This window comes from Daquilactobacillus linshuiensis, assembly GCF_052828685.1.
This window is the reverse complement of sequence record NZ_CM128255.1, coordinates 1268775-1384117: the sequence shown is the minus strand read 5'-3', so window position 1 is coordinate 1384117 and position 115343 is coordinate 1268775. Positions and strand designations below refer to the sequence as shown.

101 protein-coding genes, 3 rRNA genes, 1 pseudogene and 1 CRISPR repeat array (2 of these 106 cut by a window edge) are annotated in these 115343 nt (G+C 30.7%); of the genes and pseudogenes, 75 read left to right on the top strand and 30 right to left on the bottom strand.

What is annotated here, in order from left to right; translation table 11 throughout:
* On the bottom strand, positions 1–57 hold the beginning of the coding sequence (locus ACUV9F_RS07420; RefSeq protein ID WP_446183635.1) for a prenyltransferase. Its footprint begins 852 nt before the window's first position; the window shows 57 of its 909 coding nt (coding positions 1–57); its start codon is at positions 55–57; the stop codon falls past the left edge of the window.
* A 71-nt stretch (positions 58–128) separates the two neighbouring features.
* Between ACUV9F_RS07420 and ACUV9F_RS07415 the strand changes: the two genes are divergently transcribed.
* Positions 129–1103, top strand: coding sequence for a polyprenyl synthetase family protein (locus ACUV9F_RS07415; RefSeq protein WP_446183634.1), 975 nt, complete (start codon positions 129–131; stop codon positions 1101–1103).
* Between the two features lie 170 nt (positions 1104–1273).
* Here ACUV9F_RS07415 and cydC read toward each other — a convergent pair whose 3' ends face one another.
* The 5 genes from cydC to thiD form a co-directional block, all read right to left on the bottom strand.
* Positions 1274–2992, bottom strand: coding sequence for a thiol reductant ABC exporter subunit CydC (gene cydC / locus ACUV9F_RS07410; protein WP_446183633.1), 1719 nt, complete (start codon positions 2990–2992; stop codon positions 1274–1276).
* Positions 2989–4722: a thiol reductant ABC exporter subunit CydD gene (cydD, locus tag ACUV9F_RS07405; protein ID WP_446183632.1), complete on the bottom strand. Its 1734-nt coding sequence runs from the start codon at positions 4720–4722 to the stop codon at positions 2989–2991. Before cydD ends, cydC begins: the two co-directional genes overlap by 4 nt.
* A gap of 21 nt (positions 4723–4743) precedes the next feature.
* The gene (cydB, locus tag ACUV9F_RS07400; RefSeq protein ID WP_446183631.1) at positions 4744–5751 is read right to left on the bottom strand and encodes a cytochrome d ubiquinol oxidase subunit II; all 1008 of its coding nucleotides are present in this window, start codon (positions 5749–5751) and stop codon (positions 4744–4746) included.
* Positions 5751–7187, bottom strand: a complete 1437-nt coding sequence (locus tag ACUV9F_RS07395) for a cytochrome ubiquinol oxidase subunit I (RefSeq protein ID WP_446183630.1) — start codon at positions 7185–7187, stop codon at positions 5751–5753. The genes cydB and ACUV9F_RS07395 overlap by 1 nt, the downstream gene beginning before the upstream one ends.
* A gap of 158 nt (positions 7188–7345) precedes the next feature.
* Positions 7346–8149 carry a bifunctional hydroxymethylpyrimidine kinase/phosphomethylpyrimidine kinase gene (gene thiD / locus ACUV9F_RS07390; RefSeq protein ID WP_446184368.1) on the bottom strand — a complete coding sequence of 268 codons (804 nt, stop codon included), beginning with the start codon at positions 8147–8149 and terminating at the stop codon, positions 7346–7348.
* 139 nt (positions 8150–8288) lie between these two features.
* Here thiD and proC point away from each other — a divergent pair, with 139 nt between their 5' ends.
* Positions 8289–9059 (top strand): pyrroline-5-carboxylate reductase, encoded by a 771-nt coding sequence (gene proC / locus ACUV9F_RS07385; RefSeq protein ID WP_446183629.1) that lies wholly within the window; start codon positions 8289–8291, stop codon positions 9057–9059.
* Between the two features lie 33 nt (positions 9060–9092).
* Here the strand turns inward: proC and ACUV9F_RS07380 are convergent, their stop codons facing one another.
* Both ACUV9F_RS07380 and ACUV9F_RS07375 read right to left on the bottom strand, forming a co-directional pair.
* Complete coding sequence (locus tag ACUV9F_RS07380; RefSeq protein WP_446183628.1) at positions 9093–10859, bottom strand: ABC transporter ATP-binding protein; 1767 nt, start codon at positions 10857–10859, stop codon at positions 9093–9095.
* A gap of 93 nt (positions 10860–10952) precedes the next feature.
* On the bottom strand, positions 10953–12158 hold the full coding sequence (locus ACUV9F_RS07375; RefSeq protein WP_446183627.1) for an MFS transporter: 1206 nt from the start codon (positions 12156–12158) through the stop codon (positions 10953–10955).
* 143 nt (positions 12159–12301) lie between these two features.
* On the opposite strand from ACUV9F_RS07375, the gene ACUV9F_RS07370 reads away from it, so the two are divergent.
* Positions 12302–12895, top strand: a complete 594-nt coding sequence (locus ACUV9F_RS07370; protein ID WP_446184367.1) for an ECF transporter S component — start codon at positions 12302–12304, stop codon at positions 12893–12895.
* Positions 12896–12910: 15 nt separating this feature from the next.
* On the opposite strand, the gene ACUV9F_RS07365 is transcribed toward ACUV9F_RS07370, so the two are convergent.
* Positions 12911–13579, bottom strand: coding sequence for a type 1 glutamine amidotransferase (locus tag ACUV9F_RS07365; RefSeq protein WP_446183626.1), 669 nt, complete (start codon positions 13577–13579; stop codon positions 12911–12913).
* 63 nt (positions 13580–13642) lie between these two features.
* On the opposite strand from ACUV9F_RS07365, the gene ACUV9F_RS07360 reads away from it, so the two are divergent.
* The 10 genes from ACUV9F_RS07360 (at position 13643) to yicI (ending at position 24254) form a co-directional block, all read left to right on the top strand.
* Positions 13643–14953 (top strand): C1 family peptidase, encoded by a 1311-nt coding sequence (locus ACUV9F_RS07360; protein WP_446183625.1) that lies wholly within the window; start codon positions 13643–13645, stop codon positions 14951–14953.
* A gap of 177 nt (positions 14954–15130) precedes the next feature.
* Positions 15131–15853, top strand: coding sequence for a 16S rRNA (guanine(527)-N(7))-methyltransferase RsmG (rsmG, locus tag ACUV9F_RS07355; RefSeq protein WP_446183624.1), 723 nt, complete (start codon positions 15131–15133; stop codon positions 15851–15853).
* A 9-nt stretch (positions 15854–15862) separates the two neighbouring features.
* The gene (gene noc / locus ACUV9F_RS07350; RefSeq protein ID WP_446183623.1) at positions 15863–16696 is read left to right on the top strand and encodes a nucleoid occlusion protein; all 834 of its coding nucleotides are present in this window, start codon (positions 15863–15865) and stop codon (positions 16694–16696) included.
* Positions 16697–16710: 14 nt separating this feature from the next.
* A complete protein-coding gene (locus tag ACUV9F_RS07345) occupies positions 16711–17475 on the top strand; it encodes a ParA family protein (protein WP_446183622.1) in 765 nt (254 codons plus the stop codon).
* A complete protein-coding gene (locus ACUV9F_RS07340; RefSeq protein WP_446183621.1) occupies positions 17465–18343 on the top strand; it encodes a ParB/RepB/Spo0J family partition protein in 879 nt (292 codons plus the stop codon). The genes ACUV9F_RS07345 and ACUV9F_RS07340 overlap by 11 nt, the downstream gene beginning before the upstream one ends.
* Before the next feature lie 11 nt (positions 18344–18354).
* A complete protein-coding gene (locus ACUV9F_RS07335) occupies positions 18355–18573 on the top strand; it encodes a DUF951 domain-containing protein (RefSeq protein ID WP_446183620.1) in 219 nt (72 codons plus the stop codon).
* Positions 18574–18591: 18 nt separating this feature from the next.
* Positions 18592–19692 (top strand): redox-regulated ATPase YchF, encoded by a 1101-nt coding sequence (gene ychF, locus ACUV9F_RS07330; RefSeq protein WP_446183619.1) that lies wholly within the window; start codon positions 18592–18594, stop codon positions 19690–19692.
* 12 nt (positions 19693–19704) lie between these two features.
* Complete coding sequence (locus ACUV9F_RS07325; protein WP_446183618.1) at positions 19705–20439, top strand: DUF1129 domain-containing protein; 735 nt, start codon at positions 19705–19707, stop codon at positions 20437–20439.
* 130 nt (positions 20440–20569) lie between these two features.
* Positions 20570–21997, top strand: a complete 1428-nt coding sequence (locus tag ACUV9F_RS07320; protein ID WP_446183617.1) for a glycoside-pentoside-hexuronide (GPH):cation symporter — start codon at positions 20570–20572, stop codon at positions 21995–21997.
* A 13-nt stretch (positions 21998–22010) separates the two neighbouring features.
* Complete coding sequence (gene yicI / locus ACUV9F_RS07315) at positions 22011–24254, top strand: alpha-xylosidase (RefSeq protein ID WP_446183616.1); 2244 nt, start codon at positions 22011–22013, stop codon at positions 24252–24254.
* A gap of 38 nt (positions 24255–24292) precedes the next feature.
* Here yicI and ACUV9F_RS07310 read toward each other — a convergent pair whose 3' ends face one another.
* Positions 24293–25453 carry an ROK family transcriptional regulator gene (locus ACUV9F_RS07310; protein ID WP_446183615.1) on the bottom strand — a complete coding sequence of 387 codons (1161 nt, stop codon included), beginning with the start codon at positions 25451–25453 and terminating at the stop codon, positions 24293–24295.
* Between the two features lie 153 nt (positions 25454–25606).
* Between ACUV9F_RS07310 and xylA the strand changes: the two are divergent.
* The 23 genes and pseudogenes from xylA to ACUV9F_RS07195 form a co-directional block, all read left to right on the top strand.
* A pseudogene (xylA, locus tag ACUV9F_RS07305) lies at positions 25607–26953 on the top strand (xylose isomerase); the annotation flags it as partial.
* Between the two features lie 65 nt (positions 26954–27018).
* Positions 27019–28527 (top strand): xylulokinase, encoded by a 1509-nt coding sequence (gene xylB, locus ACUV9F_RS07300; protein WP_446183614.1) that lies wholly within the window; start codon positions 27019–27021, stop codon positions 28525–28527.
* A 108-nt stretch (positions 28528–28635) separates the two neighbouring features.
* Positions 28636–30120, top strand: a complete 1485-nt coding sequence (gene guaB, locus ACUV9F_RS07295; RefSeq protein WP_446183613.1) for an IMP dehydrogenase — start codon at positions 28636–28638, stop codon at positions 30118–30120.
* A gap of 93 nt (positions 30121–30213) precedes the next feature.
* Positions 30214–30918 (top strand): helix-turn-helix domain-containing protein, encoded by a 705-nt coding sequence (locus ACUV9F_RS07290; protein ID WP_446183612.1) that lies wholly within the window; start codon positions 30214–30216, stop codon positions 30916–30918.
* Between the two features lie 278 nt (positions 30919–31196).
* A complete protein-coding gene (locus ACUV9F_RS07285) occupies positions 31197–31883 on the top strand; it encodes a response regulator transcription factor (RefSeq protein ID WP_446183611.1) in 687 nt (228 codons plus the stop codon).
* A gap of 6 nt (positions 31884–31889) precedes the next feature.
* Entirely contained in the window at positions 31890–32990 is a 1101-nt protein-coding gene (locus tag ACUV9F_RS07280; RefSeq protein ID WP_446183610.1) for a sensor histidine kinase, read from the top strand.
* A gap of 13 nt (positions 32991–33003) precedes the next feature.
* Entirely contained in the window at positions 33004–34521 is a 1518-nt protein-coding gene (locus tag ACUV9F_RS07275; RefSeq protein WP_446183609.1) for a UDP-N-acetylmuramoyl-L-alanyl-D-glutamate--2,6-diaminopimelate ligase, read from the top strand.
* A 90-nt stretch (positions 34522–34611) separates the two neighbouring features.
* Complete coding sequence (locus ACUV9F_RS07270; protein ID WP_446183608.1) at positions 34612–35160, top strand: hypothetical protein; 549 nt, start codon at positions 34612–34614, stop codon at positions 35158–35160.
* Between the two features lie 58 nt (positions 35161–35218).
* Positions 35219–36079: a metal ABC transporter solute-binding protein, Zn/Mn family gene (locus ACUV9F_RS07265; RefSeq protein WP_446183607.1), complete on the top strand. Its 861-nt coding sequence runs from the start codon at positions 35219–35221 to the stop codon at positions 36077–36079.
* An 8-nt stretch (positions 36080–36087) separates the two neighbouring features.
* The gene (locus ACUV9F_RS07260) at positions 36088–36753 is read left to right on the top strand and encodes an ATP-binding cassette domain-containing protein (protein WP_446183606.1); all 666 of its coding nucleotides are present in this window, start codon (positions 36088–36090) and stop codon (positions 36751–36753) included.
* A 2-nt stretch (positions 36754–36755) separates the two neighbouring features.
* Complete coding sequence (locus tag ACUV9F_RS07255; RefSeq protein WP_446183605.1) at positions 36756–37550, top strand: metal ABC transporter permease; 795 nt, start codon at positions 36756–36758, stop codon at positions 37548–37550.
* 44 nt (positions 37551–37594) lie between these two features.
* A complete protein-coding gene (locus ACUV9F_RS07250) occupies positions 37595–38779 on the top strand; it encodes an LCP family protein (protein ID WP_446183604.1) in 1185 nt (394 codons plus the stop codon).
* Between the two features lie 54 nt (positions 38780–38833).
* Complete coding sequence (locus tag ACUV9F_RS07245) at positions 38834–40375, top strand: ABC-F family ATP-binding cassette domain-containing protein (protein ID WP_446183603.1); 1542 nt, start codon at positions 38834–38836, stop codon at positions 40373–40375.
* An 82-nt stretch (positions 40376–40457) separates the two neighbouring features.
* Complete coding sequence (locus ACUV9F_RS07240; protein WP_446183602.1) at positions 40458–41219, top strand: threonine/serine exporter family protein; 762 nt, start codon at positions 40458–40460, stop codon at positions 41217–41219.
* A 9-nt stretch (positions 41220–41228) separates the two neighbouring features.
* Positions 41229–41675: a threonine/serine exporter family protein gene (locus ACUV9F_RS07235; protein WP_446183601.1), complete on the top strand. Its 447-nt coding sequence runs from the start codon at positions 41229–41231 to the stop codon at positions 41673–41675.
* Between the two features lie 284 nt (positions 41676–41959).
* Positions 41960–43534 (top strand): 16S ribosomal RNA (locus ACUV9F_RS07230).
* 165 nt (positions 43535–43699) lie between these two features.
* Positions 43700–46616, top strand: a 23S ribosomal RNA gene (locus ACUV9F_RS07225).
* A gap of 59 nt (positions 46617–46675) precedes the next feature.
* A 5S ribosomal RNA gene (gene rrf, locus ACUV9F_RS07220) occupies positions 46676–46792 on the top strand.
* Together the 16S, 23S and 5S rRNA genes form the textbook arrangement of a ribosomal RNA operon.
* Positions 46793–47061: 269 nt before the next feature.
* On the top strand, positions 47062–48249 hold the full coding sequence (locus tag ACUV9F_RS07215) for an MFS transporter (protein WP_446183600.1): 1188 nt from the start codon (positions 47062–47064) through the stop codon (positions 48247–48249).
* A complete protein-coding gene (locus ACUV9F_RS07210; RefSeq protein WP_446183599.1) occupies positions 48249–49163 on the top strand; it encodes an alpha/beta hydrolase in 915 nt (304 codons plus the stop codon). Before ACUV9F_RS07215 ends, ACUV9F_RS07210 begins: the two co-directional genes overlap by 1 nt.
* An 8-nt stretch (positions 49164–49171) precedes the next feature.
* Positions 49172–49627, top strand: a complete 456-nt coding sequence (locus ACUV9F_RS07205) for a hypothetical protein (protein WP_446183598.1) — start codon at positions 49172–49174, stop codon at positions 49625–49627.
* The gene (locus ACUV9F_RS07200; RefSeq protein WP_446183597.1) at positions 49627–50469 is read left to right on the top strand and encodes a sulfite exporter TauE/SafE family protein; all 843 of its coding nucleotides are present in this window, start codon (positions 49627–49629) and stop codon (positions 50467–50469) included. The genes ACUV9F_RS07205 and ACUV9F_RS07200 overlap by 1 nt, the downstream gene beginning before the upstream one ends.
* Entirely contained in the window at positions 50466–50837 is a 372-nt protein-coding gene (locus ACUV9F_RS07195; protein ID WP_446183596.1) for a DUF1634 domain-containing protein, read from the top strand. Before ACUV9F_RS07200 ends, ACUV9F_RS07195 begins: the two co-directional genes overlap by 4 nt.
* A 28-nt stretch (positions 50838–50865) precedes the next feature.
* On the opposite strand, the gene ACUV9F_RS07190 is transcribed toward ACUV9F_RS07195, so the two are convergent.
* From ACUV9F_RS07190 to ACUV9F_RS07180, 3 genes are all read right to left on the bottom strand, one after another.
* Positions 50866–51315: a MarR family winged helix-turn-helix transcriptional regulator gene (locus ACUV9F_RS07190; protein ID WP_446183595.1), complete on the bottom strand. Its 450-nt coding sequence runs from the start codon at positions 51313–51315 to the stop codon at positions 50866–50868.
* Between the two features lie 72 nt (positions 51316–51387).
* Positions 51388–52644, bottom strand: coding sequence for a GTPase HflX (hflX, locus tag ACUV9F_RS07185; RefSeq protein WP_446183594.1), 1257 nt, complete (start codon positions 52642–52644; stop codon positions 51388–51390).
* 142 nt (positions 52645–52786) lie between these two features.
* Entirely contained in the window at positions 52787–54454 is a 1668-nt protein-coding gene (locus ACUV9F_RS07180; protein WP_446183593.1) for an APC family permease, read from the bottom strand.
* Between the two features lie 179 nt (positions 54455–54633).
* On the opposite strand from ACUV9F_RS07180, the gene ACUV9F_RS07175 reads away from it, so the two are divergent.
* The 6 genes from ACUV9F_RS07175 (at position 54634) to ACUV9F_RS07150 (ending at position 60216) form a co-directional block, all read left to right on the top strand.
* Positions 54634–55386 carry an ABC transporter ATP-binding protein gene (locus ACUV9F_RS07175; protein ID WP_446183592.1) on the top strand — a complete coding sequence of 251 codons (753 nt, stop codon included), beginning with the start codon at positions 54634–54636 and terminating at the stop codon, positions 55384–55386.
* 14 nt (positions 55387–55400) lie between these two features.
* Positions 55401–57191, top strand: a complete 1791-nt coding sequence (locus ACUV9F_RS07170) for an FtsX-like permease family protein (RefSeq protein ID WP_446183591.1) — start codon at positions 55401–55403, stop codon at positions 57189–57191.
* A gap of 141 nt (positions 57192–57332) precedes the next feature.
* A complete protein-coding gene (locus tag ACUV9F_RS07165; RefSeq protein ID WP_446183590.1) occupies positions 57333–58070 on the top strand; it encodes an amino acid ABC transporter ATP-binding protein in 738 nt (245 codons plus the stop codon).
* 16 nt (positions 58071–58086) lie between these two features.
* Entirely contained in the window at positions 58087–58908 is an 822-nt protein-coding gene (locus ACUV9F_RS07160) for a transporter substrate-binding domain-containing protein (protein WP_446183589.1), read from the top strand.
* Positions 58908–59546, top strand: coding sequence for an amino acid ABC transporter permease (locus tag ACUV9F_RS07155; protein ID WP_446183588.1), 639 nt, complete (start codon positions 58908–58910; stop codon positions 59544–59546). Before ACUV9F_RS07160 ends, ACUV9F_RS07155 begins: the two co-directional genes overlap by 1 nt.
* 13 nt (positions 59547–59559) lie before the next feature.
* Complete coding sequence (locus ACUV9F_RS07150) at positions 59560–60216, top strand: amino acid ABC transporter permease (RefSeq protein ID WP_446183587.1); 657 nt, start codon at positions 59560–59562, stop codon at positions 60214–60216.
* Positions 60217–60227: 11 nt separating this feature from the next.
* On the opposite strand, the gene ACUV9F_RS07145 is transcribed toward ACUV9F_RS07150, so the two are convergent.
* From ACUV9F_RS07145 to nrdH, 5 genes are all read right to left on the bottom strand, one after another.
* Positions 60228–61583: a cytosine permease gene (locus ACUV9F_RS07145; protein WP_446183586.1), complete on the bottom strand. Its 1356-nt coding sequence runs from the start codon at positions 61581–61583 to the stop codon at positions 60228–60230.
* 255 nt (positions 61584–61838) lie between these two features.
* Positions 61839–62801, bottom strand: coding sequence for a class 1b ribonucleoside-diphosphate reductase subunit beta (gene nrdF, locus ACUV9F_RS07140; protein WP_446183585.1), 963 nt, complete (start codon positions 62799–62801; stop codon positions 61839–61841).
* 21 nt (positions 62802–62822) lie between these two features.
* On the bottom strand, positions 62823–64988 hold the full coding sequence (gene nrdE, locus ACUV9F_RS07135) for a class 1b ribonucleoside-diphosphate reductase subunit alpha (protein WP_446183584.1): 2166 nt from the start codon (positions 64986–64988) through the stop codon (positions 62823–62825).
* Positions 64975–65349, bottom strand: coding sequence for a class Ib ribonucleoside-diphosphate reductase assembly flavoprotein NrdI (gene nrdI / locus ACUV9F_RS07130; RefSeq protein ID WP_446183583.1), 375 nt, complete (start codon positions 65347–65349; stop codon positions 64975–64977). The genes nrdE and nrdI overlap by 14 nt, the downstream gene beginning before the upstream one ends.
* 2 nt (positions 65350–65351) lie before the next feature.
* Positions 65352–65582, bottom strand: a complete 231-nt coding sequence (gene nrdH / locus ACUV9F_RS07125) for a glutaredoxin-like protein NrdH (protein ID WP_446183582.1) — start codon at positions 65580–65582, stop codon at positions 65352–65354.
* A gap of 273 nt (positions 65583–65855) precedes the next feature.
* Between nrdH and ACUV9F_RS07120 the strand changes: the two genes are divergently transcribed.
* Entirely contained in the window at positions 65856–66476 is a 621-nt protein-coding gene (locus ACUV9F_RS07120) for an LVIS_2131 family protein (RefSeq protein WP_446183581.1), read from the top strand.
* Between the two features lie 23 nt (positions 66477–66499).
* Here the strand turns inward: ACUV9F_RS07120 and ACUV9F_RS07115 are convergent, their stop codons facing one another.
* Positions 66500–66709 (bottom strand): DUF2187 domain-containing protein, encoded by a 210-nt coding sequence (locus ACUV9F_RS07115; RefSeq protein ID WP_446183580.1) that lies wholly within the window; start codon positions 66707–66709, stop codon positions 66500–66502.
* 146 nt (positions 66710–66855) lie between these two features.
* Between ACUV9F_RS07115 and ACUV9F_RS07110 the strand changes: the two genes are divergently transcribed.
* The 4 genes from ACUV9F_RS07110 (at position 66856) to ACUV9F_RS07095 (ending at position 70952) form a co-directional block, all read left to right on the top strand.
* On the top strand, positions 66856–67719 hold the full coding sequence (locus ACUV9F_RS07110; RefSeq protein ID WP_446183579.1) for a zinc-ribbon domain-containing protein: 864 nt from the start codon (positions 66856–66858) through the stop codon (positions 67717–67719).
* A 65-nt stretch (positions 67720–67784) separates the two neighbouring features.
* Positions 67785–68348, top strand: a complete 564-nt coding sequence (locus ACUV9F_RS07105; protein ID WP_446183578.1) for a guanylate kinase — start codon at positions 67785–67787, stop codon at positions 68346–68348.
* Positions 68349–68503: 155 nt separating this feature from the next.
* Complete coding sequence (locus ACUV9F_RS07100) at positions 68504–69478, top strand: CHAP domain-containing protein (RefSeq protein WP_446183577.1); 975 nt, start codon at positions 68504–68506, stop codon at positions 69476–69478.
* A gap of 181 nt (positions 69479–69659) precedes the next feature.
* On the top strand, positions 69660–70952 hold the full coding sequence (locus ACUV9F_RS07095; protein WP_446184366.1) for a nucleobase:cation symporter-2 family protein: 1293 nt from the start codon (positions 69660–69662) through the stop codon (positions 70950–70952).
* Positions 70953–70968: 16 nt separating this feature from the next.
* On the opposite strand, the gene ACUV9F_RS07090 is transcribed toward ACUV9F_RS07095, so the two are convergent.
* The gene (locus ACUV9F_RS07090) at positions 70969–71844 is read right to left on the bottom strand and encodes an aldo/keto reductase (protein ID WP_446183576.1); all 876 of its coding nucleotides are present in this window, start codon (positions 71842–71844) and stop codon (positions 70969–70971) included.
* 113 nt (positions 71845–71957) lie between these two features.
* Between ACUV9F_RS07090 and ACUV9F_RS07085 the strand changes: the two genes are divergently transcribed.
* On the top strand, positions 71958–73865 hold the full coding sequence (locus tag ACUV9F_RS07085) for a fructose-1,6-bisphosphatase (protein WP_446184365.1): 1908 nt from the start codon (positions 71958–71960) through the stop codon (positions 73863–73865).
* A 25-nt stretch (positions 73866–73890) separates the two neighbouring features.
* Here ACUV9F_RS07085 and ACUV9F_RS07080 read toward each other — a convergent pair whose 3' ends face one another.
* From ACUV9F_RS07080 to ACUV9F_RS07065, 4 genes are all read right to left on the bottom strand, one after another.
* Positions 73891–76809 carry an LTA synthase family protein gene (locus ACUV9F_RS07080; RefSeq protein WP_446183575.1) on the bottom strand — a complete coding sequence of 973 codons (2919 nt, stop codon included), beginning with the start codon at positions 76807–76809 and terminating at the stop codon, positions 73891–73893.
* A gap of 87 nt (positions 76810–76896) precedes the next feature.
* Entirely contained in the window at positions 76897–78300 is a 1404-nt protein-coding gene (locus tag ACUV9F_RS07075; protein ID WP_446183574.1) for a C69 family dipeptidase, read from the bottom strand.
* Between the two features lie 293 nt (positions 78301–78593).
* Entirely contained in the window at positions 78594–78860 is a 267-nt protein-coding gene (locus tag ACUV9F_RS07070; RefSeq protein ID WP_446183573.1) for a hypothetical protein, read from the bottom strand.
* Positions 78861–78990: 130 nt separating this feature from the next.
* Positions 78991–79998, bottom strand: coding sequence for a lipid II:glycine glycyltransferase FemX (locus ACUV9F_RS07065; protein ID WP_446183572.1), 1008 nt, complete (start codon positions 79996–79998; stop codon positions 78991–78993).
* Positions 79999–80178: 180 nt separating this feature from the next.
* Here ACUV9F_RS07065 and cas9 point away from each other — a divergent pair, with 180 nt between their 5' ends.
* From cas9 to ACUV9F_RS07035, 6 genes are all read left to right on the top strand, one after another.
* Positions 80179–83586, top strand: coding sequence for a type II CRISPR RNA-guided endonuclease Cas9 (gene cas9, locus ACUV9F_RS07060; protein WP_446183571.1), 3408 nt, complete (start codon positions 80179–80181; stop codon positions 83584–83586).
* Positions 83587–83756: 170 nt separating this feature from the next.
* On the top strand, positions 83757–84659 hold the full coding sequence (cas1, locus tag ACUV9F_RS07055) for a type II CRISPR-associated endonuclease Cas1 (protein ID WP_446183570.1): 903 nt from the start codon (positions 83757–83759) through the stop codon (positions 84657–84659).
* A gap of 17 nt (positions 84660–84676) precedes the next feature.
* Entirely contained in the window at positions 84677–84985 is a 309-nt protein-coding gene (cas2, locus tag ACUV9F_RS07050; RefSeq protein WP_446183569.1) for a CRISPR-associated endonuclease Cas2, read from the top strand.
* Positions 84982–86010 (top strand): CRISPR-associated protein Csn2-St, encoded by a 1029-nt coding sequence (gene csn2-St / locus ACUV9F_RS07045; protein WP_446183568.1) that lies wholly within the window; start codon positions 84982–84984, stop codon positions 86008–86010. Before cas2 ends, csn2-St begins: the two co-directional genes overlap by 4 nt.
* Before the next feature lie 20 nt (positions 86011–86030).
* Positions 86031–88706: direct repeats of the CRISPR family, unit length 36 nt; unit sequence GTTTTTGTACTCTTAAAGATTTAGCAATAGTAAAAC.
* Positions 88707–88782: 76 nt separating this feature from the next.
* The gene (locus ACUV9F_RS07040; protein ID WP_446183567.1) at positions 88783–88989 is read left to right on the top strand and encodes a helix-turn-helix domain-containing protein; all 207 of its coding nucleotides are present in this window, start codon (positions 88783–88785) and stop codon (positions 88987–88989) included.
* Between the two features lie 57 nt (positions 88990–89046).
* Positions 89047–89784, top strand: coding sequence for a glycerophosphodiester phosphodiesterase family protein (locus tag ACUV9F_RS07035; RefSeq protein ID WP_446183566.1), 738 nt, complete (start codon positions 89047–89049; stop codon positions 89782–89784).
* A gap of 38 nt (positions 89785–89822) precedes the next feature.
* Here ACUV9F_RS07035 and ACUV9F_RS07030 read toward each other — a convergent pair whose 3' ends face one another.
* A complete protein-coding gene (locus ACUV9F_RS07030; RefSeq protein WP_446183565.1) occupies positions 89823–91775 on the bottom strand; it encodes an ABC transporter ATP-binding protein/permease in 1953 nt (650 codons plus the stop codon).
* Positions 91776–91912: 137 nt separating this feature from the next.
* On the opposite strand from ACUV9F_RS07030, the gene ACUV9F_RS07025 reads away from it, so the two are divergent.
* Positions 91913–92692, top strand: coding sequence for a glycosyltransferase family 2 protein (locus ACUV9F_RS07025; protein ID WP_446183564.1), 780 nt, complete (start codon positions 91913–91915; stop codon positions 92690–92692).
* On the top strand, positions 92692–93069 hold the full coding sequence (locus ACUV9F_RS07020) for an HTH domain-containing protein (protein WP_446183563.1): 378 nt from the start codon (positions 92692–92694) through the stop codon (positions 93067–93069). Before ACUV9F_RS07025 ends, ACUV9F_RS07020 begins: the two co-directional genes overlap by 1 nt.
* Positions 93070–93096: 27 nt before the next feature.
* Here ACUV9F_RS07020 and ACUV9F_RS07015 read toward each other — a convergent pair whose 3' ends face one another.
* The gene (locus tag ACUV9F_RS07015; protein WP_446183562.1) at positions 93097–93330 is read right to left on the bottom strand and encodes a hypothetical protein; all 234 of its coding nucleotides are present in this window, start codon (positions 93328–93330) and stop codon (positions 93097–93099) included.
* Between the two features lie 101 nt (positions 93331–93431).
* Here ACUV9F_RS07015 and ACUV9F_RS07010 point away from each other — a divergent pair, with 101 nt between their 5' ends.
* Positions 93432–93809 (top strand): DUF1694 domain-containing protein, encoded by a 378-nt coding sequence (locus tag ACUV9F_RS07010; protein ID WP_446183561.1) that lies wholly within the window; start codon positions 93432–93434, stop codon positions 93807–93809.
* Positions 93810–93823: 14 nt separating this feature from the next.
* Positions 93824–94786 carry a ribose-phosphate diphosphokinase gene (locus ACUV9F_RS07005; RefSeq protein ID WP_446183560.1) on the top strand — a complete coding sequence of 321 codons (963 nt, stop codon included), beginning with the start codon at positions 93824–93826 and terminating at the stop codon, positions 94784–94786.
* Positions 94787–94816: 30 nt separating this feature from the next.
* Here the strand turns inward: ACUV9F_RS07005 and ACUV9F_RS07000 are convergent, their stop codons facing one another.
* Positions 94817–97120 carry an HAD-IC family P-type ATPase gene (locus ACUV9F_RS07000; RefSeq protein WP_446183559.1) on the bottom strand — a complete coding sequence of 768 codons (2304 nt, stop codon included), beginning with the start codon at positions 97118–97120 and terminating at the stop codon, positions 94817–94819.
* A gap of 103 nt (positions 97121–97223) precedes the next feature.
* Here ACUV9F_RS07000 and ACUV9F_RS06995 point away from each other — a divergent pair, with 103 nt between their 5' ends.
* Together ACUV9F_RS06995 and ACUV9F_RS06990 are read left to right on the top strand one after the other, a co-directional pair.
* Positions 97224–97847 carry an HAD hydrolase-like protein gene (locus ACUV9F_RS06995; protein ID WP_446183558.1) on the top strand — a complete coding sequence of 208 codons (624 nt, stop codon included), beginning with the start codon at positions 97224–97226 and terminating at the stop codon, positions 97845–97847.
* A 42-nt stretch (positions 97848–97889) separates the two neighbouring features.
* Positions 97890–98255 carry an iron-sulfur cluster biosynthesis family protein gene (locus tag ACUV9F_RS06990; protein ID WP_446183557.1) on the top strand — a complete coding sequence of 122 codons (366 nt, stop codon included), beginning with the start codon at positions 97890–97892 and terminating at the stop codon, positions 98253–98255.
* Here the strand turns inward: ACUV9F_RS06990 and ACUV9F_RS06985 are convergent.
* Positions 98252–99601: a hemolysin family protein gene (locus ACUV9F_RS06985; RefSeq protein ID WP_446184364.1), complete on the bottom strand. Its 1350-nt coding sequence runs from the start codon at positions 99599–99601 to the stop codon at positions 98252–98254. The two genes, ACUV9F_RS06990 and ACUV9F_RS06985, sit on opposite strands and share 4 nt — an antisense overlap.
* A gap of 202 nt (positions 99602–99803) precedes the next feature.
* On the opposite strand from ACUV9F_RS06985, the gene ACUV9F_RS06980 reads away from it, so the two are divergent.
* Positions 99804–100511 (top strand): MerR family transcriptional regulator, encoded by a 708-nt coding sequence (locus ACUV9F_RS06980; protein WP_446183556.1) that lies wholly within the window; start codon positions 99804–99806, stop codon positions 100509–100511.
* Between the two features lie 159 nt (positions 100512–100670).
* Here ACUV9F_RS06980 and ACUV9F_RS06975 read toward each other — a convergent pair whose 3' ends face one another.
* Positions 100671–101465 carry a tyrosine-protein phosphatase gene (locus ACUV9F_RS06975; protein WP_446183555.1) on the bottom strand — a complete coding sequence of 265 codons (795 nt, stop codon included), beginning with the start codon at positions 101463–101465 and terminating at the stop codon, positions 100671–100673.
* Between the two features lie 136 nt (positions 101466–101601).
* Here ACUV9F_RS06975 and ACUV9F_RS06970 point away from each other — a divergent pair, with 136 nt between their 5' ends.
* From ACUV9F_RS06970 to ACUV9F_RS06930, 9 genes are all read left to right on the top strand, one after another.
* Positions 101602–102066: a universal stress protein gene (locus tag ACUV9F_RS06970; protein ID WP_446183554.1), complete on the top strand. Its 465-nt coding sequence runs from the start codon at positions 101602–101604 to the stop codon at positions 102064–102066.
* A 49-nt stretch (positions 102067–102115) separates the two neighbouring features.
* Positions 102116–102664: a DNA-3-methyladenine glycosylase I gene (locus tag ACUV9F_RS06965; protein WP_446183553.1), complete on the top strand. Its 549-nt coding sequence runs from the start codon at positions 102116–102118 to the stop codon at positions 102662–102664.
* A gap of 10 nt (positions 102665–102674) precedes the next feature.
* On the top strand, positions 102675–103574 hold the full coding sequence (locus ACUV9F_RS06960; RefSeq protein WP_446183552.1) for a DMT family transporter: 900 nt from the start codon (positions 102675–102677) through the stop codon (positions 103572–103574).
* 20 nt (positions 103575–103594) lie between these two features.
* Positions 103595–104092: a hypothetical protein gene (locus ACUV9F_RS06955; RefSeq protein WP_446183551.1), complete on the top strand. Its 498-nt coding sequence runs from the start codon at positions 103595–103597 to the stop codon at positions 104090–104092.
* Between the two features lie 122 nt (positions 104093–104214).
* Positions 104215–104745 carry a GNAT family N-acetyltransferase gene (locus ACUV9F_RS06950; RefSeq protein WP_446183550.1) on the top strand — a complete coding sequence of 177 codons (531 nt, stop codon included), beginning with the start codon at positions 104215–104217 and terminating at the stop codon, positions 104743–104745.
* Between the two features lie 125 nt (positions 104746–104870).
* Entirely contained in the window at positions 104871–106007 is a 1137-nt protein-coding gene (locus ACUV9F_RS06945; protein ID WP_446183549.1) for a metallophosphoesterase family protein, read from the top strand.
* A 37-nt stretch (positions 106008–106044) separates the two neighbouring features.
* Entirely contained in the window at positions 106045–106515 is a 471-nt protein-coding gene (locus ACUV9F_RS06940; protein ID WP_446183548.1) for a universal stress protein, read from the top strand.
* 72 nt (positions 106516–106587) lie between these two features.
* Entirely contained in the window at positions 106588–108525 is a 1938-nt protein-coding gene (locus ACUV9F_RS06935) for a M13 family metallopeptidase (protein WP_446183547.1), read from the top strand.
* 1 nt (position 108526) lies between these two features.
* Positions 108527–109279: an alpha/beta fold hydrolase gene (locus ACUV9F_RS06930; RefSeq protein ID WP_446183546.1), complete on the top strand. Its 753-nt coding sequence runs from the start codon at positions 108527–108529 to the stop codon at positions 109277–109279.
* A 28-nt stretch (positions 109280–109307) separates the two neighbouring features.
* Here the strand turns inward: ACUV9F_RS06930 and ACUV9F_RS06925 are convergent, their stop codons facing one another.
* On the bottom strand, positions 109308–109835 hold the full coding sequence (locus ACUV9F_RS06925) for a DUF308 domain-containing protein (protein ID WP_446183545.1): 528 nt from the start codon (positions 109833–109835) through the stop codon (positions 109308–109310).
* Between the two features lie 118 nt (positions 109836–109953).
* Between ACUV9F_RS06925 and ACUV9F_RS06920 the strand changes: the two genes are divergently transcribed.
* From ACUV9F_RS06920 to ACUV9F_RS06900, 5 genes are all read left to right on the top strand, one after another.
* Positions 109954–111453, top strand: a complete 1500-nt coding sequence (locus ACUV9F_RS06920; RefSeq protein WP_446183544.1) for a hypothetical protein — start codon at positions 109954–109956, stop codon at positions 111451–111453.
* Between the two features lie 49 nt (positions 111454–111502).
* Positions 111503–112120, top strand: a complete 618-nt coding sequence (locus ACUV9F_RS06915) for a YdcF family protein (RefSeq protein WP_446183543.1) — start codon at positions 111503–111505, stop codon at positions 112118–112120.
* A gap of 2 nt (positions 112121–112122) precedes the next feature.
* Positions 112123–113166, top strand: a complete 1044-nt coding sequence (locus ACUV9F_RS06910; protein WP_446183542.1) for an AI-2E family transporter — start codon at positions 112123–112125, stop codon at positions 113164–113166.
* Positions 113167–113242: 76 nt separating this feature from the next.
* Complete coding sequence (locus tag ACUV9F_RS06905; protein ID WP_446183541.1) at positions 113243–113932, top strand: 2,3-diphosphoglycerate-dependent phosphoglycerate mutase; 690 nt, start codon at positions 113243–113245, stop codon at positions 113930–113932.
* Between the two features lie 223 nt (positions 113933–114155).
* Positions 114156–115343, top strand: the start of a protein-coding gene (locus tag ACUV9F_RS06900) for a YhgE/Pip family protein (RefSeq protein ID WP_446183540.1). Its footprint extends 1188 nt past the window's final position; only the first 1188 of its 2376 coding nucleotides appear in the window; it begins with the start codon at positions 114156–114158; the stop codon falls past the right edge of the window.

Genomic DNA, 115343 nt, shown 5'->3' with positions numbered 1-115343 from the left:
AATTGATGCAGATAGTGAAGTAATTTCTACTAATTCGAGAAAAACAGCAATATTCATTTAAATCATTTCCTTTGTTAATTTTTTATAATACTATTAGTATAATAACAAACATTTGAGGTTAATAAACATTGATAAATAAAATTTGGAAGCCCTATCCAAAAATTCAAAAACAATTAAAAAGTACACAAATTTTTATTTTGTCGCAAGTAAAAATAAGAAATAATGAAATATCTGAAATGATAGAAGAATTAATTAAATCTGGTGGAAAAATGACTCGACCTGCATTTTTTTATTTGTTCAGTGAATTTGGGGATAATAAAATATCAGATGATGATTTGAAAGTAGCAGCTGGAATTTTAGAAATATTACATTTAGCAACTTTAATTCATGATGATGTTATTGATAATTCACCACTTAGAAGAAAAGCTGCAACAATTCACTCTAAATATGGGATGAGAAATGCCATTTATGCTGGAGATTTTTTATTTACTGTTTATTTTGAATTATTGACTAAAATTGCTCCAACTAAAAAAGAAATATTATTAAATTCTCAAAGTATGAAAAAAATACTACTTGGTGAATTAGATCAAATGCTGATTAATGATAATCCTAATGCTACGTTAAAAATGTATTTGAGAGAAATTAGTGGTAAGACAGCAGAATTATTTCAATTAAGTACTGAATTTGGTGCAATAATGGGTGGAGCAAATTCGAAAATAATTAAAAAAGCAAAATACATTGGACATGATATAGGTATGGCTTTTCAAATAATTGATGATTTATTAGATTATTCGGTCCCTAACAAAACTGGTAAACCTAACTATGAAGACCTAGATAATAAGATTTATTCACTTCCAATAATTTTAGCATTGAGAAATGATAAGGGTGAACTTACTAGTTTACTTAGTAAAGATGAACTAACTGATACCGATAAAAAGCGGGCAATTGAACTAATTAAGAAAAATAATGGTCTAAAACAGGCAAAAAAAATTGCCGAGCATTATACTAACTCAGCAATTAAGAGGATTAATACTCTAGAAGAAAGTGAAGAAAAAGATATTTTATTAAAAATCACAAAACAAATGCTAAAAAGAAGTAAATAAAAACGAGTTGTGGTAGAAGTATTAGATACTAAAATTAAAAATGATGTTTCTATTCAACGAATTTTATTAGTTGACCAATTTTACTTAAAAAGAATATCCCATAATCACGAACTCGTGATTATGGGATATTTTTCCTTAATGTTCAATTGCTAAACGGCTTATGTCATTGTTTATAAGCCTTGATCCATTTTATATAAATCTTGAAAGTGTTTATTAGTTTTAAATAGATATTTGGGACTTCCTTGCATTTCTATGTGTGAATTAGCTAAAAAAACTACAGTATTAGCGTAATTAATGTTATGTAGATGATGAGTTACCCATATAACAGTTTTGTCCTTTAAAACATCAAATAATGTTTCTAAGAGATTATTTTCAGTTATTGGATCTAGTCCAACTGTAGGTTCATCTAAAATGACTATTGGAGTATCTTGAAGAATAATCCTTGCTAACGCTAAACGTTGTTTTTCTCCACCGGAAAATCTCTGACCTGATTCTTCTACTAGTGTATTTAATTTGTCGGGAAGTTTTTCAATAGTATTAAGCATTCCGACTTTTTTTAAAGCATCAACGACTTGAGTATCACTTGCTTGTTGGTTTCCTAATCGTATATTATTCATAACCGATGTATTAAATAAAAATGGATTTTGATTAAGAACTGAAAAAATTTCACTTCTCTGAGTTTGAAGACTTAATACATCAATATCATTAATAGTAATCGATCCTTTGATTGGTCTTAAATCCCCCATTAATAGTTGTAAGATAGTGGTCTTACCAGAACCACTAGGTCCAATTATTGCTAAGTTACTACCTGCAGGAATTTCTTGTGAGAATGAAGATATTAACTCACTAGATTCATTTGAATATTTAAAAGAAATATCATTTATTTTTATTGATAAATTATTTAGATCAATTTTATTTTGTATATTTTTTTCTTTATTAACTAATTTAATAGAGTTAAGTCTAGTTATTGAGTTTTTGTACTCTGGCCACTCGTCAAAACCTTGACTAACTGGAATTAAAGAGTCTGAAAGCGGTAAAAGACCTAAAGCAAAAGCTGACACCCAGTTTGCTGCTTCTTGATTATTTGTAAATGTAAGATTTGTAAATATTAATAAAGAAACAACCATTAAACCAAAAATTATTTGCAAAAATAAATCTCGATTTTCAGAAAAATTAGAAGTTTTATTTTTGGATTGATTTAACTCCTTAATACTATTTGATGTTAGGTATTTAAAGTCTTCTTTTCTACCTGAAATTATCCAATCATTAGCGCCAAGAACATTATCTGTAAGTTCAGTATATAATTTTGACTTTATTTGTTTTTGCTTAAATTTCCTTACTTCTTGAACAGAAACTGAAATTAAAGGAACTAAGACGGTTTCAATTAGTAAAAGAAGTAATATTAAAAAGCCAAACCATAAATTGAACCAACCTAATCCGATACTTATTAATATAACAACTATATAACCGATTATTGTTGGAAAAATAGTTCTCAAAAATAGATTTTGAATATGATCAATATCATCGGCTAGTATTCCTAATATTTCACCGGTTTTATGTGTTTCATTAAAATAACTGGCATCATTTTCTAAAGTTGAATAGAGCTTTGTACGTAAATCAGAAGTGATTTTTAAAACCCAGTTATGGCTTCTTAGACGTTCTAAATATCTAAATACAGGTCTACCAATACCAAATGCGCGAGTTAATAAAACAGGGACATAGATTAATAAAATATTGTAGGGATGTGTGGCTGATTTATCAATGGTATATCCTGAAGTGAACATTAAAGCACCACCACAAAAAACGGTCATTGTACCAAGAAAGAAAATTACTAGAAGTAAAGATTTGTATTTGGTGAAATAAGGTTTTACCCACGTATCATTTTTCATATAGTATCACCTCTCATACTGCTTACTAAATCTACAAAGTATCCTTTTGAATTTTGCAGACTACTTGGAGTTCCCTGCTGAACTATTGAACCATCTTTTATAACAAGTACATAGTCCATTTCGTTAATCCAGTGTAAGCGATGTGTCGCTAAAATAACTAGATGATTATCAAATGCTTTTTCAAAATTTTTCTTTAAATTATATTCAGTTTCAATATCTAAATGGGCTGTAGGTTCATCAAGAAGGATAATTTTTCTTGATTTATCTAAAACTGCCCTAGCAATCATAATTCTTTGAGCTTGACCACCAGATATACCACGACCACCTTCACCAACTACTGTATTTAATCCTTTACTTAAAGAATTAATAAAATCTGTTAGTCCAGCGGTCTCAACAGCCTCATTAATTTCTTGATCCGTTGCTGATGGTTTATAAAATATTATATTATCTCTTATAGTTCCAGAAAACATATAAGGATTTTGCGGTATATAAGAAAACATTCTTTGCCAATTTTTCTGTGCAAAATTTGGTATTTTTTGTTGATTTATCTCTATTTTTTGAGGAGTATCTGGGTTTAAAAAACCTCCTAAAAGATTAATTAATGTTGTTTTACCAGAACCAGAAGCGCCAATAATTCCTATTTTTTGGTATCCTTTAAACTCAAAACTAGCATTTTTTATATCAGAATCTGAATTTGCTTTTGAATATGTAAAATTTAAGTTCTGTACTTTTAATGTACTATTTATTTCCCAGGAAATACTGGAGAGTAGGTCACTACTTTGACTGTCTTTTATAGATAGAATACTTAAAAGGTTACTCATTGCATTTTTACCATCAAGGGTTGCGTGATAGTCGTTAGAAAAGTCCCTTAGAGGTAAGAAGTATTCAGGAGCTAAAATTAAAGCTACAAGAGCTGGATATAATGAAATATTTCCATTTATTAATCCAAGGCCTAAAAAAATGGCTAAAATGGCAATTGATAGTGTTGTAATCCAATCCAATGCAAACGTTGATAATATAGCAACTTTCAAAGTGCTCATTGTACTCTTTCGATATTCTTCACTAACTTTATAAATATTATTGGTATATTTTTTACTAAGTCCGAGCATTTTTAAAGTAGGAAGACCACGTAAAGAGTCTAGATAATGATTTGATAAGATCTTGTATTGATCGTATTGCTTATTAGCTTTATCTTGCGCAGCATAACCGAGAATAATCATGAATAGTATTATTAATGGAACTAGTATTGTTAATGTGATACCAGATTTTATATCTTGAAAATAAATATATATTAATAAGATTGGTGGAATTACAGACATATTAATCATTTTTTCTGAGATTAAATTAATATAGTTTTCTGCCTGATCCATGCCGTCCAATGCATTTGTAACCAAGTTACCTGTACCAGTTGTACCAATCATTTTAGGTCCAGTTGTATATATTTTTTCAAGTAAGGATGATCTTAGATTATTGGCTGATTTTTGTGCAATTTTTTTCGTATATTTATGTTTAATCAAATTGATTAAGTGTCTAATTAAAAACGAAGTAAAGAATAAGAAAGTAGGTAAAAATATCGTTTTTAATTGTTTTTGTTCCCAGGAATTTACAAGAGCTTGAGATAAAAAAGTTGCTTGTAATAAAATAGCAAATGCTTGCAAAACGGTAAGTCCTGCAAGCATTGTAAATAGCTGCCTAATTCCTGGTAAACGTAGTAATCGTTTATCAATCATTTATGTTCACAGCCTTTATTATTATTTTTTATTTTTTGAGCTAACACGATGACTAAATACAACATATGCCCAAATGAAGTAGGCAAGCATTATAGGTAAAAGAACGCAAGCCACAATTGTCATTATAGTCAAAGTGTAAGGTGAAGCAGCAGCATCTTTAATTAAGATACTATGTGCGGGGTTTGTAGCAATCATAACACGAGGGAATAGTCCGTTGAATAACAAAACTACGACAAATGCTAATGATAAGCCACTGCCTACAAGAGATAGGCCTTCTTTGTCTTTTAATACACCAAAGTAACCTATTAAAGACATGATTACTATTAACAATGTAATTATTAATGAAGAAGTAAAACGTCTAGTAAAGAAATCTGTTTGTAAGTAAACTAATACAGCAAAGACAACTTCACCAATAAATAAAATTGGATATAAAATTTTATTCAAGTCTAGTGCTCTTTGACGCAATGCACCAGTAGTTTTCATTCTTATAAAATTAAGTCCGTGGATTAAAGACATTAGTGTTCCGGCTACACCACCAACGATAGATAATAGATTTACAATTTGTCCAAAAGTTGGAAAGGCATTTCCAGAAGCATCCATTGTTATCCCTTGTACAAGACTTAAAAACATCATACATAATAAAAATGGTGCAGCTGTACTTCCGATGAATAACATCCAAAGCCAGAAATTCTTGCCTGCTTTAGTTTCAGCATGTGCAGTGAATTCAAAAGAAACACCACGAATAATTAAAGAAGTTAAAACTAAAAGTAATAAAATGTAATATCCAGAAAATAATGAAGCATACCACATTGGAAGTGAAGCAAACATTGCACCTCCAGCAGTTACCAACCAAGTTTCATTACCGTCCCAGTGAGGGCCGATAGAAGACATTAAAGCTAAACGTTCATCTTGATTCTTGGCGATTAGTCTAGTTGCCATTCCAACCCCATAGTCAAATCCTTCTAGGAAGAAGAAACCAACAAATAATACACAAATTAAAACGAACCATAATAATTGTAATGAAGTCATTATTCAAACGCCTCCTTATTTAGAGGATCGACATTTAATACTTCTGAATTACCGTCAAAACTTGGTCCATGATTTAAAGTCTTCTTTGAATACCAAATCATAACACCACCAAGTAAAGTAAATAATGCGAAGTATAAAATATTACTAAATAGAAGTTGACCAACAGTTGATGTTGGTGAAACAGCATCAGCAATTGTGTACAATCCATAAACAATCCAAGGATATCTTCCTAGTTCGGTTACTAACCATCCGGCAGTATTGCCTAAGAAAGGAACCCAAATGAATACTCCAAGGATATATAACCACCATCTTTTTGTTTCAACATTGTCGGTTTTTTTACGATTAAAGAATAAACCAAGTGCAGAAATTAAAACAAATAATCCGCCGATTCCAGCCATCAATCTGAAACTATAAAATAGTGTCTTTGGTGGAACATAGTAATCTTTTATTTTCTTACTAAATTTATTATCAAATTTTTCATGCATTTCCTTATTAATTGTATTCATACCTTTTACAGAACCTGATGGTTTGTGATATGTAAGTATACTTAATACATAAGGAACTTCGATTTGATTAGATGCTTTATGATGCTTTGCATCAATAGATTCAACAATTGCCCAAGGGGCAGGATCTTTTGTATCTTTGTAGATACCTTCAGTTGCAGCAAACTTCATTGGTTGATCTTTAATAACTTGTTGCATTTGAAGATCACCAGTTATTAAAGTTGTAAGAGAAGCTATAAATGCTACCCATAAACCAACGCGCATTGATCTTTTGTAGAAAGGAATTTCTTGTTTCTTTAAAAGACCCCATGCACTCATACCCACAATTACAAAAGCTGCAGTAGCAAAAGCTGCAATAATTAAATGTGGGAATACATTCCATAGTTGTGGATTTTTTACAACAGCACCAAAATCAAGTAACTTAACACGATGTGTCACAGTGTTAATTTCATAACCTGTTGGATGTTGCATAAAACTGTTCGCAGCTAAAATCCAAATGGCTGATAACATCGTACCAATACTTGTTAGCCAAATAAATGATAAATGAGTACCTGGTTTAACACGATCCCAAGTGAACATCCATAAACCAATAAAAACTGATTCCATGAAAAAAGCTAATAAAGCTTCAATTGCTAAAGGAGCTCCAAAAATATCTCCCATAAATCTAGAATAATTTGACCAATTCATACCGAATTGGAATTCTTGAATAAGACCAGTAACAATACCTACAGCAAAACTAAGTAGAAATATTTTTCCCCAAAATTGTGCCATCTTTTTATAAACATCGTCTTTTTTTCTCACATATAAAGTTTCCATTATTGCAACAATGAATCCCATACCAATAGAAAATGGTACAAAGAAAAAGTGGAAAATTGTTGTCATAGCAAACTGAAAGCGTGCTAAATTGACGATGCTAAGCCCAAGACCTAACATTTCTATATCCTCCTTATATAAGTGCTTTCATAAGTAATATTAAGTGTGCACGTATATATTATCAAGAGGTTAACATTAATTTTTTTATAAAGATAAAAGATTGACCACAAAAGCGGTGAAAACGTGTACAAAAAAAGACGATTTTAAAATATCGTCTTTTAAATTTTAACAAAATGATTAATTGGACCAAATTTATGTCCGATATCCATTTCATTTTTTATAGCAGCATGGGTAAATAATTTTGCTGTTTTTACACTATCAGAAAGACTGTTTCCTTTAGAAATTTCTGAAACTATACAAGCGGCTAATGTATCGCCTGTTCCATTTACACGATTTGTCTTTATATATTCTTCAGATAGCCAAAGGGTTTCACCATTTTCTAGTAATAATAAGTCCTTAACTTCAGACTGATTATCGTCATTGTGCTTTCCTTTTAGTAGAACATTTTTTACACCCATCTTCTGTAATTTCTTAGCGGCAACAATCATATCGTCGTCATTTAATATTTGCATATCGGCTAATTTTTGAGCTTCATAAAAGTTTGGTGTGATTATGTCAGCTAGTGGAAGAAGTTCATTTATCAAAGTTTTGTAGGCTGATTCTTCAAGTAACATATCACCATGTTTTGTAATAATGACAGGGTCAAGAACAAAGAAACCAAAGTCATATTTTTTTATATTATCGACAACTGTTTTTATTGTTGGTGTATCTGCTAGCATACCAGTTTTAAAGGCTGAAATATTAAAATCTTCAGCCAGAGCTTTGAATTGGGCTTCAATAAAATCAACAGGCATAATGTGACTTGCTGATATTTGATAGGAATTACCTGCTACAGCAGCAGTCAATATGGACATTCCATAAGTATTACGAGCCATAAAAGTTTTTAAATCAGCCTGAGCACCTGCACTTCCATCACTATCTGATCCTGCAATTGTTAAGACTTGTGGATATGAAATCATGATAGTTACCTCTCTTTGTATTTTTTTATTATATATTAATTAAATAATAACATTTGTTGTTAGCATAGTTCTTATTAATTCATAAATAAACTAAAATGGTTTATGATTTTAATAATGACAAAAAGTTTTCAAGGAGAAAATTATGAAAATTGGGTTTATAGGTGCTGGAAGCATTGGTAGCGCGATGATAAAAGGGTTGATCCATTCAGGAATTAATCCAGATGATATATTAGTTAAAGGTGGGCGCTCTAATAGAACAAAAGAGCTCCAAAAAGAACTGAATTTCAAAATCGTTAGCAACATAATCGATTTAAGAGATACCGATATAATTGTTATAGCCGTTGGTTCTCTTGCATTAAAAGATGTTTTTAATGAGTTGAAAGAATTTGTTAAAAACCAAGTTATAGTGTCCGTTTCAGGTGGATCAACGATTGAATTTATGCAAAGTTACCTTCCTAATCATGCAACGGCTTTTGCGATTCCTAACACTCCAGTAAGTATTGGCGAAGGAGTAACTGGAATATCTTACGCCAAAGAATTTAATGAAGGCCAAAAAGAATTAGTAAAAGATGTTTTTGAAAGAATGGGTAAACTGATTGAAGTTCCCGAAGAACAGTTAGGAATATTTGGAACTGTTGCAGGATGTAGCCCAGCATTTATTGATATTTTAATAGAAGCATTAAGCGATGCGGGCGTCTTAAATGGACTACCAAGAAAACTATCTTATGAAGCAGTTATTCAAATGCTAATTGGTTCTTCTAAACTTGCACAGCAAAGCAAAGGACATGTTGCACAGTTGAAAGATCAAGTTACGAGTCCTGGAGGAAGTACAATTAGAGGAGTAGCAGCATTAGAAGAAAATGGATTTAGAAATGCACTTATTAAGGCAATAAACGCTGCAAATAATGGGTAAAAAAGCTGACTAAATAACTAATAGTCAGCTTTTTTATTTGAATTGGGCGTTATATAGTTGTGCATATTGACCGTTCTTTTCTAAAAGTTCGTTGTGAGTTCCTGTTTCAACAACTTTACCATTATCCATTACCACAATTTTATCAGCGCTATGAACGGTAGATAGTCTGTGTGCGATTACAAGGGATGTTTTATTTTTTAATAAATTATCTAAAGCATGTTGAATATTTTTTTCTGACTCATTATCAAGTGCTGCAGTTGCTTCATCAAGTATAATAACTGGAGCATTTTTTAAGACTGCTCTAGCAATTGAAATACGTTGCTTTTGTCCACCGGATAATCTCATTCCTCGTTCTCCAACTTGTGTTTTAATGCCATCTGGAAGATCGGATATAAACTTATCAATATCAGCAATTTTTGCAGCTTGCCAAACTTCTTCATCACTAGCATCTTGATTTCCGTAGCGAATATTTTCTTCTAAAGTACCATCGGTAATCAAAATGTCTTGAGCAACAATGGAAATATTTTTTCTTAAAGAGTTAATTTTAATTTTGCTTATTGGAGTATCGTCATATAAAATTTTCCCACTATTTATATCAAATAATCTATCAAGTAATTGGGTTATTGTAGTCTTTCCAGCACCAGAATGTCCTACTAATGCAGTTACTTTTCCAAATGGGATATTAAAAGTAATATCTTTCAAAACAGATGGATTCTTACCGGAAGATTCTTTATTTGGATATTTGAAATAAACTTTGTTTAAAAATATTCCATTTGAAAGTTTTGGAAAATCAACAGCTTCCGGACTATCAACAATTTCAGGTTCAGTTTTTAGAATTTCAGTAATTCTACCATATGAAACTAAAGATTGTTGGAGTTGGTTTAATAGAGCTGTCATTGCACGAATTGGTGTTTGTAACATTGAAACATAGCTAATATAAGCTACTAATTGTCCAATTGTAAGTTGTCTATGTATTACAAAATAGGTTCCTAACAATAATACAATTGCAGTTCCAAGATAATTTATAAAATCAACAAGTGGAGAAAATATAGCCTGATTTTGAATTGCATTTATATTATTTTCCCTATTGTCATGAGCAAACTTGTTAAATCTTTCTTCTTCAAAGTCTTCGCTGGAATAGCTTTTTATTAGTTGAATTTGAGTAAGAGTATTTTGCATTTGATTAGACATCTTAGCTTGTGATGCTCTAACTTTCATAAATGCAGAACGAATACGATTTCTAAATACTCTATAAATCAAAAACATGAATGGTAAAGTGAGTGATACTGCAAGAGCAATTATCCAGTTTTCTATGAATAAAAAACTTAAAACGCCTATAAATGTGAATATGTTACCTATCATAGCTAGCATATTTGGTGAGATTAAACTCTGTAAGTTATTAATATCACCATTTAAGCGTTCCATTAGGTCACCAGTCTTACTGGACTTAAAAAAGTTAGTATCCATTCGTAATATATCTTTATAGAGATTTTCTCGTAATTTGGTTATAGAATTTTGACTCATAACTCCAATATAATAGGTCGAAAGATAATTAAATATGCCTAAAATAGCAGCTGTAATAAGTAATGTAATTATTGATAGTAGTAGTAATCGGTAATCTGATTTTGGAATAACTTTATCAATAATAAACTGCGTGAATTGGGGCATTACAAACTTTAAGAAAGTGATTATAATCAGTAACAAAATATTACTAATCAATAACCAACGTCTCTTTAAAACGGTTCTAAAGACAAAGGTAAACATGTCTAGCATGGAGTTTTCTTGACTGTTTTTATCCATAAGATAACCTCCTATAATAAATTTTTTATCACATCATTCTACTTCTTAATTAATTATAATGATAATAAAAAAGCTTAGATATTAATCTAGGCTTTATTTGATATAATTTTCTTCACATTTTTTTTGAAATTGGGTAACTGTTAGTAATGCAGCAATTACAATTCCTATAATTACTACTCCATAAAATGTACCTATTATTAGGTTGCTAGAAAAAATAGAAACAGTGGCTTTAAAAAACCAAGTAGACGCAGCAAACCCTAAACTTGTAATAGCAGAGAAGCTACCAATAATAATCGGATATTTCTTTTTTGAAGATAAATTTGAAAGAATAAAAGGAATTGTAGAAAGTGTAATTGATGTACCAGATCCCATAATAAATGCTCCTATTACAGAAGCAATGAAACTATGGAAGCAAATAAAAATAATTGCCCCTAAAACAAAAGCAAGTTGTCCAATTGCTAGAAGATAGCGTTTAAAAATATGAGTAAGTGTATTTATTGACAGACCTACGACAATAGAAGCTGCCCTTAAAAATAGTAGTGTAGTACCCGCAGTACTTGGTCCACCAATATTAAATTCGTGTAGGTAGACAGCAATTTTTGTATTTAAAACAGCTCCTAAAACTAGACTGAAGAAACCAAGAAGTAATAAAGAAATGATTAGGATCCAGCCTGTTTTACTAATTTCTTGATCTGGAATGTCTCTAGATTCAATATTTGATTGGTCGTTTGGTTTAATATTTGGAATAAACAGTATCGCAAATATTAAAGTGACTAAAGCAGCCCCATAAACATAGTAGTTATGTACCCAACTAATCTCTGCCAGGAGTCCTCCGGTAAACATAAATAGCATTGAAAATCCATCTTCTAAAGCGATGTTTATACCAAACATTTTGGATAGCTTTTTTCCTGAAAAAGTTTTAGCGGTTAAGCTGGGAATAACTGTTGTTATTGCACCTGTACCAAATCCTACTATTAAGGCAAATGTAAGAAGTTGGTTTACATCATGATGAATTATTATTGGAAATAACCCACCTATTATTAATAAAATTGAACCAATAATTGCGGCCATTTTATAAGTGATTTTTTGAAGAAGATAACCAAAAATAATTGCAGAAAGCATTGATGAGATATCACCTATTGATGCAATAGATTCAACTTTTGTTGGATCAGTATTTGGAAAAGCTTGTTGAATTTTGCTAATAGATGGAGATAAGACAGATCCTAATCTACTAGCCATAGTTAAAGCAATAATTCCAATAAATATAAATACGATACGATTTTTATTTTGTTTGGTCATAAAATAGTGTCTCCTTTACACACTTTATTAATATTACTGAATTTATAATTTATTTCAAATAATACCCCTTGTTTGGAATTGTATTTTTTTTTGTTAAAATGTGGTTAGTGAGAATATCTAGTCAGATATATTTTGAGGAGATAATTATGAAAAGATCAAAAGCATATAGAGTTGCAATTTTGGGGATTTTAAGTGCAATTATTATCTTGCAATCATTAGTTCCAATGATTGGATATTTGCCACTTGGATTTGTAAATCTAACAATTGTTCATATTACCGTAATTGTCGCTGCTGTAATTCTAGGTCCTACAGACGGGGCAATTATAGGACTGATTTGGGGGATATTTTCTTTATTTAGAGCTTTGACATCTCCAACAAGCCCTATAGAAGCTATTGTATTTACTAATCCAATTGTTTCAATTATTCCAAGAATTTTAGTTGGATGGTTCTCAGGATTAGTATATAAAGGATTAAAACCAAGATTTAATAAAGTATTGTCAATGGGATTTGCCGCTGCAATAGGATCAATTACAAATACTGTGTTGGTACTTACCTTGATGAGACTAATGTATACAGGAGTCTTGATGAGTACTTACAAAGTGACATCAGGTGCTTTAAATGGAGTATTAATGGGAATAGTTGGCGCAAATGGTATTCCCGAAATGATTGGAGCAATTATATTAGTTCCATTAATTTCAATGACAATAATAAAGACAAATAAGTTTTTAGATGACTAAAAAAGTTACTAACAATTAGTTAGTAACTTTTTTATTTTCTAATATCTTGTTGGCTATAGCATTTGCAATATTCATATTGCGTAACAATGGTCCATGAGAGTAACTACCAATTGTAGATTTGTATCTCATACCCTCAAAACCTTCATCAGGATTATTTCCATATCCTTCAATCATTTTTCCAAATGGTTTTAATACTTCTTTATCATCAAAATAAGTTCTTCCACTATGATTTTCAAACGCAGTAACAGTTCCCCACTCTGTTTCGTATTTTGTATCACCAATCATTCTACTGTCTGCTTTGAATATTGTATGAAGCGGTAAGATTCCTAATCCTTGAATCTTTTTACCAGCACTAGTTAAGTAATATTCCCCTAATAGTTGATACCCTCCGCAGATTCCGAGCATTGGACGATCTGATTCTATGTATTTAGATATGGTTTCTTTATGGTGTTGCAAGTCTTGAGCAACAACGGATTGTTCAAAATCTTGTCCACCGCCAAAAAACAAAAAATCATAATCAAAAGCATCAAAATCGTCATCAAGACTGATGTTGTCTACTGTTGTTGTATAACCTTTTTCCTTAAAAATATAAGATAGTATTTTAATGTCTCCGCTATCTCCGTACGTGTTCATTAAGTCTTCGTATAAATATGCAATTTTTATATTTTTATTTTCTGTTGTCATGGCTATCCTCAAATGTAAATTTGTTATATTCTTATTATTATAGTAGAAAATGGAGCAAAAGATATGAATAAAGAAATTAATAAACAAAGTTTATCAGAATTTAAAGAAAATTTGAAACAACATGCAAAAAGTGAGGTTTTAAAAAATGCAGTTGCTAATGTTGGAATTAATAAAGTGGCACAAAATTTCAATAATGCACATATGAATGATACTTTTTCCATAGATTTAAAAACTGGAAAAGTAAGCAATCAAAAAAAGTCGGGGCGCTGTTGGTTGTTTTCAACTTTAACCAATTTAAGAACAGATTTTGCGAAAAATTATAAAGTGAAGGATTTTGAATTATCTCAAAATTACTTATCTTTTTATGACAGACTAGAAAAAGCTAATTATTTTTTTAAGAATGTAGTAGAGACTGCTAATTTACCAATAGATGATAGAAAAGTTTCTGTTATCTTTCAATATTCTAATGATGATGGAGGACAGTGGCAATATTCTGCTAATCTTGTAAAAAAATATGGAGTAGTTCCTAATTATGTAATGCCAGAAACATATAATTCCGAAAACACTGAAGAGTTCAGTTCAATAATAAATAATTACTTAAGAAAAAAGGGACTTGAATTAAGAGAGTTAATCAAAAAAGGAAAATCAATTGATACGTTTATTGATAAAAGTATGAATGATGTTTACAGAATGTGTACTTATGCATTTGGTGAACCTGTTAATAAATTTGATTTAATGATTCGTGATGATAATGAAAAATTAATAGAAGAAAAGAATATATCACCACAAGAGTTTTATGAAAAATATTTTAATCTAGATTTAGATGAATACATTTCAATTATGAATTCACCACAAGAGAGTAAAGAATTTAATAAAGTATATACTATTGACACTCAGGGTAATATTGTAGGAATGACTGATGAAAAATTCTTAAATAAGCCAATCGAAAGGTTAAAAGAATTGGCAATAAAACAAATGAAAAATGGAGAAACTGTCTGGTTTGGAAATGATGTAGGCGCACAGTCATTAAGAGAAGAGGGAATGTTGTCGGGAGAGTTATTTGATTATGATTCCTTATTTGATATTGATTCTAAAATGACAAAAGGACAACGTTTAGATACACATGAAGGGCAAGTTTCACATGCAATGGTATTAACTGGAGTAGATCTTGAAAAAAACAAGCCTACAAAGTGGAAAGTTGAAAATTCATGGGGAGAAGAAGTCGGCAAAAAAGGTTACTTTGTAATGGACGATAAATGGTTTGATGAATATGTTTATGAGGTAGTAATAAATAAAAAATACCTAACTGAAGAAGAAGTTCAACAATATAATCAAGAACCAATTGTACTTCCAAGTTGGGATGCGATGGCATAAATAAATATTATAAAATAAAAATATTTTATATTTTACTCTGAAGGTTTAAATGGACTTTCAGAGTATTTTTGTAATTAAATTAGTAAGAAGTAAAGTTGAATTTATGCAACTTTTCATATACTATTATTACTGATGTGAAACAAAAATTTGTTTCATAAAACACAGGTAGGGTGAATAATGTTTCCGGATGAATTTAAAGAAAAACTTTTAGAAAATAATATTGAATTAACACAAACTCAGATGGATCAGTTTGCCATTTATTTTGACTTTTTGATAGCCGAAAATAAAAAAATGAATCTAACTGCTATAACTGACGAAAAGCAAGTTTATTTGAAGCATTTTTATGATTCTATTACCTTAGGATTTGAATATGAGGATCTTTTAGATAAAAGTATTAAGATATGTGATGTTGGGTCTGGAGCGGGTTTTCCTATTATTCCACTTAAAATTGTAAATCCCAACCTGGATATCACGATAATTGATTCCCTTGGAAAAAGAATTAATTTTTTAAATGAATTAGCAACAAAGTTAGGAATTACAAATTATAATTTTGTTCATATGCGTGCAGAAGATGCTGGAAAAAACATTGAGTATCGAGAAAAATTTGATTTAGTTGTTGCCAGAGCAGTTGCAAGGTTAAATGTATTATCAGAGCTTTGTTTACCGCTAACAAGAATAAACGGTACTTTTTTAGCAATGAAATCAGAAAGTGCACCTCAAGAACTTATTGATGCTAAAAAAGCTATTGCAACTCTAGGTGGAAAAATTATAGACACTAAAGAATTCATTCTTTCTAACGACACTGGAAAAAGAGTGATTATTGAAATTGAGAAGAAAAAAATCACTCCTAATCAATATCCTAGAAAAGCTGGAACTCCAAATAAAAAACCAATTAAATAGGAGATAAAAATGGCATCATTTTTTAATAAAATAACTGGAAAAAAAGATGAAGATAATATTCCTAATAAAAATGAAATAGTTTCAATAAAAGTTGATAGCATTATTCCTAATAGATATCAACCAAGAACCGAGTTTGATGAAAGTGCTATAGAAGAGCTATCAAAAACTATAAATGAACATGGACTGCTTCAACCCATTGTTGTTCGTGAATATGATCAAGATAAATATGAAATAATTGCCGGAGAAAGGCGTTATAGAGCTGTTAAAAAGTTAGGTTGGGAAAATATTCATGCAATAGTTAACAACCTAACTGATAGTGAAACAGCTTCAATGGGAGTTATTGAAAATCTTCAAAGAGAAAATTTAAACCCCATTGAAGAGGCTGAAGCTTATCTTGAATTAATGAGAGTGAACGATTTAACTCAAAGTGAGCTTTCAGAGCAATTAGGAAAAAGCCAGTCGTATGTAGCCAATAAATTAAGACTTTTAAAGTTGGATAATAAAATTACTGTTGCGATTGCTAACGAAAAAATATCTCAGCGTCATGGAAGAGCTCTGTTAGCTTTAGATGACAAAAATAAGCAAATTGAAGTATTCGAAAAAATTCTTCAAGATGGTTTGAATGTTAAGCAAACTGAAAATCTAATAACTAAAATTATATCTGGAAAAGGTGTCGTTAAACAAAACGAAAGAAAAGCAGTTTCAATTAATAAAAATATAAAAATTGCTGCAAATACAATTAAAAAGTCAGTGTCTATGATTAAAGATACCGGTATAAATGTAAAAACTGAAGAACATGACAATAAAGAAGAATATGAAATAATTATTAAGATTAAAAAATAATAAGGAGTAGCAAAATGGCCAAAGTAATATCTGTTGCCAATCAAAAAGGTGGTGTTGGTAAAACAACTACAACTATTAATCTTGGTGCAAGTTTGACTGAGTTAGATCAACGTGTATTAATTGTTGATATTGATCCACAAGGTAATGCGACAAGTGGATTAGGAATAAAAAAAGCTGATGTAGAAAAAGATGTTTATGATGTACTAGTAAACGAATATCCATTGAAAGAAACGATAATCCACACTCAAAGAAAAAACCTTGATATTGTACCTGCTACTATTCAATTAGCTGGAGCTGAGATGGAACTAACTTCTATGATAGCAAGAGAAACGCGGCTAAAATCTGGTCTGGAAGAAGTTCAAAAAGATTATGACTTCATATTGTTAGATTGTCCTCCATCACTGGGCCAATTATCAATTAATGCTTTTACAGCAAGCAATTCAATAGTTATACCAGTACAAACTGAGTACTATGCGCTTGAAGGATTAAGCCAATTATTAAATACAGTTAGATTGGTTCAAAAACATTTTAATAAAGATTTAGCTATAGAAGGTGTTTTACTAACGATGTTAGATAGTAGAACTAACTTAGGTGCTCAAGTTGTAGAAGAAGTGCAAAGCTATTTTGGAGATCGTGTTTATGAAACAATAATTCCACGTAATACAAAATTAGCACAAGCACCAAGTTACGGTTTGCCAATTATAGATTTTGAAAAAACATCACCAGGTGCAAAGCTTTATATGGATTTAGCAAAGGAAGTGTTATCTGATGCCAAATAGTAAAAATACAAAGGGATTAGGAAAAGGAATTGATGCAATTTTTTCTGATTTCGAAGGACAGAATGTGGATGCAACAGAAGAAAATGTTCTAGATCTTAGAATTGATAAAATTCGTCCTAATCCATATCAACCAAGAAAAAATTTTAATGAAGAGTCTTTAGAAGATCTTTCTAATTCAATTAAAGAAAATGGTGTTTTTCAACCAATCATTGTCAGACAAAGTGTTAATGGATATGAAATAATTGCTGGAGAAAGACGCTTTAGAGCAAGTAAATTAGCAAAAAAAGAAACAATACCAGCTATTGTTAGAGATTTAGATGAACGTCAGATGCTTGAAATTGCAGTTCTTGAAAATCTTCAAAGAGAAGACCTATCTCCAATTGAAGAAGCTGAAGCATATGATACGTTAATAAAAAAATTAAAGATAACTCAAGAAGAAGTATCTAAAAGATTAGGAAAAAGTAGACCTTATATTGCAAACTACTTAAGACTACTTAACTTGCCAACAATGACTAAGAAATATTTGAAAAATGGCAAGCTATCAATGGGACAGGCTAGAACATTACTTGGTTTAAAAGATAAAGAAAAAATAGATTATTTAGCTAAAATGGTTGTTCAAAAAGGAATTACAGTTAGAGAACTTGAAAGAATGGTTACAGAAGCTAATAATTCTAAACCCAGACCATTAAAGAGAGTTCCACAAAAATCTCCATTTATTAAAGCTAGTGTTGAAGAATTAATTACAAAATTTGATACACCTATTGATATTTCTGAAAATAAAGATGGACATGGAAAAATTCAAATAGATTTTAAATCTACTGATGATTTAAATAGAATTTTAGATATTTTGGGAATTAATATCGACTAGGAGGAAGTATTATGTACGACTTAGGCGATATAGTAACAATGAAAAAGCCACATGCTTGTGGTGAGAACAGATGGGAAATTATTAGAATGGGTGCTGATTTTAAAATTAAATGTTTAAACTGTGGCCATATTGTAATGATGTCTAGAAAAGATTTCGAAAAAAAAATAAAGGGTATCAAAACAAAAGTGAAAGATGCTGACGATACTCAAGAAAATTACGTTAAGTTTTAATTATTAAGGAGATTTAAAATGTCACTAACTGCTGGAATTGTTGGATTACCTAATGTTGGTAAATCCACATTGTTTAATGCCATAACAAAAGCTGGAGCTGAAATGGCAAATTATCCGTTTGCTACAATTGAGCCTAATGTAGGAATGGTTGAAGTACCAGATAAACGTCTAAAAAGGATTGATGAAATCATACCCGCTCAAAAAATAATTCATACAACATTTGAATTCACTGATATTGCTGGAATTGTTAAAGGAGCAAGTAAAGGTGAAGGACTCGGTAATAAATTTTTAGAAAACATTAGACAAGTAGATGCAATTGTTCATGTAGTTAGAGCCTTTGATGATGACAATATTACAAGTGTGACTGGCGTTGTTGATCCTATTTCAGATATTGAAACTATTAATCTTGAACTAGGGCTTGCCGATCTTGAAAGTGTTGATAAAAGATACTCAAAAGTCGAAAAAGTAGCAAGAACAAAAGACAAAGATGCTTTAGCTGAGTTTGAAGTATTGAAGAAGATAAAACCGGTTTTGGAAGCTGGAGGTGCTGTTAGATCAATTGAATTTAATGAAGAGGAAGAAAAGATTGTAAAAGGCTTATTTTTATTAACATCAAAGCCAATTATATACGTTGCTAATATTTCTGAAGATGATATGTCAAATCCAAAAAATTCTAAATATTATCAACAAATAGTTGATTATGCACAAAAAGAAAATGCTGAGGTAATTGGTGTTTCCGCTAGAGCTGAAGAAGAAATTGCAGAATTAGATGATGAAGATCGTGCAGAATTTTTGGCAGATGCTGGTGTCAGTGAATCTGGGTTAGATAAACTAATTAAATCAAGTTATAAATTATTAGGATTAAGAACATTTTTTACAGCCGGCGGAAAAGAAACACGTGCTTGGACATTTAAAGAAGGTATGAAAGCTCCTCAAGTAGCAGGAGTAATTCATTCTGATTTTGAACGAGGATTTATTAGAGCTGAGACAATGTCATTTGAAGATTTAGATAAATATGGTAGTGAACAAGCGGTAAAAGAAGCTGGAAGGTTAAGGTCTGAAGGTAAAGAATATGAAGTTCAAGATGGTGACATTATTGAATTTAGATTTAATGTCTAGGAGGAAGAGTAGTTGAGTGAAAGCACTAGAGAAAAAAATGAAAAAATAATAAAGAAACAAGAAACCAAACAAAAAGATGTTGAAGTTAAAAATAACATTGAAGAAATGACTCAAGAAGAGTTAAACAATAAGCTAAGTAAGAAAAATACAGAATATTTATATAAATTAAAAAAAGAATTAATAGATTCTGGAAAAACTGAAGAAGAAACAGATCTACTTTTAAATGGATTAATAAAAGATATTTATCTAAATCAAATAAAGGGTATTCCAGCAAATAAATTGTTCGGTACACCTACACAAAAAGCTAATGATTTATTACATGTAAAAAAAGCACCAATAAAACAACCGTTTTGGAAAATTGCCGTTGATACTTCATTATTATTTTTAGCACTATTTGCAGCAATGTATGGAATAATGGGGATGTTTAGTAAAAACAGTAAGGGTCAAAATCAAACTGGAATTATTACACTGATATTAATTTCAGTGATGTGGGGAATAATTCTTTCTTGGTTCAATATACAAATGAAAAAAGAAAAATCCAAACGACCTAACTTACTAAAAACAATTCTTTATATGGCAGGTGGATTAATAATAATGTTTGCTGTATTAATGTTAACAACTAACTTGCCAGTGGCAATTAATCCTGTTTTAAACCCAACAATTTATTTGATAATAGCAATTGTGTCGTTTACAATTAGATATTTCTTTAGAAAAACTAATAAAATAACAACATCAACATTTTTTTAAATGATAATTAAAACTGTTAGCCTCTTGGCTAACATTTTTTTTACGAAAAAACCTTGCTTTTAAAAAAGAAAGCGATTACAATATCATTGTAAGTTGGTTGTTTGAAAAAACTAACACAAAGGAGAAAACGATGGACAGAGAAAATTTATCAGTAAAAAATAGTCATCAGGTTCCGTGGAAAGAACGTATTGCATACTCTATGAGTGATTTTGGTTGCAATACCGTATTTCAAGTTTTAGGAACATATTTTTTGGTTTTTTGTACAGATACGCTAGGTATTGCTGTAGCAGCAACTACAGGATTATTTTTAATTACAGCAATTATTGATTCTATTGATGGAGTTTTTTGGGGACAATTTATTGATAGAACTCATACCAAATGGGGTAAATCGAGACCATACTGGTTATGGTTTACAATACCATTTGTCATATTTTGTATAATGTCATTTTCTGCTCCTAAATTTATTATGGGTAGTGAATTAACGAAGGTAATTTGGATATATATCGGATATATCGGTGCTAAAATTTTATATTCAGCAATTAACATACCAGTTACTTCAATATTGCCATCACTAACATCTAATCCTCAAGAAAGAGTTGCATTATCTACAATTAGACAATTCTTTGGTAATTTTGGTTCTGCTATTTTCTTGCCACTTACATTACCAGCGGTTGCATTTTTTGGTAGTGTTTGGGGAGAAAGTAATAAGGGAACAAAATCAGCAGCAGGATGGTCAACTTGGGCAATTATATTAGGTGTTATCACAATAATAGCTATGTTTACTGCCTTTTTTGGAACTCATGAAAGAGTTGTAACAAAAGATTCACAACGTTCAGTGCCAATGAAAGAAAGTATAAAAGCTGTTAAGGGCAATTATCCTTGGTTCATTATTATTTTTATTAATTTTGTATACTGGGGAGGATTTGCAATTCGTTCAAGTGCCTTGCCATATTATTTTAAATACAACTTGGGGCAAGAAGGACTTGGTTCATTAACACTTTTAGGAACAACACTACAATTGGTAACTACGGCAATGGTACCTTTTTTCGTTAAGAAGATTGGAAAAAGAAATACTATGATGATAGGAATGATTGGAACTGTAGTATCTCAATTACTTTTATTTATGTCTGAAAAGTTAAATGGAAATGTTCCAATAATATTAATAGCTATATCAATGTTCTATTTAAGCCAAGGATTGATCGGAGCTTTAATTGCTGTTATGTTATCTGACGCAGTAGATTTCGGTGAATGGAAAAATGGAATAAGAGCAGAAGGATTTGTAACATCATTTTCATCGTTTTCTGCAAAGTTAGGAATGGGAATTGGTTCAATGATTCTTTCAACAGTTTTAACAATGGGACATTATATTGAATCCACAGGAAATAATATCCATCAATCAAGTACAGCTTTAAACGCAATTTCGCTAGGATTTATATGGATTCCATTTGTTTTATATGTTATATCTGCAATAGCTCTATGGTTTAATGATGTTGATAAGTTTGAAGATAAAATGACGAGTGATTTGGAAGAAAAACATACAAGAGAATTGGGAAATTAATAGGAGTAAGATTATGAAATTTAATGATGGTTATTGGTTGGACAAAGAACAATATATTATTGAAACACCTAAAGAGGTCTATGAATCAGTTAAGGAAAAAGATGAAAATAATAATGATTCTATAAAAGCATACGCAACTTATAAAGAATGGAATGAGCGCGGAGATACATTAAATGTAGGAAATACTACAATGAAAATCACATCACCGATGGATGATGTAATAGGTGTCAGGTTAACGCATTTTGATATTGATGATAATAATCCTAAGTATGATTTAGTTTATGCAAATAAGGTTAATTCTATAGTCAATATTGATAACGGCGAGGTTGATGGACAAGGTGCAGGCACAAAGCCTGGTAATGCTAATCTAACATCTGGAAATTTGAGTGTTGATATTCCCTTACACGATACTTTTAGAATGTCTTTCAAGTTTAAAAACAAAAAAGGAGAAATAAATGAAATAACTGCCTCAGAGTTAAATGCTCAGGGCTCAATAGATGATCTTTCTACAGGTTCTATGTACCCAGGGAGTGTCTCAGGTGCACAAATGAGTTTTCAAGATGCAATATCTTCAGGAATGAAATTGAATAGACCCAAACACTTTATGCGTGAAATGTTGAATATAGATATAGATACTAAAATTTACGGAACTGGTGAAAGATTCACACCTTTTGTTAAAAATGGACAATCAGTAGATATTATTAATAAAGATGGTGGTACGGGTTCTGAGCAATCATATAAAAATATTCCATTTTATTTAGCATGTAAGCCGGGAAGCGGGAATAATGAAGGAATTTATTACGGGGTATTTGTTAATCATAGTCAACCTGTTAGTTTTGAGTTTGCTTCGGAGAATGTACAGCGTGTGCAGTTTTCAACTGAAGGAGAACACCTTGAGTACTATGTAATTGCTGGAAATTCTGCAAAAGATGTTCTAGGAAAATTTAATAAATTAACGGGAGGAGGGACACTTCCTCCAGCATGGACATTTGGTTTATGGTTATCTACATCATTTACAACTGATTACTCAGAAAAAACTGTTATGAAATTTATCAACGGAATGGAAGAAAGAGATTTACCACTGGATGTATTTCACTTCGACTGTTTTTGGATGAAAGGGTTTGAATGGTCGAACTTTCAATGGGATAAAGAGGCCTTTCCAGATCCCGAGGGGTTACTTACAAGGCTACATAAAAAAAATCTAAAAATTTGTGTATGGATTAATCCTTATATTGCTCAAAAATCACCGTTATTCAAAGAAGGTGTAAAAAATAACTATTTTATAAAACATGAAGATGGAACCCCATGGCAGTGGGATTTGTGGCAAGCAGGAAATGCATATGTTGATTTTACTAATCCAGATGCTGTTAACTGGTATAAAGAAAAATTAAGAGCACTCTTAAAAATGGGAGTTGACTGCTTTAAAACTGATTTTGGAGAAAGAATTCCCATGCATGACGTTAAATTCTTTGATGGTTCAAACCCTCAAGGTAGCCATAATTTCTATACTAAACTTTATAATGAAGCTGTTTATGATGTATTGAAGGAAGAAAAAGGTGAAAAAGAAGCGGTAGTATTTGCGAGAAGCGCAACAGTTGGTAGCCAAAGAATGCCTATACATTGGGGAGGAGATAATGTATCAAATTACACTTCTATGGCTGATACCTTAAGAGGTGGTTTATCTTTTCTTGTAAGCGGATTTAATTTTTGGAGTCACGATATTGGTGGATTTGAAGAAAATACACCTGCTGACTTGTATAAACGTTGGACACAGTTTGGTTTACTATCTTCTCATTCTAGATATCATGGCAATATTCAGTATCGTGTTCCTTGGCTATTTGATGAAGAAGCGGTAAATGTGACACGTAAATTTACAAAACTTAAAGTTCATATGATGCCTTATTTATATTCTCAAGCTAAAAAGGCTGTAGAATTAGGAATTCCATTAATGCGTCCAATGTTTTTGGAATTCCCCAATGATCCTAATACATATAATATTGATTTACAGTATATGCTAGGAGAGAACTTACTAGTTGCTCCTGTATTTAATAAAGAAGGAAAGGTTAGATTTTATTTACCAAAGGGAGAATGGACAAGACTTGTTATGGATGAAGGAATGGAAAAGTCTATTCAATCAAATGGCGAGTGGTTTGAAGAAAAACATAGTTTTATGAGTCTTCCTTTATTTGTTAGAGAGGGACGCAATATAGAGATGGATGATTCCTTAAAACAAGCTTCTGATTTTAAAGAATCCTAAAAAATAAAAAGATTCTCATTTTTGAGAATCTTTTTATTTTACATTTTTAGATACAGGGTATATTCATCGAGACTTAAAAGTAAATGAGTAAGCAGAGATGCGCCACCATATAAAGGAGCATCTTCAGTCATTGGAGAAAGTATTAGCCTAAAATCTTCATTTTTTTGACTGAGTTCAAAATAGTTTTTATTTATTTTTTCAATTAGTTCTGGAGCTTCACCTACGATCCTGGATTGAAGAGAAATAATTTCTGGACTAAGCATTTGTTTAATATTAAAAATAATAAAAGCAATTGCCTTAGAAAAAGAATTTAAAATAGATATAGCATCTGAATCTTGTTTTTTATAAAGTGCAAGTAAATCAAGTCGATCCATATGCTTTATCTTTTTGATTTTTTTAAGCTCGTTAATTATAGCGTCTTCACTGAATACCTTTTCAATAGGAATAATTTTGTTTGAATTATTCTTTGAAGGAAAAAGAATTGAACGACCTAACTCTCCTGCTTCTCCGTGAGAACCTTTGTACAGTTTATTATTAATTATTATTCCCGCACCAATACCATTGTGGACGTTCAATGCAATTAAATTTTTTATATTGCTTGAAGTAGTAAAATCCCTCGTTGCAATAGCTGCAAGATTAGCTTCGTTTTCTAGTAGAACAGGAACGTTGAAAATACTTAATTCTTTTACTAAATCTACATTTTTCATATCTATAAAGGGAGAATCAACGACAGTATTGTTAAAAACAATACCGTTTATTGCTACTGATATTCCTAATAAGCCATTTAATGAAGGAATTTGTGTCTTTTTAATATGTTGTTTCATTAGTTCAATAATACTGTATATGTTTAAATCAATAACTGAAACAGATGTGAATGTGATTTTTTCTCCAGTAATCCAATTTGTCATTGCACGAAGGTGATGATGACCTAGTTCGAAATTGACTGTATAACCATAATTTTGATTAAATTTTATAAGGGTCGGTTTTCGACCACCACTTTCAGAACTAGTTCCTTGCCCAATTTCTGTAATGTATCCCTTTTTGTTTAATTCATTGAATAGAGAAGAAATTGTTGACTTGTTTAGTTTTAGATGATTAGCAATATCGATTCTAGAAGTACTTGGATTATTAAATAAATATTGAAGAACGTATTTTAAATTTAAATCTCGCATGGAGTCTTGGTTTATTGAACTTGGCATGGCCTGCTCCTAAATAAGAATATATTTGAATAGTTAAAGTGTACTATAAAAATAAGATTAGTGGTATTTATAAAAAGAACTTGCAATTAAATTTGAAAGGGTTTACATTATATTTATAAAGTTAGTTGTTTTAAAAAACTAACTAATATAAATATGGAGATAGTGGAGATGTTATTTAAACAAAATAAAGTAGAATTTGTTGGAAATAATGGATTAAAAGCTGGAGATGGTTTTCATTATTATAATCCTGATGAAATAATTAACGGAAAAAAAATGAGCGAGTGGCTTAAATTTTCTGTTGCTTACTGGCATACAATGGATCAAAGATTAGTAGATCCTTTCGGAGATGGGACAGCTCAAAGACCATGGGATGATATTTCTGACCCTATGGAACAAGCATTAGCAAAAGTAGATTATCTGTTTGAATTTTTGGAAAAAATGAATGTTGAATATTTTGCATTTCATGATCGTGACTTAGCACCAGAAGGTAAAACTTTGCGTGAAACTAATGAAAATTTAGATAAAGTTGTTGATAAGATTGTTCAAAAAATGGAACAAACAGGTAAAAAGGTTCTTTGGAACACTTCTAGCTTGTTTACTAATCCTAGATTTGTTGCTGGTGGAGCAACAGCGCCATTTGCAGATATACTAGCTTATTCAGCAGCACAAATAAAACATTCGTTAGAAATAGCAAAACGAGTAAACTCAAGAAATTATGTGTTCTGGGGCGGAAGAGAAGGCTATGAATCACTATTAAATACCGATATGAAACGTGAACAAGAACACATTGCAAAATTCTTTAGAATGGCTAAAGATTATGCTAATGAAATTGGTTATACTGGACAATTTTTACTTGAACCTAAACCAAAAGAACCAACCTCACATCAATATGATACTGATGCAGCAACAACAATAGCTTTTCTTAAAGAATATGGTTTAGAAGATATATTTAAACTTAACCTTGAAGGAAATCATGCCTATCTTGCAGGTCATACTTATGAGCATGAAGTTAGAGTTGCTAGAGATGCTGGTTTGTTAGGATCTTTAGATGCCAACATGGGAGACAAGTTGATTGGATGGGATATTGATGAATTCCCTAATGATATTTATGAAGCAACGTTAGTAATGTATGAGATGCTTAAAGACGGTGGACTAAAGACAGGTGGTTTAAACTTTGATGCTAAACCTCGCCGTCAATCATTTACAATGGACGATTTATTCTTAGCACATACAGCGGGTATGGATACTTATGCAGCAGGATTAAAAGTTGCCAGTCGTTTACTTGAAGATAAAGTATTTGATAATGTAATTACAGATAGATATAGTTCATTTGATTCTGGAATTGGTGCTGACTTTGAATCTGGAGAAGTTACATTTAAAGAGTTGGAAGAATATATAATTGATATACCACAAGAAAAATTAATCGAATCGACTAAATCTGGTCATTTAGAGCAACTTAAAGCAACATTGAATAATTATATTTTTTCAACTTTAGGAAAATAGTTTGAAAGAGCAAATAGACATAATCTGTTTGCTTTTTTAATAATATTGTGAGGTATTCAAATATGAAAGTAGTTTTAGGAGTGGATTTAGGAACTAGTTCGGTAAAAGTTTCAGCTTTAAATAAATCAGGAAAAATAGTTGCGCAGGAAAGTTATGATTATCCAGTGTTTCAAGAACGTCCCGGATATTCTGAACAAAATCCAGAAGATTGGGTCTTGGGAACAACGGTTGCAATTGTTAGATTGTTATTAAATGACGGGATAAAGTCTGATGAAATAGAGGGGATTTCGTATTCGGGACAAATGCATGGATTGGTTTTATTAGATAAAGAAAACAAAGTTATTCGTCCAGCAATTTTATGGAATGATACAAGAACTACTACACAGGTTAAAGAAATTGAAGAAAAAATGGGCAATAGGTTTATTGATATTACAGGAAACAGAGCTCTTGAAGGATTTACATTACCTAAAATTTTGTGGGTTAAAGAAAATGAGCCAGAATTGTTTGCAAAAACAAAAACTATTTTATTACCTAAAGACTATGTGAGATTTAAAATGACTGGAAAATTAGGAATGGATTACTCAGATGCAGCAGGAACTGTTGTATTAGATGTTAAGAATAAACAATGGTCAGATGAGATAATATCTGTCTTTCAGCTACCTAGAGAAGTTTTTCCTAAATTAATTGAATCAGTTGAAGAAGTTGGAACAATTACAAAAAATTTTGCTGAATTTTCTGGATTATCCACTAAAACAAAGGTTTTTGGAGGTGCTGCTGATAATGCTGCTGGTGCAGTTGGTGCAGGAATCTTAAAATCTAATACAATCATGAGTTCTATTGGAACTTCAGGTGTGTTATTGAAGTATGAAAAGAATCAGTCGGTTGACTATCATGGTAAAGTTCACTTTTTCAATCATGCAATACCTAATAGTTATTATGCTATGGGAGTAACACTTTCAGCTGGTGATGCAAATTCTTGGTTTAAAAAGGCCTTTGGTGAAGATTATTCATTTGCTGAATGGGTTGAGCTCGCTAAAAAATCGACTGTCGGTTCAAATGGATTAATATTTACTCCATATATTTCTGGAGAAAGAACTCCTTATGCTGATGCAGATATACGCGGTAGTTTTGTTGGCATTGATCGAATGCATAAAAAAGGAGATTTTATCAGGGCAGTACTAGAAGGAATTGTCTTTAGCTTCAAAGATATCTTAAAGATATTTGAGGAAAAGAGTAATAGTATAGATACAGTTATTGCTATTGGTGGTGGTGCAAAAAGTGAATTATGGCTCCAAATTCAAGCTGATATTTTTAATAAAAAGGTTGTTACATTAAAAAATGAACAAGGACCTGGATTAGGTGCTGCTATGATTGCTGCCAATGGTGTTGGTTGGTTTGATACTTTGCAAGGTGCTGTTGATACGTTCGTTAGTTACAATAAAGTTTATATTCCAAATGAATCAAATGTAAGAAAATATGCTGAAGTATATGAAATATATAACAAAATATATGAGCAGACAAAAGATGTTAGTCATGAATTAATGGACTTTAGAAGATCTATGAATAAATAGAATATAATTTGAATATCATAAAAGACGAGAATTTATCCAATTATGAAACGTTGACCTCAATTTATTTTCTACGTATACTAGATAATAAACTTTTAGGAGGGTACGACTTTGTCAAATTGGGATAATAAGTTTAAAAAGAAGGGGTACACATTTGATGATGTACTTTTAATACCAGCGGAGAGTCATGTTTTACCTAATGATGCTGATTTATCAACTAAGTTAGGGAAGAATCTAAATTTAAAAACACCTATATTAAGTGCCGGAATGGATACAGTTACTGAATCTAAGATGGCAATAGCAATGGCTCGACAAGGTGGAATGGGCGTAATACATAAGAATATGTCTATTGAACAGCAGGCTGAAGAAGTGAGAAAAGTTAAACGTTCAGAAAGTGGAGTTATAACAGATCCTTTCTTTTTAACTGCTGATCGCTTAGTTTCTGAAGCAGATAAATTAATGGGACAATATAGAATTTCAGGTGTTCCAATAGTTGATTCACCAGAGTCAAAAAAACTAGTTGGTGTAATAACTAATCGTGATTTGCGTTTCATAAATGATTATAATATTCCAATTTCAAAAGTAATGACTTCTGAAAAACTTATAACGGCTCCAGCAAAAACCAGTTTGCAAGAAGCTGAAAAAATACTTCAAAAAAATCGTATTGAAAAGCTTCCTTTGGTTGATGAAAAAGGCGAATTAACAGGACTAATTACAATTAAAGATATTGAAAATGTTTTGCAATATCCTAATTCTGCAAAAGATAAAGACGGTAGATTATTAGTAGGTGCTGCAGTTGGTGTAACTAGTGATACTTTTGACAGAGCTGATGCATTAATTAAAGCTGGTGTTGATGCTATTATTGTAGATACAGCTCATGGTCATTCAGCAGGAGTTCTTAGAAAAATTTCTGAAATTAGAAATTCATACAAAGATATTACTTTGATTGCTGGAAACGTTGCTACAGCTGAAGGTACTAAAGCTTTATTTGATGCAGGAGTGGATGTAGTAAAAGTAGGAATAGGTCCTGGATCAATTTGTACAACAAGAGTGGTTGCTGGAGTTGGTGTTCCACAAATCACTGCTATCTATGATGCTGCTAATGTAGCTAAAGAATATGGTAAACAAATCATTGCTGATGGTGGTATTAAATATTCAGGAGATATAGTAAAAGCCCTTGCTGCTGGAGGAAATGCGGTAATGTTAGGTAGCATGTTAGCTGGTACTGATGAAACTCCAGGGGAGTTTGAAATTTTTCATGGTCGTCGTTTTAAAACGTACCGCGGTATGGGTAGTTTGGCTGCAATGTCTCATGGATCAGCTGATCGTTATTTCCAAGGTGGAGTAAATGAAGCTAAAAAGTTAGTCCCTGAAGGAATTGAAGGAAGAGTTGCTTATAAAGGAACTCTAGCTGATGTTATTTTTCAACAAGTAGGTGGTATTCGTTCTGGTATGGGATATGTTGGTGCAGCCAATTTAGAAGAATTAAGAGAAAACGCTCAATTTGTTGAAATAACTGGAGCTGGCTTAGTTGAATCACACCCACATGATGTACAAATTACAAAAGAGGCTCCTAACTATAGTGCAGAAAAATAAGGCCGAAAGGCCTTTTTTTGTGTAAACAATTAGTTTCTTGTTAAAAGATATAAGTCATTGTAGATTTGTATTATCAATTTAGGAGAAGATATTATGGATCTAGGAAATACGTTAAAAAAATATCGTGAAAATAATAATTATTCACAAGAAGAATTGGCAAAGAAATTGTTTGTAACTAGGCAGGCAATCTCTAGATGGGAAAATAATAAAACAATTCCAGGAGTTCAAATATTAATGCAACTTTCAGATCTATATAACATTTCTGTTGATAATTTTTTGAAAGAAGGGAATTATGAAGTGGCTAATCAAATAGACAAAGAAGTTAGACAATCAAAATTACTTAAAAAAATAATATTATTTTGTATAGGTATCTGCTTTATTTTTTTAGGAATTTTAAGCTATGGGAGAAAAAATCAAATAGAAGTTATTGATCGATTTAATCCATTTTTAAAAAAGGAAATTAGTTATGCGATAGTTCCCCAAAAAACACCAACAAAAATTGTAGAAGTAGTCGTAAATGGAAAAAAAGAAAAGGAAAAAAGATTTTTACCTATTACAACGTGGGTTACGAATAATTCCTTTGGAGAAGGGGAATGGATAACTTTTGATATTGGAATGATTCCTGAAAAAAGTCAGAACTATGTAGTTTTACAGCATAAAGGGTCATATGTTAAATCTGTCAGGTTAATTACTCGAAAAGAAATCCCAACCCTAGTTAAAATTAACATACCGGATGAATATTATAAGTTTAATAAAAATGCTGAACCAACTGGTGGGCACTATAATCCGTTTATTTAACTCTAAAGCATTGAACTATTCCATATATTAAAAATCCGCCACTAAATATTTTTAATAATTGAGAAATGAAAATAATTCTAGTACTGCTGTGTGTAATAAAATCATTTTTTGAAAGTGTAAAAAATAATATTATGGCTGAAAAAATGATAATTAAGATAAATCTTGCTCTCTTTTTTATAAAATTCATTTAATTTATACCTTTTATTAGTTGTTTTTTGAATGTTTGATATAATATTATCATATGAACGAAATACAACGTAAATTTGAGGGGATGTATTATGAAAATTTTGGTTGTTGATGATGATAAAGAGATTGTTGAATTATTAAGTATCTATGTAAAAAATGAAGGATACGAACCTGTCACAGCATACTCTGGTCAAGAAGCTATTGATCAACTGGAAAAAAATCCTGATATTGCATTAATGATACTAGATGTTATGATGCCTAATATGACGGGAATTGAAGTTATCAAAACGGTTAGAAAAAATTCCCAAATTCCTATTATAATTGTCTCAGCTAAAACAGCTGATATGGATAAAATTCAAGGCCTAATAACAGGAGCAGACGACTACGTTTCAAAACCTTTTAACCCGCTTGAAGTCATGGCTCGCGTTAAGTCACTTCTTAGGAGAAGTGAACAACAAGCTGCACAAGAAGTCCCTGATAAATTAGAAATTGGACCTATAACTATAAATAAAGATTCTCATGAAGTTTTAACTTCTGATGGAAAAAAAGTTCAACTAACTGCTCTTGAATTTGGAGTTCTTTATTTACTAGCCAGCCATCCCAACAGAGTTTTTTCGGCTGATGAAATTTTTGAACGTGTTTGGAAGCAAGAAAGTGTCATATCTGCTAAAACAGTCATGGTTCATGTTAGTCATTTAAGAGATAAATTAGAAGAAGCAACAGATGGTGAAAAAGTTATCGAAACTGTTTGGGGTGTGGGTTACAAAGTGGAGGTCTAACTTTAGATGAATAAAAAAAGTATTAGACTCACAGGTCGACAAAAAGGCGTGTTAATCCTAATAGGGATTGGCACTTTTTTGTTATTATCTACAACTGAATTATTTTTATTCTATCCATTGTTTAAAATGGATGTTATTTTTAGCTTAATAACAAGTAATGATATTGTCTCTCAAGCTTTGGTTATAAGTAGATGGATTTTTTTGTTATTACTTAACTTAGCGATTACATTATTACAAGTTAGAAGAAGATATAAAAAGTATGAAGTAAGATACGTAACTAATGCCGTACACCAAAGCATTGATGTAAACATGAAAAAGTTAGATATAAAAGTAAATAGAGATCTTCAAAATACAGTAAATGCAATTAATATGCTGATTGAGAACATGACTAAACTAGTTGAAGATGAAAGAAATCTTGAAAAAAGTAAGGATGAATTAATTACAAATGTTAGTCATGATATTAGAACCCCTCTTACATCTGTAATTGGATACTTAGGATTGATCGAAAATTCCCCAGACTTAGCAAAAAAAGATATTTATAAATATACTCATATTGCTTTTTTAAAGGCTCAGCAAATGCAAGGATTAGTCAATGACTTATTTGATTATACGAATGCACAACATTCTGATGCTATATTAAACGTTAACGAATTTGATATGGGGCAATTGATGGAACAATTTTCAGCTGAATATGAATTAGAAGCTAAACGTAAGGGAATTGAGATTATTTCAAGAACAAGTCCACAAAGTTTTAAAATGAAAGCTGATACTGATAAATTGGGAAGAGTATTTAATAATTTGATTTCTAATGCTTTTAAATATGGACAAGGTGCAAGACATATTTGGTTAGAGGCTGTAAAAGATGAAAAATTTGCAGTAATAAGAATTTCAAATGATGGCAAAAAAATTCCTGAAGATTCTTTAAGTCAATTATTTGAAAGGTTTTACAGAGTTGAAGAATCAAGGTCTAAGGAAACCGGTGGTACAGGGTTAGGTTTGGCAATTGCTCAAAGTATGGTTCAAATGCACGGAGGGAAAATCTCGGTAGAATCTAATGATAAAAAAACAAGTTTTATAATATATTTACCTTTGAATCCAACAAACTAAAAGAGGACTTAAAATGAATATTTCCATAGATGAAGCAATACAGATTTTAAAGCAACATGATTTATTAGTTAAAAGTGAGCTGATTTCTCAAAAAAATGCCGATTATATAAGTTACAATTCAAAAGATATAAAAGATAACACTCTTTTCTTTTGTAAGGGTGCTTCTTTTAAAGAAGAATATTTGATTGATGCAGTGAATAAAGGTGTAACAACTTATATTTCTGAAGTTGAATATTCAGTAAAAAACGTAAATAAGATTATTGTTAAAGATATTCAAAAGGCAATGTCTTTATTAAGCGCATTATATTTTAAAAATCCTCAAGATAACCTATTCATTATTGCTTATACAGGTACTAAAGGAAAGACAACGTCATCTTATTTAACTTATACAATTTTAGAAAAAATGAATAATAAAAAAACTGCATTATTTTCTACAATGGATAGAATTGTAGGAAAAAAAGCAGGAATGAAATTTAAATCAGATTTGACTACTCCTGAATCTTTAGACTTGTTTAGAGATATGAGAAATGCAGTAGATAATGGGATGACACATTTGGTGATGGAAGTTTCGTCACAAGCATATAAAAAAAATCGTGTTTATAATTTGAAATATGATGTTGGAATATTTTTAAACATTTCACCTGATCATATTGGAAAAAATGAGCATCCAACTTTTGAAGACTACCTATATTGTAAGAAACAAATAATGGCTAATTCAAAAATTTGTATAATAAATAAGGACACTGATCATTTTGATGAGGTGTTAAAAGAAGCTCAAGCTCACGTTTCAGAAGAAAAAATTTATTTATATTCACAAAAAGATGATGTAGTAGATTTCAAATTTAGTGATATAAAAACAGTTCCAACAAAGGGAAAATTTAAGATCTCTTCACAATCAGATAAAGCTAAGAAAATGAATGTGGATGATGAATATGTGGTTAATATTCCTGGAATATTTAACGAGAGTAATTCTGTTGCCGCTTTAATATCAACAGCACTTGCAGGTGCTTCTAAAGAAAATATTAAGCAAGGGCTAAGTACTACTGTTGTTCCTGGAAGAATGGAAGTAATTGAAACAAAAAATCACGGATATGTTTATGTAGACTATGCTCATAACTATGCAAGTATGAAAGCGTTGTTGAGTTTTGCAATTGGAAATCACCCAAAGTCTAAAATTATTGTGGTTGTTGGAAGTACTGGTGACAAGGGTATTTCTAGAAGAGAAGGATTTGCAAAGGCTCTAAGTGAATATGCAAATATTGCGTTTTTAACAACAGATGATCCGGGCTTTGAAGATCCTCAAAAAATTTGTGAAGAAATTGATTCAAAGATTGACCATAAAAAAGTTAAAGTAAATATTGTTTTAGACAGGATAGAAGCAATAAGTGAGGCATTAGAAATGAGCAATAAAGAAAGTGTTGTTATAATAGCTGGGAAGGGTGCAGACCCTTATCAAAAAATAAAAGGTATTGATACTCCTTATCCAACGGATTCAGTAGTTGCTCGCACTGTTTTAGATGATATTGACTAATTATTAAGAAATTATCACGAAATAATAAAAATCGCTTGTGTTACAGAAATGTTACAGTTATGATAAGAGAGTGTTAAGGAGGAGCCAATTATGATAAAAAAGATTTCAATAATAGCTTTAAGTGTAGTAGGTATTGCACTGGCTGGATGCAGCAATCAGACTAGTGATAACGCTAGTCAAAGTGATAGTAAACCTAAAACTGAAAATACAGTAAGCGACAAGAAAAGTAGCACCTCAAAAGATACAAATAGTAAAACAAAAGTAACTGACAATAATTTTAAAAAATCAGAACCAGGTAATAATTCTGATGTAAATAATGCAACACAAAATAACAGTCAACAAAGTAATAACAAGCAAAACGGTAATCAGCAAAATGATGCCCAACAAAGCAATAATCAACAAGCTAATGATAACAATACACAAAAGGTTACAATTTCAAGTGGACAACAAGCAGTTACATATTTGTTGGATAAGTTAACAAATATTGATAAGACTCAAGTTTCAGGACTTTATAATGGTACTGTAACTGATGATAATGGTGCTTCAGCTTATTTGATAAATATTTATCATAAAGGTCAATCAGCTCCATTTACTGCATACAGAGTTTACTCAAATGGCGTATATACACAAGTTTGGTAATAGTTTAAGATAGATAAGTAAATTACTTATCTATTTTTTTGTTGTAAAAGAGGACAGAATGAAAAAACTTTTTAAATATACTATGATTTTTTTTGCCCTATTAATATTAGCGGGATGTAGTAGTGAAAAAAATAAACACAGTAAAGTCAAGATTGTAACATCTATTTCTACTTATGAAGATATATCTAAAAATATAACTGGAAAGTATGGGGATGTAGAGGCAATTATTAGATCGTCAAATGTTGATCCTCATGATTTTAATCCAGATACGTCGACAGCTAAAACAGTGGCTAACGCTGATATTATTGTGGCTAATGGTTTGGGATATGATGATTGGATTTTAAAGCTCAAAGATCATAACCAATTAATTAATGTAAGCGAAGATATAGCAAAACTTTCTGATGGTCAAAATGAACATATTTGGTTTGATATCCACTATATGAAAAAACTCGTAAAAAAAGTAACTCAAGAAGTATCAAAAAAAGATCCTAAACATAAAAAATATTTTAAACAAAATTCAAATGAATATTTAATAAAATTAGACAATATTGAAAATAAAGAAAATATATTAAAGAAAAAACTAATTGGGAAAAAAGCATATGTTAGTGAGCCTGTTTTTTCATATTTATTAAACGATATTGGAATTAAAGTTGAAAATCCAAAGTTTGCTAAAGCTATTGAAGATGGTACGGATCCTTCTATTTCAGATGTAAAAAATATGGAGTATGGTCTTCGTAATAAAAAGATAGATTTTATGGTTTTAAATAAACAAGTTGATAGTAATGTTGTTAATAAAATGGAAAAAGTTGCCAAAGATAATGATGTTCCTATATTATATGTAACTGAAACTTTACCAAGTAAAACAACATATATTAAATGGATCAATGGTTATCTAAATAAATTAAATGAAATAAATTAGAGGTTTTAATGATTGAATTTAAAAATTTAAGTAAGATATTTTCTGATAAAGCACTCTTTAAAAATGCTAATTTCACTATTAACGAAGGTGATTTTATTGGTGTTGTTGGTAAAAACGGTTCTGGAAAGACAACTTTAATTAAAATACTGATGGGATTAGAAAAACCTAGTTCAGGAAGCGTTAAATTTTCTAAAAATAAACTTAAGTTTGGTTATGTTCCTCAATTTAGGAATATTGATGGTGATTATCCATTGAGTATTAAAAGTTTTGTTGAGCTGAATCTTAAAAAATCAGGATTTCTATTTAAAAATGACAAAGATAAAAAAAGACTTGAGGATGCACTTAAAAAAACAGGATTGCTAAAATTAAAAGATTTACCGTTAGGGTTAGCATCTGGTGGAGAAAAGCAAAAAGCCTATCTTGCTCAGGCAATTGTAAATGATCCAGATGTTTTAATATTAGATGAGTCTACTGCAAGTCTTGATGGAGTCGCTAAAGAAAAATTAATGGAAGTAGTTGAGTCATTAAACAAGGAAAAAAAATTAACTGTTATTTTTATAACTCATGATTATTTCTTGATTAAAAAATACGTTGATAAGTATCTTTGGTTTGAGAATAAACAAATTAAGATGAAAGATATATCAGATTTAAAAGAAAAAGTATTTGAGGAGTAAGTATGTTTCAATATGAATTTATGCGTCAGGCTTTTGTTGCTAGCACTTTCATTGCAATTACTTGTGGGATTGTAGGAGTTTTTGTCGTAGCTAGAAATATGTCATTTTTGTCTCATACTTTATCTGAAATTGGTTTTGCAGGTGCTGCATTTGGTGTATTAACTGGAATCTCACCATTATCAGGAATGATTATATTCACTCTTGTTAGTTCGATTTTAGTAGGTTCAATGAGTTCAAAAAAAGAAAGAAGCGAAGCTTCAACCAGTGCAATATCTTCTTTATTTATAGGAGCGGGTATTTTGTTTTTGGCCTTATCTTCTAAAACAAGTAGTTATGCAACTAATATTTTGTTTGGAAGTATTGTCGGAATCAGTCAAGAAAATTTATTAGAATTAATTATATTAGCTGTAGCTATTTTATTGACGGTCTTAATTTTTTTTAAAAAATTAAGTTTTGATTCTTTTGATGCAATTGGTGCAAAGTCGGCCGGATTACCGACAGTATTTTTATCCGTAATTTTTTTGATAATGATTGCTTTAAGCGTTAGTATTGGGGCTCAAGTAGTAGGATCACTATTAGTTTTTGTATTATTAACTCTTCCAGGGGCAACAGCCAAGTTTTTTGCGCACTCGGTTCTAGGATTATTGGCTGTTTCTGTTATGCTTGCTTTATCTGGAGTTTGGTTAGGGTTGATTTTAGGGTATTATACAAATTGGCCAGTAACGTTCTTTATTTCTATTTTTGAAGTATTAAGTTATTTTATAGGTTTGTTAATAAATAAAATAAAAGTTAACTAAAGTGATATAATTCTTAACATTAAAATTTTTAGTTGAGGGTAATTATGGCTAATCAGTTTCGAGGCGAAGGTCCTAGAGTATCTAGAACCGAAACGAAAAAAAGAGAAAAAGAAAAAAGAAATGGGAAAAACGTAATCCTAAGAGTTATAGGTTTATTTTTTGTTTTAACACTTTTTGTTAGTGGAGCATATGTTCTTAGACTTTTGTCTCAAACACAAAATGCGTTAAATAATACTTATTCACCACTTTCTTCAAAAGATGTTTCAAAAAAAATTAGCGAGAAAAAACCTTTTAGTATTTTATTAGTAGGTGCTGATACGGGTGGATTAGGTAGAACAGATCGAGGGAACTCCGATACTCTGATTCTGACTACTGTTAACCCAAAGAAAAATAAAGTTAAAATGATAAGTATACCTCGTGATACTTTAGCAGAAATTGAAGTGCCACAATCATATCAAAATTCTGAAACCTCACAATTAGACGGATATGCTCTTCAAAAAATTAATTCTGCGTATAGTATGGGTGGATTGCCACTATCAATGAAAACAGTTGAGAAAAATTTAAATGTTCCAATTGATTACTATATGATGGTTAATTTCTCATCTCTTCAAAAAATTGTTGATGGGATAGGCGGAATTGATGTAGATGTGCCATTTACTTTTACTAGTCCAGCTACTGGTGGACAACATTTTGAAAAAGGAAAAGCTCACTTAAATGGAGAATACGCACTAGCATATTCTAGAATGAGACATGAAGATCCACAAGGTGATTATGGTAGACAAAAGCGTCAGCGACAAGTTATACAAGCAATTGTAAAAAAACTTCTTTCAGCTAATACATTAACGAAGTATCAAAAAATTCTAAATAGTGTATCAGGATCAATGAAGACTGATTTAACTTTTGATGATATGACTACATTGGCTCAAAGTTATAGATCTGCTGGAAAACATATGGATTCAGATTTTATTCAAGGAAATAGTACAAGTGTAATCTATGAGAAATATCCAAGTGGATTAAGTGTTGAAGTCCCCTCCAATGAAGAACTCCAAAGAGTATCTGATGAAGCAAGAACTAGTCTTGGTATGAAAAAAGAAACTCTTAAGACTGAAGTAATGAGACAAAATAAACTTAATGAACAAAATGGTTTTGTATTTGGTAGTGGAGTTGATCAGGTTTACAAACTTTATTCAAAAGATTATGATACGCAAGTATCAGTACCATATATTTAAATAGTTAATCGGGGTAATATTTAACCTCGATTTTTTTATTGCAAAGGAAAGAAAATGAGTATTTTAACGGTAGAACATTTAAGTCATCAATTTTTAGATAAACAATTATATGATGATGCTAGATTACAATTAAATAAAGAAGATCACATGGGTATTATTGGACAAAATGGTGTAGGTAAAAGTACTTTAATTAAAATTTTGACAAAAGAGCAAGATGCTGATGAATCACAAATTAATTGGCAAAAAAATATTTCTATTGGGTATTTAGATCAATATGCAAATTTGACTCAAGGATTATCAATAAGAGAGTTTCTAAGAACAGCATTTGATGAATTATTTAAAGCACAAGAAAAAATGCTAAAAATATACAGTGAATCTCTAGGCGAAGAAGAATTGCAAAAAGCCGGACAAATCCAAGAAAAGTTAGATGTATCTGGATTTTACGATACAGATACAAAAATTGAACAAGTTGCTACTGGACTTGGGATAGATGCTCTTGGTTACGAAAATGATGTATCAAAATTAAGCGGTGGACAAAGATCAAAAATAATATTGGCAAAGTTATTATTACAAAGGCCAGACGTGTTATTGCTAGATGAGCCAACTAATTATTTAGATACAAATCATATTGATTGGTTAGAAAATTATTTGAATTCTTTTGAAGGTGCTTTTATTGTTATTTCTCATGATTATGATTTTCTTGAGAAAACAACAAATTGCATTTGTGATATTGAGTTTGGCAAAATAACTCGTTATACGGGGAACTTAAAACAAGCACTCAGGCAAAAAGAAGAAAATAAGAAAACATATTTAAAGGCTTATGAAAATCAACAGAAAAAAATTGCTAAAGAAAAAGCATATATTGCAAAATTTAAAGCAGGTTCTCGTTCTAAAAGTGCTAAGAGTAGGGAAAAACAATTAAATAGAATGGAAATAATAACACCACCTGAAAGTAAGCCGATACCTAAAATATCATTTCCATATTTTGAAACAGCTAATAGCCAAATATTGATAGAAACCAATGACTTAGTTATTGGATATGACTTTCCAATATTAGATGAAAAATTTAATTTTTCTGTCGTTTCAGGTGAAAAAATTGTTATTAAGGGATTTAATGGAATTGGCAAATCAACTTTAATAAAGACCTTAATAGGACAAATTAAACCAATAAGGGGCAATTATTCAGTATCTCCTATAACGAGAGTTGGGTATTTTAAACAAGATTTAAAATGGGAAAATAAATTTGATACACCATTTCAAATTTTAAAAAAATTACATCCTGAAGCTGAACAAAAAGAGATTAGACAAAATCTCGCTAGAACAGGATTGACTGCACAACAAGCACTTTCCCAGATACATACATTATCGGGTGGAGAGCAATCAAAAGTGAAAGTGGCAGATTTGATGTTTAATAAAATTAATATTTTATTTATGGATGAGCCAACCAATCATTTAGATGATGAAAGTAAGAATTCTTTAAAATATGCACTAGCTCATTTTGAGGGCGCAGTTATTTTGGTTACGCATGAAGATGGATTTTATGATAGCAGTTGGATTGATAAAACAATTGACATTGAAAAATTAAGTAAAAAGTAAGGACTTCTAATGATAGAAGTCTTTTTACTTTTGAAGGTCAAATTTATATAATGAATTAATTAGTAATTACAGGAGAATAGCCATGGATGAGAAAAAAAGAACTGAAAAAGTTATTTCTGTATGTCTTGAAGCTGGAAAAATAATGGTTCAAAGCGGATCTGAAATGTATAGAGTTGAAGATACTATGACAAGAATGGCACAAGCTGCTGGAGTTCAAAAAGTAAATGTTTTTGGAACTCCAACAGCTATAGCCATGGGTGTTGATGATGTTTCTGGAATTCAGTTAAAACAAATTAAAAGTAGGACTATTAATCTAGAAAAAGTTAGTAGAGTAAATGAATTATCAAGAAAATTTTCTGCAGGAACAATAACTTTAGAAGAATTAGCTATAAAATTAAAATTTATAGACGAAGATGTTCTTGATTTTCCTTTCTGGTTACAGGCTGTATCTGCCGCAATGGTTGGTTCAACTTTGATGATCCTGTTTATTAAGCAATATGATTGGATAGATTTTCCAATATCTGCATTTTTAGGGATGTTAGGATTTATTTTATTTACTTGGATAAATAAAAAAATAAAACTAAAATTTATGTCAGAATTTTTTGCGTCTATCATTATAGGTTTTTTAACAATTGGTGCAGTGAAACTAGGCTTGGGTAAAAATATAGATAATATATTAATAGGGGCAGTAATGCCATTGGTTCCAGGTGTACCGCTAACTAATTCGTTACGAGATTTATTAGAAGCGCATCTTCTTGCGGGTATTGCTCGAGGTGTTGAGGCTGTTTTAAGTGCATTGGCAATAGGAATTGGAATTGCTGTTGTTTTAAAAATGTTTTTGTGAGGGTGAAAAATGAACATATATTTACAAATACTAATACAAGTTTTATTTTCCTTTTCTGCAACGGTAGGTTTTGCAATCATCATTAATAATCCACGAAAAGCTTTATTTGCTTGTGGGATTGCTGGTACTGCAGGGTGGTTAGTATATTGGAGCTTATATAATTTAAGTCTGGGTAAAATCTTTTCAAACTTTGCCGCTGCGTTTATTGCGGGATTTTTAGGATTAGTTTTTGCAAGAAAAAAGAAAATGCCAGCTATTTTATTTAATATTCCTGCGCTTGTTCCCTTAGTTCCGGGCGTAACTGCATATGAAGCAGTGAGGACGATGGTAATTGGAAATATTGATAAGGCTATCCAGTCATTTATCATTGTTTCACTTGTTACAGGGGCTATTGCTATGGGATATATGTTTGCTCAATTGATTAATGATTTATATTTAAAAATTAAGAAAATATAAAGTTGAGAAATAGTGTTGACAACCACTAGATTTAGATGGTATTCTATTTAAGCTGTTTCAGACGGACAGCAAAGTTGTAAAAAATAAATTTTAAATTAATTCAATAAACTTCTTGACAATGTTAAATATTCGAGATATGATATATGAGTTGTTTAAAACGAAAGCAACAAGGTAGACCTTTGAAAACTGAACAAAGTTTTAACGCTAATTGTGTAGGGCTACAAGAGATTGTAGTAAAACAATTGCGAAGTCAATTCGCTAGTAATAAAAAAGAGTCACAAACTTAATATGAGAGTTTGATCCTGGCTCAGGATGAACGCTGGCGGCGTGCCTAATACATGCAAGTCGAGCGAGATATCGTTTTTGACTGAAGGTGCTTGCACCTGAAGGATAAGACATTGTATCGAGCGGCGGACGGGTGAGTAACACGTAGGTAACCTACCCTAAAGAGGGGGATAACATCTGGAAACAGGTGCTAATACCGCATAACAACAATCATCGCATGATGGATGTTTGAAAGATGGTTTCGGCTATCACTTTAGGATGGACCTGCGGCGCATTAGTTAGTTGGTGAGGTAACGGCTCACCAAGACGATGATGCGTAGCCGAACTGAGAGGTTGATCGGCCACATTGGGACTGAGACACGGCCCAAACTCCTACGGGAGGCAGCAGTAGGGAATCTTCCACAATGGACGAAAGTCTGATGGAGCAACGCCGCGTGAGTGAAGAAGGTTTTCGGATCGTAAAACTCTGTTGTTGGAGAAGAATGTATCTAATAGTAACTGATTAGGTAGTGACGGTATCCAACCAGAAAGCCACGGCTAACTACGTGCCAGCAGCCGCGGTAATACGTAGGTGGCAAGCGTTATCCGGATTTATTGGGCGTAAAGCGAGTGCAGGCGGTTAATTAAGTCTGATGTGAAAGCCCTCGGCTCAACCGAGGAAGTGCATCGGAAACTGGTTAACTTGAGTGCAGAAGAGGAGAGTGGAACTCCATGTGTAGCGGTGGAATGCGTAGATATATGGAAGAACACCAGTGGCGAAGGCGGCTCTCTGGTCTGTTACTGACGCTGAGGCTCGAAAGTATGGGTAGCAAACAGGATTAGATACCCTGGTAGTCCATACCGTAAACGATGAGTGCTAAGTGTTTGGGGGTTTCCGCCCCTAAGTGCTGCAGCTAACGCATTAAGCACTCCGCCTGGGGAGTACGACCGCAAGGTTGAAACTCAAAGGAATTGACGGGGGCCCGCACAAGCGGTGGAGCATGTGGTTTAATTCGAAGCAACGCGAAGAACCTTACCAGGTCTTGACATCTCCTGAAAAATCTAGAGATAGATCTTTCTCTTCGGAGACAGGATGACAGGTGGTGCATGGTTGTCGTCAGCTCGTGTCGTGAGATGTTGGGTTAAGTCCCGCAACGAGCGCAACCCTTATTGTCAGTTGCCAGCATTAAGTTGGGCACTCTGGCGAGACTGCCGGTGACAAACCGGAGGAAGGTGGGGACGACGTCAAATCATCATGCCCCTTATGACCTGGGCTACACACGTGCTACAATGGTCGGTACAACGAGCAGCGAGTTCGCGAGGACAAGCAAATCTCTTAAAACCGATCTCAGTTCGGATTGTAGTCTGCAACTCGACTACATGAAGCTGGAATCGCTAGTAATCGCGGATCAGAATGCCGCGGTGAATACGTTCCCGGGCCTTGTACACACCGCCCGTCACACCATGAGAGTTTGTAACACCCAAAGCCGGTGGGGTAACCTTTTAGGAGCTAGCCGTCTAAGGTGGGACAGATGATTAGGGTGAAGTCGTAACAAGGTAGCCGTAGGAGAACCTGCGGCTGGATCACCTCCTTTCTAAGGATAAATACCAAATGGTATAAACGGAATCTGCACAAGTTAAAACTTTGTTTAGTTTTGAGAGGTCTACTCTCAACTTCGTACCTTGAAAACTGAATACTAACGAAAAGAAACACCGAAAACTGCGCGGCTAAGAAATTAGCCAAGAAAAGTAATTTAATAGGTTAAGTTATAAAGGGCGCATGGTGGATGCCTAGGCACTAGGAGCCGATGAAGGACGGAACTAACACCGATATGCTTCGGGGAGCTGTACGTAAGCTTTGATCCGGAGATTTCCGAATGGGGGAACCCAATTGTTTTTATCGACAATTACATGTAAGTGAATACATAGCTTATGTGAGGAAGACGCAATGAACTGAAACATCTAAGTAGTTGCAGGAAGAGAAAGAAAAATCGATTCCCTGAGTAGCGGCGAGCGAAACGGGAAGAGCCCAAACCAGAGAGCTTGCTTTCTGGGGTTGTAGGACTGATGTAGTGAGAACAAAAGGCAGAGATAGTTGAATGATTTGGGAAGATCAACCAAAGAAGGTGACAGTCCTGTAAACGAAATCAAAGCCACTCCAATCAGTATCCTGAGTACGGCGGAACACGCGAAATTCCGTCGGAATCCGGGAGGACCATCTCCCAAGGCTAAATACTCCCTAGTGACCGATAGTGAACCAGTACCGTGAGGGAAAGGTGAAAAGCACCCCGGGAGGGGAGTGAAATAGATCCTGAAACCATGTGCCTACAAATAGTCAGAGCTCGTTAATGAGTGATGGCGTGCCTTTTGTAGAATGAACCGGCGAGTTACGTTTACATGCAAGGTTAAGTAGAAGATACGGAGCCGAAGCGAAAGCGAGTCTGAAATGGGCGACATAGTATGTAGACGTAGACCCGAAACCAAGTGACCTACCCATGTCCAGGTTGAAGGTGAGGTAACACTCACTGGAGGACCGAACCCACGTATGTTGAAAAATGCGGGGATGAGGTGTGGGTAGCGGTGAAATTCCAAACGAACTTGGAGATAGCTGGTTCTCTCCGAAATAGCTTTAGGGTTAGCCTCGAGGTAAGGATCATGGAGGTAGAGCACTGTTTGGACTAGGGGTCCGTCAAGGATTACTGAATTCAGATAAACTCCGAATGCCATTGATTTATACTCGGGAGTCAGACTATGAGTGATAAGATCCGTAGTCGAAAGGGAAACAGCCCAGATCACCAGTTAAGGTCCCAAAATCTATACTAAGTGGAAAAGGATGTGGGGTTGCTTAGACAACTAGGATGTTGGCTTAGAAGCAGCAATTCATTTAAAGAGTGCGTAACAGCTCACTAGTCGAGTGACCCTGCGCCGAAAATGTACCGGGGCTAAGTATAGTACCGAAACTGTGGATGTATCGTAAGATACGTGGTAGGAGAGCGTTGTATGAGGGAAGAAGCTGTACCGTGAGGAGCAGTGGACTTCATAGAAGTGAGAATGCCGGTATGAGTAGCGAAAGACCAGTGAGAATCTGGTCCACCGTATGACTAAGGTTTCCTGGGGAAGGCTCGTCCGCCCAGGGTTAGTCGGGACCTAAGATGAGGCCGAGAGGCGTAATCGATGGATAACAGGTTGATATTCCTGTACTAGTATATATTGTTTGACCGATGGAGGGACGCAGGAGGATGATGTGTGCATGCAGCTGGAAAAGCATGTTCAAGCAACAAGTTTTGTTATGAGTTAAATGCTTGTAACTATAAGGACAAGTTGTGATGAGGAGCGAAATTATAGTAGCGAAGCACAGTAACTCACACTGCCAAGAAAAGCTTCTAGTTAGATATATACTACCCGTACCGCAAACCGACACAGGTAGTCGAGGAGAGTATCCTAAGGTGAGCGAGAGAACTCTCGTTAAGGAACTCGGCAAAATGACCCCGTAACTTCGGGAGAAGGGGTGCTGATCGCAAGGTCAGCCGCAGTGAATAGGCCCAAACAACTGTTTATCAAAAACACAGGTCTCTGCAAAATCGTAAGATGACGTATAGGGGCTGACGCCTGCCCGGTGCTGGAAGGTTAAGAGGATGAGTTAGCTTCGGCGAAGCCCAGAATTGAAGCCCCAGTAAACGGCGGCCGTAACTATAACGGTCCTAAGGTAGCGAAATTCCTTGTCGGGTAAGTTCCGACCCGCACGAAAGGCGTAATGATTTGGGCACTGTCTCAACGAGAGACTCGGTGAAATTATAATATCCGTGAAGATGCGGATTACCCGCGACAGGACGGAAAGACCCCATGGAGCTTTACTGTAGCTTGATATTGAGTTTTTGTGTAACATGTACAGGATAGGTAGGAGCCGTAGAGCTCGGAACGCTAGTTTCGAAGGAGGCATTGGTGGGATACTACCCTTGTTATATGAAGGCTCTAACCCTCGCCGGCAATCACGGCGGGAGACAGTGTCAGGTGGGCAGTTTGACTGGGGCGGTCGCCTCCTAAACAGTAACGGAGGCGCTCAAAGGTTCCCTCAGAATGGTTGGAAATCATTCGCAGAGTGTAAAGGTATAAGGGAGCTTGACTGTGAGACTTACAAGTCGAGCAGGTACGAAAGTAGGACTTAGTGATCCGGTGGTTCCGCATGGAAGGGCCATCGCTCAACGGATAAAAGCTACCCTGGGGATAACAGGCTTATCTCCCCCAAGAGTTCACATCGACGGGGAGGTTTGGCACCTCGATGTCGGCTCATCGCATCCTGGGGCTGTAGTCGGTCCCAAGGGTTGGGCTGTTCGCCCATTAAAGCGGTACGCGAGCTGGGTTCAGAACGTCGTGAGACAGTTCGGTCCCTATCCGTCGCGGGCGTAGGAAATTTGAGAGGAGCTGTTCCTAGTACGAGAGGACCGGAATGGACATACCTCTGGTGTACCAGTTGTTCTGCCAAGGGCATCGCTGGGTAGCTATGTATGGAAGGGATAAACGCTGAAAGCATCTAAGTGTGAAGCCTCCCTCGAGATGAGATTTCCCATTCCGTTAAGGAAGTAAGACCCCTTATAGATGATGAGGTTGATAGGCTGAGCGTGGAAGTACAGTGATGTATGGAGCGGATCAGTACTAATAGGTCGAGGGCTTAACCGAGCCGTAGTAAGTAGGAAAGAGTAGTTAGTATTTAGTTTTGAAGGTACGAAAGTACTAAGTGTGGTGATGATGGCAAGAAGGATACACCTGTTCCCATGTCGAACACAGAAGTTAAGCTTCTTAACGCCGATAGTAGTTGGTGGGAAACTGCCTGCGAGGATAGGAAGTCGCCACGCGATTTAAAGATCTTAGTTTTTAACTAAGATCTTTTTTTGTGTTTGAATAATTGAAAATATGTCCATACTCATGTAGTATAGATAGTGCGATGAGTCGAGAGCTATTTAATAGCAATTGATAGTGACGGAATATTGTTTTTCTACCGGATGTAGATGTATTTTTACAATTGTGTGAACCTTTTGTAATTACCTTATAGGGTACCGTCTTGCATGCCATGGGATTTCTCCCATGGCTTTTTTATAATAATTTAATTTAAGGAGGAAAATCTATGAAGGAACAACGTCGCTGGCTTTTATTACTGAACATAATATTTAATATGGTACTTGGTTTTATATTACCGGTTAATACAATCTTTATTAATAAGAACCTTGGTGAACCTTTAATGACGGCTGGATTTGTGTTGATGATTTATTCAGCAATGATGATGATTGGTAATACTGTTGGAGGCGTCATGTTTGATAGATTTTCCAAGAGATTAACTTTAATTATAGGATATGTTATTTCAGCATTTTGTCTTTTAGTTATGTCTGTTCATCATGTTTGGCCTTCATATGCAATTATATTATCTGTTTTAGGATTTGGTATGGGGCTTTCTTACACAGCTATTAATGGTTATACTGCTTTTATTGCTGAACAATTTTTGGGTGATTCTAGAATTATTTTTAATAATATGTATCTTGCAGCAAATATTGGTATTGCCATCGGTTCGACTGCAGTTGGTTTTATTTTTAAAGCAAGTATTTTTTTAACTTTTTTAATTCCAGCTATTATATTTATTTTAAGTATTTTTGTTGCTCTAATTAAAGGCTCAGTACTTGATACTTATAAAAACATTTCTCATAGCAATAGAGAAAGTATTAAGATTAGTGAAAAAGATCCTAAGGAAATTATTGGAAGTACAAGATTTCTTATTAATCTGATCATTATATCTTCTGCTGTATTTATAGTTTGGGTTGGATACTCTCAATGGGATAGTAATATGTCGGTTTATATGCTTGATCAAGGCTTATCTACTAGAGAGTACGGATTAGTATTTACTGTAAATGCAGTATCGTTACTTGTAATTCAGCCTGTTGTTAATAGATTTATTTCGAAGATTTTTAAACTTCTTAAGTTTCAACTATTACTCGGTATAGCAATTATGAGTTTATCTTTTTTATTACTACCTTCTGCCAAGACATTTTTGGCTTTTATATTGAGTATGTTGGTTTTAACACTTGGTGAATCAATGGTATTTCCAACAATACCTGCATTATTGAGTAAATTATCTACCAATAAAAATCGCGGAACTATGCAAAGTATATATAGTATATTTGGTTCATTAGGTAGAGCTGTAGGTCCCTATGTTGGCAGTATGATTATAACTTTGATTTCGTATCCTAGCTTATTTTTTATAATAACTGTTACTATGCTTGTTATGGGAGTTTTAATGATAGGTATTAAGGAGACTAATTAATGATTTATCTTTTGTTAGCTATACTGTTAGTACTATTAAATTTATTTGTTGTAGTAAAAAAAGTTTTCGATATTATTCATTCTCGCGGTTCAAATGCTCTTGGTGGTGAAAAAATAGTTATTTCAAAAAATCATCCTTTATTTAAAAGAACTTTAGAATTTAGTGAACAAAATCATGAAATATGGGAAATTAATAATGATAATTTAAATTTAAAGGCGTTTTATTATCCTCAAAAAGAAAGTAAAAAAACGGTTATTTTGACGCATGGTTTTGGTGCCACACATAAATCGCTAGATATTTTTGGACAATTATTTTTTAAACTTGGGTATAATGTATTAATGCCAGATAATCGAGCTGCTGGAGATAGTGAAGGCAGATATTTAACATTTGGATTTTATGAAAAAAAAGACTTACTTTGTTGGATTAATGAATTAAATAATAAGCATAAAGATCAAAATATTCTTCTTTTTGGTGCTTCAATGGGTGCTGCAACTGTATTACAACTTTTGGCAGAGGACGATCTTCCATTAAATGTAAAAGCGGTGGTTGAAGATTCTTCTTATACCGATGCTGAAAGTATTATTAAATTTCACGCTATTAAAAAAATTGGTAGAACAGCTAACTTGTTAATACCACTTGTTTCACTTTATTCAAAAATAAGGTTAGGTTTTTTTTATAAAGAAGCTAGCCCTATAAATGTTATAAAAAATGATAAACTTCCTATATTATTTGTTATTGGTGATAAGGATGTTACGGTTCCATCAATAATGGGGAAAAAGCTGTATGATAGTTATCAAGGAGAAAAAGATTTATACGAAAATCCTGAAGGTATTCATATTAGGTCATATAACCAAAACCCTAAAGAATATGAAGAAAAATTAATTAATTTTTTAAATAAAAATTTTGAAGTGTAGGTATTATTATGAAAATTACTGCAAGTGATTATATGGATTTAATTGAAAACGAAAAATATGAAACAAAAGCAGTTGCTATCAAAGATAAAGAATTTGAAAATAAAATAAATTCAGAAATAAAAAAAGCTGCAACTTTTGGAGACGATAGCCTTAACTCTGGTAAATTGTTTGAATATCAAATTAATGTTGGTAATACAGTGTTTTTGATTCAATCAGGAATTATAAATTTACCATTTCAGGACTATAAAAAAGTTACGCATTTTTTTGATGATGATGAGGAAATTGAAACTAAAATATATTTAGTGACTAAATCTGAATTTATTAACAAATCTAAGTTGAGAATTGAAAAAGTTTCTGATGATTCTGAGATTGATAGTAAAGTTCAGGAATTGATTGTTGATTTTATGAAGAAACAATTAAGTGCAATTAAAGAAAATGAATCTGAAAGTGATGATATTAAATAATGCATAGTTTATTGTTATTGGTTATTGTTGGCGTACTAGCAGGAGTGATTGGTTCACTTCTTGGCCTAGGTGGAGGAATGATAGTTACTCCTGTTTTAACTATGATTATGGGTTTGGATATTAAGTATGCCATAGGTGCCAGTGTGATTTCTGTTATTGCAACAAGTTCAGGTGCTTCAATTGCTTATTTAAAAGATGACATGCTCAATTTAAGAGTAGCTATGTTTTTAGAAATTGCTACTACAATAGGTGCAATTGTAGGTGCGTTATTAGCAGGAGTCTTTTCTTCTAAAGTATTATATATTTTATTTGGATTGTTGTTAGCTTACTCAGCTGCAAATATGGTTATGAAACTATTAAAAAAACAATCCGATAATATAATTAATTCTAATGATAACATTGCCACTCGGCTAAAACTTAACGGCAGTTATTATGATAAGGTTGTAAAAAAGCAAGTTGATTATTCTGTAACACACGTTCCTGGTGGATTTGTTATGATGCTGGCAGCTGGTTTAGCTAGCGGATTGTTAGGAATTGGTAGTGGAGCTTTTAAAGTAATCGCAATGGATACAATAATGAAAATGCCACTTAAACCTTCAAGTGCAACAAGTAATTTAATGATGGGAGTAACTGCAGCTGCAAGTACTACTGTGTATTTTTTTAGTGGGGCAATTAAACCTGAGATCGCTGCACCTCTTGCTGTTGGGGTATTAGTGGGAGCTACAATTGGTTCAAGGATTATGCAGCGACTTAGTGCAAAAACCATTAGATTGATTTTTATTCCTATAATATTATACATGGGTGTACAGATGATTCTGAAAGGCTTTGGTGTAGGTATATGATTGACGAAAAAAAAGCACTTGAAATGAAAAAAATTGAAATAGTTATTGGTAAAATATTAAGATTAGGGGTAATGATATCTGTTGCCGTAATATTAATTGGAATAGTTATGTATTTAATTAATAATGGCAGTGGCTATAGTCAAGATACTTTTCCGATAACTTTGACAGAAATTATTAAAGGGGTATTTAATGGTAAATCATATGCCATTATGATGTTAGGTCTATTACTTTTAATTTTTACGCCGGTATTAAGAGTCATTGTGTCTATATATGCATTTGCTAAGGAAAAAGATATAATGTACACGGTTATTACAATAATTGTATTATTAATTTTGATAGTTGCTATGACAATTGGATTTTACAAATAAAAAGCATTCCATTTTACTGGAATGCTTTTTATTGATTATCAATATCTGTCATGACTTTTTCTTTGAATTCATTCATCAAAGTTAACATCTCTTGTGTCTTTTTCTTGCCAAAAGCGTCTACCCAGCCACTGAATCTTTCGCGAATCTTGGGCATTAATTCATTGACGGCTTTTTTTCCTTTTTCAGTAAGGTGCAAAATCATACGACGACGATCATTAGGATCGATTTCTTGAACTATAAAATCATTTTTTATCAAAACACCTGCTTGACGAGATATAGCTCCACGAGTCACATTTCTTTTTGCAGCTATATCTTTTAAAGAAATTGAACTATCGTCGTTGATTTCACGCAAAATTAAAAATTGTTCAAATGACAGTCCATAATATTCTTGTGTTGGCTTTGATACTAATTCTTCAATATATTTGATTGCTGATACATAGATATCGATATAATCTTGTAATAACTGCTGATTTTCCATAAGTTCAACTCCTAATTAGGCTCTTTGAATATTCTATCAAAAATTCAGTTAGTTTGTAAGTGGAAAACGTTATTATATTAAGTAATTAGCCAGTTTTTGATATTCTGTAGAGTTTAAGTTTAATTTGAATTTTGTCCCTGTTTCAAGATATTCTTTTGACAAAATTTCTAGGTTATTTTGTATATATGAAGTTACGTCTCCTTTATTAAATGGAATTAAAAATTCTGCTTGTTTAAAGTCTTTATAGATATTATCTTTAATTAGTTTTATTAATAAGGAGATTGATTTTTCATCAATAGCCGAATAATAAATATTCTCCCCTTCAATAGAAGGATATGCAATATTAGCTAAATCAGATTTATTGTATGCAATAATTGTTGGCTTATTTAAAACACCGATTTCTTTTAAAGTTTTTTCAGTAACTTCAATATTTTTTTGTGAGTTTGGATCTGAATAATCAACGACATGTATTATTAAGTCTGCATCTTTTGCTTCTGATAATGTAGTTTTGAATGATTCTACTAAGTTGTGAGGTAATTTACTAACAAAACCTACTGTATCTGATAATAAGAAATTGGTATTGTCGGATAGAGTAATATTTCTAACACTTGTGTCTAAAGTGGCAAATAGCATGTCTTTTTCAAAGACTTTACTATCTTCATTTGAGCTTATACTTTTATTTAATAATGCATTCATTGTTGTTGATTTACCAGCATTGGTATATCCAACCAACGCAACAGTTGGCAAAATGTTATTTTTTCTTTTTTGACTTTGTGTATCTAGATTTTTATCAACCTCTAATAGTTGTTTTTTTAAGGCGGTTATTCTGTTTCTAATAACACGTCTATCAAGTTCTAATTTTGTTTCTCCAGATCCACGAGTTGCTGAGCTTCCCCCACGTTGTTGATCAAGTGGATTACCTGATGGATGAATTCTTGGAAGTTCATATTGTAACTGTGCAATTTCGACTTGAAGCTTTGCTTGTTTTGTTTTAGCACGGCTTGCAAAAACTTGTAAGATAAGTTCAGTTCTATCAATCACATTTAAACCAGTTTGTTTTTCCAAGTTTCTAATTTGAGATGGTGATAATTCATCATTGATAACAATAATTTTTACATCATTTTCTTCTGCAACATGTTTGATTTCTTCAACTTTTCCAGATCCAAAATAGGTTGCGGCGACAAGTCTGTCTAAATTTTGTATTATAGTTGTTTTCACTTCCATATTGTTCGCTTCACAAAGAGCTGTTAGTTCATTCATTGTATAGTCAAAGTCATTTTGAAGGTGACTAACTCCACCTGTTATTACTTTTGTACTTTCTTCATTCATATAAAAATCCTCTGTCTACATCAAGTAGATTGTTGAACAACTTAATGTATAATTTATTAGTAATTTACTACCTTATCTTAACTAAATGATAGTAACATTTTGAAATACATAATACAAAAATTGATAAAAGAAAAAGTTGCCATTAGGCAACTTTTTTGCTTTCTTTTAAAGACCTAATTCCGAGAACGAAACCAGTAGATGCAACTATTATAATTATTAAAATCTCTACTATCAATTCAATAGTATTTACAAATTTAGAGTTAAGTGTATTTTTTTGAGAGATTCTAAGTAAAGGAATGATTGTACTTAAGATAAATATTGAACCGATAATATAAAAAACTGCTAAGTTTCGTTTATTTACGGATTCACTATGATTTTTTTCGTATTTTGCTATATATGGAAGAAGAATACCGATTGCTAGCATAATAACTGGCTCAATCAGATTGAGAGTAATTACATGCCAATAAGCAGCTGTTCCAAACTTTTCATCTATTTGAAATACAGATAGACAAGCAAATGTGAATGTAAATAATAGACACCACCAACCAACAATTAAGGCAAATTTTCTATTTTTTAAGAAAACAAATTCAGAGGGAAATTCTTTTTGTCTTAAGCGTACAGTTATGAATGAAGTAAATAAAAAACATGTGGCAAATGGAGAGACTATACCGTTTAAATTAAGTAATTGATTAAAAATTGAGTTCATATTAGGTAAGGTAGCACTCAAAACTAAAATAACAGTACAAATACCTGTTGTTAGCCAATAACCATTTATCGGTAATCCGCGTCTATCTGTTTTAGTAAGACCACTTGGTAAATATTTTTTAGCTGTGTCTGATAGAAACATCCTAGTTCCCGCATCAATTAAAACGGCTAATTGAGCCATCATATAGATGGCTTGTGTTACTGAAAAAATATACATAAATAATTGACCCACTCCAAATTCGTTACCCATGTATTGGAATGCATAATATGATCCGTTCATTTTTAAATCATTAGGTAGGTTATGAGCATTGAAGAAAATTCCCAAAGAAAATGAGCCTAAAACTGTCAAAAATCCAGTCATAATTGCTAACATCCACATTGCCTTTGGGAAATCTCGTTTTCCATTTTTCATTTCATTTACATAAGGTGCAATGTATTCAGATCCGTTCATGGCAAAAATAAATAAACCTAGTGTAGTAAAGTATTGGAAATTAAATTTTGGAATAATTGATTTTATTGTAAAAGGTTGTGAATGAGGAATCCCGCCTTTACCTAGGTAAGCAAAAGTCATAATTACATATAAAACAGTCATAATAAACATAGATCCGCCACCCAAAATTCCTAACCACTGTAAGGAATTTCTTAAACGATGTTGAATGAAAATAAATAAGGTAAAAATTAATGCAGTTAAAAGAGCAAATAAACTATTACTCATTTTGTCTTGCATTGAGGCATCACCATTAACTAGCCAACCAAATGAAACTACCATGGAGTTGGCAACGTCAACTAAGTATGGTAATCCTACAACCCAATAAGTCCAGGCTGCGACATAACCCCAAGTATCTCCCCAGGTTCCACGAACCCATGAAGATAATCCTCCACCTTCTTTATTAAAAACAGAGCCTAAATGTCCTACCATCATTTCATAAGGAATGACAAATAAAAATAACATTAAAATCCATGTAGTAATAGTACCAAGCCCTTGGTTTTGAAAATTATAAATAATATCGTCAAAACCAATAACTGTAACGAAATCCATTAAAGCAATAATAGGCCAACTTATATATTTTTTTTCAGAGCCTAATTCTAATTGTTCCTGCGGCATCGGACCGACCTTCCTTTCATATCTTTATAACGTTAAAATTATACCTCAATACTGATTATTATTAAAAAAGGTATAACTTACAATTTTGTAAGATTAGTATCTTGTTTTGTAAGAACAAACTAAGGTATAGGCAAGTTAAATACCATAGAATAGTTTTTATAAACAGGAGGAAGTTAAATATGACAAATGTTGTAAATGTAAAAAACATTGAAAAAATATATGGAACAAAAAATGAAAAAAAATATAAGGCACTTTCAGATATTAATTTTGAAGTTGATTCCGGAGAGTTTGTAGGAATAATGGGTGCCTCAGGATCAGGAAAAACAACACTTTTAAATATTTTATCTACTTTAGATAAACCCACTAGTGGTGAAGTATTAATTAATAATAAAGATGTAACTAAGCTAAAAGGGAATCAAATGGCCGATTTTCGAGCTGAAGAGATTGGATTCATTTTTCAAGATTTCAATTTATTAGAAAATTTAACTGCGTACGAAAATATTGCACTACCTTTATCTTTACAAGGGAAAAATAGTGATGTCATTAATAATTCTGTAGGAAAGATTGCAAAAAAACTTGGTTTAGAGGATATTTTAGATCACTATCCTACAGAATTGTCAGGAGGGCAAAAACAGCGAGTTGCTTCTGCTCGAGCACTTGTACATGAACCAGCAATATTATTTGGTGATGAGCCGACAGGAGCATTAGATTCTAAAAGCGCTCGTGCGTTGTTAGAAACGATGAGCAAAATAAATAGAGAAGATAATACTTCAATTTTGTTAGTAACACATGATCCTTTTTCGGCAAGTTATTGCAATAGAATTTTATTTATTAAAGACGGACAAATCGGACAAGAGCTAAAGAGAGAAAATAGCTCCAGAGCAGAATTTTATCAAGAAATATTAGATTCATTGGGAACATTTGCAGAATAGAAAGGAGGATGAAGATGTTAAATAAATTAGCAATAAGTGGTATTAAGCATCGTTTAAGAGATTATAGTGTTTTATTTTCTGGTTTAACTATTTCTGCCGCAATATTTTATATGTTTATGGCATTAGCAACAAATAGATCTTTTTTAAAAAATAGTTCGCCAGTCAGTGCAACTCCATTCATTTTTGGATTTGGAATAATACTTTTAGCAATTATTACTTTGGTATATATAATATATGCCAATGGATTTTTAATGAGTATGAGGCAGCGTGAATATGGTATGTTTATGATGCTTGGAGCACGTGGAAGCAAAATAGGAAAAATGATTTTTGTGGAAACACTCATATTGGGTGCAATGTCTACAGCAATAGGTGTAGTAGTTGGTATTTTACTTACAGGAGTTTTAAGTAACTGGTTAATAGATGCACTAGATTTAGTTATAAAACACTTTAATCCATTATATTTACCAGCTGTAATATATACTTTTATATTCTTTATAATAATATTTGCATTAGCCGCTTTAAAAAACAGCATAGCTTTAAGAAAAACAAATGTATTAAAGTTATTAAATATGGATAAGCAACCTACTAGAATAAAACGTGTTGGTTGGCTAAAAATGATTCAAGCAATAATTGGAGTTGGATTATTGGCAATTGGATATTATGCAATGATTTTACTAGGAAAAGGAACATTGGTAATGCTTCCAATTGCTTTATTGACAATAGTTGCTGGCACTTATTTTGTAATCAATTCACTATTTAGCTGGATTATTAAAACTTTAAAAAATAATCGTCGCTTCTCTATGAAAAAATTAAATAATTTCACTCTATCTCAACTAGGTTTTAGAATATCTGATTATACAAGAATCTTATCTATGGTAGCAATGCTATTTGCTCTTGCGTTAGGTGCAATTACAGTAGGAAGTGAATTTAAAGATGCAACAGAATATATAACGAATGCTAATAATTATTATGATGCTGTTGTTCATAATATTGATAAAGACCAAAGAAAAAATATTTCCAAAGTTGATGTTAAAGATCAAGTGACTTATAACTATAAAATAACTGATAAAAAGGTTTATTTGGATAAGGAACAATTCAAAAAGCATGAACTGGCCGCTAATAAGCTGACTAATAATATTAAGGAAATGAAAACACCTAAAGTCGTTCATTACAACTTTAGTAATAATAAACAGATTTCACATTTTAGTGAAACAGAATTATTTTCGCAAATACCTGAGGCTATGGACCGTGAAACGGAATTCATTAGTACAACAGAATACAAGAAAATATCTGAAAAAGAAAATACAATAACATTTATTAAATCTAGCGGTTTTAAAAAGAATTTAAAAGCAATCAAAAAAATAGCAAGTTTAGATGTTAAATATAAAAAAACATTAATGGGACAAAAATATATTCAATATACACAAATAAATAGTATATTCTCAGGACTTGAATTTATGGGAATCTTTTTAGGAATTGCATTTCTAGCAATGTTAGCTAGCTGTTTGATGTTTAAAATACTTTCTGGAGCCGCAAGTGATGTTAAAAGATATGAGATGTTACATAAAATGGGGGTTAGAGACGGGCTATTAAGTAAATCAATTAATAAAGAAATTGCAGTATTATTCTTAATACCAGGAATTATGGGAATAACTCACGTATTGTTTGGTTTACAAATGTTTGTTTCTTTATTACCAAAGCCATATATTGGATTAGGAATTCCATTTATTATTTTCTTTATAATGTATGCAGTTTATTACTTAATAACAACAACTCTTTATAAACAAATAGTATTAAAAAAATAAAACTAATATTTCAAAAAAGCAGTCTCAAAATGAGACTGTTTTTTGTTATTTAGAAATCATTGAGCCTTTTTCTTGCTTAGTGCTTCTTCTGTAGATTAAAATTATTTTAATAAACTATGTCTAACAACGGAGGTGCTAATTATGTCAATGATAGAATTTCACGGTGTACAGAAATATTATGGAAAGTTTCACGCCTTAAGAGATATTGATTTAACTATTAATAAAGGTGAGACCGTGGTTTTGATAGGGCCTTCAGGTTCGGGTAAAAGTACATTGGTTAGAACTGTAAACGGATTAGAAGACATCCAAGAAGGTAAACTTGTAGTTAATGGGCATGATCTTTCTAACCCTAAAACTAATATAAACATATTACGTAAAGATGTCGGAATGGTATTTCAACATTTTTATCTTTATCAAAATAAGAATGTATTAGAAAATGTTATGTTGGCTCCAAGGATAGTTTTGAAATTAAATGAAGAAGAAAATAAAAAAAGAGCTGCAGAAATGCTAAATATGGTAGGACTTGTGGGTAAGGAAAAAAATATGCCCTCACAAATATCTGGAGGTCAAGCGCAGCGAGTAGCTATTGCTAGGTCTCTAGCAATGAAACCAAAGTGTATGTTATTTGATGAACCAACAAGTGCTTTAGATCCAGAAATGATTGATGATGTTTTACAAGTTATAAAAAAAGTTGCTGAGCAAGGAGATATGACTTCTTTAATCGTTACTCATGAAATGGGATTTGCCAAAGAAGTTGCCGATAGAGTTATTTTTATGGACGATGGGAAAATTTTAGAAGATACTGATTCAAAATCTTTTTTTGAAAATCCACAAAACGAACGTGCTAAAAAGTTTTTGAGTAAAATCATTTCGCATTAGGTTAGGAGGATCAGCTATGAGAAATAAAAAAATATTGTTAAGTATTATTTTAATGTTGATCTTAATACTATCTGGGTGTTCAAATACAAAAAGTTTATCAAAACAATTGGTTTTAAAAAATGCATATGAAAGTAAAACTATAACCTGGGGTGTAAAAGCTGATACTAAGTTATTTGGTTTAACGGATGTTAAAGACGGCAAGCAAAAAGGCTTTGATATTGATATGGCAAAATTAATAACCAAAAAGATTTTGGGTAAAACAGGTAAAGCAAAATTTGTAACTGTAACTTCACAGTCTAGAATTCCTTTACTGAAAAATGGAAATATAGATGCAATTATTGCTACAATGTCAAATACTCCTGAAAGAGCAAAGATTGTTGATTTCTCTAATTCATATTTTGACGCGGGACAGTCACTTTTAGTACCAGAAAATTCTACGATTAAAAGTACTAAAGACTTATCCGGAAAGACTGTATTAGGAGTTGTCGGTTCCAATTCTGTTCAGAATATAAAAATAGCTGCACCTAAAGCAAAAGTTTTACAACTTCAAGATTATGCTCAGACTATGACAGCATTAAAATCAAAACAAGGTGACGCTTTAACAACAGATAACGGAATATTATATGGAATGGCAGTGGAAAATAAGGGTTACAAAGTTGTTGGTGGAACATTTACAAAAGAGCCATATAGTATTGCGGTGAATAAAGGCCAAAAGGACTTCTTAAAAGAGACTAATAAAGCTATTAAGGAAATAGAAAAGAGTGGAGAATATAATAAATTAATAAAAAAATGGTTCGGGGATGTGCCTGGATTTAACTATAAGGAGTTGTATCGCTAATGATGAATATAATAACGAGCCATTGGTCAGAACTTCTAGCAGGGTTTGGATGGACAATATTTTCTAGTGTACTAGCACTTATATTTAGTTTAGTTATTGGATTAATTTTTGCTATCCTGGAAGTTTTGCCAAATAAGATTGCAAGAATAATAGGTCAAATATACGTAGAAATATTTAGAAATATTCCGTTGCTAGTTATTACAATGTTTTTTTACATAGTAATTCCATTGTATGTTGTTAAAATAAATGGATTTATAGCGGGAACAATCGGACTTACTATATATACTTCTGCGTTTATAGCTGAAACTATTCGATCAGGAATTTTGTCAATTGATAAAGGACAAATGGAAGGAGCTAGAGCAACAGGAATGACTTATTGGCAAAGCATGCGTTATATAATTTTGCCACAAGCATTTAAGATTGTAATTCCACCACTAGGAAATCAATTTGTTAATCTAGTTAAGAATTCGTCAGTGTTAGCATTTGTTGCTGGATTTGACTTAATGTATCAAGGAAATATGATAGCATCTACTACTTTTGATACTATAAATACTTACATAATCGTTGGATTGTTATATTTAGTAATTACATTACCGTTAAGTTATTATATGCAGCATTTAGAAAAGAAAATAGTCTAAGGAGGAAATGGACATGCAAAATTTTATTGATGCTTATTCAGTAGTTAATTTACGTTTTCTTCTAATGGGACTTGCAGTAACTGTTTTTATATCGGTAGTATCTGTTGTATTGAGTTTTATTCTTGGCTCAATTTTAGGAATAATTAGATACTCTAAGTTAAAATTTATTTCAAAAATAACAGGACTTATTATTGATATTTTGAGAAATCTCCCACTATTATTAATAATATTCTTTACTTATTTTGGATTACCAAACTTAGGATTTAAACCAGATACAATACCTGCTGCAATATTAGCTATGACTATTTTTGAATCAGCAATGATAGCCGAAATTGTGAGATCCGGTATTATGGCAGTTCCTAGAGGACAAATGGAAGGTGCCAGGGCAACAGGAATGACATATTTACAAGCAATGTGGCATATAATTTTACCTCAAGCTTATAAAAAAATGATTCCAGCAATGGTGAGTCAATTTATTTCATTAATAAAAGATACTTCATTAGCAACGATTATTGTTGTTCCTGAATTAATGCAACACTCACAAATTATATATGGGCAAAATGCTAACTATATAATTCCAATGTTCTTAGCAATGTCAGTAATGTATTTTGTGGTTTGTTATGGATTGTCTTTATTGTCTAAAGGAATTAATAGGAAAATTAAGATATAAAAAAGCTCAATTTAATTGAGCTTTTTTATTTTTGTCAAAATGTAATAAGTAAATGAAGTAATAGCTATTGAAATGAAAGTTGTACCAATTGTTTGTTCAAAAAAGCTTATTTGTTTTAGTGAGAAATAAGATACAACACCAACTATCCATGAAATAAAGGCAATAATATTGATGCCATGGTAATACCAATAACTTCCACTTTTTTTATCGAATTCATCAATGTTGTATTTTCTTTTTCTAAGTAAGAAATAGTCAGTTAAAAATATTGCAATTTCTGGTCCAAGAAACATACCAATACTATCTAAGAATATTTGGAATGCCTCCAAAAAAGTAGCGAAGTATGCGGGTATAAAAGTTACAAAAGTAGCGACAATTGTTACTATCCAAAGAGCTTTTTTTAGTTTTATTTTTGGAAAAATATTTGTTATAGCAGATCCTGCAGCCATAAGATTTACAGCATTAGCAGTTGTGCTTGTAAGCATGATAACAACTAATGCTAAAGCTCCAAGACCTAATTTTGTAGCAATTGTGCTGGGATCTGAATTATTAGGATCATAGTTATTTAAGGTGATAGCTGTAGCTATTGTTGCTATAAGACCTATTAAAGCGAACCAAATCAATCCTATATTTGCACCTAGAAAAGAATATACAGTAGAAGCTTTTTTTGATTTAGAAAATCTACTAAAATCCGCAGCGGCAGTGACCCAAGCTAGGTTAAATGCAGCTAAAATATCAATTGCGGTTCCTGTAGATAATCTTAACTTGATGGGTGGATTCCAAGAGGCTATTTTAGATAAAGGAACTGTTTTTAAAACAATTATTGATTCCCACATAACAAAAACAGTAACTAAGACTATTCCAATTCTTTCTATCCAACGAACTGATTTTTGACCTAAAGAAATACTAAGTAAGTGAAGTATAGACATAACTATTATGCCGACCAATAGTCCAAATTTGTTCATTGTTTGATTATTTATAGACCATTTAAAAATATCTCTAAGAATAAAACTGACTGAAACTGCAGCAATATATGTATTAACAGCTGCCCATCCAATGAATTGAATGATGTTAATTAAAGAAGGAAATATTGATCCACGTATACCAAATGCCCCTCTTATTAATGACATTGTGTTTAACCCAGTTTCAAACCCCATAAACGAAGTTAAACTAAGTAGTATATACGATAGACCTCCAACAATTATCAAAAGAGTTGATGATGTAAAAAATCCACATGCAGCTATCACACCACCAATATACCAGGTTCCATTGTTTGCATTTGCTCCAATCCAAGTTGCAAACATGTCCCAATTAGACATTGATCGTAAATCTGAAGTTATAGTATTCCTTTTTTTAAAATTCACTTTCACTCTCCATTCCAAGTGAACAACTAGAATAAAAAAAATCGCTCGAAAAGAGCGATTTTTATTAATAGCCGCTCCCTTATCAGTATCTCTGTACTGCCTTAAAAGGATTTAATTTAAAGATAGTTTACTGAATAGCAGACTGTAAGTCAATTACCAAACAGTAATTTTAAATTATTATCACTTAGAATTATTCAGTTAAGGATTTTTCCCATAAGTATTTTTGAAATAAATGCAAATAAAAAAACACCTTTAAGGTGTTTATCTACCAATATCATAATCGTCGTTATTCATTGCTTCAACATGTCCTAATAAATAACCATTACCAACTTGAGAAAAGAAATCGTGGTTGTTTGTTCCTGTTGAAATACCATTCATAACAATTGGATTGACGTCTTCAGCAGTATCTGGAAATAGTGGATTTTGTCCTAAGTTCATCAATGCTTTATTAGCATTGTATCTAAGGAAGGTTTTTACTTGATCAGTCCATCCTATAACATCATATAAACTCTCGGTATATTTTTCTTCATTTTCATAGAGCTGATATAAAAGATCATACATCCATTCTTGAAATCTCTTTTGTTCTTCATCTGAAAGTTCGTTAAATGCAACTTGAAATTTATATCCGATATAAGTTCCATGTACTGATTCGTCGCGAATAATTAGCTTAATAATTTCAGCAACGTTTGCGAGTTTATTGTTTCCTAGGTAATAAAGTGGAGTATAAAATCCTGAATAGAATAGGAATGTTTCTAAAAATACACTTGCGACTTTTTTTTCAAGAGGTGAGCCCGTTTGATAAATTGTATTGATAATCTTAGCTTTTTTTTGAAGATATTCATTATGATTTGTCCAATCAAAAATTTCATCAATTTCTTCAACAGTGTTTAAAGTGCTAAAAATTGAAGAATAACTTTTTGCATGAACAGATTCCATGAATTGAATATTATTAAATACAGCAGTTTCTTCTTGAGTGCGTACATCTTTTTTTAATTGAGCCATTCCGTCTTGAGATTGTAAGGTATCAAGAAGTGTTAATCCTCCAAATACATGTCCTACTAAAGCATGCTCATCTTCACTTAATTCTCGCCAATCATCCATATCATTTGATAAAGGAATACGAGTATCTAGCCAAAATTGTTCCGTCAATTTTTCCCAAGTGGCTTTGTCTATTTTGTCTTCAATTTGATTCCAGTTTATAGCTTTATAATACATATCAGCCATTTTTTAAAATTCTCCTTTTAATTAAATAATGCAACTTTCACAGTCATTACTACCTACTTCATTGTCATCGTCTGTAAAGGTACGTACATAATATAATGATTTTATTCCCTTATAAAAGGCGTAGTTTCTTAAAATGTTAAGATCTCTAGTAGATTGTTTTTCATCAGTTTTCCATTCATAAAGGCCTTCAGGAATTGTTGATCTGATAAATAATGTCAAACTCATGCCTTGGTCAATATGTTGTTGAGCAGAAGCATAAATATCAATTACTTTACGCATATCTGTATCGTAGGCTGACTTATAGTACTTAATAGTTTCATTATCCAAAAATGGTGCTGGGAAATATAATTTACCATTTTTCTTTTCTTGTCTTTCTTCAACTAACCTTGTAATTGGCTGCAGACTAGCACTTGTATTGTTAATGTAAGATATTGATCCTGTAGGAGCTACTGCAAGACGGTTTTGGTTATATAGACCATATTTTTGAACTTTTGATTTAAGTTCTTCCCAATCTTTTGGTTCAGGAATGAAAATTCCATCAAATAATTCTTTAACTCTTTTTAATTTAGGTGAGAAGCTTTTTGATATATAAGTATCAAAATAAGTCCCATCCGCATATTTTGATTTGTCGAAATTATAAAAAGATTCATTGCGTTCTTTTGCTATATTATTACTTTCAACAAGAGTCCAATAGTTTAATAATAAGAAATATGTTCCAATAAATTCAATTGATTCTTCTGAACCATATTTAATATGATTCTTAGCTAGATATGTATGAAGACCAATGGCACCAAGGCCAATTGAATGACTCAATTCATTACCATGTTTAATCGAAGGTACAGCTGCAATGTTTGAAGCGTCGGAAACATACGTTAAAGCGCGTGTCATAGCGGCAACAGATTTTCCAAAATTAGGACTTTGCATCATATTTAAAATATTAGTTGATCCAAGATTACAACTTACATCAGTTCCAAGTTGTTCATATTCCTGAGCATCATTAAGAAATGATGGAATTTGTACTTGTTGGATTTCAGAACATAAGTTACTCATGATGATTTTTCCATCAATAGGATTGGCACGGTTTACAGTGTCTATATTCAAAATATAAGGATAGCCCGATTCTTGTTGTAACTTACTAATTTCATTTTCTAATTCACGAGCATTAATTTTATACTTTTTAATTTCGTCATTAGCAACCATGTTGTCATATTCAGCAGTTATATCAACATATGAAAAAGGCTCTCCATATATTCTTTCAACATCATATGGGCTAAATAGATACATTTCTTTATCTTCTCTGATTAATTCGTAATACTTATCAGGAACAATAACACCTAAAGACAAAGTTTTAACACGAATTTTTTCATCAGCGTTTTCTTTTTTTGCAGATAAAAACGAAATGATATCTGGATGAAAGACGTTTAAATAAACAGCTCCAGCTCCTTGTCTTTGACCGAGTTGGTTACTGTAACTAAAACTGTCTTCTAAAAGCTTCATAACAGGCAATACGCCACTTGAAGCACCTTTGATACCTTTGATAGATGAACCGGCTTCGCGAAGATTTGATAATGTAATTCCCACGCCTCCGCCAATACGAGAGAGCTGTAAAGCACTATTTATGCCTCTGCCGATACTATTCATGTCATCGGTAATTTGGATTAAGAAACAAGAAACAAATTCACCTCTACGTTTTCTACCAGCATTTAAAAAAGTTGGAGTAGCAGGTTGATAACGCTGCGAAATCATTTCATCAGATATTATTCTTGCTTGGTTTTCGTCACCATTTGCATACATAAGAGCATTGAATAATATACGCATTTCGTAATCTTCTAGGTAATACTCTTTATCATCAGTTTTTAAAATATATTGGTTGTATAATTTATAAGCAGCCATAAATGATTTAAACTCAAAATTTTGCTCTTTTAAATGATTGTATAAATCTTCCATAAAAGACATATTGTATTGGTCTACAATTTCCTTTTCAATATAGTCATTTTCTAATAGGTAGTTTATATGTTCATCAAAAGAAGAGAATTTTTTAGTATTTGGTTTGACGTTTTCTTCAAAAAAAGCTTTAATAGCGTCTTTGTCCTTATTTAAAGGGATTTTACCGTTTACTGGACGATTAATTTCGTTATTTAACTCAAAATATGAAACATTTTTAACATCTAGATTATTTAGCCCCAATTGTATTCACTACTTTCTTAAATTCTTCTACATCTCGGTCAGTTCCGTTAAATTCATATTCATATAATACAGGAATTTTTAATCCCTTAGCAATATCTCTTCCGGTATGATTGAATAGTTCATTGAAATTTCTATTGCCACTACCAACCACACCTTTAATATATTTCCTGTTTGATTTGTATCCAAGAAAATCTATTACAGAGTCCATCATTTCATCGTCGTATGAAGGTACTACTAAAATAAAAGGCCGACCCATTTCGTAAAAAGGATCGGCATCGTTTATTTCGTATGCTTGTAATCCGGTTTTTTTAATAAACCGTCTAGTTTGTCCAGTCACTGAATAATAAGCAATGTTTGGCATACTTAATCAACGAGGTCCTTTAAAGCATCTGGTCTGAATCCAACAATTGGATCACTATCATTTGGCATTACGACGGGAACGCTTTGATAGCCTAGTCCTTTTAAGTAATCGATATATTCAGGTTCATTACTTACGTTAATTTCTCGAAAATTAATATCATGCTCTGTCAAATATCTCTTAGTCATTTTACATTGCATGCAGTTATTTTTGCTATATACAACAATATTATCCATATCTCTCACTTCCTAATATATTAAATTGAAATTTATATAATTAGTATACGGCTTCTACAATAAAACACAATATATTGTGTTTTATTTTTTTTATAATACATTATAGTGTGTCCTTTTAATTCAATAATAATAAGGGATTTGCTAAAAATATTAAATTTTGTAAATTGTTAGTTTCATTACTTGATTGAAAAAGATTAAATTATGAAGATTGTATTCAACTAAATTTAAAGGAATATGTTAAAATTTATTATAAGTTTTTAAGAGGAGATATTTATGAGTTTAAGTTGGAATTTAGTTGGAATAGCAGCTTGGATTATACTAATAATTTGGTTTGTATTTACTATTCACGATATAAGACGTAGACACTTAAAGATGATAGTTGTTGAGAAAAAGAAATTTTCTATATTAGGTACAACTATTGACTTTGTTGAGGTTTTGATTTTAATTGTTGGATTTGGTTTTATGAATTCAACAACTTTTTTAAATCATGCAAACATAAATGATAATAGTAAAGTTAGCATAACTTATAAATATGAACCATTGGTAATTCAAACAAATGGTGACATTGGATTTTATGTAAAAAAAGAAACTAATGAAAAAACATCTACAGATGAATACACATATTGGGAAAAAAGTGCAAAATATAAAGTTTCTAGTAAAAATGCATTTATCGTTAGTGAAACTAAAAATTTAAAAAATACAATTGATAACTATCCATGGAATAAGGAAGCTTTGATAAAAGCTGATAAAGAAAACCAAGGAGCTTTTGTAGCAAAAATTACAAGTAGATATAAAAATACTTTTATTAATGGATTGGGCATGCATGCAGGTAAAAAAGCTGATGAATTTAGAATTATTAAAGTTCCAGCTGAAAATTTTGTAATTGAAAAATAAAAAGCGACTCATTGAGTCGCTTTTTATTTACTAGGTTTTAGTTTTTCTATATTTACTACGATTTTATTATTTAATTCAGCAACATTTTGATCATCTGCTGGATCATTGCTGACAATTTCTAATAATGCAGAATGTTCATAGATTTTTTCAACTTTTCCTACAAATGGATGATCCATGTCTTCGTCAACTTTACCTTTAACAAAATCATCAACTTTTAAGTCTTCAATTTTCATAATTAACACTTCCTATATTTTGAGTAAAAACAGTAACAATATACTACTATATATTAAAGATATTTACAATTTATTGTGGTTTTGATACATAAAGGAGAAAAAAACTTTATAATAATAACAATTAATTTAAAGGAGATTAAATTAACATGGTATGTCCAAACTGTAGTCATCCAATAGAACCAGGACAAAAATTCTGTCCTAATTGTGGATTTCAATTAATTAATCAAGAAGCAAGAAAAAGAACACAACATAATATTGCTAATGAAAATGAGAATAATGTATTTCTAAATTACGCAAAAAATAATTTTGTTTTATTAACGTTATTAATATTAATTGATTGTCTATTATTCTGGTGGAAAATTCTTTTTGGTGGAATATTTCTTGCTTTGATAATTCTAATTTATTACTTGCGAGCTACCGCAATTAATGGAAATCAAGAAAAAATTGAGAAGAAATTACGTAATTTAAATAATAGTAGGAAGAACAAAAATTCTGCTACTGCTAATGAAGAAGTGACTGGTAGAAAAATAAAATTTTCCAAGCCTTCTAATTTAGTTATTTTACTTATTAGTACATTAGTCACTATCGCATCAAGTTTTGTGGGGAATTTTATTAGAATAGATGCACAAACCACAAATTATAATACAAGTACGCCTTTAAGTTTATATGATGCACTTAATTTAGGTGGGGTGGCAACCAAGTTATCAAATGCATTTGGAGTTCAAATTGATATACAGGGTGTGTTACTAATTGCCTTTTATATATTAGTGTTAATTCCTATCTTAGTAATTGTTTTAACATTTTTAGGAGGAAGATTTTTAAGAACATTGTTAAGTTTTATTTCTTTTATAGTCTATACTGGAGCATTGATCTTTATATACTACGAAACGTCGAAATTAAAATTAGTAGGATATAATTTAGGATTAACTCCAGGAGTAATGTTCTTTGTTATTATTATTTCAACATTTGTAATGACAATATATTCATCAAGAGTAAAAAAAGCTGATTAATCAGCTTTTTTATTTTCTTTTAAAAGTGATAATATAATTAAATATAAAATTTAAGGAAATAAAAAGTGGAAAACAAATATTTAATTGTAATAACTGGTGCAAGCGGTGCCGGTAAATCATCGCTTGCAAAGGTGTTAAAAGAAGAACTAAATATACAACCTGTAATAACACATACAACTAGACAACCTCGCGAATATGAAAAAGATGGAGTTGACTATTATTTTGAGACTGAAACTTCTTTTTTTAAAAATCATCTACTAGAAGATGTACAGTACGGAAGTTATCGTTATGGTTCTTCTGAGGAAGGATTAAAAAGAGCATGGGAAAAAAATGATGTTGTTTCAATTGTTGTAGAAACAAAAGGGGCAGCAACCTATCTAGATAAGTTCCCTCAAAATGTATTAGTAGTTTATATTGAAGTTGATTCTCTTGAAGAAATAAAAAAGAGATTACAAAAAAGAGGGGATAGTCCTCAAAAAATAGATCAACGAATAAAAAGCGAGGAATTTTTAAGAGATATGAAAATTCCAGAATATCTTAAAAACAGGATTTTTGAAGTGAAAAATAATGATTTTGACGTAATGAAATCCGAAGTGATTCAATATTTGAAGTCTAAAATATATAAATAAAAAGTATAGTAAAAAAAGTTTTTGTAACATTTCTGTAAAATTAAATTAATTTACTGTTAATTGTTTTAAATGAATATAATGGTATTCTATTTACCGTAGGTTAATTAATATAAATAAAAATTATAAAAACATAAATTATTTTAGGGAGAAATAAATTGAAAAAAAATATTTTAAAGAAAAGTATTATCGGTTTATCTGGGGTTGCACTTTTAAGTGTTGCTGCTAATGAAGTATCAGCTGCAACTGAAGGTGTAGTAAGTTATACAAAGGGTGCTACAACAGTTTGGTCAAGTACTGATAAAGGACAAAAAGTTAAATCATACTTAGGTCAAGGACAAAAAGTTTCTATTTCTTCACAAAAACAAGTTTTTGGTGAAAAATGGTACAACTTGGGAAACGATAACTGGGTTTCTGCAAAATACATTTCAACAAATGGTCAACAAGCTACAACAGAACAAACACAAGCTTCTTCACAAAAAGTAACAATCAATTATGCTAACGGTGCTGTTACATTGTGGACAGATGCTAACTCAGGTGTTGCAACAGGTAATTATGTATTCAACGGTCAAACAAAAGACGTTAAGAGTACAAAAACTGTAAATGGTTCAGTTTGGTATCAATTAGATAATGGATGGGTTCCAGCTGAATTTGTATCAACAAATGGAACATCTGCACAACCAGCTCCTGCTGCACCAGCAGCTAACACACAACAAGCACAACCAGCTGCCCCTGCAGCAAATAATACACAATCTAACAATGCACAACCAGCTGCTCCTGCAACAAGTGCTCCTAGCCATCCTGCATATAATGGTGCAAACACATATCCAGCAGGACAATGTACATGGTACGTTAAGAACCGTGCTTCATGGGTAGGTAATTATTGGGGAAATGCAGCTAACTGGGCAAACTCAGCTCGTGCTGCTGGATTCCTAGTAAATGGTACACCTGAAGTTGGATCAGTTGCCGTATTTGCACCTGGTGTTGCATACGCAAGTGCATATGGACACGTTGCATATGTTGAATCAGTAAATGGAAATGGTACAGTTACTATTTCTGAAGCAAACTTTGCTGGACAATCATATCACGTACGTACAGTTTCAATCGCCGGCGTACAATTTATTCACAGATAAAGATAAGTAGTAATCATTACTTAAAGGACAACTCAAATGGGTTGTCCTTTTTAATTTCTATAAAAAACTCGAACATTTTAAAAGGGTTTTATAACAAATGTTCATAGATTGGTTGTTGATTAGTCGTATTAGTGATAATATAGGTATACTAATTTTAAATACACGGATGATTGGAGAAATAATGGAAGTAAGAAGTAAAAATGTATCTGTAATAAAAAATGCAATTCTAGGTTTTCAACATTTATTGGCAATGTATTCAGGTGACATATTAATTCCACTTTTGGTTGGGGCTTCATTAGGATTTAATTCTAAGCAAATGACTTATTTGATATCGGTAGATATTTTTATGTGTGGAGTGGCAACACTACTTCAGTTAAAAAGAACTCCTTTAACAGGAATTGGATTACCTGTTGTTTTAGGGTCTGCAGTAGAGTACGTTACACCTTTACAGAATATAGGTAAAAATCATGGCATTGCATATATGTATGGTGCAATTATTATAACTGGAATTTGTATTTTTCTAATTGCCGGAATTTTTTCTAAACTTAAAAGATTTTTTCCAACAATTGTAACTGGGTCACTAATTACGTTGATAGGATTTACTTTGATTCCAGTTGCTTTTCAAAATATTGGTGGAGGAAATATTGAAGCTAAGAATTTTGGAAGTCCAACTAATTTGTTACTTGGTTTTAGCACAACTTTAATTATTATATTGATTAATATATTTGGACGTGGATTTTTAAAACAAGTATCTATTTTAATTGGAATTGTGGTTATGAGTTTGGTTGCTTTGGCAATGGGTAAAATTGGGTTGAGCACTGTAGGCTCGGCTCATTGGTTCCAAATTCCGCAACCATTTTATTTTTCTACTCCTAAATTTGAATGGTCATCTGTTTTAATAATGCTTCTTGCAGCATTAACATGTATGATTGAATCTACTGGTGTTTTTTTTGCATTATCAGAAATTACTCATCAAGAATTAAGTGAATATGACTTAAAAAAAGGCTATAGGTCAGAAGGACTTGCCGCAATTTTTGGTGGTATATTTAATACTTTTCCTTATTCAACTTTTTCTCAAAATGTAGGAGTAGTCGAATTATCTGGGATTAAGAATGTAATTCCTGTATTCTACTCTGCTATAATGTTAATGATTCTTGGCTTAATTCCTAAATTTGGTGCAATAGCAACGCTTATACCAACGTCAGTTCTTGGAGGAGCGATGCTTGTTATGTTCGGAATTGTCGGAGCTGAAGGTATAAAAATGTTAAGTAATGTTAAAATGACGAGTAATAACTTGTTAATAATTGGTATATCAATCGGAATGGGAATTGGTGTTACTGTTCAGCCGACTTTGCTACAATTCTTACCAACAACAGTTCAAACAATACTTAATAATGGATTGGTAGTTGGTAGTTTTACAGCTATTATTTTAAATCTATTTTTAAATGAAATTATGTCAAAAAAAGCAGCCTAAAATTATTAGACTGCTTTTATTTTATATTCGCAATTGAATCTTTAAATCCTCTTTTGTTACCACTCCAATAGAAATCTTCATACCAAAGAGAGCGATTATTTTGATCCAAGTTATTAATATTATTCATATCCTCATTTGCTAATTCAAAATCAAAAATATTAGAATTTTCAATTATTCTTTTTTCGTGTATAGATTTAGGAATAGGTAAAACTCGTTTTTGAATATCCCATCTTAATATTATTTGAGCGGGTGTTTTATGATATTTTTTTGCAAGGTTATTAATAACTGAATCTTTCAAAAGATCTCCACCGCCAAGAGGGGACCATGCTTCTAATTGAATGTTATGATTTAAACAGAATTTTAGTATATCTTTTTCCTGACAATGTGGGTGAAATTCCATTTGATTTATTACAGGGACTGTTTTGAAATTATTTAAAATTGTTGTTAATTTTTCAATATCAAAATTAGAAACACCGATTGCTCTTATTTTTCCTTGCTTATATAATTCTTCTAAAGCTCGATAGGTTTCTAAATATTTATCAAAAACAGGCCAATGTATCAAAAGTAAGTCAATGTAACTAGTCTGCAATCTTTTAAGTTGTTCATTAATACTATCTAATGTGGAATTGTAGCCTTGATCACCGTTAAAAACTTTTGTAGTTAAAAAAATATCTTCTCTTTTTAAATTGTTTTCTTTCAACGCTTCTGTAATACCTTGTCCAACACCAGCTTCATTACCGTATTGTTTGGCAGTATCAATTAATCTGTATCCATTTTTTACAGCTAATTTTACTGAATTAGTTGCATCTTTATTACTAGTTTTCCAAACTCCTAATCCTAAAACGGGAATTTCAATGCCATTATTTAAAGTAATTTTTGTATTTAAGTCCATAGTTCTTGACCTCCGATAGGTTAATTATAATATCATTTGACTATTTGGTATAGATATAAATGTGTTATTATTGTTGTAAATAATAAGGAAATTAGGAATTGGTATATACAATTATGGATAAAATCACAACAAAAGTTATACACGAATATTTTCCAAATAAAAATGATATTAAAACTGAAATAATTAATTTGTCTGCTATTTTAAATTTACCAAAAAGTACAGAAGAATTTGTTAGTGATATTCATGGAGAATATGATGCTTTTGCGCATATTTTTAGAAATGGTTCAGGAAATATCGCTCAAAAAATCAGTGAAAGATTTAAGAAGGAGTTAAGTGAAGTTCAACAAAAGGAATTATCATTTTTAGTTTATTACCCAAGTGAGATGATATCAAGACAACAAAAGAATAATAAAAATATTAGAAGATGGTATGAAGAAAATTTTTATTTTGTCATTGAATTATTAAAGGTGGTAAGTAGAAAGTATACTAGGTCAAAAGTTAGAAAAGCAATGAATAAAGATTTTATATACATAACAGAAGAATTATTATATACAAATGAAAATGATGTTAACAAAGATGAATATTACCATCAAATAATTGAAAATCTAATTGATTTAGAGATTTCTGACCAATTTATTATTGAGACTTGTCATACAATTCAAAAACTTGTGGTTGATAGATTGCATGTAATTGGTGATATATATGATCGTGGTCCACATCCTGATTTTATTGTTGAAAAATTAATGAAGCTTAAAAATGTTGATATTCAATGGGGAAATCATGATATCTTATGGATTGGTGGTGCTTCTGGATCTCCATTGTGTATTTGTAATTTAATTAGAATTAGTGCTAGATACAGTAATTTATCAATTTTGGAGGATAGTTACGGTATTAATCTAAGGCATTTATCTATGTTCGCCGATAAGAATTATCAATTAAATCCTGCATTCGAACCTAAAATTGATAAAGGACAAGAAGTTACAAAAGAAGAACTTAATCAAACAAATAAAATTCAACAAGCAATATCTATTATTCAATTTAAATTAGAGGGAAGAGCAATAAGGCGTCGTCCTGAGTTTAAAATGGATAATAGAAAAATGCTAGAAAAGATGAATAAGAAATTTAGTGAAATAGAGATTCAAGGTAACACTTACTCTATTAATAATGGATGTTTTCAAACTGTAGATCCCAACGACCCTTATAAATTAACTCAAGAGGAACAAGAAATAGTTGATGGTCTTGTTAATTCGTTTATATCTTCAAGCAAGTTAAGAAAACATATGGATTTTCTTGTTTCTAAGGGATCTATGTATTTAAAACACAATGGAAATTTATTATTACATGGATGTGTGCCTGTTGATTTAAATGGGGATTTTGAAAAATTAGAATTTAATGGGAAAAATTATTCAGGAAAAAAATTATTCGAATTTTTAGAAGATAATTTAAGAAATAGTTATGAAAATCCTCAATGCGTTAATGATATGGCTACCGATTTAATGTGGTATTTGTGGACGGGTTCTTTATCACCATTATTTGGAAAACAAGCTATGAAAACTTTTGAACGGTATTTTATTGATGATAAAAGTACGCATAAAGAGAACAAAAATTCTTATTATAAATTACGGCATGAAGAATGGTTCGTAGAAAAGATTTTACAAGAGTTTGACTTAGATAGTAAAAATGGACATGTTATAAATGGACATACGCCTGTAAAAAAAGGACATTCTCCAATAATGGCAAACAAAAAAATGTTTGTAATTGATGGTGGTATGTCAAAACCATACCAAAAAACAACTGGTATTGGAGGATATACTTTACTTTCTAATTCTTATGGGTTTCAGCTTGTGACGCATGAACCTTTTACAAATCGTGATCAAGCTATAAAAAATATGACAGATATTGTGTCTACTAAAAAAGTTATTGAAAAAGTTGATCATAGAATGAAAGTAGCAGATACAGATATAGGAAGATCAATTAAAGAAGAAATAAGTGAATTGAAAAAAATTTTGCAAGACTACTAAAAAAGACTTCGAAAAGAAGTCTTTTTTAGTAACTTTTTTGCATTGCCCATTTAGCAGAGTACTGTTTTCCGGAAACAATATCATATTGAATTAATTTGTAATCCTTTAGTAATTGCTTTTGGTTCTTAGAAAGTTGAGAATATTTTATGATTTTGTTCTTATCGTTTATAAAAACTTGAGCTCCGTTATAAGTGTTTTTTACTGTTGTATAAGGATCATTCATTGAAGCAGGCAAGGATTCGGTTATATCAGTCAACATTGCATAATAAGGAGTTACTTTAATATTTGCTTGTTTTAGTGCCAATGAAGAAAAAGAATAAGGTGAAATTAATTTATTGAATCTAATGTTATTTTTTGCTGATTTATTATTAAAAATAAAATAATCCGTTTGATGCAAGGAAACTGCATATTTTGACATTGAGTCACCAGAATAAATTCCTGGGAGATGATCTCCATACCAGACTAAAGTAATTGGACGATCAAGACTATCAAGATAATCTAGAAAAGACTTAGTAGCAGTGTCTGTATATTGAATTCTTTGAATATAATTATCTATTGCATCTTTATTATTGCCAATTGCTGATCCTGAGATATTAATCGTTTTACTGTAACTTTTTTTGTCAAAGGGTAAATGATTTTGCATGGTGGATAATTGAATAAACTGTGATTTGCTATTGTTGCTAGAAATTAATCTTTCAGTTTCTTTATATGCTGATTCATCTGAGATATAAGGACTTGCTGGAATTTTATCAGTATATTTCAATTTATCAGTACTACCTTGATGATAGAAGTGTTGAAATCCGAAGTCTTTAAAAACATCTTTGCGATTGTAAAGGCTAGCATTGTAAGGATGTATTGCAATTTTTTCATCAAATAGGTTTGTTATGTTAGGACTGTAATTTATGTTATCTACTAGTTGACTGTAAGGTGTGGGTAATGTGGGTGATAGCGCACTTAAATCAAGTCCTGTAAGAGATTGCCATTCCATATTAGCAGTTCCACCACCATATCCAGAAGATAACATTAAACCAGATGAATTGAGTTTCTTGGCATTTAAGATATTTGAAATTGGAGTATTATCCAACTTTAAATTGGGAACTCTACTTGGATCGCTAAAGCTTTCGCTCAACACAAAAATAAAAGTCTGATTTTTTTGCCATTCTTTTCTGGTTTTGTTGATAGATGCAGCGCGGACATCATATTTATTCATTATTTTATGAATATTTTTCTTAGAATAACCTGAAGGTTTTTTCATTACTGAAACATCTAAATTATTAATGAATTGTAGGAAGGGACCATTAATTCGAGCACCATTTTCTTGATTGAAAAATTTCTTTTGAATATTGAATAAGTCGAAAACTTTTGATGGTACTGATTGGGCATGATTGATAAATAACAATCCAAAAAGACTTGTAGTTAGTAAAACAATAGAAATAATTCTTTTTTTAAAGTTAAGTTTAATTTGATACTTCTTTTGATATTTTAATTGCAAAGTAAATGTAAAAATTACAAAAATAACCATAATTATAATACCTAAAATTATAATTATTGGATCTATCATATTTAAAATATCATTCGCGCTCTTTAGTGCACTCATGTCAGTTGGAAGAACAGGTTCATGTCGAAGTTGTATTTTTAAAAAAGTTGAAATTGTTAATAAAAGTTCAATTATAAAAATAAAGCCATATACGTACCAAAATCTATTGGTTAGTAAATACATCAGCAAAAAGAATGCAGTAAGTATGAAAGTAGATAAAAAAATAGCAGCTTGATAGTTTAAGAATAATTCAAAAATAGTACCGTGATTTGCTGCAAGTGCGACTAAACCCATTTGAATTAGAGTTATCACATAAAAAGATGCCATTACTATAAGAAGTCTTTTATTTTTTAAGAGTATTTGTTTAAATTTTGATACGTTAATAAAAAAATCATCTATTGAATTAAATTGTAGCTTTTGGTTAATTGATGTAAACAAAGCTGTATGTTCAAGCCACGTAAAGATAGTTGTCAAAATAAGTGAAATAATTATTAGAGTTAAAAATATCCGAAAGCAAAGTAACCATATATTATCATTTGAATTTTCACTAAAAATATTATTAATTTGATTGATATTTGAAGGAAGCATAGTTATTAGTGTGGATATAATTAAAAAATTAGAAGTAAAATCAGATGATAATTTTAATTTTTTATTTAACAATATGAATAGATATATTGACGCATAGACTGCAAAAAAAGAGTTTGAAACATTAAATCTATTTATTGTACTTAAGTCATTATGAGTATTTTTTGATATGAGAAACATTAAAAAAGTAGATAAGGAATAAACAGAAATGGATATGAATGACTTTGTAAGAATTAGGTTTGTATTTATGAACTTTAATCTATTGATTGAGTAACCTAAAAGAACTAAGTAAGTGTTAAATAGTATCATTCCTCCTGCTTGAATCGACCAGATATCTTTTCCAAATAATGTCGGAGCAATAACAAATAAATAAGTAGAAATAAGTAATATTTGTTTTAGTTGATGATTTGAAATTTTTTGCAAAAAGTTAATAATAATCGGCATACTTATGAATATTAAAATAATCGATAAACCATAAGGATATGAATTTTGGCTAATCGGAAACAGAGTTGTCCAGAAGTATTTTAAAGTATTATTTTCACAAAGAAAAAAATTAACAATATTTGTTAATAAAGCTACTGAAAAATAAATGATAATATACTTACTGACTTTGTGAATAGTTTTTTTAAAATAAATATAATTAAAACCTAGATATAAAGGAATTAAATTCATTCCTAATATACTTATTCCTTTAATGATTGTATATATGATATAGTCACTGTGATCAGTTTTAGTTATGGAAGGAATGTTTAGTAATTGATTTAGAATTAATAAAATTCCTGCGATTATTAGGGGAAGGCTGGGGATTTTTTTTCTTTTCATATTTACCTCGTAAAAATAAAATAATGAAATTATTTTATCATAGTTAAAAGTAAATAAAAAAACCGATTCCTAAGAATCGGTTTTTGTTTAATCATTCAAGTTATATCTTAATTTCATATGTTCTGATCCAGAAATAACCATTTCACCAAGAAGTTTTGTTTGACGTTTGAAAGATTCATCAGCTAATTGTTTATTCGCCTTTGATAATAAAGAAATATCGGGGTTCTTGATAAATTCTTCATCAGTTGTATTTTGAATATTACGATAAGTACTCATTGCTTCAAGCTCAAATGTATTTCTCATATCGACATAAAAGTCGTAGTTAGTGTCTCCAAGTAGAGCAGTTGTACAACTTAGCCAGTACATATTATTCATATCAAAAGTACCAGTTGCATTTTTATAGCTTTCAGGAGTATCTTCTACATTGGCGTAGAAAGGAACAACAGAATTAAAAGTATTAGCACCATATGCTAACCAATGAATACCTGAGATTTCTTCAGGAACATTGTTTCTGATCTGTAGGATATGAACATTATGATTCCTATTAATTCCGATTGGGCGGAATAATGTTTTTTCATCTTCAGTACCATAACCGTAAGGATCAAATTCAGTATTTTCAAAATGAGAACTTAAAACAAATTTCACATCTTCAATAGAAATTTTGAAGTCAGCTCTACAAATAAATGGTTGGTCATGATCCATTGGATCTGTATCCATTTCAGGATTAAAATATTTTTGACCATACCAAGTTCTTGGGTTGTTATAAACAGTATCCTTAATAGTTGAACTACCAAAAATATGACGTAGATTATATCCTTGCATATCTGGATTTAAATTATATTTTTCAATTAAATCTTTTAAATCCTTTGAACATAGAGTATCGTCTGAGTCAAAGTCAAAATCATCGATATTCATGCGGTTTGGAGCAACAACATAAGCATCATCTGGAATACGAATAGCGGCCCAATGATGCCCACCAATAGTCTCTAACCACCAAACTTCTTCTTTATCAGAAAAAGCAATACCGTTAGGTTCGTAAGTTCCAAATTCTTCAAGCAATGATCCTAAACGCTCAACACCTTCTTTAGCGCTATGAATGTATGGTAGTACTAATGTTACTATATCTTCTTCACCAATACCGTTCTCTACATAAGGATCTACTCCCATAATACGTGAATTTGTAGTGATGGTTTCAGTAGCAGACATAGCAATGTTTTCACTGTTAATACCTGCTGCAGGCCAGATACCATTAGTTAAAATTGAATTAGGCATAGAAGTGTAACGTAATGGATTATCTGGAAGATTTATTTCTACTCCACTAATAACAGCTTTATAGTTTTTTGGTTGTTTATCTGGAGTTACAACAACAAAACGTTGAGGATCAAGAGCTTCATGACCATCGTCATTTCTTGAAATGATTGTAGAACCATCGATTGATGCTTTCTTACCAACTAAAATAGTAGTACATGAACCTTGAATTTTTTTATTCATTATTAGCTCCTTTATTAATAAGTATTTAATGTTAGTATAACTCTAATTTATGATTTTTTAAGGAAATAGCACATTTAATTATTTTTTGACAAAAGTTATAATTGTTATTAATTAAATATAATAAAAGTGTTGACATTGTGATTTTAGTAACTATAATATAGTTATATCTTTAATTAAAATATTTCTAATATTTGAAAGGTATAACTATTTCCCCCCGATATTTGCGAATGAATATATTCGTATATAGATAAATTCCCCTTTAAAAAAAGTTATGGTTATTAGCCATAACTTTTTTAATTTTTGCTAGTTTTTGTAGAGAAAAATAATCCAATCAGTAAGAAAAATAATAAAATGATAAAGAAGTGAATACCGACACTATATGTGTTATCTAAGGTATTTATATTTATTCCCATCAAAGTTACTTTATTAAATCCAATACCTGAAAAAACATTATTCAATCTATCAGCAAAAGAATTATCCTGAATTTCAATAAGAGTATCTACTATAAGTAGTACTACCCAACTTAAAAATGAAATAATTAGTGGTATGTATTTTTTCATAATAACCTCATAATAATATATTTTTGTTAATTATATATAAAAAATATAATAAGAGCAATTTTACAATAATTTTTAATAAAAATAATAGATTAAAAAAGTTGAATTAGTTTTTAACTAATTCAACTTTTATTTATTTAGTAAATTCACTATAAGCGTCTTTATCTAAAACATAATCTATTTCACCAATATATTCAACAACATCTTGATGTGGTGCAAAGGGATGTTTAAATCTATATAAACCATCATCATTATCAAGGCCCCAAACACCACCCATATCATAGCGCTTTTTACCTGTTTCAGTAGACCATTCTATCATTTCATGTTGTAAGAAATATGGAATCATTAGACTGTTTTGCACACGCATAGAGCCGCCATACATATGCCAAACCTTATCTCCATAATTAAACGCCATTGCAGATGCTTGAAGCTTACCTTCATACCTGGCAATAAAGATTTTCATTATTCCTGTACCATGAAATACTTCGACCATTCTTTGGAAATATTCAATGGGGCGATAAGTAATGCCATGAATATCACTCATTGTTTTATACGCAGTGTAAAAGTCTTCAATATCTGACATATCATCTGATGATGTCACTTCTACGCCACTTTTCATAGATTTTCTAATTTTGGTTCTTGTTTTACCAGTCATGTTTGCCATTACTTCATCTATATTTTTGTCAGCAACGTCAACAACAATATTATAAAGAGGTTGAATTGTATCATGGGCTTTTGTCATGTTGCGATTACGTGTAATGTAGCCATGCTCTTGGAACTTAGCGTCTAGCTCTTCTGAAAAAGGAATTTCAGGATCAAAACGTAGTAAGAAAACATCTTGAGCTTTTAATTCTTCTAGACCTTCTTGAACTAAAGCATCAATAGTATCAACATCACTAGGATCACAAACAGGTCCCTTTGAACAATATGCAAATTTTTTCCCAGTTTGATTTTTAATCATCAAAATAGACATGGCAGCAGTTATTTCACCATCTTTTTCGAGATAAACGTACATAGGTTCCCAGTTATTTTTTACATGTGACCAACCAACATCTTGTGTTACAGATGTGTATGGAGCATTTCTAACAAATTCTTCGTATTTTTTTAATTCTTCATTATTATTTAAATCAACAATTGGCATATCAAATCTCCATCTTTAATAAAAATTATTACTGATTATTATAACATAGGAAGAAAGTGGTGAAATTTAGCTTAATAAATTTATTAGATTATATAAATTTCATGTTAAAAAACTATTGATTATATGTAATAGTACTGTGAAAATAAAACTATAAATTAAACAAGGAGTATAGAATATATCATGACTAAAAATATAAGTTTAGGATTAGATATTGGAGTTAGCTCTGTGGGGTTTTCAGTAATTGATGCTGACAAAGGGAAAATATTAGAACTAGGGGTTAGATTATTTAACGCTTCCGTATCCGCAGAAAACCAAACAAGAAGAGATAGACGTGGAACAAGAAGATTAACTAATAGAAAGCAACAAAGAAGAAGAGATGTTACCAGACTTTTTGAAGATGTTGGACTTATAACAAAAAATGATAAATATGATAGAACTGATAAAAGATATGAATACTACAAAGAATATAATAATTCTTTGAATCCGTACGAATTACGCGTTAGAGGATTAAATGAAAAATTAACAAAAAAAGAAATTGCTAAAGCTCTTTACCATATTGTAAAAAGGCGCGGAATTAGTTTTGATTTACGTGATGCAGATGCCGACTTTGGGGGAAATGATTATTCTAGTAGTTTGCAAAAAAACAATATAGAACTTAAGGAAAAATATCCAGCAGAGATACAATTAAGTAGGTTAGAGAACCTGCATAAAGTCAGGGGAATTGTAACTGATAGTGAGAATGAAGATAATTTATTAAATGTTTTTCCAACTAAAGCTTTTGTTTCAGAAGCAAAGAAAATTATAGAGACACAAAGGAAATATTATCCTGAAGTTATAACAGAAGAGTTTGAAGAAAAATATTTAGAAATCTTAACTAGAAAACGTGATTATTTTGTAGGTCCTGGTAGTGAAAAATCCAGAACTAATTATGGAATTTATAGAGAAGATGGTAAAACTTTAGATAATTTATTTGAAGAATTAATCGGACATGACAAAGTTTTTCCTGATCAATTAAGAGCATCAGGAGCATCATATACAGCTCAAGTATTCAATGTTTTAAATGATTTGAATAACCTTACAATTGCCAATCATGAAGATGGTAAGTTAACAACTGATGAAAAAGAAAAAATTATTGAAGAGCTAAAAACGACTACAAAAACAGTTCAAATGATTAAACTGATTAAAAAAATTGCCAATTGTGAAGAGGATGATATTAAAGGATATCGAAAAGATCCTAAGACTGACAAGCCTGACATTCATTCAATGAATATTTATAGAAAAGTTCATAAACTATTTTTTAAAAATGATATTGATGTGACAAAATGGCCAATTGAATTTTGGGATAAATTAAGTTTTATACTTACTTTAAATACAGAAAATGGAGAAATCAGAAAACAATTAGAAAATAGACTAACTCCGGAGTTTAAGTTTTTGGATGATCAATTAATTCAATTTATTATTGATAATAAATCCAGTTTTGATATTACAAGTAATAAAAAATGGCATCGTTTTTCACTTAAAACAATGAATAAACTAATTCCTGAAATGATACAAAATCCTGTAGAACAAATGACCGCTTTAAGTAATTTAGGACTTTTGAAACATGACGGAATGGACTTTAGTAGTTATAAATACTTACCTTATAATAAATTAACAAATGAAATATTTAATCCTGTTGTGGCTAAGTCAGTTCGTGAAGCACTAAAAATAGTTAATGAGGTAATGAAGAAATACGGATCAATAGAGTATTTAATTGTGGAAATGCCTCGTGATAAAAATGCTGATGAAGAAAAAAAGAATATAGCGGATAGACAAAAAGAAAATGCAAAAAGAAAAGATGCTGCTATGGTTGCATTTTATGATGACGCCAATAGTTCTAGTTTAGTTGATAAAGCATTAAAAGAATATCGTGGAAAAATGAATATGATGATTCGTCTTTGGTATGAACAAGACGGGCACAGTTACTATTCAGGAAAGAAAATTACTGCTGATGAAATAATAAGCAATCCAGGTAATTTTGAAATAGACCATATTATTCCTCAGTCAATCTCTTTTGACGACAGTTTTAACAATAAAACATTATGTTATAAGTCTGAAAACCAAGAAAAGGGACAGATGACACCTTACGAATCTATGAATAATGGAAATGGACAAAGTTTTGAACAATTAAAAGCCATGGTGTTAAAAAATAGTAAGATAGGTCCTGGGAAACGTGCTAACTACTTATTTGATGAGAATGTAAGTGATATTGATGTACGTAAAAGATTTATTGCAAGAAATTTGGTTGATACAAGTTATGCATCAAGAGTTGTTTTAAATAATTTACAAGATTTTTTCACTCAAAAACAAAAAGAAACAAAAATTTCTGTAGTTAGAGGAAAATTCACATCTAATTTACGATCAAGATGGAAGATTAATAAGACAAGAGATACTTATCATCACCATGCTGTGGATGCGTCAATTATCGCTTCAACTCCGTTTTTAAATGTGTGGAAGAAAAGTAATTCATCAATTATTCCAACTACTGTTAAAGAAAATGTAGTAGATGTTGAAACTGGAGAAATATTAGATAAAAAAGAATTTGAATATGGTTTATATGAAGAACCTTATAAAGGATTCTTTAATGATATTAAAAATTCAGAAGATAGAATTAAGTTTTCACATCAAGTAGATAAAAAGATAAATAGAAAGATAAGTGACGAAACTATATATTCAACAAGAAAAACTCAGCTATCAAAAGATAAGGAAGAAGCTGATTATGTAATATCTAAAATTAAGGATATATATACAGTTGATGGGTATGAGAAATTTAAAAAAGTATACGAAAAAGATCCCGAAAAGTTTTTGATGTCAAAAATTGACCCAAAGACTTTTGAAAAAATTGAAAAAATATATAAAGAATATCCTAATACTGTTGAAACACAAGATCAGTCAGGAAAAGTTAAGACAGTTTCAGTTAGTCCGTTTGAACTATATAAGCAAAAACACGGATTAATTAAGAAAAGTGAAAAAGGTCCTTTTGTTAAGCAATTAAAATATTACGATAAGAAACTAGGCTCACATGTTGACATAACACCTAATAATGCACGTAATAAAAAAGTGGTTTTACAATCATTAAACCCTTGGAGAACAGATGTATATTTCAATCATGAAACAAATGAGTATGAAATTATGGGTATTAAATATGCAGACTTAAAATTTTATGATAAAGGGAATTATGGAATTAATAGAGAGAAATATAATTCAATAAAAGAATCTGAAGGCATATCTAAGGATTCGGAATTTATGTTTACTTTGTATAAAAAAGATAGAATTAAAGCACTCAATATTGACTTTGGAGAACAGATCGAAATGCTCCATTGGTCAAGATCGACGAACAATAAGGGATATGTAGAGCTAAAACCTATCGATTCGCAGGCTAATTTAAGAGAAGAATGGCCTATTTATGGGAAAAATAGAGTTGAAAAACAAATTATAAAACGTTTAGCACCAAAAGGATGCAAAATTTGGAAAGTTAATACTGATGTTTTAGGAAATCCATTCTATATAGAAAAAGAAGGAGATTTTCCTAAAGATATAATTGACTAATTATAAAATAATAGTAGAATAATAGGTGTAGGGTAGCTCCCTACAGTAGATTGTTTTACTATTGCTAAATCTTTAAGAATCTACAAAAATAAGGGTTTATCCCGGATTTCCCACTTATCTTTTTAGATGAGTGGGTTTTTTAATAACACTTTGTGAAAGGGGTTTCATAAATGGGTTGGAGAATGGTTCACATTAAAGAAGGAGATCTTTTAAAAGTCCGGTTGGATAATTTAGAGATACATAAATTAGATAATAAGGTATATATTCCGTTATCTGATATTAATATGGTTGTATTGGAAGGAAATAAAACAACGGTTACTACTAAGTTGTTGACCAGATTTAGTGAAAATAATATAGGACTAGTAATCTGTGATGATCGCTACCTACCAGCAGGAATATATTTACCATATGGACAATATCATCACATGTCAAAAAGAGTAATTGAACAATCAAATTGGACTCAAAAACAAAGAGATGTAATTTGGAAATCTGTAATAACTCAAAAAGTTAATAATCAAATAACATTTGCCCAAATGCTAGGTGTGGAACAAGATCGTCTAGAACTTATGAGAAGATTAGCTAATGAAATTGTAGATGGAGACAAAACAAATCGTGAGGGACATATTGCTAAAGTCTATTTTGACTCATTATATGGTAACTCTTTTACCAGAGATCAAGATATACTTGAAAACTATGCAATGAATTTTGGATATGCAATTATTCGATCATGTATGGCACGAACTGTTATAGGCAATGGGTTGATAACAATGTTAGGGATTTTTCATAAAAATGAATTTAATAGTTTTAATTTAGCAGATGATTTGATGGAACCTTTTAGACCATTAATGGATTATTGGATTCACAAAGTTGTTATGGATAAAAATGATTATCTTAGTTATGAATCTAGACTAAATATTATTGAATTTATGAATCAAAAGTTAGAAGTTAATGGTAAAAAAATGACGATTGATAATGCAATGCAAGAATTTGTAAAGTCTTTTTTGGCATCAATGGAAAATGAAAATACTGAGCTTTTGTTAAAAATAGATCTAAAAAAATTTATAGGTGATTAAGGATGAAATATCAAAAAATGAGAATTTTATGTATGTTCGATTTGCCAATGGATACAAGTGAAGAGAAAAGAAGATACGGAATATTTCGTAAAGCATTAATTAAAAATGGTTTTACAATGTTACAATATTCTGTTTACTGTAGGGCAATACCTAATAGATCGGCTGGTAAAAAATATGAAAGTTCAATTAAAAAATTCTTACCTGCAGGAGGAGAAGTTAGATTAGTCTCTGTTAGTGAAAAACAATTTGATGATATGAAATTGTTGGTTGGTAATCGCAGTAAACAAGAGGAATTAGTGGGGAATAGAAATCTGGTGATTATATGATTCTTAAAATTGAGTTAGAAGACAATCAATTTGTAGATTTTGATTTTGAAGATATATTATATGTTTCTGGATATAATCAAAATTTACTATGGAAACTTTATAGAAGTTTATATTTTTATTTTCAAAAAGCTCCAGAATTGACACAAAATATATATGGTGACAACGGCATAGAAGTATTACTCGATAATCAGAAGATATCCAGTAAACATAATAAAGTGTTTTTTATAGACAGTAGAAATAGTATCTATGAAGAAATGATTTATAAAAAAGGAAATATGATTTTTAATATTATCAATGAGATAAATGATGATATTTCTACAAATAGATTTATGGAAAAAATAAATGATGAAGTATATAAGTTGAATTTTTTAATTCAAGAGAAGCTAAACGTATTATCTGACAGTTTAACTTTTGATATACAAGATATTAACTTTTTAGAATTAATGAAAAACAATTTAGAAATAGGATATTTTAATAATGAAAAAAGCTATCCTTTAAGTTTTATGAGTACAGATGAATTAATTGATGAGTATTTAAAATTTCTTGAATATGAACTAAAAAGAACATCCGATACTTTTTGGGTTGTTACTTATAATTTAAGTAGCTATCTTTCAAAAAACAAACTAAAAGAATTTATTAATCAATTGAAAATACTAACTAAAAAATTTTCACTAAAAGTAATATACATAGGTAATGACTTGAATGACTTATATTTAGATTCTGAAGATATACGAGATATTGTCGTAGCCGCTGATAATTTTGAACAAATATTACCATTTGAAGAATTAAAAAGATCGATAACTAACAATTATCCTAATGAATTTGAACTAAAAAATGAAGACCTAGTTGAGTCATTTCGAAGAATAGTCCCATTTATAGGCAAAACTAAAGATGTTTACCTTTCTAATAAAGATTTGGTATTATTAAAAGTAGTAAATCATATTTTAAGTTTAGATAATATTAAATTATTAAAAAATGATGTACTAACCAGTGCAGAGACCGAATTTTTAGAGTCAAACGATTAAAATTTGATTCTAAATTTGAGGTTTTTGTACTCTTAAAGATTTAGCAATAGTAAAACATGTTTTCGGTCGTGATATAGTGGTGGAGGGTTTTTGTACTCTTAAAGATTTAGCAATAGTAAAACATTTACGATACCAAAATTAAACTCGAATTAGTTTTTGTACTCTTAAAGATTTAGCAATAGTAAAACTTGATAATTTTGAATCAGAATAACTAGAAGGTTTTTGTACTCTTAAAGATTTAGCAATAGTAAAACAAAAACCTATTGTATTAGATGCAAAAATTGGTTTTTGTACTCTTAAAGATTTAGCAATAGTAAAACCCGTTAAATTCGATACACCTTGGAACACAGGTTTTTGTACTCTTAAAGATTTAGCAATAGTAAAACATTAATTAACCTATTTTTAAACTTTGGAATGTTTTTGTACTCTTAAAGATTTAGCAATAGTAAAACTGATGTTTATTCAGATTTAATAACAAGTTCGTTTTTGTACTCTTAAAGATTTAGCAATAGTAAAACTTATGTATTTTCATTTAGCGTACTCCTCACGTTTTTGTACTCTTAAAGATTTAGCAATAGTAAAACAAGAATTATATAGTATGGGTCTTTTTATATGTTTTTGTACTCTTAAAGATTTAGCAATAGTAAAACTAATAACAGCAGAAATTATAGGTTCGATTTGTTTTTGTACTCTTAAAGATTTAGCAATAGTAAAACTTTGAGTGTTACAATCCTTATTCTCATTCAGTTTTTGTACTCTTAAAGATTTAGCAATAGTAAAACTTCACGTAAAGGTGATGCTATAAGACGTTGGTTTTTGTACTCTTAAAGATTTAGCAATAGTAAAACAGACGATTCAAAGTGCTTGGAAGTCGGTTGGTTTTTGTACTCTTAAAGATTTAGCAATAGTAAAACATTGGTGGACATCGATTAGACGGTGATCCAGTTTTTGTACTCTTAAAGATTTAGCAATAGTAAAACTAACGTCTTTTAAACCTGTGTATTGTTCAAGTTTTTGTACTCTTAAAGATTTAGCAATAGTAAAACTTTTAATAGTTACATTATCAAAATCATTATGTTTTTGTACTCTTAAAGATTTAGCAATAGTAAAACAATAGAATATACAAATCTTGAAACTATCGGGTTTTTGTACTCTTAAAGATTTAGCAATAGTAAAACAAATTTGATTCAGAAGCATTCTTTAAAAATGTTTTTGTACTCTTAAAGATTTAGCAATAGTAAAACAATACAATTTTAAAATCTTTAAAAGATACGGTTTTTGTACTCTTAAAGATTTAGCAATAGTAAAACAAACCAGGTGGCCCAAATTCTTATCCATACGTTTTTGTACTCTTAAAGATTTAGCAATAGTAAAACTAGATTTATCAGACTTAAAAGTACGAAAGTGTTTTTGTACTCTTAAAGATTTAGCAATAGTAAAACCTTAACTTTATATACATATTATAACGACTAGTTTTTGTACTCTTAAAGATTTAGCAATAGTAAAACAAAAAAAGTTACATCAAGTGTAGATTCTGCGTTTTTGTACTCTTAAAGATTTAGCAATAGTAAAACTCCACTTACTGAAACAGTGATTTCTCTAGTGTTTTTGTACTCTTAAAGATTTAGCAATAGTAAAACAGAATTTTGATGATGTATCTAGAACACTAAGTTTTTGTACTCTTAAAGATTTAGCAATAGTAAAACAGCAATTCTTGATGCTATTGACGGAAAGCTGTTTTTGTACTCTTAAAGATTTAGCAATAGTAAAACCAAGCATTTCGGCTATCAATGGAATAGAATGTTTTTGTACTCTTAAAGATTTAGCAATAGTAAAACGGGAATGGGCTAAAAAAGGTGATCCAGGTGGTTTTTGTACTCTTAAAGATTTAGCAATAGTAAAACACGTCCACGTCTTGTTTCTAATTTTGGATGGTTTTTGTACTCTTAAAGATTTAGCAATAGTAAAACGAACCACCGCTTTTAAATAATTTCCCATCGGTTTTTGTACTCTTAAAGATTTAGCAATAGTAAAACTTTTACTTATTGCATTAATAATAAATGCACGTTTTTGTACTCTTAAAGATTTAGCAATAGTAAAACATTTCCATAGATTTCATGTCTTTTTGTATGTTTTTGTACTCTTAAAGATTTAGCAATAGTAAAACCAATCTTTAATTCCAGCATATGCAATTTTGGTTTTTGTACTCTTAAAGATTTAGCAATAGTAAAACGTAGGTATTTAAAATGAATATCGAGGAAGTGTTTTTGTACTCTTAAAGATTTAGCAATAGTAAAACCCCGGCTCAACGTTTTCAAAAACGTCAGGTGTTTTTGTACTCTTAAAGATTTAGCAATAGTAAAACCTTAAAACATTAAAGGCAGCACTAGCAACTTGTTTTTGTACTCTTAAAGATTTAGCAATAGTGAAACCTATATGTTCTTGGTACGATATCTACTTCTGTTTTTGTACTCTTAAAGATTTAGCAATAGTAAAACTCTGCTTGGGTTTCATATTTTTGAGTTAGGGTTTTTGTACTCTTAAAGATTTAGCAATAGTAAAACAAAAAAAAGGTGGTCAATTATGAATAATATGTTTTTGTACTCTTAAAGATTTAGCAATAGTAAAACTTTAGCACTAATATGGTCAGATGTAGATTTGTTTTTGTACTCTTAAAGATTTAGCAATAGTAAAACTCCGCATTTTCATTAGTGTCTTCTACTTCAGTTTTTGTACTCTTAAAGATTTAATAATGAATAAGGAGAAGTTAAAATGGAAAAGAAAACATTAAAAGAATGGGTTAATGAATGGAATAAGGAGAAAGGTCATACCAAAGTTTTACTAGCTAAAGAAATAGGTATTACTATTAGATATTTTTATTTCATATTAGATAACGTTGACAGAACTAAATTAGGTACAATCAAAGCAATTGCTAAGGCTATAGGAATTAGTTTAGATAATATAGATTGGGAGGAATAACATATTGTTTATTTTCTTTAAAAATCTTATGATGATTAAGATAAATGGGAGAAAAATATGAAAACAATTTTTGCACATCGTGGAATTTCAAGTCTTGCACCAGAAAATACTATGGCTGCTTTTAATAAAACTGCAGATATCGGTGATGGGTGGTTAGAAACGGATGTTTCTATAACTAAAGACGGTCAGATTTTTATTTTGCATGATGATTTATTGGATAGAACTACAAATTTAACTGGTTTAATCACTGAAAAAAATAGTGATGAAGTTGCTAGTGCCGATGCTGGTTTTTGGTTTGGGGAAAAATATAAAAATGAAAGAATACCAACTCTAGAGGATGTAATTAATTTTGCCAACACAAACAATATTAATCTTAATATTGAGTTGAAATCTGTGGTTAGTAAAAATTCAAATGAATTAGCCGATATTCTTGTTGATGAGTTAAGTAAACAAATAAAGAGATTAAATTCTAATATTGAATTATTAATATCTAGTTTTAATCCTATAATGCTATTAAAAATGCAGAAGTATAATCCTGATTTGGACTACGCATGTTTATTTGAAGATGAAACTTTAGGTGATGATTGGAGTCTTTATATGCAAGCTTGTCACTCAAAAGCAATCAATGTAGAAGACAAGGGATTAACAAGGCAAAAAATTAAACAATTCAAAAGTTTTGGATATGAAGTAAATGTATGGACTGTTGATAGCAAAGTTCGTGCCAACGAGTTATTTAATTGGGGTGTGGATGGAATTTTTACAAACAAAGCTCATGAATTAAAATTGATAAAATAAAAAAATCTCACGTAAATTTGAAGTGAGATTTTTTTGATTTATTCATCTGTTAATGTGTCTCTTGGATCTAACTTAGCTGCTCTTCTTGATGGAGCAAGGGCTGCTAATAAGGATATTACAACACTGACTATAATACCAAATGCTGCATGTCCGGTTGTAATTGCAATAATTGGCATATGGATAGCCGACTGTGCAAGCCCATTACCTAGTACTTGTATGATATAAGCAATTCCGACTGCAAGTACACTTGAAATCAATCCTAGTAAGAAAGCTTCTGATATAAATAGATTTCTTATATCTTTTCTTCTAGCACCAATTGCACGTAGAATTCCTATTTCTTGAGTTCTTTCAGATACACTTATATACAATACAACAATTATCATAATTGCTGAAACCAGTAATGATATACCAGCTATTGCAGCAAGGATATAAAAGGCTAGGTTCAAGTAAGTTGTAAGTGTATCAATAATGGCACCTACACCTGTAATTTGATAAGTTTTTACAGCTTTATTTTTGGAATTTTTATGAGTGAAGTTTTTAATTTTTGTTTGAACAGCTTTAACGTTTTCAGTTTTGTTAACATTAACAACTAAAAAGTTTGGCTTAATATTAATATTCTGTGCTGCAAACATTGAAGAAAGTGTATCGTAGGTGACAGAACTTTGGCCTGAGGATATTATTCCTGAAACTGTTAGTGAGCGTTGTATTTGTACGGGTTGTTTTTTATCGTTGGCAGTTGTAACAAATAATTGTACTTTTTTACCTATCATTTGTTTGTAATTCTTTTTATTGAATTTCTTTGCTTCATCTTTTGTAATTAAAATTTCATTCTTACCTGGTTTTTTACCTTGTTTAATATCATTTGTTTTGATAGTTTTATTAAATGTTTGGAAAAATGTCTCTTCACTAGATTTTCCGTTAGAAACAAGTTTAGCACCTTGAATAAAATAACCGTCTTCGATATTTTTAACATTTTTAATATGTTTAAATTTGTTTTCATCTTTTTTAGTCATATTAATTGAAGACGTGTCAGGTTGAGACTCTGCATTTGTTGCTTGAATGTTTTTAGTTACTTCAACTGCTGTAGGATTAACTTGCTTAGTCATTTCATGATTGATATATCCTGTTACCCCATTACCAAGTCCAAGCATAAATACAACTGAAAAAATACCAATCATAGCACCAAAAATTATTAATAGGTTTCTGCCTAAATAATAACGCATATGATCCATAGCCATTACAAAGGTATTTTTAAAACTTAAATGGTTAACTTTAATATCTTTGATATCTTTTTTAGCAGCTGCTTTTTCACGTAATTGTTTATCGGAATCAACTTTTCCGTCAACCATATGAATTACACGTGTACCGTAATCAGCAACTTTATCAGAATGGGTAACAGCAATAACAAGCTTTCCTTGTTTTGAAATATCATTAAGGATTTCTAGTATTTCATTAGTATTTTGAGAATCCAGAGCTCCGGTTGGTTCATCAGCGATAATAATATCAGGATCATTTGCTAATGCACGTGCGATAGCAACACGTTGTTTTTGACCACCGGATAATTGCCCTGGATGTTTATGTATATGCTCAGATAGGCCAACTTGTTTAAGCAAGTCTTTAGCACGATTTACTCGTTGGGCTTTGCTTAAATTTGTCATTTCAAGTGGAACCATAACATTTTGCAAAACAGTTAAATGACTTATTAGATGAAAACTTTGAAAAATAAAACCTATTGTCTTGCTTCTATAGTTATCTAGTCCTTTTTCAGAACCACTTTTAACAGACTGACCATCTAATAATACATCCCCATCATATTGAGAATCTAATCCTCCGATTATATTTAATAAGGTGGTTTTACCTCCACCCGATTCGCCAAGAATAGAAACAAACTCTCCACGTTCAAAACTTATACTAATATCTTTTAACACGGGGAATTCTTTTTTACCTAAGAAAAAAGATTTTTTAATATTTTTTAATTCTAAGAAATTCATATATTCATCCTCCATAAGAATAGAGTAAATTTACTACTTTTATTTATATTATGCAATATAATTTTCGTTATTTAAAAATATATACAAATTTTAATTATCTGATAAAATTTAGTTACTAAGATTAGGATGTGATTATTTTGGAGAACAGCTATAAAATTACTGTTGTTATGCCGGTTTATAATGCTGAACAATACTTAAATAGAGCTCTAACTTCGTTTGTTAATCAAACATTTAAAAATTTTCAACTAATAATCGTTGATGATAATTCTACAGATGGAAGTGTTAAAATCTGTGAAGACTTTTTAACAACTAATAAAAATTTTAAGCTTATCAAGCATAAAGAAAATTTGGGTGTTTCCGCCGCTAGAAATACGGGGATTAAGGGTGCAGATAGTGAATTTATTACCTTTGTAGATTGTGATGACTGGGTTGATAAAGAGTATTTAGAGTTTTTTATTGATTCATTTAAAAGACATGATGTTGATATGGTTAGCTGTGGATTTATGATTGAAACTGACAAAACGTCGAAATCTAAAGGGATTTTTAAAAACACAGGTTCTATAACTGATAGAAATGATATGTTAAAAAGAATTATTAGTGTTAATGGTACTGTTATGGGATATACTTGGAACAAGGCCTATAAATTAAAAAAAATTATAGATAATCATTTAGAATTTTCAACTGATGTAAATTTAATGGAAGATGCTATCTTTAATGTTCAATATGTAAGTGCTACAAATAGTTTTTACTATTGTACTGATCCGTTGTATCATTATTACCAAAGAAAAAATAGTGCTAGTCACAATTATTTTGATTGGGATAATATAAAAGATGTCGGCATAGCAAATTACAGAATTCATAAGCAAATCATTCAAAATATTGGTGAGCAAATAGATATTGATAATAAGGAGAAATAATGAAAAAAAACATTGATATTATTTTAAACGAACGAGGATTTACTAAGGAAACTTTGGCCAAAGCTTTGTCACTTAGTAAACAAGATGTAGAAAAAATTATTAATGGTGAGACTATAGAAGGAATTTCTCAAGAAAAATTAGAATCGAAGTTATTTCATCTTGCAAATGGTTTTGTATTTGAAACACCAAAAGATAAACTAGAAGAATTAATCAGTCGATTAAAAAATCAATATGGTTTAACAACTAAGCAGTTATGTTTTTATGCTGATGTTAGTGAAAGTGAATTTGAAAGATTTATGAATAATGAATTGATTGAAAGAGACAGTAAAATCAGAATATATAGCTATTTAGCATCTTTGTATCATATATTAAATTAAAAAGGTTGAGAGATAATCTCAACCTTTTTATATACGATCAACTAGATCATATTCAATTATAGAAGCATCTGATAAATTTTTTGCAGCATCTTTTTCGAAATATACGGCAAATGATTTTTTATTTTTTACATCTTTAGCTATGATTAATGGTGACTCTAATGGATCTTTTGACTTATATATTTGTGCACTTCTCATTGCTTCACTAAAATCATGTGTATTGGCAATAGCATCACCTGGGTTAAAGAATACTTTTTCATCCATAAATACCACTTCCTTAACTTATTTTCTTAATTATACTTCTTATAATGAATATAAAGCCAATATTTTGTATAATAGTTATATTAATTAATTTGAGGTAATTCATGGAAGAAGTAGAAAAATATCTTAAAGATCATGTATTTGGTAATCCACAATTAAAACCAGAAGAAAAAAGTAAATATCTTGGCAATTTTCAAGAGAGAGTAGCAATAGCCTTAACTATAGTAGAATCAAAAAATCTAGGCAACATAAAAACCGTAGAGAAAGTTATAGATGATAACCCTGATTATCATATGTATATAAATGGCGATATGGATCAATTAATTCAAGGAAAATATATTTCGTTAGCCGCAAGTAAGGATTTTAAATTTACTATTATTGCTAAAGATAATGTTCGTGTTGAAAAAGTTAATACTGATAATGATATGGGGCTAGTAATTGCTGATGAGCATTCGCCAATATCAAAACCTGTTATTTTATAAGGAGTGTAAACAAAATGTCTAAAAAAATGAAGTTGATGGCTTTAAATGGGAACATTGAGTTATCAAAAAGAATCGCTGATTATATGAATATGCCATTATTAGACTGCACAATTAGTCATTTTTCAGATGGTGAAATATCAATTAATCTTAATGAAAGTGTTCGTGGATGCAGCGTGTATATTCTAGATTCTGTTTCTGAACCGGTTAATGATAACTGGATGGAATTATTAATAGCAATTGATACACTAAAGCGAGCTAGTGTTGCTGAGGTTGCTGCAGTATTACCATATTTTTCATATACTAGATCAGATCGCAAATCCCGTTCTAGAGAGCCTATTACAGCAAAACTTTTTGCTAATTTAATTGAAATGACAGAAATTAATAGAGTTGTAGCCATGGACATGCATGCAGATCAAATTCAAGGATTTTTCGATATGCCAGTTGATCATCTAAAAGCAATGCCATTATTTGAACGTTATTTTCATGATAAAGAAGCCAATTCAGATGTTGTAGTTGTTGCTCCTAGTCACTCATCAAGTAAAAGGGCAAGACAACTAGCTGAAGTTTTTAATTCACAAATAGCCATTATTGATCAAAGAAAAGATTCAAAAACAAATGTTCCAGATATTGTTGGTAACGTAGAAGGTAAGATATGTATTATTATGGATGACCTTATTGATACAGGAACTCGTCTAATTAATACTGCTAGAGCATTGAATGTTGCTGGAGCTGATACTGTTTATGCGGCAGCTACACATGCAATTTTTTCAGGAGATGCTGCAAAAAGATTAAATGATTCAATTATTAAAGAAATTGTTGTTACCGATACAATAGTAGTCCCAGAAGAGAAAAAATTTGATAAATTAGTTAGATTATCAGTTGCACCAATTATTGGAGATGCAATTACTAGTATTGAAAACCATGTTTCTACTGATGATTTATTTAAAATGAGAGAAAGTGTAGAAATAGTAGACTAAAAAAATCTCAAGATAAAATCTTGAGATTTTTTATTTTGCAAACTTGCTAAAAACTCTACGTCCTAATAATTCTCTTGTGATTTCAAATAATGGATAAGATCCAAAAATTATTGTTAAAGTATAAAAAATAATATCTTTGTTGAATGGATTTACTAAGCTAAATAGTTTACCACTAAATATAAATATTAATAACATCGAAATTATAAGTAAAAAAAGTATTACTATTTTTGTTTGATTAATAGGTCGTGCAATTATAAATAAAGCTGCAAAGCCAATTGAACAAATTAATAAAACAACTAATGTAGAGGAATTTTCGTGACTCATACTAGTATTTTTTGCTAGATAAGTAATAACTAAAGTCCAAACCACAATATTTATAGCAGCTGGAAGAGCTATTTCTAAAACATTTCTCATGAATTTTCCGGCTGGTGGCCGATAGTCAGGCTGTAAGGCAAGTAAAAAGGTTGGGATTCCAACTGTTAAAGCATTAATAGGTGTCATTTGAGAAGGATGAAATGGTAATTGTGAATTCATAAAAATAAATATCATAGTTAAGATCACTGAATAAATGGTTTTTATTAGATATAAAGAAGCAACTCTTTCAATATTATTAATTACTCTTCGTCCTTCATTCAAAACAAAAATCATAGAATCAAATTTTTTATCTAATAAAACAAAGTCAGCAGTCGACTCTGCGGCATCACTACCGCCAGCAATAGCAATGCTACAATCTGCTTGTTTCATGGCTAATATATCGTTGACCCCATCGCCAGTCATTCCAACAGTTAATCCATTTTTTTGCATAGCAATAAGTAACGATTTTTTTTGATCAGGTTTTACACGTCCAAAAATAGAATACTTATTTACTAGTTCAAGATAATCAATATTTTGTCCGAGTTTTGATAGATCAATAAATTTATCTGCATTTTTTATATTAGCTTGTTGTGCAACGTTAGAAACGGTTAGTGGATTATCACCAGAAATTATTTTTAAGGTTATTCCTTGTCTGTTTAGATATGAAAAAGTATCATTAGCTTCTTTTCTAATTTCATCAACAATTAATAAATGACCTAATAATAAATCGTTCTTAACTATAGATATAACTCTTTTGCCTTCTTTAGAAAAGTTATTAATTTTTTGGATATCAGAACTTTTTGCAGAGTTAGTCATAAATTCTAAAGCACCCATTAAGTAAGTGTTTTCGTCTTTATCAATTATTCCAGAACTCTTCTTTTCTGAAGAAAAAGGCAATACTTTTACAGCATCAATTTTATTAAAGTTAGAATCGTAGTTTTCGATTGCTTTAGCTGTTTGATTTTTTTCATCCGTAGCTAAAACTATACTTTTAGCTATATCTATTAAGTATTGATTAGAGATTGAATCTTTTGAATCAATGGCAGTTATTTTGAGATTGCCTGTTGTAATAGTTCCGGTTTTATCAAGACATAAAACGTCAACGCGAGCTAGTGTTTCTATTGATGATAGGGACCTAACTAATGTTTTCTTTTTTGTTAAATTAAGAGCACCTACACTTAAAGCAACAGTAGTTAATAAGACTAATCCTTCTGGAATCATACCCAAAACTAAAGCCGATGTACCAAGAATAGACTGATTATAACTGTGGTTATTTAAAAATGATGAAAAAAACAATGCCAGTCCTAGTGGTATTAAAGTATAAGTTAGCAAGCGAATAATGGTGTTTATTGTTCTCATTAAAAAACTTATTTTATGTTTTTCATGTTTTACTTCTAGAGACATTTTTGAAATAAAACTGTTATTACCCACATTAACAAGCTGAATAATAGCATTTCCGCTAACAATAAAACTTCCGGATAAGACGGTATCATTGACTTGCTTTTCGATTGAATTTGATTCGCCAGTTAATGACGACTCATTCACTTCAATACCAGTTGTTGATCTGATTATGCCATCTGCGGGAATCTGCTCACCACGACTTAGTTTAATTAGGTCATCTTTTACCAGATTTTCTTTTTTCAAAGAAATGAAATTACCGTTACGCAATGTTTTTATTTCGTGCTCGCTGACTAAACTGATACGATCAATTTCGTGTTTTGCTTTTAATTCTTGATAAGTTCCAAAAATAGTATTAACAATTACTGGCCCTAAAAAAAATAAATTATTTAAAACACCTGTTAAGCCTACCAAAACTGCCATGACCAAATTAATGATGTTAAACAGAGTGAATAAATTATCTAAAACTATCTGTAAATTTGTTCTTGTTAATTTGTCGATTGTTTTATTAGTTTGATTATTTTTTAATCGTTGTTGTACTTGTGAACTTAAGAGACCCGTATTTATATTGGTTAGCTCCATAACTATACCTCGAAAATCTTTATTCTAATATAACAAAAATAAAAGATTGTTTTTACTTTTTTGTGTTACTATAATAAAACTTAAATATTTCGAGGAGATTGCAATGATATCAAGCGTATTTTTTGATTTAGATGGGACAATTATTAATTCTCAAGAGGGGATTATTAAAGCTTTGCAATATATGTATAAAAAAATTGGTTTATATCATGATGAAGCCACTTTAAAAACTTTTATCGGCCCACCATTAGGTGAAACTTTTGTGAAATATGATGGCATGGATCCTGATAATGAAGAGGGTATTCAAGAGTGGATTAATATTTTTAGAGAATATTATGATGATAAAGGATGGCGAGAAAATACAATATATTCAGGTGTTGAAGAAATGTTAACTAGCTTGAATAAACAAAAAGTTCCAGTGTATATTGCAACTTCAAAGCCAGAAAGAACCGCAAAAAGAATAATTAATGATTTAAATATGGATAAGTATATAGAAGATGTTTTTGGTGCTGCAGATATTGAGAGTCAAAGAAATGCAAAAAAAGACGTCATTACTTATGGATTAAATAATCTACCTTCTAGTTTTGATAAATCGAACATTGCAATGGTTGGAGATAGAAAAAATGATATTGAGGGAGGCCATTACAATGACCTTCGTTCAATAGGTGTTTTATATGGATATGGGGATTTAACAGAATTGAAAAATGCAAAATCCTTTAGAAATTTCTAAAATAGTTCATAATGAAAATAGTAAAAAATAGGAGGTGTCTTTATGAAAGTTACTTTTGATAATGATGCAAAAAAATTGATTGAACAAAAGACAACAGAAAACGAAGTTATTTTGATCGATCTTGATGATGGTGTAGGAATGTTTTCTAAAGTTGGAATGTGTTCTTTAGACACAAGTTTTAGAGTTTTATTAGTTGATAAAAATATAGATTTTGAAAAAGACTATAATGTAGAACTAGAAAGTAATATTGGACCAATATTTATTAAAAAGAGTTCGGATTATTATTTCAAGGATGACATTAATTTTAAAGTGAAGAAAAATACTAATACGCTACAAATGAGTGATACATCTGAGATGCTTGATGGAGCCGTAGCAATTGAACATATCAAAAAAGATGAAGTCCATTAGACTCCATCTTTTTTTGTGTCATCATTTTCAATATCAATTGAAGGATTCGTAAGTTTTTTAACTGTAAACAGTGAAGGAAATGTATGATCAAATTCAACAACAGTAAATTCTAAATTTTCAATTGTAATTTGGCTTTTTTCCTTAGTCTCAGGATAATTTTCCATAATAAAACCACCAATGGTTACAATATCAGATCCCTCAAAATCATCTATATCTACATCGAAATATCTTTCAATATCATAAAGCGTAGTTTTACCAGATACGTTTATTTTATTTGAATCATCTTTATATATATATTCATCTGAAACATCATCATTTTCATCATACATTGGTCCAAATAATTCTTCATAAATATCATCATCAGTAATTAATCCGCTTGTTCCTCCATACTCATCAACAACGATAACAAATGGAGTTTGACGATGAATCATTCGATTCATTATTGTTTGTATAGGCATGGTTTCAGGAACTGTTATGATATTTCTCAATAGTCGACTTACTTTCAAAGTTCCATCCACTTGATTTTGTCTTACTAAATCGTATGAATATACATATCCTAATATATTATCTTTGTCACCTTCAGCAACAACCGGAATTCTAGAGTACCCTTCTTGCAAGTAGTCTTTAACGGCATCAGCAACTGATGCATTTATATCGATTGTATATAGTCGTGTTCTATCGACCATAACATCTTTTGCGATCTTATCGTTAAACTCAAAAGCACGTTCCATATAAACGTAATCTTCTTTATCAAGTTCACCACTAGTTACGGCAGTTTGTGACAATCGTAATATTTCAGATTGTGAAAAAGATTGGTCATCAGTATTTGCAGGTTTAAATCCAAGCATACGTACAATTCCTGTTGCAGAAATATTAAGTAGCCATACAAAAGGATAAAAAATTGTATGGAATACATGTAACGGATTAACTACAAAAAGAGACATTTTTAACGGCATATCTATACTAATATTTTTTGGTACAATCTCTGTTAAGACAACTTCTAAGTAAGTTAAAACTATAACACCAATGATTGAACCAACAGCATGCATACTTGCACCACCGTGGACGTGAAAAACACCTAATATGTCAACAAAAATTGTTTCAATAGTACTTTCACCAATCCAACCGATAATTATACCAACAGCAGAGACTCCAACCTGTGTTGTGGATAGGTATTCATTAAGATTACGAGTCATGTGTAAGATACGTTTAAGTTTTTTCTTGTTGGCAGAACCGTTTTCTAAGGCCTCTTCTATTTGACTTGGTCTAACTGTAACTAGTGCAAATTCAGCGGCTACAAAATAAAATGCTAAAATGAATGTAATAAGAATTATTACTAAATTCATTATTAATTGCGTATTTCCCAATTGATAAATTCCTCTATATAAAATATGAATGAAATGATTATAACAAATTTTAAATATTTTTTCTTAAAATCTCTAAAACCTATGCATATTGTAGTATTCTTAAATAGAAAAGACAAATATACGGATATTGAATAATACATATTATTTTTTTATAATTAGTTTATGATATTGGGGGTTAATTATGGTATTAGGCGAAAACTTTGTAGATTTATTAACTCCAGCACAAGCTGCTGAAAAGTTGGGCGTTAATGTAACAACTCTAAGAAAATATTCTTTATTAGTTGAAAAAGTAACAGCAAATGACGCTTTTTTTGCAAGAAAAAACAATAAAAGAAGAAATTATACGCAAAAAAATATTGAAGATTTACAACAAATGTTAAAACTATCTCAAAAAGATGATATGACATTAGAACTTGCTGCTGAAAGATTGTTTGATGGGAAGGTACCCGATAAGGATATAGAAGAGGCTGTTGTTGAAACTATGTCTAGTACTGAAAAAAAACTTAACGAAAAAATATCTAAGCAAGCTAAAGAATTAAAACATTTAAAAAAGCAGTTAAAAGATATTCAACAAGAAAATTATGCATTAATTAGAGCTTTAAAAAACAGTCAAGAGACTCCATTATTTGATTATGATATGAATGTTAATGAAGAACTAATTCCAAAAAAACAAAATAAAATTAATACTAATGAAGTTGAAAGTGAGTCTAAAGAAGATAAATATGCAGAGGCCTTAGCTCGGGCGCGTAAAATAAGAGATCAAAAAAAAGAGCAAACAACGATTATTGAAGATGGTCAAGATTTAGCTCAAAAACCACAAAAACTAAGAACTCTTTCAAGTATGCAATTAAATGAAAAAAGTAATAAAAAAAGATGGTGGCAAAGATAATAAAAAAACGACAATGGGGAGTCGCCGTTTTTTTAGCATATCATATTCTGAGGGGAATAAATTAAAGGTAATTCTTGGGGGAAATATCCTTTAACTTACATTCACATAATAGACTTTAAATGTGAATTTTTTGTGAACAAAGTTAATAAAAAATAAGAATTAAACTAAATAAATTTTTTTTAGGTCATTAATTTCTTGTTTTGAGAGATCTAAAGATTCTTTTAAATAATTTTCCATACTGCCATTTTCAGCTAGGATACTTCTCTTTGCAACATTTAAGTAGTCCTCATTTACTGACATTAACGCTTTGACAGATGAAATAATATCTGAAGAAGTATGTTTAGCTTTCAATAGTTCAATTTTTTTGTCGATATATGATTTCATTAATTTGTTTGTTAATAAATAATCGTTTTTAATAGTTTCTTGATCGACTCCAAGAGCCCATAAAAAGTAAACCGCAGCCATACCGGTTCTGTCTTTACCGGCAGTGCAGTGGAATAATGTAACCTGATTGTCTTCAGTATTATCCAATAAGTGATTAAAAAAGATTCTGTATGCATGTTTAGATTCATCATCAAGAGTTATATTTTCATAAACTTGAAGCATTTGTTTATATCCATCATTAAAAGTAAAGCCAAACTCTTTTTCTATTTCACTTGTAGATTTTGAAACTTTAGTTTCATCCTCTTTTAATACTGGATTAAAAACATATTCTACTCCATCAGGAATTCTGTCTGGTTCTTTTTGAACTTCATCTTTAGACCGGAAATCGATATCTTTTATCAAACCGTAATTAAATAAAAAATCTTGATCTTTTTTCGTTAGTTCAGCAAGATTAGCTGATCTTAAAATTTTGTGATATTTCAAAGTTTTACCGTCTTGAGTTTTATAACCGCCAAGTTCTCTGAAATTTCTACCTGATTCAAGATAAGGATCTAATATTCTTTCATTCATAAATTGGAATCCCCTTTTTTAAAAAATTTACTTAATTACTAAAGTATAACAAGGAAATTTAAATTAGCATAATTATTGTAAACTTTACCCATAACATATATTATTAATATAAGCAAAAGCACTGGAGGACAGAGAAATGTCACAAGATTATAAAAGAATTTTAGTTCCAGTTGATGGATCGGAAGAATCTGAAAAAGCGTTCGACAAAGCTGTCAAGGTAGCACTTTTAAATAATGCTCACTTAGATGTGTTAAATGTATTGAATACAAAACAATTTATTGGAATGTATGGCGGCATGTTAAATGGAGATGTGGTATATAAAATCTCAGAAGATGCTCAAGAATATTTAACAGATTTACAAGAAAGAGCATTCAAAAAGGGAATGACTGAAGAAAATTTAAGTTCACACATTCGTTTTGGTGATCCTAAAACAATAATTGCCACTGAATTTCCTGAAGAATATAAAAATGATCTTATAATGATTGGATCCACAGGACTTAATGCAGTTGAAAGATTGCTTATTGGATCAGTATCGGAATTTGTTACCAGAAATGCTTTATCTGATGTAATAATAGTTAGAACAGATGTTGATAACAAGTAAATTCAAGAAGAGGTAATAAGGCCTCTTTTTTTATTGAGGAAAATATCGTATGAATAGATGTAAATGGGCGCAAACAACTCCTGAAATGATGAAGTATCATGATGAAGAGTGGGGAATTGCAGAATATAATGATCAATATTTATTTGAAATGTTAACTTTAGAACTTTTTCAATCTGGTTTGAGTTGGCAAACAATTCTGAACAAAAGAGATGCATTTAAAAAAGCGTTTGATAACTTTGATGTTCAAAAAGTTAAAAATTATGATGATGACAAATTTAATGAATTAATGAATAATAAAGGTATTATAAGAAATAAGCTTAAAATTAATGCTGCAATTAATAATGCGGATGTAATATCAGAATTTTATAAAAGAAATAAAACTTTTAGTGATTTTATATGGTCTTTTACTCAAAAAAAGATAATAATCAACCATTATAATATTGATGAAGAGTTACCTGCTTATAATGAATTATCAATAACTATTAGTAAAGAAATGAAAAGAATTGGATTTAAGTTTGTTGGTCCAACTACTATTTATTCATTTTTACAGGCAGCAGGAGTAATAAATGATCACATTGATAGCTGCGATTTTAAATGAGGTTTAAAATTTGAAAAAATATTATGGAATTTTAATTGCTGGATTGGCAGCAACATTTTGGGGATTGTCAGATACTATGTCCGACGCACTGATAAAGTTAGAACACTTAAATTCGGATTTATTAGTTAGTACAAAAATGCTTTTTGCAGGGTTTGTATTGCTTGTTTATGCTTATTTTAAAAGTGGAAGAAAACAAGTTTTTGGAATCGTAACTAATAAAAAAGATATTGTCAGACTACTTTCATATGTAGTATTTGGAATGACTTTAATGCAATTAGCTTATTACAAAACAATGGTATATTCAGACGCTCCAACAGCTACAATATTACAATTTACATCACCCATTTTTGTTATTATTTGGTTGGCAGTTGCTACTAAATCTGCTCCAAGAAGAACTGATATTATAGGACTGATACTTGCATTATTGGGGACTGTTTTAATTGTAACCCAAGGTAATATTTCATCTATATCTATTGGGACTAAAGCGTTAGTTTGGGGAATTATTGCTTCAATAACCTCGGCACTGTCAATTCTTTTGCCAGGAAGATTGTTGAAAAATTACGGATCAATTATAGTTGTTGGTTGGGCCATGTTTATTGGTGGTGCAATCTTGAATATAAAGCATCCTTTTTGGCAAATGCCTAAATTAAGCTTATTAGGAATGTTTTTGTATGGGTTTGTATTTTTCTTTGGTACGGTGTTAGCGTATTTTATGAACTTAGCCAGTTTAAAATATGCAAAAGCAAGTACAGTTTCTTTAATTGATTCTTTTGAACCACTTGCTGCAACCATAGCATCTGTAGCTTTTATGAATTTACATATTGGAATTATAGAAATATTTGGTATGATTTTAATAATATCTACTGCATTTATAATGGCATATGGAAGTTCCAAAGAAGAACCATTATAATTATACAACGAGGTGGGAAAATGAATTTTTCAGAAATAAGTGAATTTGCTTCAAAATTATATGACGATACAAAAGATATTGAAAACAAAAAAAAGAAACTAGACGTAGAAAAAATATATGAATTCATTGATGAAATATCGCTATTAAGAAAGCCTATTAAAGAGTATTTTGATATGACTGAAAATGAATATTATGAAGAAGAATCAGATCATGGACTAACTTTGCAAGATAAAGATCAAAAGTTAAGTCAACTTCATGATCGTGTATTATTAAATCATGTTGATGGTTCAATGACTAAGGAAGAAATTAATTTTACTTACAATCATGAAAACCCATATGATGATGACGGAAAATATCAACCAATTGAAGATTTACACATTATCAGCTTTGCATTTGAAATAATAGGTGCTGTATCAGCAAATACAAGAATTGGTAATATCAGAAATATATTATCAAGAGATGCATTGTTAAGTATCGGATTGGCTGCAAATGCGGTTGATCAATGGCAAAACAATTAATAAATAAGTTAACTTGATTTAAATTGAGTTAACTTTTTTTATTTATTTTTGAAAAAACTGTTGTAATTTACAGTAAAGTTTGTTTAAATCTTTCGGTATATATTTTATCGAGGTGAAGAACTATGGCAACAATTTATATGAAACAAGCAACAAAAAAAGATTTTGATAGAGTAAATGAAATTATTGATTCAGCAAAAAGTACCTTAAAAAAACGTGGGGTAAATCAATGGCAAAATGGATATCCTGATAAAGAAATTTTAGCTCAGGATATTGAAGATGGAATTAATTATGTTATGGTTTTAGACGGTGCAATTGTAGGAACCGCTGCTCTTCAACAAGGTGTTGAAGAAAATTATGAAAAAATAATTGATGGAAATTGGGATCTTGATTCTGATCCTGAATACACAGTAATTCATAGAATTGCTGTAGACCCAAGTTATGCAGGACATAATCTATCAGATACTATGATTCATCATTTGTTGACCTTATCTCGTGTTTTGGGGTATACAGATGTAAGAATAGATACACATTTTGAAAACATGGCAATGCAACATGTTATAGAAAAAAATGGCTTTATACATCGAGGAACTATAACAATGATGGAAGATGAAAATACCGTTCCAAGAATTGCATATCAAATGTTGATAAAATAAGACAGTTGTCTATTTATTAGGCGACTTTTTTTATATCTAAGTGGTATATTATAAATATCAATTAGAAGTGGGGGTATTAGGTATTGTTTCGCAATCTTACAAATCTTTTTAGAAGAATAAAAAGTGTGAAAAATGTCAATTTATTGGACACTTACGCTAACGGAATGCGAGGCAATATCTCGTACCGAAAATTTGTAGAGGAATATTTAACAGAATTTAATAAAAAAATTGTTGAAGATAATACTTCTTACGGATCCTTTACGTTAGCTGTAATAACAGATACGCATGCCAAAGATACGTACAATTCAACTTTTTATGGGATTAATGGTCTAGTTCATACCCAAGAGCTAAGTTTTTTTGATAAAAATTATAAAATTGATTTAAAGGCTCATTTAGGGGATGTTATTGATGGAAGTGATAGCCCAGAAAATAGCAAAACATTGTTAAGACTTACTTTGAAAACTTTAAATAATTCAAAATTGCCGTTTGCTATAGCTAAAGGGAATCATGATGATAATGACAAATTTGATGAACATACATTTAGTAAAAAAGCATCATTTAATGAAAATACGTATTCAAAAATTGTAAATCCAGTATTATATAATCAACCTCAAATTAAATATATTTCCGAAGAGACTGGTCTTTATTATTTTGATAAAGGCGCGGTAAGGACTATATTTATCAATACTAGCGATGTCCCATATAAACTTAATGTTATGGGTGTTAAAAAATATGATGTAAAAAAAATAAAAGCAGTTAGACAAAAACAAGTGGAAGAGCTAGTTGAGATATTAGAAAAATCATCAGGAAGAAAAATTGTTGTTTTTGGACATTCTCCATTAGTGAATCCAAAAGGAGAAAGTAGTCTTGCATACAATGGCATATCAATGCATGAATTGTTTGTAGCGTTTAATCAAAAATTAAAGGGAAAAGTTGATAACAAATTAGATAATGAGTTTTCTCTTAATGTTGATTTTGATTTTTCTCATATTAAAAACGCTAAAATTTCTGCTTATATTTGTGGACATAGGCATATTGAAAAAAATTATATGTTTGATGACATTAATTATATTTTGTTAAATTGTTCAGCGTTGATGGGAAAAAATCATGGATTAACAACGAATTATAATAAAAAGTGGAATCGTAAAATAAACGAGCCTTCTGAATTTGCAGGTTATATAATTGATATTAATCCTAAGACTGAAATAATTAATGTACTAGGATATGGTGCAGCAACTAATATCAGGCAGTTTCAGATTTAGTATATGATATAATTATACTAATAGGAGGTATTAATTTATGGATAATGAAAATTTAGATGAATATATTGTAGAACCACTTCAATACAATAAAATTTTAGTATGTATTGATGATGACGATTTTATATCATCAAAAGCAGCGTTTGATTACGCATGTACAATGGCAAAATCTATGGATTTACCTTTGGGTATTATTTCAGTTATGGAAATAGGCGATTTAAATATTTTTCAATCTCTTTCACCTCAACTAGTTGAAGAAAGGAGAGAAGAAATTAAAGAACACTTGAATGTATATGTTCAAAAAGCAGAAGAATTTGGTGTTTCTAATGTTAAACCAATGGTTAGTGAAGGAAATCCAGGCCATGTAATTGTGGACAAAGTAATTCCTAAGTTTGATCCTGATTTAGTCATTATTGGATCTGAAAGATCAAATAACCAGCATGGTAAACTAGGATCACAGGCTGAACACATTGTAAGATATTCACCAGTTACTGTATCTGTTGTAAGATAAAAAGTCGTTATTTAACGGCTTTTTTTAATATATGTTATTATCAATTTAATTGAATGTTTAGGAGTGAGCGTAATGAAAATAAAACAAGTTTTAGGTGGAGCTGGGGATACTACAGTAGGAGCAACTTCACAAATTAAAGATAATTTATATCTATCAGTAAATGGTGAATGGCTAAAAACGGCTGTTATTCCTAATGACAAGCCAAGAACTGGTGGATTTTCTGATTTAGATTTAGATGTTGAAAAACAATTGATGTCTGATTTTAGTGAATTTTCAAATGATGAAACCAAAGTTCCAAATGAGTTGATGAAAGAAGCAGTTAAGCTATATTCATTAGGAATGAATACAAATAAACTTGATGAAGATGGCGCAAAACCAATACAAGATGATTTAGAGTTAATAAAAAGTTTAAAAAATTACAATGACTTAGATTCTAAATTGCAAGAATTTGTACTAAAAGGTTATTCATTACCTTTTTCAATCGATATTGATGCAGATATGAAAGATACTAGCAAAAATGTCGTCTATTTTTATGCACCAAGTTTAATTCTTCCAGATAAAACGTACTATGATAATAATCCTTCTGGAGTTGAACTATTGAATGTTTACAAAAAAACAGCAATAAGTACACTTGAAAAAGTCGGTTTCTCTGAAAGTGAAGCAAGAAAAGTAAGTGATAAAGCTATAGAATTTGATGCAAAGTTAGTACCTCTAGTTAAGAGTTCAGAAGAATGGGCTGATTATACTAAAGCATATAATCCTGTTAGCTATAATGACTTTATTAAAAAAATAGATTTATTCGATCTAAATACATTAATTAGCAGCTTGATAAATGATACTCCAGATAAAGTTATTGTTACTGAGCCTAGATATTTTGATGGAATAAATAAAGCTTTAAATGAAAACTTTGAAAACTTAAAAGCATGGATGGTACTAAAAAAAGTTTTATCTAGTTCTTCATTGTTAAGTGAAGACATAAGACAAACAGCTGGGCAATATAACTTAGCACTTAGTGGTAGTAAGGAACTATCAAACAGAACTAAAGCTGCTTACAATAGAACAAGTAATATATTTAGTGAAGTGTTAGGAAAATACTATGGTGAAAAATACTTCGGACAAGATGCTAAACAAGACGTTATAAAAATGATTCAAAAGATGATTACTATTTATAAAAATAGAATCAAAAAAAACACTTGGTTAGGTGAAGAAACAAAACAAAAAGCAATAGTTAAACTTGAAAAAATAGCGATTAAAGTTGGTTATCCAGATAAAGTTGATGAGATTTATAAGAAATTTAAAATTGATACCAATCAATCCTTATACGCAAATATGATGAAAATTTCTCAAATAGTTCGTCAACATAATTTTGATAAATTTAAAAAGCCTGTTGATAGGACTGAATGGGGAATGCCAGGTCACACGGTAAATGCATGTTATGACCCATCAAGAAATGACATAACATTCCCTGCGGCTATTTTACAGGCACCTTTTTATAGTTTGAATCAAACAGCAAGTCAAAATTACGGTGGAATTGGAGCTGTAATTGCACATGAAATCTCGCATGCTTTTGATAATAATGGTGCAAAATTTGATGAATTAGGTAACTTAAATAATTGGTGGACTAAACAAGATTACGCACAGTTTGAAAAATTAACTCAAGCTATGATAAAAGAATTTGATGGTGTTGAGTTTGCTGGTAAAAAAATAAATGGAACACTAGTAGTGAGCGAAAATGTTGCCGATGTAGGTGGATTAAGCTGTGCATTAGAAGCCACTAAAACACATGAAGATGCAGATTTAAAGGGATTTTTCATAAATTGGGCTAGAGTTTGGAGAATTAAATCAACTCAACAATTTGCTGAATTATTATTATCAACAGATGTCCATGCGCCAGGACCAATGAGAGCTAATATTCATGCTCAAAACATGGATGATTTTTATGAAGCTTTTGATATAAAACCTGGGGATGGTATGTGGCTTGAAAAAGAACAAAGAGTAAGTATTTGGTAAAATGAAAATAATTGTATTAGCCAGAGATATTGAAAATATTCCTGTTTTAGAAGTAGTAGATGAGAGCTTAAGAAAAGAAAAAATCCCGATTGTAGTTTTTTATCACGGATGGAAATCGAGCAAAGAACTAGTATTAACTCAAGCAAGAAAACTAGCACAGAAAAAAATTCGAGTGATATTACCAGATGCACAAAATCATGGAAAAAGAAAACAACCAATATCTTCTATTCCATCATTTACTTTTTGGAATAGTATTCAGTCTAATATTGCTGAATTTGGGATATTAATAAATTTCTATGAAAAAATTAAACTTTTAAATAGAAATCATCTAGGTGTTGGCGGTTATTCTATGGGTGCGATTACTACGTGTGCTTTATTGACACATCATAGTGAAATAACAGTAGCGTCCAGTATAATGGGATCGCCGTCACCATATAAATATTTTCAAAGAGTGAAGAAAAAAGCTCAAGAGTATGGTGTATATATGCCTAAAGATATAGATGGTCTTTTGGGATGGATAAAAAAATATGATTTAAGTCTGCACCCAGAAAAAATAGATAATCGACCATTTTTTATTTGGCACGGAACTAAAGATGAAAGAATTCTTTTTTTGGAACCTAAAGAATTTTTTAGCAAAATAAAAAATGAAAATTATGCGAAAAAAACAAAATTTTTGATAGGTGACAATCAAGGACATCTAGTTACCACTGATTTGATGGATGAAATTGCTGAATTTTTTGAAAAAAATATCTAAAAAGACGTCGACTAAAAAGTCGGCGTCTTTATTTGTATATACGAGTATTAATAAGTTCAAATACTGAAAGAATTATAAGCCCTGCACCAAATAACCAAAAAAATAAATTAACAATATTCATTGGATTTAAAATAAAAATAAGACCCAGAGCAATCATTAAGAGTGAATACAGATAGTCTAACCAAGGAGTAACATTTACAAATTGTCTATCTTCATTAGAATCTCTGAATTGATTAATACCATTAAATATTAAAATAATTCCTAAAATAACAGGAATAAGCAACATTAAAAATTTTGCTATAAATAAAGTGACTATTGATAGAATAATGCTACCAACACCAAGGGTTAAAGAAATACTGTCTGTTTTGGCAATTTTATAAAGTTTAATATTATCAGCGATTGCAATTAAACCAAAAATAAACAAATAGGTGCTTACGAAATATACAATAAAATCTAGTGACTCAGTTGGATTAATAACGATGATAAGTCCAGTAGCAAATAAAAATAATATTCTAAGCCATCTATATAAGTGAAATTGTGTTGAAAAAGGTCCCATAAAACTCCTCCTAAGATATAACTAAGATATTTTACCATAATTAATTATTGTAGAACCTTTTCATAATTAATAAATCTAAGGTAAAATAATACTTGAAGCGAAATTTGGGAGATATAATATGTTCAAGTCAAAAAGCTCTATACTGTCAATACATTTTGATGACACAATTGAGATACCAGTTGGTGAGAGAGTAGAAAAATATTTAAATCCGGATGATTTTAATATAGAAATTGATAGTGGTAAATATAAATTTGCTGTTGAGAGAATAAGAATTTCTTTGCCGGATATTGATGGTGAAGATGAAATAGAAGAAGTTTTTAAAAACGAAAAAAAATATAATCAAACTATATATGTTGTTATACCGGGAGTTAGAGAATTTCCAGAAGCCAAAACTGCAATAAACGGTCGACCAATAGATCCTGCAGAGCGTATTTTAATTGATCAAGATATATTGGTTTTAAAAAGAGAGTTAAATGTTGTTGAAAATGTTAATGAAGTACTAGGTGAGTACGAACCAATAGATTTGAATAAAGAGCTAGAACAGAACACAAATTCTGTCTGGAATAATATTGAAATTGGCCCACAGCAGTTTATCACTAAAGATGATTTGAAAGAAATACCTTTGTTTGATGATTTTGGAAATATTTATGACAATGAAATTTTAACTCCTGGTGAAGAATTTAATGTACATATAAAAAGAATAAATATTTTAGAAAAAATCGAATATTATAAGATATACGAAAATAGATATGTAAGAGCAGAAGATGTATTCCCTAAAGAAAATTCGTTAGGAGATAATCTATTCCTTGAAAACTCATATCCACAAGAAAACTTAGAAGCAAATGAATTAATTGAGATAGAAGACGTCACTCCATTTGAAGTTAAATATATAAATAAAAATAACCCTACTTTGTATGATTTTGCAGGCAATTTAATTCCAGATTTTGTTATTGATTATGGAACAATTATTTCGGTACAAGGGGTATCAACCGATGGCAAGTATTATAGAATATTTGGCGAAACTCTAGTTTTAATTGATGACGTTGAAGAAATTAGTTCAGGTAATGAATATAGTAATCTAACTGAAGAACAAGAACTTGCAAAATCAGATATAAATGAAACTACATACGATCAAGAAGATGTGAACGTAGAAACAAAAGATGTAGAAGAAGTGGATTTAAGTAATAATATAGTTGAACAAGATGATTCACAAGAATTTACAGAAACTGATACAAGTGAAGATACATATGATCAACGAAATATTGAAGATAGTGAATTTGAATTTTCAAGAGAAGAAGATGATTTTGTTGATGAAGATTATAATGAAGAAATGGCTAAAACAGATGCCAACGCTGTAAAAAAAGCCTTTGATATTGTTTTTGATGAGAATTCACGTGAAATAAATGGAATAGTTCAGATTAAAGGTGAAGAGAAGAATAGTTACCAATTGTTTAATACATACTCATCTAAAAAAAGACGTCTATTAAAAGAAAACGTCAAAGGTGGAACATTCTGGTATACATCTGAAGTTGGTAATGATAATAAAGGTGACAAATACTATAAAATAGCGGGCGGAACTTGGGTCGCTGCAAAGAATGTAATTTATTTTGATAAATAAGTTTTAGAGAGTATATTTTATATACTCTCTTTTTAAGTTGGTGAAGCAATTGTTAAAAATTATGCTGATACTTTTAGGAATAATATTAGGAAGTTTATTAGGGATAACTATAGTATTTATTATTGATATAATGTATTCATTTTGGCCTAGAAAATTAAAAAAATTCAAAAATGTGATTGTTCTGGGTGCAAGAATAAATGATGATGATTCAGTTACTGAAACACTAAAAAATAGGCTTGATCTAGGAATAAAACTTCTAAAAAAAGATGGAATTATAATTGTAAGTGGTGGAAAAGATAAAGGAAACAAAGTTTCTGAGGCTTTAGCAATGAAAAAGTATTTAGTATTTAAAGGGATTTCAGAAAAAGTAATTATACTAGAAGAAAAATCCAAAAATACTTTAGAAAATATAATTAATTCTAAAAAAATTGCAAAGTCTGATGATGTGGCAATTGCAACAAGTAATTATCATGTTTCAAGAGTTAAAACAGAAGCTTTAAAAAATGGATTTCATGTTAAAGTTTATGGAGCTAAAACAAGAAAAGATATACTGTATAGATTAACCAGGATAGAATTGTTAGCAATTTTATGGAAAAATAAAAAGTTTTTTTTCACTTTATTGATAATACTGATACTATTAGTAATAGCAATAATTATGGGAGTTTAAATATGTATGAAAAATTTATCAAAAATCAGAGATTAAGAAGAAATACAGTCTTGTTGACTACTATCTTTTTGTTTTGGTTAATGAGAGGAATGATGAACATTTTCTTGTTAACATTTATTTTGACCTTTTTGTCAGTAAAAATGGTAAGAAGAGTTCAGAAAACTATCCATATTAAACCAATATGGATAATTGTTCCTGTTTATTTATTAATAATATATTTAATATATTTAGCAGCAACAATGTATTTTCCACAATTGATTACACAAATAATAAAAATGTTTAAATCATTAACAAAATTCTACAATGATCCTGATTTACAAAAAAATCCTATTTTTTCATACATTATGGATTGGATAAATCAGGTTAATCTAGACGGACAGATAAAAATGGGTATCTCTAAAGTTGTTACTTATATAAGTAATGTGGGAGAAGTAGGTTTAACAATATTTGTTTCATTTATTTTAAGCTTTTTTTATGCCTTTGATGTTGATGAAATAAATTCATTTGGGAATCTTTTTTTGAAGAGTCGAAATAGTTGGTTGTTTGAAGATTTGAAATATTTTGCTGATAAATTTATTAATACTTTTGGGGTTGTTCTTGAAGCTCAATTATTTATAGCATTGACCAATACAGTTATCACAACAATAACTTTGATTTTTATGAAAATGCCAGGGATTTTAGCACTTTCGGTTATGGTATTTATTATGTCGTTAATACCGGTCGCAGGAGTGGTGATTTCTTTAATACCTTTGTCGATAGTTGCATATTCAGTTGGAGGAATAAAGGATGTTATTTATATAATAATTATGATTATTGTTATTCATGCATTTGAGACTTACTTCTTGAATCCTAAGTTTATGTCCAGTAAAACGCATTTGCCAATGTTTTTTACTTTTATAATATTATTAATTTCAGAAAAGTTTATAGGACCATGGGGGTTGATTATCGGAATACCGATTTTTACATTTTTATTAGATATTTTAGGTGTAAAAGTAACGCCACAAGAAAAAAAGCTTCCTATTAGATTAAAATCTAAAAAGAAATAAATCTAACGATTATTGATACGTACTATTTTATGGTGTAAAATAAATAATTATTAAATAAGAAAGAGGCATATTATAAATGGCTAAATTAGTATTTATTCGTCATGGTCAAAGTGAATGGAACCTATCTAACCTATTTACTGGTTGGGTTGATGTTGATTTGAGTGAAGAAGGAGTTAAACAAGCTCAAAATGCTGGACGTCTTCTAAAAGAAGAAGGAATTGAATTTGATCAAGCATATACTTCAGTATTGACTCGTGCAATCAAAACACTGCACTACGCACTAGAAGGATCAGGACAATTATGGGTACCTGAAATGAAAACATGGCGCTTAAATGAACGTCATTACGGTGCTCTTCAAGGACAAAACAAAGCAGAAGCAGCAGAAAAATTTGGTGAAGATCAAGTTCATATCTGGCGTCGTTCATATGACGTTTTACCACCTTTATTGGATGCTAGTGATGAAGGCTCAGCAGCAAACGATCGTCGTTATGCTGATCTTGATCCAAGAGCAATTCCTGGTGGAGAAAATCTAAAAGTTACATTAGAACGTGTTATTCCTTTTTGGGAAGATGAAATTGCTCCAAAACTTTTAGATGGTAAAAACGTAATTATTGCAGCTCATGGTAACTCATTAAGAGCATTAACAAAATATATTGAAGAAATCTCTGATGAAGATATCATGGATGTTGAAATGGCTACAGGTGAACCAGTAGTTTATGATCTAGATAAAAACTTAAAAGTTGTAAGCAAGAAAAAATTGAACTAATAATTTAAACTATCCTTTTATTAGGATAGTTTTTTTTCACACTTAGGATATAGATAATAAATATTTATAAAATGAATATTATATGCAACAGATTAATGTAAAAATAAAATGTCAAAAAATAATTATAATTTTCCATAATAATGACTTGTTTTTTTTGCTAAATTATACTAAGCTATTTTGGTTATGAAAGTTATAGTTATTTATAAATAGGAGTTTTATATATATGAAAATGATTAAAAATGAATTTAAATTCATATTCTCAAATAAAATAATATTGATTTCTTTATTTGCGATTATGTTTATTCCATTTCTATACAGTATTTTCTTCTTAAAATCTGTTTGGGATCCATATGGAAGTACTGGAGACTTGCCAGTTGCTGTTGTTAATGAGGATCGACCTGTTACGTATCAAGGGCAAAAGATGCATGCCGGAGACGATATGGTCAAAGAACTTAAGCATAATAAACAAATTGGCTGGAAGTTTGTTTCAGCTGATACAGCAAAACAAGGTCTCAAAAACAAAAAATATTATACAATCGTTACTCTTCCAAAGGATTTTTCAAAAAATGCTGCTACTGTTTTAGATAAAAATCCTAAAAAGATGCAAATAAAATATAAGACTAACGATTCATTGAACTATATTGCTGAAGTTATAAGTGAAACTGGTGCAAAAGAGCTTAATTCACAAGTTAGAGAGGCTGTTACTACTGCCTATGCAAAAGTAATGTTCTCTCAAGTTAAAGAAGCTGGAAAAGGCTTCAAAGATGCTGCCCGTGGAGCTAAACAATTGAGTGATGGCTCAAATAAACTTAGTGACGGATTGAATGTTTATACATCTGGTATTGATCAAGTAAATGATGGTGTATTAACCATGCAAACAAGTGTAGTGCCACTATCTAATGGTGTTAGTCAACTTGCAAGTGGCTCAAGCCAACTAGCTACAGGAGTTGGAGCATATACTAATGGTGTTGGTACTTTAAATAATGGTTTGCAAACATTAGCAAGTAAAAATGGTCAATTACAAAGTGGTGCTTCAAGTTTATCAACAGGTGTAGAACAACTAAAAAATGGTAGTTCTCAAATTGATGCAGGATTGAAACAAATGCAATCTAAGATCAATAACAATCCAAGCTTTTCATCTGATCAGAATTATAAAAATGCTGTAGATGGTTATAAGGGATTACAAACCAAAATAACAGAAATACAAAGCCAGTTACAAAATCTAGATCAAGTTTTACAACCAATAATTGATCAAGTAGAAGCTCAAGATTACTCTGCAAAAGCTCAAGAAATTATTGATGCTGAAAAGAAATTAGGAGTAACATTTGATCAATTTCAAGAAAAAGCGTTAAAAGTTGCCTTAACTCAGAAATTAAAAGAAGGTGCTGTTGACGAAGCAACTCAAATTGTA

Bases quoted from the DNA above. Each gene is read 5' to 3' on its own strand.
- csn2-St (WP_446183568.1), top strand. From the start codon at position 84,982: ATGATTCTTAAAATTGAGTTAGAAGACAATCAATTTGTAGATTTTGAT.
- ACUV9F_RS06980 (WP_446183556.1), top strand. From the start codon at position 99,804: ATGGTATTAGGCGAAAACTTTGTAGATTTATTAACTCCAGCACAAGCT.
- ACUV9F_RS07255 (WP_446183605.1), top strand. From the start codon at position 36,756: ATGTTTCAATATGAATTTATGCGTCAGGCTTTTGTTGCTAGCACTTTC.
- cydB (WP_446183631.1), bottom strand. From the start codon at position 5,751: ATGACTTCATTACAATTATTATGGTTCGTTTTAATTTGTGTATTATTT.
- ACUV9F_RS07005 (WP_446183560.1), top strand. From the start codon at position 93,824: ATGTCTAAAAAAATGAAGTTGATGGCTTTAAATGGGAACATTGAGTTA.
- ACUV9F_RS07285 (WP_446183611.1), top strand. From the start codon at position 31,197: ATGAAAATTTTGGTTGTTGATGATGATAAAGAGATTGTTGAATTATTA.
- ACUV9F_RS07115 (WP_446183580.1), bottom strand. From the start codon at position 66,709: ATGAAAATTGAAGACTTAAAAGTTGATGATTTTGTTAAAGGTAAAGTT.
- ACUV9F_RS06910 (WP_446183542.1), top strand. From the start codon at position 112,123: ATGTATGAAAAATTTATCAAAAATCAGAGATTAAGAAGAAATACAGTC.
- ACUV9F_RS07030 (WP_446183565.1), bottom strand. From the start codon at position 91,775: ATGAATTTCTTAGAATTAAAAAATATTAAAAAATCTTTTTTCTTAGGT.
- nrdH (WP_446183582.1), bottom strand. From the start codon at position 65,582: ATGGATAATATTGTTGTATATAGCAAAAATAACTGCATGCAATGTAAA.
- ACUV9F_RS07150 (WP_446183587.1), top strand. From the start codon at position 59,560: ATGCAAAATTTTATTGATGCTTATTCAGTAGTTAATTTACGTTTTCTT.
- ACUV9F_RS07310 (WP_446183615.1), bottom strand. From the start codon at position 25,453: ATGCCAAGTTCAATAAACCAAGACTCCATGCGAGATTTAAATTTAAAA.
- ACUV9F_RS07340 (WP_446183621.1), top strand. From the start codon at position 17,465: ATGCCAAATAGTAAAAATACAAAGGGATTAGGAAAAGGAATTGATGCA.
- ACUV9F_RS06995 (WP_446183558.1), top strand. From the start codon at position 97,224: ATGATATCAAGCGTATTTTTTGATTTAGATGGGACAATTATTAATTCT.
- ychF (WP_446183619.1), top strand. From the start codon at position 18,592: ATGTCACTAACTGCTGGAATTGTTGGATTACCTAATGTTGGTAAATCC.
- ACUV9F_RS07375 (WP_446183627.1), bottom strand. From the start codon at position 12,158: ATGACCAAACAAAATAAAAATCGTATCGTATTTATATTTATTGGAATT.
- ACUV9F_RS07080 (WP_446183575.1), bottom strand. From the start codon at position 76,809: ATGAAAAGAAAAAAAATCCCCAGCCTTCCCCTAATAATCGCAGGAATT.
- ACUV9F_RS06955 (WP_446183551.1), top strand. From the start codon at position 103,595: ATGAATTTTTCAGAAATAAGTGAATTTGCTTCAAAATTATATGACGAT.
- xylB (WP_446183614.1), top strand. From the start codon at position 27,019: ATGAAAGTAGTTTTAGGAGTGGATTTAGGAACTAGTTCGGTAAAAGTT.
- ACUV9F_RS07215 (WP_446183600.1), top strand. From the start codon at position 47,062: ATGAAGGAACAACGTCGCTGGCTTTTATTACTGAACATAATATTTAAT.
- ACUV9F_RS06930 (WP_446183546.1), top strand. From the start codon at position 108,527: ATGAAAATAATTGTATTAGCCAGAGATATTGAAAATATTCCTGTTTTA.
- ACUV9F_RS06905 (WP_446183541.1), top strand. From the start codon at position 113,243: ATGGCTAAATTAGTATTTATTCGTCATGGTCAAAGTGAATGGAACCTA.
- ACUV9F_RS07235 (WP_446183601.1), top strand. From the start codon at position 41,229: ATGAACATATATTTACAAATACTAATACAAGTTTTATTTTCCTTTTCT.
- yicI (WP_446183616.1), top strand. From the start codon at position 22,011: ATGAAATTTAATGATGGTTATTGGTTGGACAAAGAACAATATATTATT.
- ACUV9F_RS06985 (WP_446184364.1), bottom strand. From the start codon at position 99,601: ATGAATTTAGTAATAATTCTTATTACATTCATTTTAGCATTTTATTTT.
- cydD (WP_446183632.1), bottom strand. From the start codon at position 4,722: ATGATTGATAAACGATTACTACGTTTACCAGGAATTAGGCAGCTATTT.
- ACUV9F_RS06920 (WP_446183544.1), top strand. From the start codon at position 109,954: ATGTTCAAGTCAAAAAGCTCTATACTGTCAATACATTTTGATGACACA.
- ACUV9F_RS07345 (WP_446183622.1), top strand. From the start codon at position 16,711: ATGGCCAAAGTAATATCTGTTGCCAATCAAAAAGGTGGTGTTGGTAAA.
- ACUV9F_RS07155 (WP_446183588.1), top strand. From the start codon at position 58,908: ATGATGAATATAATAACGAGCCATTGGTCAGAACTTCTAGCAGGGTTT.
- ACUV9F_RS07395 (WP_446183630.1), bottom strand. From the start codon at position 7,187: ATGTTAGGTCTTGGGCTTAGCATCGTCAATTTAGCACGCTTTCAGTTT.
- ACUV9F_RS07190 (WP_446183595.1), bottom strand. From the start codon at position 51,315: ATGGAAAATCAGCAGTTATTACAAGATTATATCGATATCTATGTATCA.
- rsmG (WP_446183624.1), top strand. From the start codon at position 15,131: ATGTTTCCGGATGAATTTAAAGAAAAACTTTTAGAAAATAATATTGAA.
- ACUV9F_RS07160 (WP_446183589.1), top strand. From the start codon at position 58,087: ATGAGAAATAAAAAAATATTGTTAAGTATTATTTTAATGTTGATCTTA.
- ACUV9F_RS07275 (WP_446183609.1), top strand. From the start codon at position 33,004: ATGAATATTTCCATAGATGAAGCAATACAGATTTTAAAGCAACATGAT.
- ACUV9F_RS06925 (WP_446183545.1), bottom strand. From the start codon at position 109,835: ATGGGACCTTTTTCAACACAATTTCACTTATATAGATGGCTTAGAATA.
- ACUV9F_RS07085 (WP_446184365.1), top strand. From the start codon at position 71,958: ATGGATAAAATCACAACAAAAGTTATACACGAATATTTTCCAAATAAA.
- cydC (WP_446183633.1), bottom strand. From the start codon at position 2,992: ATGAAAAATGATACGTGGGTAAAACCTTATTTCACCAAATACAAATCT.
- ACUV9F_RS07250 (WP_446183604.1), top strand. From the start codon at position 37,595: ATGGCTAATCAGTTTCGAGGCGAAGGTCCTAGAGTATCTAGAACCGAA.
- ACUV9F_RS07070 (WP_446183573.1), bottom strand. From the start codon at position 78,860: ATGAAAAAATACATACCACTAATTATTTCATTTTTAAGTTGGGTAGTA.
- cas1 (WP_446183570.1), top strand. From the start codon at position 83,757: ATGGGTTGGAGAATGGTTCACATTAAAGAAGGAGATCTTTTAAAAGTC.
- ACUV9F_RS07195 (WP_446183596.1), top strand. From the start codon at position 50,466: ATGATTGACGAAAAAAAAGCACTTGAAATGAAAAAAATTGAAATAGTT.
- ACUV9F_RS07065 (WP_446183572.1), bottom strand. From the start codon at position 79,998: ATGCCAATTGTTGATTTAAATAATAATGAAGAATTAAAAAAATACGAA.
- ACUV9F_RS06935 (WP_446183547.1), top strand. From the start codon at position 106,588: ATGAAAATAAAACAAGTTTTAGGTGGAGCTGGGGATACTACAGTAGGA.
- ACUV9F_RS07210 (WP_446183599.1), top strand. From the start codon at position 48,249: ATGATTTATCTTTTGTTAGCTATACTGTTAGTACTATTAAATTTATTT.
- ACUV9F_RS07280 (WP_446183610.1), top strand. From the start codon at position 31,890: ATGAATAAAAAAAGTATTAGACTCACAGGTCGACAAAAAGGCGTGTTA.
- ACUV9F_RS07120 (WP_446183581.1), top strand. From the start codon at position 65,856: ATGAGTTTAAGTTGGAATTTAGTTGGAATAGCAGCTTGGATTATACTA.
- ACUV9F_RS07015 (WP_446183562.1), bottom strand. From the start codon at position 93,330: ATGGATGAAAAAGTATTCTTTAACCCAGGTGATGCTATTGCCAATACA.
- ACUV9F_RS07360 (WP_446183625.1), top strand. From the start codon at position 13,643: ATGAATAAAGAAATTAATAAACAAAGTTTATCAGAATTTAAAGAAAAT.
- ACUV9F_RS07165 (WP_446183590.1), top strand. From the start codon at position 57,333: ATGTCAATGATAGAATTTCACGGTGTACAGAAATATTATGGAAAGTTT.
- proC (WP_446183629.1), top strand. From the start codon at position 8,289: ATGAAAATTGGGTTTATAGGTGCTGGAAGCATTGGTAGCGCGATGATA.
- ACUV9F_RS07270 (WP_446183608.1), top strand. From the start codon at position 34,612: ATGATAAAAAAGATTTCAATAATAGCTTTAAGTGTAGTAGGTATTGCA.
- ACUV9F_RS06940 (WP_446183548.1), top strand. From the start codon at position 106,045: ATGGATAATGAAAATTTAGATGAATATATTGTAGAACCACTTCAATAC.
- ACUV9F_RS07380 (WP_446183628.1), bottom strand. From the start codon at position 10,859: ATGGATAAAAACAGTCAAGAAAACTCCATGCTAGACATGTTTACCTTT.
- ACUV9F_RS07095 (WP_446184366.1), top strand. From the start codon at position 69,660: ATGGAAGTAAGAAGTAAAAATGTATCTGTAATAAAAAATGCAATTCTA.
- ACUV9F_RS07265 (WP_446183607.1), top strand. From the start codon at position 35,219: ATGAAAAAACTTTTTAAATATACTATGATTTTTTTTGCCCTATTAATA.
- noc (WP_446183623.1), top strand. From the start codon at position 15,863: ATGGCATCATTTTTTAATAAAATAACTGGAAAAAAAGATGAAGATAAT.
- ACUV9F_RS07035 (WP_446183566.1), top strand. From the start codon at position 89,047: ATGAAAACAATTTTTGCACATCGTGGAATTTCAAGTCTTGCACCAGAA.
- cas9 (WP_446183571.1), top strand. From the start codon at position 80,179: ATGACTAAAAATATAAGTTTAGGATTAGATATTGGAGTTAGCTCTGTG.
- ACUV9F_RS07090 (WP_446183576.1), bottom strand. From the start codon at position 71,844: ATGGACTTAAATACAAAAATTACTTTAAATAATGGCATTGAAATTCCC.
- ACUV9F_RS07170 (WP_446183591.1), top strand. From the start codon at position 55,401: ATGTTAAATAAATTAGCAATAAGTGGTATTAAGCATCGTTTAAGAGAT.
- ACUV9F_RS07020 (WP_446183563.1), top strand. From the start codon at position 92,692: ATGAAAAAAAACATTGATATTATTTTAAACGAACGAGGATTTACTAAG.
- hflX (WP_446183594.1), bottom strand. From the start codon at position 52,644: ATGAATGAAGAAAGTACAAAAGTAATAACAGGTGGAGTTAGTCACCTT.
- ACUV9F_RS07000 (WP_446183559.1), bottom strand. From the start codon at position 97,120: ATGGAGCTAACCAATATAAATACGGGTCTCTTAAGTTCACAAGTACAA.
- ACUV9F_RS06970 (WP_446183554.1), top strand. From the start codon at position 101,602: ATGTCACAAGATTATAAAAGAATTTTAGTTCCAGTTGATGGATCGGAA.
- ACUV9F_RS07290 (WP_446183612.1), top strand. From the start codon at position 30,214: ATGGATCTAGGAAATACGTTAAAAAAATATCGTGAAAATAATAATTAT.
- ACUV9F_RS07175 (WP_446183592.1), top strand. From the start codon at position 54,634: ATGACAAATGTTGTAAATGTAAAAAACATTGAAAAAATATATGGAACA.
- ACUV9F_RS06965 (WP_446183553.1), top strand. From the start codon at position 102,116: ATGAATAGATGTAAATGGGCGCAAACAACTCCTGAAATGATGAAGTAT.
- ACUV9F_RS07040 (WP_446183567.1), top strand. From the start codon at position 88,783: ATGGAAAAGAAAACATTAAAAGAATGGGTTAATGAATGGAATAAGGAG.
- ACUV9F_RS07010 (WP_446183561.1), top strand. From the start codon at position 93,432: ATGGAAGAAGTAGAAAAATATCTTAAAGATCATGTATTTGGTAATCCA.
- ACUV9F_RS07260 (WP_446183606.1), top strand. From the start codon at position 36,088: ATGATTGAATTTAAAAATTTAAGTAAGATATTTTCTGATAAAGCACTC.
- ACUV9F_RS07075 (WP_446183574.1), bottom strand. From the start codon at position 78,300: ATGAATAAAAAAATTCAAGGTTCATGTACTACTATTTTAGTTGGTAAG.
- ACUV9F_RS07245 (WP_446183603.1), top strand. From the start codon at position 38,834: ATGAGTATTTTAACGGTAGAACATTTAAGTCATCAATTTTTAGATAAA.
- ACUV9F_RS07205 (WP_446183598.1), top strand. From the start codon at position 49,172: ATGAAAATTACTGCAAGTGATTATATGGATTTAATTGAAAACGAAAAA.
- ACUV9F_RS07180 (WP_446183593.1), bottom strand. From the start codon at position 54,454: ATGCCGCAGGAACAATTAGAATTAGGCTCTGAAAAAAAATATATAAGT.
- cas2 (WP_446183569.1), top strand. From the start codon at position 84,677: ATGAGAATTTTATGTATGTTCGATTTGCCAATGGATACAAGTGAAGAG.
- ACUV9F_RS07240 (WP_446183602.1), top strand. From the start codon at position 40,458: ATGGATGAGAAAAAAAGAACTGAAAAAGTTATTTCTGTATGTCTTGAA.
- ACUV9F_RS07110 (WP_446183579.1), top strand. From the start codon at position 66,856: ATGGTATGTCCAAACTGTAGTCATCCAATAGAACCAGGACAAAAATTC.
- ACUV9F_RS06950 (WP_446183550.1), top strand. From the start codon at position 104,215: ATGGCAACAATTTATATGAAACAAGCAACAAAAAAAGATTTTGATAGA.
- ACUV9F_RS06975 (WP_446183555.1), bottom strand. From the start codon at position 101,465: ATGAATGAAAGAATATTAGATCCTTATCTTGAATCAGGTAGAAATTTC.
- ACUV9F_RS07335 (WP_446183620.1), top strand. From the start codon at position 18,355: ATGTACGACTTAGGCGATATAGTAACAATGAAAAAGCCACATGCTTGT.
- ACUV9F_RS06990 (WP_446183557.1), top strand. From the start codon at position 97,890: ATGAAAGTTACTTTTGATAATGATGCAAAAAAATTGATTGAACAAAAG.
- ACUV9F_RS07320 (WP_446183617.1), top strand. From the start codon at position 20,570: ATGGACAGAGAAAATTTATCAGTAAAAAATAGTCATCAGGTTCCGTGG.
- nrdF (WP_446183585.1), bottom strand. From the start codon at position 62,801: ATGGCTGATATGTATTATAAAGCTATAAACTGGAATCAAATTGAAGAC.
- ACUV9F_RS07200 (WP_446183597.1), top strand. From the start codon at position 49,627: ATGCATAGTTTATTGTTATTGGTTATTGTTGGCGTACTAGCAGGAGTG.
- ACUV9F_RS07365 (WP_446183626.1), bottom strand. From the start codon at position 13,579: ATGACAACAGAAAATAAAAATATAAAAATTGCATATTTATACGAAGAC.
- nrdI (WP_446183583.1), bottom strand. From the start codon at position 65,349: ATGCCAAACATTGCTTATTATTCAGTGACTGGACAAACTAGACGGTTT.